Annotated in this window: 114 protein-coding genes, 5 tRNA genes and 7 pseudogenes (1 of these 126 running past the window's edge); 59 read left to right on the forward strand and 67 right to left on the reverse strand. The window is 66.7% G+C overall.

Annotated features, from left to right (window positions below):
- From PARHAE_RS12505 to PARHAE_RS12525, 5 genes are all read right to left on the reverse strand, one after another.
- A partial coding sequence (locus tag PARHAE_RS12505) for a phage tail tape measure protein (protein ID WP_126154946.1) occupies nt 1-1,864 on the reverse strand: 1,864 nt, incomplete at its 3' end.
- Complete coding sequence (locus PARHAE_RS12510) at nt 1,857-2,075, reverse strand: DUF7697 family protein (RefSeq protein WP_013654514.1); 219 nt, start codon at nt 2,073-2,075, stop codon at nt 1,857-1,859. The genes PARHAE_RS12510 and PARHAE_RS12505, both read right to left, overlap by 8 nt.
- 8 nt (nt 2,076-2,083) lie before the next feature.
- Entirely contained in the window at nt 2,084-2,521 is a 438-nt protein-coding gene (locus PARHAE_RS12515; RefSeq protein ID WP_126154947.1) for a hypothetical protein, read from the reverse strand.
- Between the two features lie 2 nt (nt 2,522-2,523).
- Nucleotides 2,524-3,462 (reverse strand): phage tail tube protein, encoded by a 939-nt coding sequence (locus PARHAE_RS12520; RefSeq protein WP_126154948.1) that lies wholly within the window; start codon nt 3,460-3,462, stop codon nt 2,524-2,526.
- A 139-nt stretch (nt 3,463-3,601) separates the two neighbouring features.
- The gene (locus PARHAE_RS12525; RefSeq protein ID WP_126154949.1) at nt 3,602-4,021 is read right to left on the reverse strand and encodes an acyl-CoA transferase; all 420 of its coding nucleotides are present in this window, start codon (nt 4,019-4,021) and stop codon (nt 3,602-3,604) included.
- 74 nt (nt 4,022-4,095) lie between these two features.
- Here PARHAE_RS12525 and PARHAE_RS12530 point away from each other — a divergent pair, with 74 nt between their 5' ends.
- Together PARHAE_RS12530 and PARHAE_RS12535 are read left to right on the forward strand one after the other, a co-directional pair.
- Nucleotides 4,096-4,449, forward strand: a complete 354-nt coding sequence (locus PARHAE_RS12530; RefSeq protein WP_126154950.1) for a type II toxin-antitoxin system RelE/ParE family toxin — start codon at nt 4,096-4,098, stop codon at nt 4,447-4,449.
- Nucleotides 4,450-4,454: 5 nt separating this feature from the next.
- Nucleotides 4,455-4,826, forward strand: coding sequence for a helix-turn-helix domain-containing protein (locus PARHAE_RS12535; protein WP_164555236.1), 372 nt, complete (start codon nt 4,455-4,457; stop codon nt 4,824-4,826).
- On the opposite strand, the pseudogene PARHAE_RS12540 reads toward PARHAE_RS12535, so the two are convergent.
- Nucleotides 4,827-5,165 (reverse strand): annotated as a pseudogene (locus tag PARHAE_RS12540) (DUF6441 family protein); the annotation flags it as partial. It lies immediately after the preceding gene.
- A gap of 18 nt (nt 5,166-5,183) precedes the next feature.
- On the opposite strand from PARHAE_RS12540, the gene PARHAE_RS12545 reads away from it, so the two are divergent.
- From PARHAE_RS12545 to PARHAE_RS12565, 5 genes are read left to right on the forward strand one after another with little or no spacing between them, the layout of a single operon-like run.
- Entirely contained in the window at nt 5,184-5,375 is a 192-nt protein-coding gene (locus PARHAE_RS12545; protein ID WP_206436959.1) for a P27 family phage terminase small subunit, read from the forward strand.
- Nucleotides 5,368-6,963 (forward strand): terminase large subunit, encoded by a 1,596-nt coding sequence (locus PARHAE_RS12550; RefSeq protein ID WP_126154952.1) that lies wholly within the window; start codon nt 5,368-5,370, stop codon nt 6,961-6,963. Before PARHAE_RS12545 ends, PARHAE_RS12550 begins: the two co-directional genes overlap by 8 nt.
- A 9-nt stretch (nt 6,964-6,972) precedes the next feature.
- A complete protein-coding gene (locus PARHAE_RS12555) occupies nt 6,973-9,450 on the forward strand; it encodes a hypothetical protein (protein WP_126154953.1) in 2,478 nt (825 codons plus the stop codon).
- Nucleotides 9,450-9,806, forward strand: a complete 357-nt coding sequence (locus PARHAE_RS12560) for a phage tail assembly chaperone (protein ID WP_126154954.1) — start codon at nt 9,450-9,452, stop codon at nt 9,804-9,806. Before PARHAE_RS12555 ends, PARHAE_RS12560 begins: the two co-directional genes overlap by 1 nt.
- Nucleotides 9,803-10,327, forward strand: a complete 525-nt coding sequence (locus tag PARHAE_RS12565; RefSeq protein WP_126154955.1) for a hypothetical protein — start codon at nt 9,803-9,805, stop codon at nt 10,325-10,327. Before PARHAE_RS12560 ends, PARHAE_RS12565 begins: the two co-directional genes overlap by 4 nt.
- Before the next feature lie 178 nt (nt 10,328-10,505).
- Here PARHAE_RS12565 and PARHAE_RS21105 read toward each other — a convergent pair whose 3' ends face one another.
- From PARHAE_RS21105 to PARHAE_RS21110, 3 genes are all read right to left on the reverse strand, one after another.
- Complete coding sequence (locus tag PARHAE_RS21105) at nt 10,506-10,667, reverse strand: hypothetical protein (protein WP_164555237.1); 162 nt, start codon at nt 10,665-10,667, stop codon at nt 10,506-10,508.
- A gap of 191 nt (nt 10,668-10,858) precedes the next feature.
- Entirely contained in the window at nt 10,859-11,143 is a 285-nt protein-coding gene (locus PARHAE_RS12570; RefSeq protein ID WP_126154956.1) for a hypothetical protein, read from the reverse strand.
- Nucleotides 11,140-11,301 carry a hypothetical protein gene (locus PARHAE_RS21110; RefSeq protein WP_164555238.1) on the reverse strand — a complete coding sequence of 54 codons (162 nt, stop codon included), beginning with the start codon at nt 11,299-11,301 and terminating at the stop codon, nt 11,140-11,142. The genes PARHAE_RS12570 and PARHAE_RS21110 overlap by 4 nt, the downstream gene beginning before the upstream one ends.
- Nucleotides 11,302-11,427: 126 nt before the next feature.
- Here PARHAE_RS21110 and PARHAE_RS12575 point away from each other — a divergent pair, with 126 nt between their 5' ends.
- Genes PARHAE_RS12575 through PARHAE_RS12585 form a run of 3 tightly spaced genes read left to right on the forward strand, consistent with a single transcriptional unit; the run spans nt 11,428 to nt 12,148 of the window.
- Nucleotides 11,428-11,748 (forward strand): hypothetical protein, encoded by a 321-nt coding sequence (locus PARHAE_RS12575; protein WP_126154657.1) that lies wholly within the window; start codon nt 11,428-11,430, stop codon nt 11,746-11,748.
- Nucleotides 11,745-11,954 (forward strand): hypothetical protein, encoded by a 210-nt coding sequence (locus PARHAE_RS12580; RefSeq protein ID WP_126154957.1) that lies wholly within the window; start codon nt 11,745-11,747, stop codon nt 11,952-11,954. The genes PARHAE_RS12575 and PARHAE_RS12580 overlap by 4 nt, the downstream gene beginning before the upstream one ends.
- Nucleotides 11,951-12,148, forward strand: a complete 198-nt coding sequence (locus tag PARHAE_RS12585; RefSeq protein WP_126154958.1) for a hypothetical protein — start codon at nt 11,951-11,953, stop codon at nt 12,146-12,148. The genes PARHAE_RS12580 and PARHAE_RS12585 overlap by 4 nt, the downstream gene beginning before the upstream one ends.
- Nucleotides 12,149-12,292: 144 nt before the next feature.
- On the opposite strand, the gene PARHAE_RS12590 is transcribed toward PARHAE_RS12585, so the two are convergent.
- The 6 genes and pseudogenes from PARHAE_RS12590 to PARHAE_RS12615 all read right to left on the reverse strand — a co-directional run bounded on the left by PARHAE_RS12590 (nt 12,293) and on the right by PARHAE_RS12615 (nt 15,980).
- Nucleotides 12,293-12,382 (reverse strand) — tRNA-Ser (locus PARHAE_RS12590).
- A 315-nt stretch (nt 12,383-12,697) separates the two neighbouring features.
- Nucleotides 12,698-13,215: pseudogene (locus PARHAE_RS12595) on the reverse strand (IS5 family transposase); the annotation flags it as partial.
- Between the two features lies 1 nt (nt 13,216).
- Nucleotides 13,217-13,441: pseudogene (locus tag PARHAE_RS21685) on the reverse strand (transposase); the annotation flags it as partial.
- 186 nt (nt 13,442-13,627) lie between these two features.
- On the reverse strand, nt 13,628-13,951 hold the full coding sequence (locus PARHAE_RS21690; protein ID WP_126154960.1) for a hypothetical protein: 324 nt from the start codon (nt 13,949-13,951) through the stop codon (nt 13,628-13,630).
- Nucleotides 13,952-14,036: 85 nt separating this feature from the next.
- Nucleotides 14,037-14,567: an IS630 family transposase gene (locus PARHAE_RS12610; protein ID WP_126154961.1), complete on the reverse strand. Its 531-nt coding sequence runs from the start codon at nt 14,565-14,567 to the stop codon at nt 14,037-14,039.
- Between the two features lie 198 nt (nt 14,568-14,765).
- Nucleotides 14,766-15,980 carry an IS256 family transposase gene (locus tag PARHAE_RS12615; RefSeq protein ID WP_126154962.1) on the reverse strand — a complete coding sequence of 405 codons (1,215 nt, stop codon included), beginning with the start codon at nt 15,978-15,980 and terminating at the stop codon, nt 14,766-14,768.
- 84 nt (nt 15,981-16,064) lie between these two features.
- On the opposite strand from PARHAE_RS12615, the gene PARHAE_RS12620 reads away from it, so the two are divergent.
- The 5 genes and pseudogenes from PARHAE_RS12620 (at nt 16,065) to PARHAE_RS12640 (ending at nt 20,006) form a co-directional block, all read left to right on the forward strand.
- Nucleotides 16,065-17,630, forward strand: a complete 1,566-nt coding sequence (locus PARHAE_RS12620; protein WP_241232797.1) for an ABC transporter ATP-binding protein — start codon at nt 16,065-16,067, stop codon at nt 17,628-17,630.
- Nucleotides 17,627-18,568, forward strand: coding sequence for a 2-hydroxyacid dehydrogenase (locus PARHAE_RS12625; protein WP_126154964.1), 942 nt, complete (start codon nt 17,627-17,629; stop codon nt 18,566-18,568). Before PARHAE_RS12620 ends, PARHAE_RS12625 begins: the two co-directional genes overlap by 4 nt.
- Before the next feature lie 26 nt (nt 18,569-18,594).
- Nucleotides 18,595-19,239 carry an HpcH/HpaI aldolase family protein gene (locus PARHAE_RS22135; protein WP_420899406.1) on the forward strand — a complete coding sequence of 215 codons (645 nt, stop codon included), beginning with the start codon at nt 18,595-18,597 and terminating at the stop codon, nt 19,237-19,239.
- Nucleotides 19,184-19,387, forward strand: a pseudogene (locus PARHAE_RS22255) (hypothetical protein); the annotation flags it as partial. The gene PARHAE_RS22135 and the pseudogene PARHAE_RS22255, both read left to right, overlap by 56 nt.
- Before the next feature lie 55 nt (nt 19,388-19,442).
- Entirely contained in the window at nt 19,443-20,006 is a 564-nt protein-coding gene (locus PARHAE_RS12640) for a hypothetical protein (RefSeq protein ID WP_206436960.1), read from the forward strand.
- A 186-nt stretch (nt 20,007-20,192) separates the two neighbouring features.
- Here PARHAE_RS12640 and PARHAE_RS12645 read toward each other — a convergent pair.
- Nucleotides 20,193-20,993, reverse strand: a pseudogene (locus PARHAE_RS12645) (IS5 family transposase).
- A 113-nt stretch (nt 20,994-21,106) separates the two neighbouring features.
- Here PARHAE_RS12645 and PARHAE_RS12650 point away from each other — a divergent pair.
- Genes PARHAE_RS12650 through PARHAE_RS21120 form a run of 3 tightly spaced genes read left to right on the forward strand, consistent with a single transcriptional unit; the run spans nt 21,107 to nt 22,035 of the window.
- Complete coding sequence (locus tag PARHAE_RS12650) at nt 21,107-21,400, forward strand: hypothetical protein (RefSeq protein WP_206436946.1); 294 nt, start codon at nt 21,107-21,109, stop codon at nt 21,398-21,400.
- Nucleotides 21,397-21,792 (forward strand): relaxase/mobilization nuclease domain-containing protein, encoded by a 396-nt coding sequence (locus PARHAE_RS12655; RefSeq protein ID WP_206436947.1) that lies wholly within the window; start codon nt 21,397-21,399, stop codon nt 21,790-21,792. Before PARHAE_RS12650 ends, PARHAE_RS12655 begins: the two co-directional genes overlap by 4 nt.
- A 36-nt stretch (nt 21,793-21,828) precedes the next feature.
- Entirely contained in the window at nt 21,829-22,035 is a 207-nt protein-coding gene (locus PARHAE_RS21120; protein WP_164555240.1) for a hypothetical protein, read from the forward strand.
- Nucleotides 22,036-22,183: 148 nt separating this feature from the next.
- Here PARHAE_RS21120 and PARHAE_RS12660 read toward each other — a convergent pair.
- From PARHAE_RS12660 to PARHAE_RS12675, 4 genes are all read right to left on the reverse strand, one after another.
- Nucleotides 22,184-22,260 (reverse strand) — tRNA-Arg (locus PARHAE_RS12660).
- 60 nt (nt 22,261-22,320) lie between these two features.
- Nucleotides 22,321-23,343, reverse strand: coding sequence for a hypothetical protein (locus PARHAE_RS12665; RefSeq protein ID WP_126154965.1), 1,023 nt, complete (start codon nt 23,341-23,343; stop codon nt 22,321-22,323).
- Nucleotides 23,344-23,414: 71 nt separating this feature from the next.
- On the reverse strand, nt 23,415-24,323 hold the full coding sequence (gene rpoH, locus PARHAE_RS12670; protein WP_126154966.1) for an RNA polymerase sigma factor RpoH: 909 nt from the start codon (nt 24,321-24,323) through the stop codon (nt 23,415-23,417).
- Nucleotides 24,324-24,470: 147 nt separating this feature from the next.
- On the reverse strand, nt 24,471-25,493 hold the full coding sequence (locus PARHAE_RS12675) for an RluA family pseudouridine synthase (RefSeq protein WP_126154967.1): 1,023 nt from the start codon (nt 25,491-25,493) through the stop codon (nt 24,471-24,473).
- Between PARHAE_RS12675 and PARHAE_RS12680 the strand changes: the two genes are divergently transcribed.
- Nucleotides 25,492-25,797 carry a DUF6476 family protein gene (locus PARHAE_RS12680; protein ID WP_126154968.1) on the forward strand — a complete coding sequence of 102 codons (306 nt, stop codon included), beginning with the start codon at nt 25,492-25,494 and terminating at the stop codon, nt 25,795-25,797. The two genes, PARHAE_RS12675 and PARHAE_RS12680, sit on opposite strands and share 2 nt — an antisense overlap.
- Here PARHAE_RS12680 and PARHAE_RS12685 read toward each other — a convergent pair.
- Nucleotides 25,788-26,036, reverse strand: coding sequence for an accessory factor UbiK family protein (locus PARHAE_RS12685; RefSeq protein ID WP_126154969.1), 249 nt, complete (start codon nt 26,034-26,036; stop codon nt 25,788-25,790). The genes PARHAE_RS12680 and PARHAE_RS12685 overlap by 10 nt on opposite strands.
- Nucleotides 26,037-26,197: 161 nt before the next feature.
- On the opposite strand from PARHAE_RS12685, the gene lgt reads away from it, so the two are divergent.
- Genes lgt through dacB form a run of 5 tightly spaced genes read left to right on the forward strand, consistent with a single transcriptional unit; the run spans nt 26,198 to nt 30,833 of the window.
- The gene (gene lgt / locus PARHAE_RS12690; protein ID WP_126154970.1) at nt 26,198-27,082 is read left to right on the forward strand and encodes a prolipoprotein diacylglyceryl transferase; all 885 of its coding nucleotides are present in this window, start codon (nt 26,198-26,200) and stop codon (nt 27,080-27,082) included.
- Entirely contained in the window at nt 27,079-28,137 is a 1,059-nt protein-coding gene (locus tag PARHAE_RS12695) for a class I SAM-dependent methyltransferase (RefSeq protein WP_126154971.1), read from the forward strand. The genes lgt and PARHAE_RS12695 overlap by 4 nt, the downstream gene beginning before the upstream one ends.
- Nucleotides 28,121-28,885: a peptidoglycan editing factor PgeF gene (gene pgeF / locus PARHAE_RS12700; RefSeq protein WP_126154972.1), complete on the forward strand. Its 765-nt coding sequence runs from the start codon at nt 28,121-28,123 to the stop codon at nt 28,883-28,885. The genes PARHAE_RS12695 and pgeF overlap by 17 nt, the downstream gene beginning before the upstream one ends.
- A gap of 32 nt (nt 28,886-28,917) precedes the next feature.
- A complete protein-coding gene (locus PARHAE_RS12705; RefSeq protein ID WP_241232800.1) occupies nt 28,918-29,475 on the forward strand; it encodes a nicotinate-nucleotide adenylyltransferase in 558 nt (185 codons plus the stop codon).
- A complete protein-coding gene (gene dacB / locus PARHAE_RS12710) occupies nt 29,475-30,833 on the forward strand; it encodes a D-alanyl-D-alanine carboxypeptidase/D-alanyl-D-alanine endopeptidase (RefSeq protein ID WP_126155147.1) in 1,359 nt (452 codons plus the stop codon). The genes PARHAE_RS12705 and dacB overlap by 1 nt, the downstream gene beginning before the upstream one ends.
- Nucleotides 30,834-30,836: 3 nt before the next feature.
- Here dacB and PARHAE_RS12715 read toward each other — a convergent pair whose 3' ends face one another.
- Nucleotides 30,837-31,259, reverse strand: a complete 423-nt coding sequence (locus PARHAE_RS12715; protein ID WP_126154973.1) for a tellurite resistance TerB family protein — start codon at nt 31,257-31,259, stop codon at nt 30,837-30,839.
- 96 nt (nt 31,260-31,355) lie between these two features.
- On the opposite strand from PARHAE_RS12715, the gene PARHAE_RS12720 reads away from it, so the two are divergent.
- Nucleotides 31,356-32,939 carry a lysine--tRNA ligase gene (locus tag PARHAE_RS12720; protein ID WP_126154974.1) on the forward strand — a complete coding sequence of 528 codons (1,584 nt, stop codon included), beginning with the start codon at nt 31,356-31,358 and terminating at the stop codon, nt 32,937-32,939.
- Nucleotides 32,940-32,994: 55 nt separating this feature from the next.
- On the opposite strand, the gene recR is transcribed toward PARHAE_RS12720, so the two are convergent.
- The 8 genes from recR to PARHAE_RS12760 form a co-directional block, all read right to left on the reverse strand.
- On the reverse strand, nt 32,995-33,594 hold the full coding sequence (gene recR / locus PARHAE_RS12725) for a recombination mediator RecR (protein ID WP_126154975.1): 600 nt from the start codon (nt 33,592-33,594) through the stop codon (nt 32,995-32,997).
- A gap of 14 nt (nt 33,595-33,608) precedes the next feature.
- Nucleotides 33,609-33,953: a YbaB/EbfC family nucleoid-associated protein gene (locus PARHAE_RS12730; RefSeq protein ID WP_126154976.1), complete on the reverse strand. Its 345-nt coding sequence runs from the start codon at nt 33,951-33,953 to the stop codon at nt 33,609-33,611.
- A 3-nt stretch (nt 33,954-33,956) separates the two neighbouring features.
- Nucleotides 33,957-35,729, reverse strand: coding sequence for a DNA polymerase III subunit gamma/tau (locus PARHAE_RS12735; protein ID WP_126154977.1), 1,773 nt, complete (start codon nt 35,727-35,729; stop codon nt 33,957-33,959).
- 63 nt (nt 35,730-35,792) lie between these two features.
- Complete coding sequence (locus tag PARHAE_RS12740; RefSeq protein ID WP_241232801.1) at nt 35,793-36,518, reverse strand: molecular chaperone DjiA; 726 nt, start codon at nt 36,516-36,518, stop codon at nt 35,793-35,795.
- A gap of 66 nt (nt 36,519-36,584) precedes the next feature.
- On the reverse strand, nt 36,585-37,076 hold the full coding sequence (locus PARHAE_RS12745) for a GNAT family N-acetyltransferase (protein ID WP_126154979.1): 492 nt from the start codon (nt 37,074-37,076) through the stop codon (nt 36,585-36,587).
- Nucleotides 37,073-37,636, reverse strand: coding sequence for a VOC family protein (locus tag PARHAE_RS12750; RefSeq protein ID WP_126154980.1), 564 nt, complete (start codon nt 37,634-37,636; stop codon nt 37,073-37,075). Before PARHAE_RS12750 ends, PARHAE_RS12745 begins: the two co-directional genes overlap by 4 nt.
- Nucleotides 37,636-38,433 carry a tryptophan synthase subunit alpha gene (gene trpA, locus PARHAE_RS12755; protein WP_126154981.1) on the reverse strand — a complete coding sequence of 266 codons (798 nt, stop codon included), beginning with the start codon at nt 38,431-38,433 and terminating at the stop codon, nt 37,636-37,638. The genes PARHAE_RS12750 and trpA overlap by 1 nt, the downstream gene beginning before the upstream one ends.
- Before the next feature lie 88 nt (nt 38,434-38,521).
- On the reverse strand, nt 38,522-39,388 hold the full coding sequence (locus PARHAE_RS12760) for a LysR family transcriptional regulator (protein ID WP_126154982.1): 867 nt from the start codon (nt 39,386-39,388) through the stop codon (nt 38,522-38,524).
- 137 nt (nt 39,389-39,525) lie between these two features.
- On the opposite strand from PARHAE_RS12760, the gene PARHAE_RS12765 reads away from it, so the two are divergent.
- Nucleotides 39,526-39,753 carry a DUF1127 domain-containing protein gene (locus PARHAE_RS12765; RefSeq protein ID WP_126154983.1) on the forward strand — a complete coding sequence of 76 codons (228 nt, stop codon included), beginning with the start codon at nt 39,526-39,528 and terminating at the stop codon, nt 39,751-39,753.
- Nucleotides 39,754-39,829: 76 nt separating this feature from the next.
- Here the strand turns inward: PARHAE_RS12765 and PARHAE_RS12770 are convergent, their stop codons facing one another.
- The 6 genes from PARHAE_RS12770 to PARHAE_RS21125 all read right to left on the reverse strand — a co-directional run bounded on the left by PARHAE_RS12770 (nt 39,830) and on the right by PARHAE_RS21125 (nt 44,099).
- Entirely contained in the window at nt 39,830-40,306 is a 477-nt protein-coding gene (locus tag PARHAE_RS12770) for an arsenate-mycothiol transferase ArsC (protein ID WP_206436948.1), read from the reverse strand.
- Nucleotides 40,307-40,308: 2 nt separating this feature from the next.
- Nucleotides 40,309-40,788: a UPF0262 family protein gene (locus PARHAE_RS12775; RefSeq protein WP_126154984.1), complete on the reverse strand. Its 480-nt coding sequence runs from the start codon at nt 40,786-40,788 to the stop codon at nt 40,309-40,311.
- Nucleotides 40,785-42,098, reverse strand: coding sequence for a histidinol dehydrogenase (gene hisD / locus PARHAE_RS12780; protein ID WP_126154985.1), 1,314 nt, complete (start codon nt 42,096-42,098; stop codon nt 40,785-40,787). The genes PARHAE_RS12775 and hisD overlap by 4 nt, the downstream gene beginning before the upstream one ends.
- A gap of 72 nt (nt 42,099-42,170) precedes the next feature.
- Entirely contained in the window at nt 42,171-42,662 is a 492-nt protein-coding gene (locus PARHAE_RS12785; protein ID WP_241232802.1) for a DUF2948 family protein, read from the reverse strand.
- 3 nt (nt 42,663-42,665) lie between these two features.
- Complete coding sequence (murA, locus tag PARHAE_RS12790; RefSeq protein ID WP_126154986.1) at nt 42,666-43,934, reverse strand: UDP-N-acetylglucosamine 1-carboxyvinyltransferase; 1,269 nt, start codon at nt 43,932-43,934, stop codon at nt 42,666-42,668.
- Entirely contained in the window at nt 43,935-44,099 is a 165-nt protein-coding gene (locus PARHAE_RS21125) for a hypothetical protein (protein WP_164555241.1), read from the reverse strand.
- Nucleotides 44,100-44,223: 124 nt separating this feature from the next.
- Between PARHAE_RS21125 and PARHAE_RS12795 the strand changes: the two genes are divergently transcribed.
- Nucleotides 44,224-44,298, forward strand: a tRNA-Thr gene (locus tag PARHAE_RS12795).
- A gap of 91 nt (nt 44,299-44,389) precedes the next feature.
- The gene (locus tag PARHAE_RS12800) at nt 44,390-44,836 is read left to right on the forward strand and encodes a DUF6538 domain-containing protein (protein WP_126154987.1); all 447 of its coding nucleotides are present in this window, start codon (nt 44,390-44,392) and stop codon (nt 44,834-44,836) included.
- On the opposite strand, the pseudogene PARHAE_RS12805 reads toward PARHAE_RS12800, so the two are convergent.
- Nucleotides 44,820-45,242 (reverse strand): annotated as a pseudogene (locus PARHAE_RS12805) (IS5 family transposase); the annotation flags it as partial. The gene PARHAE_RS12800 and the pseudogene PARHAE_RS12805 overlap by 17 nt on opposite strands.
- Here PARHAE_RS12805 and PARHAE_RS21705 point away from each other — a divergent pair.
- Nucleotides 45,234-45,679 (forward strand): annotated as a pseudogene (locus tag PARHAE_RS21705) (transposase family protein); the annotation flags it as partial. The pseudogenes PARHAE_RS12805 and PARHAE_RS21705 sit on opposite strands and share 9 nt — an antisense overlap.
- Here PARHAE_RS21705 and PARHAE_RS12815 read toward each other — a convergent pair.
- Nucleotides 45,672-46,685, reverse strand: a complete 1,014-nt coding sequence (locus tag PARHAE_RS12815; RefSeq protein WP_126154988.1) for a FliG C-terminal domain-containing protein — start codon at nt 46,683-46,685, stop codon at nt 45,672-45,674. The pseudogene PARHAE_RS21705 and the gene PARHAE_RS12815 overlap by 8 nt on opposite strands.
- A 70-nt stretch (nt 46,686-46,755) precedes the next feature.
- A complete protein-coding gene (gene purB, locus PARHAE_RS12820; protein ID WP_126154989.1) occupies nt 46,756-48,069 on the reverse strand; it encodes an adenylosuccinate lyase in 1,314 nt (437 codons plus the stop codon).
- 146 nt (nt 48,070-48,215) lie between these two features.
- Here purB and PARHAE_RS12825 point away from each other — a divergent pair, with 146 nt between their 5' ends.
- Nucleotides 48,216-48,935: a hypothetical protein gene (locus PARHAE_RS12825; protein WP_126154990.1), complete on the forward strand. Its 720-nt coding sequence runs from the start codon at nt 48,216-48,218 to the stop codon at nt 48,933-48,935.
- Between the two features lie 13 nt (nt 48,936-48,948).
- Complete coding sequence (locus PARHAE_RS12830; protein ID WP_164555242.1) at nt 48,949-49,971, forward strand: YihY/virulence factor BrkB family protein; 1,023 nt, start codon at nt 48,949-48,951, stop codon at nt 49,969-49,971.
- Nucleotides 49,972-49,973: 2 nt separating this feature from the next.
- On the opposite strand, the gene PARHAE_RS12835 is transcribed toward PARHAE_RS12830, so the two are convergent.
- The 7 genes from PARHAE_RS12835 to PARHAE_RS12865 form a co-directional block, all read right to left on the reverse strand.
- Nucleotides 49,974-51,653 (reverse strand): peptidoglycan -binding protein, encoded by a 1,680-nt coding sequence (locus PARHAE_RS12835; RefSeq protein ID WP_126154992.1) that lies wholly within the window; start codon nt 51,651-51,653, stop codon nt 49,974-49,976.
- Nucleotides 51,654-51,656: 3 nt separating this feature from the next.
- Nucleotides 51,657-53,021 carry a hypothetical protein gene (locus tag PARHAE_RS12840; RefSeq protein ID WP_241232803.1) on the reverse strand — a complete coding sequence of 455 codons (1,365 nt, stop codon included), beginning with the start codon at nt 53,019-53,021 and terminating at the stop codon, nt 51,657-51,659.
- Nucleotides 53,022-53,099: 78 nt separating this feature from the next.
- Nucleotides 53,100-53,657, reverse strand: a complete 558-nt coding sequence (locus tag PARHAE_RS12845) for a gamma-glutamylcyclotransferase (protein WP_126154993.1) — start codon at nt 53,655-53,657, stop codon at nt 53,100-53,102.
- 58 nt (nt 53,658-53,715) lie between these two features.
- The gene (locus PARHAE_RS12850; protein ID WP_126154994.1) at nt 53,716-54,636 is read right to left on the reverse strand and encodes a prephenate/arogenate dehydrogenase family protein; all 921 of its coding nucleotides are present in this window, start codon (nt 54,634-54,636) and stop codon (nt 53,716-53,718) included.
- On the reverse strand, nt 54,633-55,724 hold the full coding sequence (gene hisC, locus PARHAE_RS12855) for a histidinol-phosphate transaminase (protein ID WP_126154995.1): 1,092 nt from the start codon (nt 55,722-55,724) through the stop codon (nt 54,633-54,635). Before hisC ends, PARHAE_RS12850 begins: the two co-directional genes overlap by 4 nt.
- Nucleotides 55,725-55,840: 116 nt before the next feature.
- A complete protein-coding gene (gene rpsD / locus PARHAE_RS12860; protein ID WP_126154996.1) occupies nt 55,841-56,461 on the reverse strand; it encodes a 30S ribosomal protein S4 in 621 nt (206 codons plus the stop codon).
- A gap of 125 nt (nt 56,462-56,586) precedes the next feature.
- The gene (locus PARHAE_RS12865; protein WP_126154997.1) at nt 56,587-57,693 is read right to left on the reverse strand and encodes an ROK family transcriptional regulator; all 1,107 of its coding nucleotides are present in this window, start codon (nt 57,691-57,693) and stop codon (nt 56,587-56,589) included.
- A 119-nt stretch (nt 57,694-57,812) separates the two neighbouring features.
- Between PARHAE_RS12865 and PARHAE_RS12870 the strand changes: the two genes are divergently transcribed.
- From PARHAE_RS12870 to PARHAE_RS12885, 4 genes are all read left to right on the forward strand, one after another.
- Entirely contained in the window at nt 57,813-58,841 is a 1,029-nt protein-coding gene (locus PARHAE_RS12870; protein ID WP_126154998.1) for a sugar ABC transporter substrate-binding protein, read from the forward strand.
- A gap of 66 nt (nt 58,842-58,907) precedes the next feature.
- On the forward strand, nt 58,908-59,963 hold the full coding sequence (locus tag PARHAE_RS12875; RefSeq protein ID WP_126154999.1) for an ABC transporter permease: 1,056 nt from the start codon (nt 58,908-58,910) through the stop codon (nt 59,961-59,963).
- Nucleotides 59,960-60,733 carry an ATP-binding cassette domain-containing protein gene (locus tag PARHAE_RS12880; protein ID WP_206436949.1) on the forward strand — a complete coding sequence of 258 codons (774 nt, stop codon included), beginning with the start codon at nt 59,960-59,962 and terminating at the stop codon, nt 60,731-60,733. The genes PARHAE_RS12875 and PARHAE_RS12880 overlap by 4 nt, the downstream gene beginning before the upstream one ends.
- A 77-nt stretch (nt 60,734-60,810) precedes the next feature.
- Nucleotides 60,811-61,413 carry a nucleoside/nucleotide kinase family protein gene (locus PARHAE_RS12885; RefSeq protein ID WP_241232804.1) on the forward strand — a complete coding sequence of 201 codons (603 nt, stop codon included), beginning with the start codon at nt 60,811-60,813 and terminating at the stop codon, nt 61,411-61,413.
- Here the strand turns inward: PARHAE_RS12885 and PARHAE_RS12890 are convergent.
- The 4 genes from PARHAE_RS12890 to thrS all read right to left on the reverse strand — a co-directional run bounded on the left by PARHAE_RS12890 (nt 61,372) and on the right by thrS (nt 65,703).
- On the reverse strand, nt 61,372-62,592 hold the full coding sequence (locus tag PARHAE_RS12890; protein ID WP_241232805.1) for a multidrug effflux MFS transporter: 1,221 nt from the start codon (nt 62,590-62,592) through the stop codon (nt 61,372-61,374). The genes PARHAE_RS12885 and PARHAE_RS12890 overlap by 42 nt on opposite strands.
- 53 nt (nt 62,593-62,645) lie before the next feature.
- Complete coding sequence (locus tag PARHAE_RS12895) at nt 62,646-63,269, reverse strand: DsbA family oxidoreductase (protein ID WP_126155002.1); 624 nt, start codon at nt 63,267-63,269, stop codon at nt 62,646-62,648.
- Nucleotides 63,270-63,344: 75 nt separating this feature from the next.
- On the reverse strand, nt 63,345-63,551 hold the full coding sequence (locus tag PARHAE_RS12900; protein ID WP_089388183.1) for a cold-shock protein: 207 nt from the start codon (nt 63,549-63,551) through the stop codon (nt 63,345-63,347).
- A 205-nt stretch (nt 63,552-63,756) separates the two neighbouring features.
- On the reverse strand, nt 63,757-65,703 hold the full coding sequence (gene thrS, locus PARHAE_RS12905; protein WP_126155003.1) for a threonine--tRNA ligase: 1,947 nt from the start codon (nt 65,701-65,703) through the stop codon (nt 63,757-63,759).
- Between the two features lie 113 nt (nt 65,704-65,816).
- On the opposite strand from thrS, the gene PARHAE_RS12910 reads away from it, so the two are divergent.
- Both PARHAE_RS12910 and PARHAE_RS12915 read left to right on the forward strand, forming a co-directional pair.
- On the forward strand, nt 65,817-66,557 hold the full coding sequence (locus PARHAE_RS12910) for an alpha/beta fold hydrolase (protein WP_126155004.1): 741 nt from the start codon (nt 65,817-65,819) through the stop codon (nt 66,555-66,557).
- A complete protein-coding gene (locus PARHAE_RS12915; RefSeq protein ID WP_126155005.1) occupies nt 66,544-67,500 on the forward strand; it encodes an alpha/beta hydrolase in 957 nt (318 codons plus the stop codon). Before PARHAE_RS12910 ends, PARHAE_RS12915 begins: the two co-directional genes overlap by 14 nt.
- On the opposite strand, the gene PARHAE_RS12920 is transcribed toward PARHAE_RS12915, so the two are convergent.
- Together PARHAE_RS12920 and phaZ are read right to left on the reverse strand one after the other, a co-directional pair.
- A complete protein-coding gene (locus tag PARHAE_RS12920; protein WP_126155006.1) occupies nt 67,501-67,983 on the reverse strand; it encodes a pyridoxamine 5'-phosphate oxidase family protein in 483 nt (160 codons plus the stop codon).
- 65 nt (nt 67,984-68,048) lie between these two features.
- Complete coding sequence (phaZ, locus tag PARHAE_RS12925; protein WP_420899408.1) at nt 68,049-69,356, reverse strand: polyhydroxyalkanoate depolymerase; 1,308 nt, start codon at nt 69,354-69,356, stop codon at nt 68,049-68,051.
- 419 nt (nt 69,357-69,775) lie between these two features.
- Here phaZ and phaC point away from each other — a divergent pair, with 419 nt between their 5' ends.
- From phaC to PARHAE_RS12945, 4 genes are all read left to right on the forward strand, one after another.
- Nucleotides 69,776-71,563 carry a class I poly(R)-hydroxyalkanoic acid synthase gene (phaC, locus tag PARHAE_RS12930; RefSeq protein ID WP_241232811.1) on the forward strand — a complete coding sequence of 596 codons (1,788 nt, stop codon included), beginning with the start codon at nt 69,776-69,778 and terminating at the stop codon, nt 71,561-71,563.
- 182 nt (nt 71,564-71,745) lie between these two features.
- Nucleotides 71,746-72,210, forward strand: a complete 465-nt coding sequence (locus tag PARHAE_RS12935) for a Phasin (protein ID WP_126155008.1) — start codon at nt 71,746-71,748, stop codon at nt 72,208-72,210.
- Between the two features lie 150 nt (nt 72,211-72,360).
- Entirely contained in the window at nt 72,361-72,972 is a 612-nt protein-coding gene (gene phaR / locus PARHAE_RS12940; protein ID WP_126155009.1) for a polyhydroxyalkanoate synthesis repressor PhaR, read from the forward strand.
- Between the two features lie 38 nt (nt 72,973-73,010).
- Nucleotides 73,011-73,100, forward strand: a tRNA-Ser gene (locus tag PARHAE_RS12945).
- 398 nt (nt 73,101-73,498) lie between these two features.
- Here the strand turns inward: PARHAE_RS12945 and PARHAE_RS22140 are convergent.
- Nucleotides 73,499-73,627: a helix-turn-helix domain-containing protein gene (locus tag PARHAE_RS22140; protein WP_126155010.1), complete on the reverse strand. Its 129-nt coding sequence runs from the start codon at nt 73,625-73,627 to the stop codon at nt 73,499-73,501.
- Between the two features lie 153 nt (nt 73,628-73,780).
- Nucleotides 73,781-73,870 (reverse strand) — tRNA-Ser (locus PARHAE_RS12955).
- Between the two features lie 96 nt (nt 73,871-73,966).
- Here PARHAE_RS12955 and PARHAE_RS12960 point away from each other — a divergent pair.
- From PARHAE_RS12960 to PARHAE_RS12975, 4 genes are all read left to right on the forward strand, one after another.
- Entirely contained in the window at nt 73,967-74,815 is an 849-nt protein-coding gene (locus PARHAE_RS12960; RefSeq protein ID WP_126155011.1) for a hypothetical protein, read from the forward strand.
- Nucleotides 74,812-75,867, forward strand: a complete 1,056-nt coding sequence (locus PARHAE_RS12965) for an NUDIX domain-containing protein (protein ID WP_277600678.1) — start codon at nt 74,812-74,814, stop codon at nt 75,865-75,867. The genes PARHAE_RS12960 and PARHAE_RS12965 overlap by 4 nt, the downstream gene beginning before the upstream one ends.
- A gap of 88 nt (nt 75,868-75,955) precedes the next feature.
- Nucleotides 75,956-76,987 (forward strand): cysteine synthase A, encoded by a 1,032-nt coding sequence (locus PARHAE_RS12970; RefSeq protein WP_126155012.1) that lies wholly within the window; start codon nt 75,956-75,958, stop codon nt 76,985-76,987.
- Between the two features lie 3 nt (nt 76,988-76,990).
- Complete coding sequence (locus tag PARHAE_RS12975) at nt 76,991-79,396, forward strand: DUF3772 domain-containing protein (protein ID WP_126155013.1); 2,406 nt, start codon at nt 76,991-76,993, stop codon at nt 79,394-79,396.
- Nucleotides 79,397-79,424: 28 nt separating this feature from the next.
- Here the strand turns inward: PARHAE_RS12975 and PARHAE_RS12980 are convergent, their stop codons facing one another.
- From PARHAE_RS12980 to PARHAE_RS12990, 3 genes are all read right to left on the reverse strand, one after another.
- Complete coding sequence (locus tag PARHAE_RS12980) at nt 79,425-80,492, reverse strand: AI-2E family transporter (protein ID WP_241232806.1); 1,068 nt, start codon at nt 80,490-80,492, stop codon at nt 79,425-79,427.
- Nucleotides 80,493-80,537: 45 nt separating this feature from the next.
- Entirely contained in the window at nt 80,538-83,228 is a 2,691-nt protein-coding gene (gyrA, locus tag PARHAE_RS12985; RefSeq protein WP_126155154.1) for a DNA gyrase subunit A, read from the reverse strand.
- 159 nt (nt 83,229-83,387) lie between these two features.
- Nucleotides 83,388-83,852 (reverse strand): disulfide bond formation protein B, encoded by a 465-nt coding sequence (locus PARHAE_RS12990; RefSeq protein WP_126155014.1) that lies wholly within the window; start codon nt 83,850-83,852, stop codon nt 83,388-83,390.
- Between the two features lie 182 nt (nt 83,853-84,034).
- Here PARHAE_RS12990 and ypfJ point away from each other — a divergent pair, with 182 nt between their 5' ends.
- The gene (ypfJ, locus tag PARHAE_RS12995; RefSeq protein WP_126155015.1) at nt 84,035-84,880 is read left to right on the forward strand and encodes a KPN_02809 family neutral zinc metallopeptidase; all 846 of its coding nucleotides are present in this window, start codon (nt 84,035-84,037) and stop codon (nt 84,878-84,880) included.
- A 109-nt stretch (nt 84,881-84,989) separates the two neighbouring features.
- Here ypfJ and PARHAE_RS13000 read toward each other — a convergent pair whose 3' ends face one another.
- Entirely contained in the window at nt 84,990-85,175 is a 186-nt protein-coding gene (locus PARHAE_RS13000) for a hypothetical protein (protein ID WP_126155016.1), read from the reverse strand.
- 80 nt (nt 85,176-85,255) lie between these two features.
- Here PARHAE_RS13000 and PARHAE_RS13005 point away from each other — a divergent pair, with 80 nt between their 5' ends.
- Nucleotides 85,256-85,726, forward strand: coding sequence for a type II toxin-antitoxin system RatA family toxin (locus PARHAE_RS13005; protein WP_126155017.1), 471 nt, complete (start codon nt 85,256-85,258; stop codon nt 85,724-85,726).
- A gap of 268 nt (nt 85,727-85,994) precedes the next feature.
- Nucleotides 85,995-86,444 carry a hypothetical protein gene (locus PARHAE_RS13010; RefSeq protein WP_126155018.1) on the forward strand — a complete coding sequence of 150 codons (450 nt, stop codon included), beginning with the start codon at nt 85,995-85,997 and terminating at the stop codon, nt 86,442-86,444.
- Here PARHAE_RS13010 and metK read toward each other — a convergent pair.
- The 7 genes from metK to PARHAE_RS13045 all read right to left on the reverse strand — a co-directional run bounded on the left by metK (nt 86,436) and on the right by PARHAE_RS13045 (nt 94,915).
- Nucleotides 86,436-87,614: a methionine adenosyltransferase gene (gene metK, locus PARHAE_RS13015; RefSeq protein ID WP_126155019.1), complete on the reverse strand. Its 1,179-nt coding sequence runs from the start codon at nt 87,612-87,614 to the stop codon at nt 86,436-86,438. The genes PARHAE_RS13010 and metK overlap by 9 nt on opposite strands.
- A 3-nt stretch (nt 87,615-87,617) precedes the next feature.
- Entirely contained in the window at nt 87,618-89,009 is a 1,392-nt protein-coding gene (gene ahcY / locus PARHAE_RS13020; RefSeq protein WP_126155020.1) for an adenosylhomocysteinase, read from the reverse strand.
- Nucleotides 89,010-89,336: 327 nt separating this feature from the next.
- Complete coding sequence (locus tag PARHAE_RS13025; protein WP_164555243.1) at nt 89,337-89,984, reverse strand: TetR/AcrR family transcriptional regulator; 648 nt, start codon at nt 89,982-89,984, stop codon at nt 89,337-89,339.
- Between the two features lie 298 nt (nt 89,985-90,282).
- Nucleotides 90,283-92,103 (reverse strand): translational GTPase TypA, encoded by a 1,821-nt coding sequence (gene typA / locus PARHAE_RS13030; protein ID WP_126155022.1) that lies wholly within the window; start codon nt 92,101-92,103, stop codon nt 90,283-90,285.
- Nucleotides 92,104-92,255: 152 nt separating this feature from the next.
- On the reverse strand, nt 92,256-93,401 hold the full coding sequence (locus PARHAE_RS13035) for a hypothetical protein (RefSeq protein WP_126155023.1): 1,146 nt from the start codon (nt 93,399-93,401) through the stop codon (nt 92,256-92,258).
- A 210-nt stretch (nt 93,402-93,611) separates the two neighbouring features.
- Nucleotides 93,612-94,373, reverse strand: coding sequence for a hydroxypyruvate isomerase family protein (locus tag PARHAE_RS13040; protein WP_126155024.1), 762 nt, complete (start codon nt 94,371-94,373; stop codon nt 93,612-93,614).
- Nucleotides 94,373-94,915 carry a DUF1285 domain-containing protein gene (locus tag PARHAE_RS13045; RefSeq protein WP_126155025.1) on the reverse strand — a complete coding sequence of 181 codons (543 nt, stop codon included), beginning with the start codon at nt 94,913-94,915 and terminating at the stop codon, nt 94,373-94,375. The genes PARHAE_RS13040 and PARHAE_RS13045 overlap by 1 nt, the downstream gene beginning before the upstream one ends.
- Nucleotides 94,916-94,979: 64 nt before the next feature.
- Between PARHAE_RS13045 and PARHAE_RS13050 the strand changes: the two genes are divergently transcribed.
- From PARHAE_RS13050 to lpxB, 8 genes are all read left to right on the forward strand, one after another.
- Nucleotides 94,980-95,987, forward strand: coding sequence for an AAA family ATPase (locus PARHAE_RS13050; RefSeq protein WP_126155026.1), 1,008 nt, complete (start codon nt 94,980-94,982; stop codon nt 95,985-95,987).
- Nucleotides 95,988-95,994: 7 nt separating this feature from the next.
- Complete coding sequence (locus PARHAE_RS13055) at nt 95,995-96,891, forward strand: DUF58 domain-containing protein (RefSeq protein WP_241232807.1); 897 nt, start codon at nt 95,995-95,997, stop codon at nt 96,889-96,891.
- 5 nt (nt 96,892-96,896) lie between these two features.
- Nucleotides 96,897-99,638, forward strand: coding sequence for a DUF4159 domain-containing protein (locus PARHAE_RS13060; protein WP_338142926.1), 2,742 nt, complete (start codon nt 96,897-96,899; stop codon nt 99,636-99,638).
- Entirely contained in the window at nt 99,635-101,767 is a 2,133-nt protein-coding gene (locus PARHAE_RS13065; RefSeq protein WP_126155028.1) for a hypothetical protein, read from the forward strand. Before PARHAE_RS13060 ends, PARHAE_RS13065 begins: the two co-directional genes overlap by 4 nt.
- 59 nt (nt 101,768-101,826) lie before the next feature.
- On the forward strand, nt 101,827-102,306 hold the full coding sequence (gene fabZ / locus PARHAE_RS13070; protein WP_126155029.1) for a 3-hydroxyacyl-ACP dehydratase FabZ: 480 nt from the start codon (nt 101,827-101,829) through the stop codon (nt 102,304-102,306).
- On the forward strand, nt 102,299-103,081 hold the full coding sequence (gene lpxA, locus PARHAE_RS13075; RefSeq protein ID WP_126155030.1) for an acyl-ACP--UDP-N-acetylglucosamine O-acyltransferase: 783 nt from the start codon (nt 102,299-102,301) through the stop codon (nt 103,079-103,081). The genes fabZ and lpxA overlap by 8 nt, the downstream gene beginning before the upstream one ends.
- A complete protein-coding gene (locus tag PARHAE_RS13080; RefSeq protein WP_126155031.1) occupies nt 103,078-103,890 on the forward strand; it encodes an LpxI family protein in 813 nt (270 codons plus the stop codon). The genes lpxA and PARHAE_RS13080 overlap by 4 nt, the downstream gene beginning before the upstream one ends.
- Before the next feature lie 66 nt (nt 103,891-103,956).
- The gene (gene lpxB / locus PARHAE_RS13085) at nt 103,957-105,111 is read left to right on the forward strand and encodes a lipid-A-disaccharide synthase (RefSeq protein WP_126155032.1); all 1,155 of its coding nucleotides are present in this window, start codon (nt 103,957-103,959) and stop codon (nt 105,109-105,111) included.
- Here the strand turns inward: lpxB and PARHAE_RS13090 are convergent.
- Together PARHAE_RS13090 and PARHAE_RS13095 are read right to left on the reverse strand one after the other, a co-directional pair.
- Complete coding sequence (locus PARHAE_RS13090) at nt 105,095-105,442, reverse strand: RidA family protein (RefSeq protein WP_126155033.1); 348 nt, start codon at nt 105,440-105,442, stop codon at nt 105,095-105,097. The two genes, lpxB and PARHAE_RS13090, sit on opposite strands and share 17 nt — an antisense overlap.
- A 2-nt stretch (nt 105,443-105,444) precedes the next feature.
- The gene (locus PARHAE_RS13095; RefSeq protein ID WP_126155034.1) at nt 105,445-106,200 is read right to left on the reverse strand and encodes a sulfite exporter TauE/SafE family protein; all 756 of its coding nucleotides are present in this window, start codon (nt 106,198-106,200) and stop codon (nt 105,445-105,447) included.
- Between the two features lie 279 nt (nt 106,201-106,479).
- Between PARHAE_RS13095 and PARHAE_RS13100 the strand changes: the two genes are divergently transcribed.
- From PARHAE_RS13100 to PARHAE_RS13110, 3 genes are all read left to right on the forward strand, one after another.
- On the forward strand, nt 106,480-107,583 hold the full coding sequence (locus PARHAE_RS13100) for an ABC transporter ATP-binding protein (protein WP_126155035.1): 1,104 nt from the start codon (nt 106,480-106,482) through the stop codon (nt 107,581-107,583).
- A gap of 69 nt (nt 107,584-107,652) precedes the next feature.
- The gene (locus PARHAE_RS13105) at nt 107,653-108,723 is read left to right on the forward strand and encodes an ABC transporter substrate-binding protein (protein ID WP_126155036.1); all 1,071 of its coding nucleotides are present in this window, start codon (nt 107,653-107,655) and stop codon (nt 108,721-108,723) included.
- Nucleotides 108,724-108,780: 57 nt separating this feature from the next.
- Nucleotides 108,781-109,412 carry the 5' portion of an ABC transporter substrate-binding protein gene (locus tag PARHAE_RS13110; RefSeq protein ID WP_126155037.1) on the forward strand. Its footprint extends 451 nt past the window's final position, so the window shows 632 of its 1,083 coding nt (coding positions 1-632); the start codon lies at nt 108,781-108,783; its stop codon lies off the right edge, out of view.

Here is a 109,412-nt window from a genome sequence, read left to right on the forward strand (position 1 = left end):
CGGTCAGCGCATGCTCCGCCCCTTCGCCAGCGGCGGTTCCGGCGTCGCGGGCAGCACCTCCTGCACCATTGGCAGCGGCAGTGGTGTCGTCGAGCCCGGTCGCGAGCGCATCGGGGGAGGTCGCGGCGTCCGTCAGCGCGACCTCGGCCTCCGTGCCGGACCCGGTCACGGCATCCTTAAGAGCCTGCCAGGCAGCAAGCGGCCGGGTCGCGGCATCGGTCAGCATGCCCGCGGCCTCGCGATAGGCATCGGCTCGGGCACTCGCATCATCCGCCATGGCGCCGAGACCGAGATCGGGCGGGGCGATGTAGGTTCGGGCAAGCGCGGCCGAAAACGCGTCTGCCGCTGCCGTACCAGCCGCCGTTGCCGCGCCCTCGAAGGGGTTGTCGATCCGGCTCAGGTCGACCGGATCGAGCGTGCCGATCCGCACCCCGCCTTCACCTGTCGCCCATTCGGGCAACAGGGCCAGCGCGGCGTTCAGCGTCTCGATAAAGCTGTTGATGCGGGTGACGACACCGTTCAGCATCGCCTCGACCCCGCCGATCAGCCCGTTCGCGGCCTGGTAGGCGAAATCGCCGATGGCGCCCGGCAGGCTGCCCCAGATCGCCACCGCGCCGTCATAGGCGCCCTGGAAGATCGCGACAGTGCGGTCCCCAAACCCCACGACGCCCGCGACGGTGCCGTCGAGCGCCGAAAGCGCGGCGGCCTTCAGCCCCTCCCATCCGGCCGCCATGCGGGCCAGCGCTGCGTCGAGCGCGAGCCCGATGCGCGACCAGACCTCGGAGGCCAGATCGGAGAGCAGCCGGAAGGCTTCGCCGACCCCGCCCACACGGGCAACGAATTGGGACAGCTGATAGATCAGCTCGCCGACGCCGACGATCAGCGCACCGATGCCGGTGCGGACCAGCGCCCCGCGCAGGACGACGAGCGCAGTTGCGAATCCACGCACCGACAGCGCGGCGGCAGCCAGCCCGGCGACCCAGCGGCCCGCGAGGAAGGTCGCGAAGGTCACGGCATAGGTGGTCAGGCGGCCGATATTGTCGAAGAGACCGCGAATGGCGATACCAAGCGGGCCGGTGCGGCTGGCGATGGCGGCCATGGCGTTGGCGACCGCTTCCAGCGCGGGGGCTGCGGCGACGGCGAGCTGGTTCGACAGCCCGCGCCAGATCAGCCCGAGGCGCGAGATCGCGTCGTTCGTGCGCTCGATCTGGTCAGCGTCCTGTTCGGAAACGACGACGCCGAAGGCGAGGACGTCCTCGGTCGCCTGGCGCAGCGCCGCGGTGTCGATGCGCGACATGGCGATGGAGCCTTCCTCGCCGAAAAGCTGTCCTGCGACGGCCGCGCGTTCTGCAGCGGGCACGAAGTTCTCGATGGCGGCGTTGATCGCGCCGACGCGCTGGTCCAGCGGCAGCGCGATCAGGTCGTTGGCCGAAAGACCCAGCCGGTCGAGCGCGTCGGCCGCGGGACCGCTCCCGGCGGCCGCCTGGCTGAGACGGCGGGTCAGGTCCTTGGTGGCCTGCTCGATCCCGGACATGGACACGCCCGCCAGCTCGCCCGCGCGCTCCAGCGTCTGGATCGAGGCGACGGTGGTTCCCAGCGACTGCGCAAGCTTCGCCTGCGCATCGACGGTCTGGAGGCCCGATTGGATCATCGCCACGCCAGCAGCGGCGGCAGCTGCCACGGCCGCTGCGGCGGCCACACGCGCCCGCCGCGAAAAGGCCGCGAGCCGGGTGTTCGCCGCTTCCATCTCCCGGCTTAGCCGTCCGAAACCTCGCGCACCGGCTTCGCCGACGCCTTCCAGTTCGGCGCGCACCTGCCGACCACCGACCGCCGCAAGGCGGACGCTGACGCGTTTTTCAGCCATTGGGGCGTTCCATCTGTTCGTTGAGTTTGGCGACCATCACCGCTTCGATGACGGGCAGCAGTTCGGCCATGGCGAGCGGCGGCACGCCGAGGGCGTCACCGAGCGCTAGTGCCGCCGACATGTCCCAGCCGATCACCGCACCGGGCAGGACGCGCAGTTGGCCGCCGAGACGGCCGACCAGGTCCCAGACCTGCCAGCCTTCATGCGTCATTGGTCGGTTCAGCCGCGCCGGGCAGCCTTCGCACGCAGTTTGGCAGGCGTCGCAGTACCGCTCGCCCCCGCCGAAGGACCATTCGGCGAGAGCGCGGAGGAGTTTTTTTCCTGTTCCAGCAGCAGGCCCTTCGAGACGTAGGTCAGCTGGAAAGCCTCGAAGATCGGCCAGATGTCGAGCAGCGCGTCGATGGCCTCAGGGCTGGGATCGATCGGCTTGCCGTCCGCATCGCCGATACCCTCCCAGGCGAGCACCGCCCGCCGCGCCAGCGCCTTGGCGAAGGCGACGGCACGTTCCTCGTCGGAAGCCTCCTCGGACACCGCTTCGACGGCGGCATCGCTGCGCGTTGCCACCATCAGCGCGGTCGTCAGTGGGCGCAGCTGCACGCGCACACCGGGGGCGAGGTCATGCCAGCGGGGCGCATTGGTCAGGTCGAGCGTCAGCATTCTCAGTATACCTCGATGTCGTTGATCAGGGTTGCCGTGCACATACGGCCGACCACACTGTCGCGCGCGGCCTGCCAGTCGAAGGTCGCCTGCACGCCCTGCGGCCCAGAAATCTCGATGCGCGGGCGCGGCAGGTAGACGGCGTGCACGGTGAAGGTGAAGCTCTCGCCGGACGGCAGGACGTAGGCGAACTCGAGCTCGCACGGATCGCCGTTGATCGCCTGCGTCACCAGTGTGCTGTCGGCGAACCGGACCTCGATGGAGCCGGTGAGCGCGGCGATGGACGGATCCGCGCCGTCGATCCGACCATCTGAGCGGATGGTCTCGATCCGGTCGAGGTTGTTGGCATAGGTGATGTCGACCGAAACGACGTTGCCGAGGGCCGAGCCGTTCCGCGTGATCGACCCGTTGAAGTGGCCGAACCTCTTCAACTCCAGCGCGGCGGGCGTGCCGGCGCTTGTGGTCGTCCCCACCGTCTCGCCCTGCGCCGCCAGCCGTGCGGTCGCCGTTAGCAGCCCCGAGCGCTGCATCTGCCAGGTCAACTGATCGAGGACGCAGCCGGAATACATCGCGTAGCGCGGCACCTCGGGCATTCCGGTCTCGATGGAGAGGCTCGGCAGCGTCCAGGCGCCGGATCGGAACTCGTGCGTCCAGGGACCGGTGCCCGTCGTCGACGGCGCGCCGAAAGCTGCCTTCAGCCAGAAGCCGAAGGCCTCGGCGTCGAGCGGCACGACGACATCGCCGTCGGCCGTCACCGCATCCTTGATCGGTGCCAGCGGATCGCGGCCGTAGCCGAGAAGCTCGGAGTTCAGCAGCGGCTGCTCCGCCCCGAGCGTGGTGCTGGCAAAGGGCATCTTCGTGAAGCCGCCTGCGGGCGGCGTGCCATAGACGGTCTCGAACGCAAGCGCCATCTGCGCCCGCGCCCCCTGGGCTCGTGCCATGGTGTTCTCCTCGGGTTGTCGGGATCAGCCGAGCGGATCGGCCGTGGAATAGTGCAGCACCACAGGGAGTGAGGCGGATCAGATGACAGTCCAGTGGACTGTCGTCCCGCCGAACGCGGCCTTCAGGCTGGCCGCAGGTTCACCCAAGCGGATCGTCAGTTGAATAATGCAAGACGACCGGAATGACCGCCGCCTTCAGGCTGGCCGCGCCTTCGACCGGCAGATCGACTGGCTTCGGCGCTTCCGCCTCGACCCAGTCGCAGAGGCCGCCGAGCGTGCGGTCGACGGCGAGCGCCGCGCCGATGCTGGCGGTCAGCGTGTCGAAGGCGGCGTCACGGTCGGCGCCCTGAACGACCGCCTCGATTTCGGCGCGGTGCTGGTAGTGGTAGGCGAGCGGCGAGAGCGTGACCTCCGGCTCCCCAGGCTCGCCGTCGCGCAGGATCAGCAGGCCCTCGCCCGACACGCGCTCGGGCAGCACCTCGCCGCGCAAAGCAGTGGCGGGCAGCGTTGAGAGCCGCGCGTGCAGCGCGGCGAGGATGGCTTCGCGAGGGGTGGGCATGTCAGACGCTTATCGGACCGTTATTGCAAAATTAGTGCTTCGAGGCTATATAGCTTCCAAGACATGAGGACCGTATGCCGTGGACCGTTTCGTTTTCAGAGGAGTTCGAGCCGGAGTTCGACGAACTTCCGCCCGAGGTGCAGGACGCAATCCTCGCCCGCGCCCTTCTTCTGGAGCGCGAGGGCCCATCGCTCGGTCGCCCGCATGCCGACACCCTGACCGGGTCGAAACATGCGAACATGAAGGAGTTGCGATGCAACGCCGCTGATGGCGTGTGGCGCGTCGCTTTTGCATTCGATCCCGACCGGCAGGCGATCCTGCTTGTCGGCGGGGACAAGTCAGGTGGCAGCGAGAAGCGCTTCTACAAGCAGTTGATCGCCCGGGCCGATGAGCGGTTTGACCGTCATCTGGCGAAACGGAAAGGATGAGGACCATGGCACGGACCCTGAAGGACAAGCTGGCCGCGCTCGAACCGGCCCGTCGCGCGGGCGTCGAGGCTGAGGCCAACCGCCTCCATACCGAATATCTGACGCTGCAGGAGCTTCGGAAAGCCAAGGATCTGACGCAGGTCCAGCTGGCCCAAACCCTCGGCATTCAGCAGGCGACGGTCGCGAAATACGAGCGCCAGAGTGACCTGCTGCTCTCGACGCTGTCGAGCTATGTGCAGGCCATGGGGGGCAGCCTGAAGCTCATGGTCGAGTTTCCCGGCAAGGCTCCGGTGGCGCTCGAGGGTCTTGGTGAGATCGAGGAACCCCGCCGCCGCCGTTCTGCACGCGGAAATGAACAAGCCGCCGCGCGCGCCTGACTATCTCGCTTCCACCCAGCTCGCCACGATCAGCCCCGGCACGCTGTCCAACGCCCGGTCTGCGTCCCGTGCCAGATCCAGCCGCTTCGGCAGTTTCACCTGCGGCACCAGCAGGAAGATCGGCGCGGTGACCTTGCCGCGTCCGGTCTTCGAGCGCGACACGACCGCCTGGCCCTTGGTGTTCAGCCGGCCCTCCGCCACCAGCAAGCTCGGCCCCGACCGGCGATAGACGAAGCGCAGGCGCAGCCCGCGTCGCCGCTCCCATTCACCGGGGGTGATCCGGCCGCCGCGCAGGGACTTGCCCGCGGCGGGCAACGGGATCGCGAGCCAGAACCCACTTGCATCTGCATTGGCCGGGTGCGCGACACCGAGGCGCTGATCCAAGAGGGGCAGGAACCCGACTTGATGCTGAAACTGGCCCGCCTCCAGGACAAGGCCATGGCTTCGGCACGCCAGCTTGCCGCTGAACTTGGCCTCACGCCGGTTTCCCGGTCCCGGCCCGCCATCAGGGAGGACGGCGACAACGAGCCGGATCCTCTCGATGTCTGACACCTTCCCGCACTGGATCTATGATGGCAGCACCATCTCCGACCCGATGGGCTTCGGCGAACGGGCCGTGAGGTTCCTGCGGATGCTGCGCCACCCGAAGTCCGGCAAGCCCTTCCAGCTTGACCTGTGGCAGGAACGGATCGTGCGCCGCATCTATGGTCCCCGGCATGAGGACGGCACGCGGATCGTCAAGACGGCGGTGATCCTTGTTCCACGCGGCAACCGCAAGACCAGCCTCGCAGCCGCATTGGAAGCCCTGCACACCGTAGGACCGGAACGGGTGCCCGGCGGGGAGGTCATCACCTCCGCCTCCGATCGCAAGCAGGCCCGCATCGCCTATGAGGAACTGCGCGGCCTGCTGACGGCGCATCCGAAGATCGCGCCCCATATCCGCACGCTGGATTATCGAAACCGCATCACCTTTCCGAAGGAGCGCAGCTTCTGCGAAGCCATCAGCGCCGATGCTGGAACCCAGCATGGCCGCACGCCGGTCTTCGTGCTGGCCGACGAGTTGCACGCCTGGAAGAAGCGGGAACTGTGGGACGTGTTGCGATCCGGCCTGGTCAAGACACCGGGCAGCCTGCTTGTCGTCGCCACCACGGCAGGACGGGGGCAGGAGAACATTGCCTGGGACATCGTGAACGACGCCCGCCGCGTGGCCCGTGGCGAGGTGGACGATCCCTCGATCCTGCCTGTCCTGTTCGAGGCCCCGGCAGATTGCGACTGGACTGACGAGGAAATCTGGTTCCGCGTGAACCCCGGCCTGCGGCATGGCTATCCCGACATCGAAGGACTGCGCCAGCTTGCCCGCGAAGGGCAGCGCCGGATCGGGGACCGGGAGGCCTTCCGCCAGTTGAACCTGAACATCTGGCTCGATCACGCCACTGATCCCTTCGTGGAAATGGCCGTCTATGACGAGGGCGCCGGGCCGGTCGATCTGGATGACCTGGAGGCGAAGCAAGCGCCCTGCTGGCTGGGCGTGGACCTGTCCAGCAACTCCGACCTGACGGTGATCGTGGCCTGCTGGCGCGATGGCGAGGACGGCTTTCAGGTCTGGCCCTGGTTCTTCTGCCCCGAGGATAACCTGCGGGCGCGCGAGGAACTGGCGCAGGTGCCTTATCCCGCCTGGGCGGCGGATGGTCAGATCACCGCCACCCCCGGCAATGTCGTGGACTTCCGCGCGGTCGAGGATCAGGTGCGCGAACTCTGCGCCCGCTTCAACGTGCAGGAAATCGCCTTCGATCCGCATCTGGCGCGCAACATGCTGAACAACCTGCTGGAGGACGGCTTCCCGGCGGTCGAGATGCGGCAGGGATGGGTGACGATGGCGCCGGCGGTCAAGGAACTGGAGCGCGCGATCATCGGGCGCCGCTTCCGGCATGGCGGGCATCCGGTCCTGCGCTGGAACTTCTCGAACATCGAGGTGCGCACCGACCCGGCAGGCAACCGCACATTCCACAAGGGAAAGAGCCGGGACAAGATCGACGGCGCGGTGGCAGCGGCGATGGCCCTGGCCCGCTGCGCTGCCGACGAGGGCGCAATGACGACCAGTCAGGACTGGTTCAACGATGACATGTGGACCGTATAGGAGGCGCGCATGAACGCAGCCGTAGGAGCAGACGAACGCCTTGTGGTGATGTTGGAGGCGCGCGTTTCGGAGTTCGAGAAGCGGATGCGCCAGGCCGAGAACCGGGGCACCCGCACCTATCAGGGCCTGTCCCGTAATTCCCGTTCGGCAACCCGGCAGATGGAGCAGGACATGATCCGCTCGACAAGCCGGATCAATCAGGCCCTGGCCTCGACCAGCAGCCAGATCGGCACGTTCAGCAAGGCCTTCGCGGGCGGCTTGATCGGCGGCGCGGCCACGGCAGCCTTCGCGGGCCTGACCAGCAACATCGGCGCCACCGTCAAGAGCATGGCCGAACTGGGCAACGAGGCCAAGCGGGCGGGCCTCTCGACCGATGCCTTCCAGGAGTGGAAGTTCCTGGCCGATCAGAACCGCATCAGCGTCGATGCCCTGGTGGACGGCTTCAAGGAACTGGCCCTGCGCGCGGATGAGTTCATCGTGACTGGCGTCGGCCCTGCCGCCGAGGCCTTCAACCGCCTGGGCCTGCGTGCCGATGACCTGAAACGGAAACTCAAGGATCCCTCCGCCCTGATGCTGGAGATCCTTGGACGGCTGGAAGGCTTCGACAAGGCCGCGCAGATCAGGATCGCTGATGAAATCTTCGGCGGCACAGGCGGCGAGCGCTTCGTGGAACTGCTGGGCCAAGGCCAGGGCGCACTACAGGACACGATCAACAAGGCCCATGAAACCGGCGCGGTGCTGGATGCCGAACTGATCGCCAAGGCTGACGAGATCGACCGGAAGTTCAGCCAACTGACCACAACCGCCGCGAACTTCGGCAAGGCCATGGTCGTGAACCTCGTGGCAGCGGGTGCGGAACTGGCCGACCTGCGCGCCCGGCTGGACACCATCTTCGCCAATGAGGCCGAAGGCCGGGCGATCCTGGGCGATGAAGTCTATGACGCCTTGGCGCAGAACCGCGACCTGGTGGAGCAGAACGAGGAGGCGCTTGCCCGCCTCGATGAACGCTATGCCACCCTGGCCGAGGAAGCGGACCGGGCAGGCGTGGCAATGATCGACGCCATCTCGCGCCTCGACAGCCTGGGGTATGACACGGCAGCCGATGCCCTGCGCGTGGCTTATGAGGAGATGCAGAACCTTGTTCAGGCCTTCCGCGATGGGGAGATCAGCGGCGAAGACTTCACCGTCAAGCTGGGCGAGATCGAGGCGGCAGCCGTCGATGCCTTCGGCGCCCTGGAGGCAGGCGACCGCACCACCTTCGAAGGCGTCATTTCGCAGCTTGGCCGTCTGGGTGGCGTGATCGCCTCTGTCACCAGCCTTGCCAACAGCATGGGTGCAGCCATCGCCCGTGCGGCAGGCACGGCACCGGACCAGAAGGCCACGCAGGCCATGCGCGACCGGCACGCGGCGGAACAGGCTTCCATGGACAGCATGGAGGCGCAGCGCGAGGCCCTGGAAGGCTTCACGGCGGCCGAGGAGGCCCGCAATAGCGCATCGGCGGAACAGCTTGCCCTGCAACGCGAGATCGAGGCCGTCAGGCGGCGCGCAGGCGAGGCAGGAGCCTCGCTGACCGATCAGCAGGCCAATGACCTTGCCGCAGCCTCTCTGGCAGGCGCAGCGGGCCGCAGCGCCGCTGGCAAGGGCGGTGGTTCCAAAGGCCGAAAGAGCAGTGGCGCGGGAAAGGCAGCGGTCGATGAGTTCGCCAAGGAAGCGCAGGCCATCCGGGAAAGGACAGCAGCCTTGGAGGCCGAGGCGGCGGTCCTGGTCGCAGTGGCGGCATCCGGCAAGGAATACGGCGATGCCATGGAGTTCGCCCGCACGAAGGCCGAACTGCTGCACGCGGCACAGCAGGCGGGCAAGCAGATCACCCCGGAACTGGAAGCCGAGATCGACAAGCTGGCCGATGCCTATGTGCAGGCCGGTCTGGAAGCCGAGGGTGCGGCCGAGAAGCTGGATGCCATCAAAGAGCGCAGCCAGGCGGGCAAGGATGCCCTGTCCGACATGTTCGGCTCTATCATCGACGGCTCGAAATCGGCAAAGCAGGCGGTGGCCGATCTGCTTCTGGAGATTGCCAAGACGCAGATGATCAAGGGCATCATGGGTCTGCCCGGCATGGGTGGCATTGCCTCCAGCATCGGCGGGCTGCTTGTCCCCGGCTTTGCCTCTGGTGGCGATCACATGGGCGGCTTGCGGATCGTGGGCGAGAAAGGCCCTGAACTGGAGGCCACCGGCCCGGCGCGCATCTGGAGCGCGGACCAGACCCGCAACCTTCTGGCGGGGCGGCAAGGCAGCAGTGCAATCGCCGACAAGGCGCAGAGCGTCGATGTGCATGTGACGGTCGGCGTCGATCCCAAGAGCGGCAACCTGACGGCCTTTGTCGATCAGCGTTCCATCCAGGTCGCGCGTCGGGTCCAGAAGGACACGCTCCGGCAGGCCGAGGACAACGCCTATCTGTGGAACAACCGGCACCAGATGAGGAGGGGCTGATGGATCGGCTCAAGAAGCAACTCTGCGCCGCCCTGAAATCTCGCCTGGCGGGCGACACCACGCCTTTGCCCGAGGCTGGCCTGCCGCTCTGGGAGGTCTTCGGTGCCTTGTCCCGTCAGCGCGGCTACAACCCCCACGGCCCGAACCCGATCACCTGGGAGGCCGTGGCCGCATGGTCGCAGATGATGCGGGTGCCGCTGGAGCCGCGCCACGTGGACATCATCATGGCCTTGGATGGCGTCTGGATCGAGGATGCATATCGCACTGACAAGCAGGCACCCGAGGGCGTGAAGACCCTGCCGCCCATGTCGCAGCACCCGATCAATGCGGGGCTTCTGGACGCGATGCTGGGATGAAACATCATCGGTTCGACAGCAAAGCATGGGAACGCAAGCGGGCACGCGACGAACAAGACGCCCGGCGCGGCAAGCTGGGGAAAGGACGGTTCGATGCGCTGGTGGTCCGGCTTGTGGGGGTAATCAAGCTGGCATTCGAGGCGGGTGACACTGGTTCGATGTTTGGACTGGAGGGACCGCTGCGCCACGGTATCCGCTCCGATCTCTGCCTGCAGGGGTGGCGTTGGCAAGCCGCCGATGACATGGCACGCGAACTGCTGGCTGATGCATTCAGAATGGCACGGGCGATCCGACCAGGTTGGGACGAGGGACAGCCTGACTGGACCATTCATGCAGGCACCCTGATCGAGCGCACCCTTTGTGTGAGATGTAAAGCTCCGCTTCCCGAACGCCACTTCAAGTTCTGCAGCGACCTCTGCGCGAGCGCGCATTTTCATATGATGGCAGATCGTAAGCAGGCATCTGAAGACAGCGCTTATGACAAGGTAGTCAAATTCAATGGTCGAAAATACGCCGCTTGATTGGGAGAACAGATGTGTTCAGTGCGGCACAATCTTGCCGGAGGGTGTTCGCATCACGCGGGAGTTCTGCAGCCGGAAGTGCTACAATGAACATTACCATTCTCTAGAAAAGATCGCACGACTTGAGGCGAAGGCAACGCGACCGGAATGTGCCCACTGCGGCAAGGCGGTTGCGCCGTCACGATTTGCCCATGCCATCTACTGCAGCGTGACGTGCAACAATCGCGCCCGCCGGCATCCAAAGGTTTGCCTGCACTGCCGGAAAGAGTTTATGGCCCGCAGGCAAGACTGTCAGTATTGCAGTCAAGCCTGCGTCGATCATGGCGTGCGTATCAAGCATCCGCCGATAGCGTGTGAGTGGTGCAGCAAGATCATTGAACGGCCGCACATGTCCAGGAAGCGGTTTTGCTCTCACCGGTGTTCAGGCAAGGCCGGAATGGATGTCAGGCTAACCGCGCGTGGACGACCCCCTCTCCTTAGCCCTGTGCGCCTCGATGCCCTGCTGGAGCGGGTGACGAGGGCGGGGTAGGTTTATCGTGCGGGGACGATAAAACGATCAAGTGCCTCTGCCACCAGCGCGTCAAAGCTTCGTCCAGTGCGCCAGTGTTCAGCCGCCACGAACAGAAGCCGCTGATGATAGGTTATGTTCGGCTCTCGATACACGCGATCAGGAAATTGGCGCCGGTAGCTGATGGCGTCAGGGAAGGTTTCATCGTCGCCTTGATGGAGTGCGCGCAACAGGCGCAAATCCATTCCTTCGGCATCAAGATACTCAAGAGCCTTGACCAGCTTGCCAGCGTCTTGTTCCGGTCTCATTCGGGTGTCCCTGGCAAATGCCCCCGCTCTTTCAACCAGTCCCGCAGGATGATCGTGATTAGCGAAGACAGCGAACGATCATCTGCCTTGGCGGCAGCCTCCAGCGCCGCCTTGATCTCAGCGTCGATCCGGAACCCAATAGGGGCGCCCTTAGCCATTACTACAATCTCCAACATTATTGTTGCGTCATGTTTGAGATTGTAGTAGAAAGTAGCAGGCCAAGCAAGAACTCTCACCCTCTCGCTTGGCCCTAATCGAAACCCGATCTTAGAAGGAGATCGAGCATGGCTGTGAATTGCCATAACACCCCCGGCATGCTTGGGGAAACGCAATCTGAATTCCCGATCATCGATAACCTGATCAAGGTCGATGACCCTGCACAGTGGGCCGAACAACTCGCCTATCATGTGGAGGCGATGATCCTGACAGCAAGGCTGGCGCTGGACAACGATACCAGCGGCGACATCATGACAGCCGGACGCCTCGATGCTGTGGAGCGCACTTTGAACGTGGCAGGCGCATTGATGGCTGTTGTTACCAACGGCACCGAATTGCTGTCTCGGCGCCAGAAGGCAGGGATCTGGCGCAAGGGGGACGCAGCATGAGCCGCAAGCCGATCCACATGGTGAACGATGGTTCTGACAAGATCGACGAGGCCCTGTCCTTCCTCGATCTGATCTACCTGGCTGGGCTGAACGACAAGGAGACCGCCTGCTTCTCGGTCGGTGCGCAGCAGGTTGTCGATCTGCTACGCGAGGCGAAGATGCAGTTGGACAATGCAGCAACCATTCTTCGGGAGGGCACGGCATGAGAACCGCCGAGGAACTGCAGGACGAGGTTATCCGTCTAGACGGCCAGTTGGCGGAGTGCCGCAATCTGGTGAGCGCCCTTTTCCTCCTGGTCGATGATCTGGCGACAACCTCGATGGAAGACCACGGGGCAACCCTGCGTGACGGCATTGTGGGTGTGACCTGGGCGCTTCGGCGCGAAGTGGGCATGCAGTGATGATGTGGCAAGCCCGGCTTCGGTCGGGCGTTGCTTCCCGCAAGTTCCCGCAGCTTCCGCTTCCAATTGGGGGAAATGCTGGTGGAACGATGCTCCATCATCTGGAACATGTGTTAATGAAAACAACGGCTTACGTAAAAAGATTGGCGGAGCAGGTGGGATTCGAACCCACGGAACCTTCTCAAGTTCGGCCGCTTTCAAGGCGGCAGCGATAAACCGCTCTGCCACTGCTCCAATGTACTCTCTACCTAGCCGTCCTTTGAGGATTTTCCAAGTCCCTGAGAGAAATCCTATCATAATTTCCGCGGTGAATTTTACCGTGACATGCGCGGCGCGGGGAACTGTCTGCGGTTGATAGCCTCCATAGGCATCCTTCCATTCCCAAGAAAGGATCGCACCATCAAACCAGGGGATCAAACACCTTATGTGTCCCGACCTTGCTATAACTGCCCATCACCGATCCCGGCCAGGACCGGTAATGGGGTGGGATACAGCGCCAAACACCTTGTGGCTTGACCACGTCCCGTAGGGTCAGGACTCGTTCTCGGATCATAACCAGAACATGACGGTTGCGGCGAGGGCGACGGCGGAGAGGAAGACTTTCGGGCATCTATCGTAGCGGGTTGCGACCCTGCGCCAGTCCTTCAGACGTCCGAACATGATTTCGATCCGGTTGCGGCGTTTGTAGCGGCGCTTGTCGTACTTGATGGGCTTGCCGCGCGACTTCCGGCCCGGAATGCAGGGCTTTATCCCCTTGTCTTTCAATGCTTCTCTGAACCAGTCGGCGTCATATCCCCGGTCAGCGAGCAGCCAATCTGCCTTTGGCAAGCTGCTCAGCAGCGCCGCCGCGCCGGTGTAGTCACTGACTTGGCCAGCAGTCATGAAGAACCGGATCGGGCGACCATCGGCGTCGGTGACGGCGTGCAACTTGGTGTTCATGCCGCCCTTAGTCCGACCGATCAGACGCCCCCTTTGGTCGCCAGGTCCCCCTTTTTCGACCGCAGGCTGGTCGCCGTGCGGTGCGCCTTGAGGTAGGTCGCGTCGATCATCACCGTCTTCGGGGTGGCAGAGGCAGTCGTCCAGCGGTAGTAGCGTGTGGCGCCTGAACGCCACGACCATTGCTTCTTCCTCCTCATTCAGCACCGTTGAACGAGGCTCCTTGGGCCCGGTCTTCAGATCCTCCACTGTGGCCCGCTTGCGCCATTTTGACGCGGTCTTGGGGTTGATGCCCAGCTCCCGGCTCAGTGACGCGGTTGATGTAGCTTTCCCGCGCCGCCGTGATTTCGGCGGTATAGCCCGAGCCGCTGGTGCGGGTTTCAGGGGTATCGGTTGAAGCGCACCCTTTTGCCGGAACAGGTCGATTAGCTCCATGCCATGCGTTCCGAAACGGCCGCAGCAGGTCCGCCGCGCCGCTGTTCTGCAAGGCCCGCCCAGGATGTGCTGGGTTGACCTCGATGCTTTCCTGAACCTGTCCGATGTTCAGCGAAGAGGACGACGCACCGGGGGCAATGTCGGCGACGGCCGCCATGTATTCCGCCAGCCCCCGCACAGCCTCAAGGACGGCCGCCAGTCGCCACAGTCCACCGTTGCCATGATCCGGTGCGGCCCGCTGCCTGGCAGGTCATAGCCGCCCCAAGGCGAGGCGCCGGGCGTGATGTCCGGCCAAGCCCCATTGTCCCAGACCTCGACCAGTTCCAGCGTCGCGGGCGCCAGCGGCGTTTGCCAATCGTCGTCCCCCTCGGCCAAAAGAGCAGCTCCAAGCCGCGACAAGTCCAGGGTGGGGAAGCTCCTGCTCCTGGGCACGTCTTTCCTGCAAAAGAACTTTCCCGCGAACAGGCCCCCGATGCACCTGTCTTCGGTGGAAAATCCGGGCTAGAGCGCGTTGCGTTTAATCGGTTTCATATCCGGCGGCTTTGAAGAAATTGTAGCATTCCTCATCGGTGAAAAGATCGCAGACCTGCCCGACAGCGTGCCAGAGAGCCTCGTAGGTTCGCGCGGCGGCTCTCCGGATTAGGGCCTTGAGCTTTGCGAAGGCCATCTCGATCGGGTTCAGATCCGGACTGTAGGGAGGCAAGAACAAGAACCACGCGCCAACGGCGTTCATGGTCGCCGCTGCCTTGGGGCTCTTATGCGATGACAGGTTGTCCAGAATGATCACATCGCCGGGTCGCAGTGTCGGGGCCAGTTGGGTTTCGACATAGAGTTCGAACAGTTCGCGGTTCATGGCACCATTGATTACCCAGGGCGCATCCAGACGGTCATGGCGCAGGGCAGCGATGAAGGTCTGGGTGTTCCAGGGGCCGAAGGGCGCATGGTCCACAAGGCGCGCGCCTTTTGGAGACCATCCGGTGGTCTTGGCCATGCTCGTCTTCAGCGACGTCTCGTCGATGAAACCGAGGCGCGTCAACGCGCTGCGCATGAACGGCTGGCGTCGTGTGATCCAGATATGGCGTGCCTGCCGGATCTCAGGCCGCTTCTGCTCGAGGGCTTGCAGGTCTTTTTTTGTGTGTCAGCCCAAGACCGCGCAAAAACCGCCAAACCGAGACACGGTGAATGGCGATGCCGGGGAGTGTCCTGAACTTTGTGTATCTGACCGGCTCCATGCGGTTTCAGATACTCAAGCGTCGAAGCGCTCGCCGAACATTATGGCGAACTGGTTGCGGGCCGCAAACCATTCCCGGACGTTTCGGCCGTCTTTCTCGAAGCTGCGGATGGCCAGGTAGATCAGCTTTGTCGCCGCTTCGTCTGTGGGGAATGACCCTCGGGTCTTGATCGACTTGCGGATGACCCGGTTCAAACTTTCTATGGCATTGGTGGTGTAGATGATCTTGCGGATCGCCGGATCGAAGGCAAAGAACGGGATCACCTCGGCCCATGCTCGTCGCCAGGCTGGGGCGATGGACGCGTATTTCCCGGCCCATTTCTCCTCAAAGGCATCGAGTTCGGCCTCGGCCATTGCGGCGGTTGGGGCGCTGTAAATCCGGCGCAGATCGGCAGCCACAGCCTTGCGGTCCTTCCAGGAGCAGAAGCTCAGGCTATGGCGGACCAGATGCACGATGCAGGTCTGGACCATGGCCTCGGGAAAGGCGGCGGTGATGGCCTCAGGAAAGCCCTTCAGCCCGTCGACGACCCCGATCAGGATGTCCTGCAGCCCTCGGTTCTTCAGCTCGTTCATCACCGCCAGCCAGAACTTGGCGCCCTCGTTTTCGGCGATCCAAAGGCCCAGGACCTCGCGCAGGCCGTCACGGGTCACGCCAAGGGCGATGTAGACGGCCTTGTTCTTGACCGTGCGGCTGTCGGCATCGCGGATCTTCACCCGCAGTGCATCAAAGATCACGATCGGATACATCCGGTCCAGTGCCCGGCCTTGCCATTCCCGAACCTCGTCCGGAACCGCGTCAGTGACGCGGCTGATCAGGTCGGGGGAGACCTTCAGGCCGTAAAGATCGAGCAGATGCGCCTGGATGTCGCGCACCGTCAGCCCGGCGGCATAGAGCCCGATGATCCTGTCATCCATGCCATCAATGCGGGTCTGGCCCTTCTTCACCAGCTCCGGCTCGAAGCTGCTGTCGCGGTCACGAGGCACAGCCACCGGCAGTTCGCCGTCCTGGCCCTTCAGCACCTTCGTCGACGAGCCGTTGCGCCGGTTCGCCTGGCCGGGCGGTGCTTCCTTGCCTTCCTCATAGCCCAAATGCGCGGTCAGCTCCGCGCCCAGCATCCGCTCCATGAGCCGGATCTTCAGCTCCTTCATCAGCCCGGCATCGCCGAGCAGATCCTCAGGGCGCTCAATACCCTTCAGCAGTTCATCCAGAAGTTCCTTGGAGATCGTCATGCATGCTTCCTTTCGGTGAAGCATGGACCGGACCACTCATACACAGAAGATCGGACACTCTCGGGGATGCAGACCTTTATCCCCTTGTCTTTCAAAACCTCTCAGAACGTCAGCTGGTATCTGGACCGGGGCGAGACGCTGGCGATCCTGGGCGAAAGCGGATCGGGCAAGTCGGTGTCGGCATCGGCGGTCATGAACCTGATCGACATGCCGCCGGGCAGGATCACGTCGGGGCAGATCCTGCTGAACGGGCGGGACATGCTGGCGATGACGGCGGAACAGCGCCGCCAGATCAACGGCTGCACCATCGCGATGATCTTCCAGGATCCGCTGGCGCATCTGAACCCGGTCTATACCGTCGGCTGGCAGATCGCCGAGATGGTCACGACCCATGGCGGCAGCCGCGACAAGGCGCAGGCCCGCGCGCTGGAGTTGCTGCGCCGCGTCGGCGTCCCGGAACCCGAGGCGGCGATGCGGAAATATCCGCACCAGTTCTCGGGCGGGCAGCGCCAGCGGCTGATGATCGCCATGGCGCTGGCCTGCAAGCCCGACATCCTGATCGCGGACGAACCGACCACGGCGCTGGATGTGACCGTGCAGGCCCAGGTGCTGGACCTGCTGGAGGAGTTGCAGCGCGAAACCGGCATGGGCCTGCTGCTCATCACCCACGACCTGGGCGTGGTGGCCGAGATCGCCGACCGCGTGGTGGTGATGAACGGCGGCCGGATCGTCGAGACCGGCGACGCCGCCGAGGTTTACCGCAATCCCCTGCACCCCTATACCCGCAAGCTGATCGACGCCGCACCGGGCAAGGGCGCGATGCCCGACGAACGGGACCGGACCGGGCAACCGCTTCTGCGGGCGGAACGGCTGACGAAATCCTACGGGGCCTTCCAGGCGCTGAAGGGTGTCGATCTGACCATCATGCCGGGCGAGACCGTCGCGGTCGTGGGCGAAAGCGGTTCGGGCAAATCGACGCTGGCCCGCGCGATCCTGCGGCTGGACGACCCGGACGGGGGCCGGATCCTGTATCGCGGCGAAGACCTGATGGCGATGGCGCCGCGCCGGTTGTTCGGGCTGCGGCGCGATCTTCAGATGGTGTTCCAGGAACCGACGCAATCGCTGAACCCGCGCATGACGGTGTTCCAGCTGATCTCGGAAGCCTGGGTGATCCATCCCGCCATCCTGCCAAAGGGACAATGGCGCGACCGCGTGGCCGAGCTTCTGGTCAAGGTCGGCTTGAAACCCGAGATGGCCGCCCGCTATCCGCACCAGTTTTCCGGCGGACAGCGCCAGCGGATCGCCATCGCGCGCGCCCTGGCGATGGAGCCGAAGCTGATCGTCTGCGACGAGGCGGTCTCGGCGCTCGACGTGTCGATCCAGGCGCAGGTGATCGAACTGCTGGACGGGTTGCGGCGCGAATTCGGCCTGTCCTACCTGTTCATCGCCCATGACCTGCCGGTGGTGCGCGATTTCGCGGATCGCGTGGTGGTCATGAAATTCGGTGAGATCGTCGAGGAAGGCCCGGTGCGCCGGATCTTCGACGCGCCGCGCCACCCCTATACGCGGGCGCTGCTCTCGGCCAGTCTGGACCCCGACCCGGCGGTGCAGGCCGCCCGCCGCGCCGCCCGCCACCTGGAGACCGCATGAAGCCTCACGTCCTTGTCGCCTATCCCCTGCGCCCCCGCTTCATGGAGAAACTGGAGGCGCGCTATACCCTGCACCGGCTGGACCAGGCCACGGACAGGGACGCGGTGCTGGCGAAGGCCGGGCCGGTCTGCACGGCCATGGTCGTGAACGGGCATGTCGCGGTCGATGCGGCGATGCTGGACCGGCTGCCCGCGCTGCGGCTGGCGGCCTGTTCCTCGGCAGGCTTCGACCTGATGGACCTGGAGGCCATGACGCGCCGGGGGATCACGCTGACCAACACTTCGGTTGCGCTTGTCGATGACGTGGCCGACACGGCGGTCCTTCTGATGCTGGCCGCGCGGCGGCGGCTGGTCGAGGCCGACGCCTATGTCCGGTCGGGCGACTGGGGCCGGCAGGGGATGTTCCCGCTGACGAGCTCGGTCGCGGGCAAGCGCGCGGGGATCGTGGGGCTTGGCAATATCGGCCTGGCCATCGCCCGGCGCTGCGAGGCCATGGGGCTGGCGGTCGGCTATTCGGGCCGCAATCCGAAGCCGGGTGTCGGCTACGATTATTTCGCCGACCCGGCGGCCTTGGCGGAATGGGCCGACATCCTGCTTGTCGCGACGCCGGGCGGGGCGGGAACCACGGGCCTTGTCTCGGCGGCTGTCCTGGAGGCCCTGGGACCGGCGGGCACGCTGATCAACGTCGCGCGCGGCTCGGTCGTGGACGAGGCGGCGCTGATCGCCGCCCTGCGCGAAGGACGCATCGCCGGGGCGGGACTGGACGTGTTCCTGAACGAGCCCCATCCTGACCCGGCGCTGACGGCGCTGCCCAATGTCACGCTCTATCCCCACCACGCCAGCGGGACCGAGGAAACCCGCGACCGCATGGCGCAACTGACGCTGGACAACCTGGATGCCTTCTTCGCGGGCAGGCCGCTGCTGACGCCGGTCAACTGAAGGCGGGCGCGGAGGAAAGGACTTCAATGAAGCCCAATCGCATTCGGGAAATCTGGACAAAGGGCGGCTGCGCGCTGAACGCCTTCCTCTCCATCCCAAGCCCCTTCGTGGCGGAAGTTATGGCGGCGCAGGGCTATGACGGGCTGATCGTCGATCTCCAGCATGGCGTCACCGACTATATGGCGGCTGTCGGGATGTTTCAGACCATGTGGGGCAATCTGGCGAATGATCTCGACGGTCATCGCATACTTCTCCTTTTCTGCTGCCTCCCGCAGCATGTTGCCGAGAGTGCGATACTCTGCCTCGGAAAGCCTGCGCTTGCGGACATTGTCCTTCGGCTTTTTGATGCCATGCGCTGGGTTGCGATCGATGATGCCGGCATCGAGGGCTTAGGAAAGGATGCCGCCAGGAAGACCTACCGTGCGTGTCGCCGTACCGGCGCCGCCCCGCACGATGGCCTTCCCGCGCAGCTTCTTCGTCTTGACCGACACGCGGGTCTTACCGGCCATGATGTCCTTCAGGACCTTGTTGATGTCAGCTTTCGTCAGATCCTTCACCCGCCGCGCGCCGATCAACGGGATGATGTGGCGTTCGATGCGGCCTGTGTCGGTAACGATGGTGGTCGTTTTCTTGGGGCGACCGCCTTTGGCCGAGGATCAGGCCTGCATTGAGATCCTTGAGATAGAGCGTGCACAACTCCTTGACCGTCATGACCTTGTGATCGAGCTGCCGTTCTTCGGAAGGATTGTCGCCACCAGCGTCAGGCACCTCGTCGCCTATGCCGATGCTCTGGCGCCTGAAACGGGCCAGCCAGTCACCGAACCGACGAAGCTGATCGTCCCGATGCTGGAACGCTTCGTTGCGACCGCTCCCGATGGACAAACTAGACCATCTTGTCGCCGATCACATCGGGGATCGCCTGCTCCAGCCCAAACGGCTGGAAACCATCCTCGCCAGCATCATCGACCGGCGGCAGGAACGCGCCGAGCGCCGCCGCAAGCACCTTGCCGAGCTAAACCGGCGAATCACGGACGCCGACCAGCGGCTCGGCCGTCTCTTTGACGCTATCGAAGCGGGTATGGCGGGCAAGGACGACGCCATGGCGAAGGAACGCGTGGTGAGCCTCAAGGCGTTGCGGGATCAAGCCGCCGCCGACGCCGAGCGCACGCAGCCCGCGCTCGACAGTTCAGGCAATCAGGGCATCAGCCCTGACATGCTCAAGGGGTTTGCCCTTAAGGCCCGTGAACGGATACGCCTCGACGATGGAGGCTACCGCCGCGACCACCTACGTGCGTTGGCGCAGCGTGTCGAGGTAGCGGACGACGAGGTTCGCATCATGGGATCGAAGTCAGAGGTGCTGCGAACGCTGGTCGCCGCTTCTAGCGTAGAAACGGCGGCGCTCGGCGTTCAGAGTTCTGTTCTTAAATGGCGCGCTTAGAGGGAAAAATATCTAACTCCCTCTTTGAAATCCTAGAGGACTGGGAACGCCATCTCGCACATAAGGATCGTGACGATCTGAGGGTGCGACGATGACCAGCCCGCACCATGATTTTAACGATGTCGCGGCGAAGAAAGCGCCAAAATATCTCCCGCCGTTTTCGCTGCACCTAGGCGGCGTCTTCATTTAAGCGACCCAAGCCATAGCGCAGGCGAGATCGACGAAGGCTTTGAAGGACGAGACGGTCTTCTCGCAGCGGAGCGCGATGCGACGGAACCGTTTGATGCGGTTGAAGAAGCATTCGACCAGATGGCGCTCCTTATAGAGTTCCCGGTCGAGTGGCCGGTTCCCGGCGCGGCTGCGGTTGCGCTTGATCTGGGCCCTTGCCCGCAGGTCGTCGGCGATGAGGCGGCGGAGCGCATCGGTGTCGTATCCGGCATCGGCGATGACATGGCCGACGCCCGCCAGGTCTCGGATCAGCCCCTCGGCCTGCGGGCTGTCGGCCCAATGGCCGGGCGTGATCGCGAACCGCACCGGCAGGCCGAGAGCGTCCACCGCCGCATGGATCTTGGTCGTCAGCCCGCCGCGGGAGCGGCCGATGGCGTGAGCCTCAAGCCCCTTTTTGCGAGCTTGCATCGGCATGGACCTTGGAGATGGTGGCATCAATCAGCACGTATTCAAAGTCCGGATCGGCGCTCAACTCCTTGAAAAGGCCCTCCCATACCCCGGCGCGCGACCAGCGGCGGAAGCGGGTGTAGACCGTTCTGCGCTGCAAACGATCCACTGGATCGTTTGCTTTACGCTTGAACTCCAGTGCCCCAGTTCCGGCGGCAGGTCGCGCCAGGGAGAGGCGCTTCGTGCCAGCCACAGCACCGCGTCGAGGAACAGCCGGTTGTCGGCACCGCTGCGGCCCCGATCACCGGCCTTGCCGGGCAACAGCGGCCCGATCCGTTCCCATTGCCCGTCAGTCAGCGTTCGTCTGCTCAAGATCGCCTCCGTTTTCGATCTTGAATCAGAACTTACGCAATATGGGTATCCTTAAATGAAGACGCCCTCTAGCCGTCGAGGAACGGGCGCGGCTGGAACGGGATGCGGCGGGGATGTCGCTGGGGGCCTATATCCGCTCCCGGCTGTTTGGGGATGACGTGCCGCCCCGCCGGACGCAGGGCAAGTTTCCGGTCAAGGACAAGGCCGCGCTGGCGAAGGTGCTGGCGGTGCTTGGCGCGTCCCGCCTGTCGCAGAACATCAACCAGCTTGCCCGCGCCGTGAATATCGGCGCGTTGCCCGTCACGCCGGAAACCGATGCCGAACTGCGGGATGCCTGCCGCGCGGTGATGGACATGCGCGACGAACTGCTACGAGCGCTTGGAAAGATGCCGGGGGCTGCGCCATGATCCTGAAAGCCTCCGAACGCAAGAACGCCGCCGAACTCGCCCGGCATCTGATTAACCCCCGCGACAACGATCATGTGGAGTTGCATGAGATTCGCGGCTTCCTGTCGGGTGATCTGGCGGGGGCGCTGATGGAAGTGGATGCAGTTTCGCAAGGGACGCGCTGCCGGAACTTCCTGTTCTCGCTCAGCCTGAACCCGCCAGAGAAGGAAATCGTGTCGGTCGAGGCGTTCGAGGCCGCCGTGGAAATGGCCGAACAGCGGCTGGGGCTGGACGGCCAGCCCCGCGCCATCGTCTTCCATGAAAAGGACGGACGGCGACACGCCCATGCGATCTGGTCGCGGATCGACGCGGATATCGAAGGCTACAGCCCGCCAGCTTCACCCCGCCCATGATTGGAGCAATGCCATGATTTTGCATAATAATACTAAATGTTGTATACTAAAGATTGGATCGAAATGCGTAACCCCGCGCGATCCGCGGGGGATATTGCCGCATACGAAAGAAAGATCGCCCAGCTTGAGCGGGACAAGGTGATCGCAGAGGAACGGCTCGCCAATTGCGGCAAGCCCAAGCACACCTTGGAGGAGTCGTTAGAACTCGCCCTGACGTTCCTGTCAAGGCCCTGGAAAATATAGAGAAATAGCGGATTGCCGTGGAAAAGGACGGTGCTTCGGCTGGCCTTTTCGGAGCCTGCATCCTACTGCCGGGATCAGGGACTTCGAACCCTCAAAACATCCTTACCGTTCAAAGCTTTAGGGTATTTTTCAGGGGATAAAAATGAAATGGCGCACCCGAAGGGATTCGAACCCCTGGCCTCTGCCTTCGGAGGGCAGCGCTCTATCCAGCTGAGCTACGGGTGCCTGGGGCCGTGAATAGCCGTAGCGGGGGCGGGGCGCAACGGCGAAAACGATGCGGTGGTCTCAGCCGGCGCAGATCTGTTGCAGGGCCAGCCATTGTTCGTCGGTCAGCAGCGCGCGGGCGGGGGGGGCGTTGCGGAAGGGATCGCCCTCGATCAGCGGCAGGACCGTTTGGCCGGTGGGGTCCAGGGTACGCGCATAGGGTTCGGCCGGGATGCCGCGTTCGGTCAGGGAGGACAACAGGTCGGCGTCGGTGGGCCGGGGCGGCGGGGCCGAGAGCATCATGGCGCCGAAGCCGCGCATGGCGTCCTGGGGCAGGTGGCCCAGCGTCATCAGCCGCAAGGAGGCCAGCAGCCCGGCGTGACGGGCGGCGTTCTGGCGGAGATCCTCGTCTCGGGTGGCAAGGCGGGCGGCGATCAGGTGGGCGGCGGCGGATTCGGGTCCGGACGCGGTTCGCAGAAGGTCGCTGCCGATCACATAGATGTCCCCCGGAAGGCGGCGGGCGCCGCCGATCGGGCCTGGAACCACGCGGATCGCGGCGTCGGGCCCGAGAAGTTGCGGCGCCAGCCAGTCCAGCACCGCCTGGCCGGATTCGCGCCTGCACACCGCGCCCGATCCCTGTTCCAGATCGGCCAGGATCGCCCAGCCCATATCGCGGGCCTGGGCGGGCGGCGCGATGCGGGCAGCATGGGCGACCAAGGCGCCGGGCAGCCAGAAGACCAGCCCGCCCAGCACCGCCAGGATCGCCAGGACCAGCAACCCGCTGCGCAGCCGTCCGCTGTGGGCGCGGTGGCTGGCGACGGCGCCCTGAACGCGGGCGATCGCCTGGATCATCAGGGGATCGTCGATGGCGACGGTTTCATCCTCGCTGCCGAGGCCGGGGGCATAGACCGCGGGCAGGGCGCCGGGGTTCAGCTGGATCACGGCCGGCAGGGACCAGTGCGACAGGGGCCGGTCAGTCCGGGGATCGGACAGGACCAGCGTCGCTTCGCCCACCGAAACGATCACCTCGCGCAAGGGCGCATCCGGGGCTGCGCGCCACGAGCCCTGGGCCTCGAGCCGTTGAAAGTCCGTAAGCGCGGTCATCGGGTCCGGTCTGCCATCCTCAAGCCGACCATAGCGCGCGCCGATGGCAGGTCAATTGCGCCCCGCCTGGGTCAGGTTGCGCTTTCAGGCACCTTCATGCCCTTGTCGCGGGCAAGGACGCGCATCCGGTCCTGCAGCTTTTCGAAGGCCCGGACCTCGATCTGGCGGATGCGTTCGCGCGAGACGTCATAACGGGCCGACAGATCCTCCAGCGTCAGGGGATCGTCGCGCAGGCGGCGCTCGATCAGGATGTCCTTTTCGCGGTCGTTCAGCACGTCCATCGCGGCCAGCAGCATCTGGCGGCGGGTGTCCAGTTCCTCTGACTCGGCATAGGCTTCGGCCTGGTTGGCATCCTCATCCTCCAGCCAGTCCTGCCACTGGGACGCCGAATCCCCCTCGCCGCTGCCCACGGTCGCATTCAGGGACGCGTCCCCGCCTGACAGGCGGCGGTTCATGTCGATGACTTCTTGTTCCGTCACGTTCAGGTCGTTGGCGATCTGGGCGACGTTTTCGGGACGCAGGTCGCCTTCCTCAAGCGCGCCGATGCGAGACTTTGCCTTGCGCAGGTTGAAGAACAGCTTTTTCTGCGCGCTGGTGGTGCCCATCTTCACCAGCGACCAGGACCGCAGGATATATTCCTGGATCGAGGCGCGGATCCACCACATCGCATAGGTCGCAAGTCGGAATCCCCGTTCCGGGTCGAACCGCTTGACGGCCTGCATCAGGCCGACATTCGCCTCGGAGATGACTTCGGCCTGGGGCAGGCCATAGCCGCGGTAGCCCATGGCGATCTTGGCGGCCAAGCGCAGGTGCGACGTGACCAGCTTGTGCGCGGCCTCGCTGTCCTGGTGGTCGGCCCAGGCCTTGGCCAGCATGTATTCCTCTTCCGGCTGCAACAGCGGGAACTTGCGGATTTCCTGCAGATAGCGGTTCAGCCCCTGTTCGGGGCTGGGGGCGGGAAGATTTCCGTAATTCGCCATGGTTCTGGCCTTTCGCAAGTATCCGGGGAACGCAACCTGCGCGGCAGCGGTTCCGGCGGAACCGTCGCCACGCATGGCCCGGCAGGGATCGGGATCATTCTGACGGGTAATCGTAAACAGGTAAGGGGCGGATCCTTCACGTTTCTGTCAAGGCGACCCCCGCAGCATGTCCAGCAGCGCCTGCATGTCGGCCGGCAGGGGACTGTCGAAGGACTGCGCCTCGCCCGTCACCGGGTGATCGAAACCCAGATGTGCCGCGTGTAGGGCCTGGCGCGGAAAGGCCGATACCACCTCTGCCGCCGGGCCGAGCGCCTTGGCCGAAGCGCGACGCGCACCCCCATAGACCGGATCGCCGATCAGCCCCAGCCCGGCATGGGCCATGTGGACGCGAATCTGATGGGTGCGCCCGGTCTCCAACCTGCATTCGACCAGCATCGCCACGGGCGGCCGGCCGAAGCGTTCCAGCATCCGTGCCCGCGTTACCGCATGACGGCCCTTGTCGAAGAACACCGCCTGCCGCTGCCGGTCCGTCGCGTGCCGGGTCAGGCGCGAGGTGATCTTCAGCACCGCGCCGTCTTCGAAGCTGACGCCCGGCGTGCCGCGCAGGCGCGGGTCGGCGCCGTCGATCACGCCGTGGGCCAGCGCCAGGTACCGGCGCTGCGCGGTATGGGCTTCGAACTGCGCGGCAAGGCCGTGATGCGCGCGGTCGGATTTCGCCACCACCAGCAGGCCCGAGGTGTCCTTGTCGATCCGATGCACGATGCCGGGACGCTTTTCCCCGCCGATCCCCGACAGCGAATCGCCGCAATGGGCCAGCAGGGCGTTGACCAGGGTGCCCCGTGGCGAACCGGGGGCAGGGTGGACGACCATCCCGGCGGGCTTGTCGATGACGATCAGGTCGTCGTCCTCGAAGACGATGGCCAGCGGGATCGCCTCGGGTCGGGTTTCGACGGGTTCCGGGTCCGGGATGCTGATGCTGTAATCCTGCCCCTCGGCCACGCGGGCTTTGCCGTCGCGGATCACGCCATCGGGACCGCTGACCGCGCCATCCGCGATCAGCCGCGCCAGCCGCGAGCGCGACAGCGCCGCGGCCTCTGGCACCGCAAGGGCAAGCGCCTTATCAAGCCGGTCGGGCGGATTGGCCGGGATGGTCACGACAAGGTTCGACATGGATCACGATGATAGCGACTGGAAAAGGGCGGCGAAAGCGGTGCCGGAACTGCGGCTGCTGCGCTGGCTGGTGACGGGGCTGGCCCTGGTGATGGGCCTGGGCATGATCGCCCTGGTCGCGCTGCTGTGGATGCGCCTGGGCCAGCCGGTGCTGCCGGACCTGCCCGACGCGATCGCCTTGCCCGCCGGGTCAAGGGCCAATGCCGTGACCTTCGCCCGCGACTGGATCGTCGTCGTGACCGACGCGGGCGAGGTGCTGCTGTATGACCGCTCCGGCGCGCTGAGGGACCGGGTTCAGCCCTGACGCCCGGCTTCCAGCTTGTCCAGCCTGGCCTTCAGCTCGGCATTCTCGGTCCGGGCCTTGATGGCCATGTCGCGCACGGCGTCGAACTCTTCGCGGGTCACGAAATCGCGATCCGCCAGCCAGCGGTCGATCCAGCCCTTCATGGCCGTTTCCGCCTCGGACCGGGCGCCCTGGGCCACGCCCATGGCATTGGTCATCAGCTTCGAGATGTCGTCAAAGAACTTGTTTTGCGTGGTCATTTGGCCTTCGCCCCCGATAGATGCTTGGCGTCCTATATGGGCCGGGCGGCGCGGGGGTTCAATGCGCGCCATGCCGCATCCGCGCCGCGACGCCGCCCGGCCCGCTGTTGACACCGCGCCCCGGCTGGCTAGCGTGCCCGCCGCAACCGCCCCGAGGCCCCATGATCCCGTTTCCCAATATCTCGCCCGAGATCTTCACAATTCATCTGGGCGGGCTGACCCTGTCGCTGCGCTGGTATGCGCTGGCCTATCTGGCCGGGCTGCTGATCGGCTGGCGGGTCGTCGCCGCCATGATGCGCCGCGACGCCCTGTGGGGCGACCATGCGCCGATGCGGGCCGACCGGGTGGACGACCTGCTGACCTGGGTGATCCTGGGGGTGATCCTGGGCGGGCGGCTGGGCTTCGTGCTGTTCTATGAACCCGGCTTCTATCTGTCCAACCCGGCCGAGATCATCAAGGTCTGGCAAGGCGGCATGAGCTTTCATGGCGGCTTCGCGGGCGTCATCGTCGCCACCTGGGCCTTCTGCCGTGCCAATGGCATCCCGGCGCTGCGGCTGGCCGACGCCTTGGCCGTGGCCGCGCCCATCGGGCTGTTCTTCGGGCGCATCGCGAACTTCATCAATGCCGAATTGTGGGGCCGTCCCACCGACCTGCCCTGGGGCGTGATCTTTCCGGGCGAGGCCGCGCAGACCTGTCCCGGCGTGCTCGGCCCCTGCGCCCGCCATCCCAGCCAGCTTTACGAGGCGGGGCTGGAGGGGCTGCTGCTGGGCCTGGTCCTGCTGGCCCTGGTCCGGGCGGGCGGGCTGCGCCGTCCGGGGCTGGCCTTCGGCGTCTTCCTGGCCGGATACGGGCTGGCGCGCATGTTCGTGGAACTGTTCCGCGTCGCGGACGCGCAGTTCATCACCCCCGATAACCCGCTGGGCCATGTGATCGGCGGGCCTGTCGTGGGGCTGACCATGGGCCAGCTTCTGTCGCTGCCGATGGTGCTGATCGGGCTGTTCTTCATCTGGCGCGCCCGCAGCCGTCCGGCGGCGGCCGCCGCATGACGGCTCTGGCCCGGATCATCGCGGCGCGGATCCGTGCGACCGGGCCGATAACGCTGGCTGATTACATGGAGATCTGCCTGCTGCATCCCCGGCATGGCTATTACGCGACGCGCGATCCCTTCGGCGCAGCGGGCGATTTCACCACGGCGCCGGAAATCCATCAGATGTTCGGGGAACTGTGCGGTCTGGCGCTGGCGCAGGCCTGGATGGACCAGGGCAGCCCCGCGCCCGTCACGCTGGCCGAGCCCGGACCTGGGCGCGGCACGCTGATGGCCGACATGCTGCGCGCGATCCGCGTGGCGCCAGGCATGGCGGATGCCGCCCAAGTCGCGCTGATCGAGGCGTCGCCGCATCTGCGACGGATGCAGCAGGCGCGTCTGGGCCATGTCCAGCACCTCGATTCTGTCGAGGAATTGCCAGACAATCCCTTGTTCCTGATGGCAAATGAATTTTTTGATGCCCTGCCGGTCCGCCAATATCAGCATACGGACGACGGCTGGGCCGAACGGATGATCGGCTTGTCGGACGAGGGGCTGCAATTCGGCCTCGGCCTGCCGGTGGATCTGCCGCGCCCTGGCAAGCCCGGCGACGTGGTCGAGGAATGCCCCGCCGCCGTCGCCATCACGGAAACCATCGCCCGCCGCATCGCCGCTCGGGGCGGGGCGGCGATCTTCGTCGATTACGGCGGCTGGAACGGCTATGGCGACACTTTCCAGGCGCTGCGCAACCATGCCCCCGAGGATCCTCTGGCAAATCCGGGCGAGGCCGACCTGACCGCCCATGTCGATTTCGCGCCCCTTGCGGCGGCGGCGATCCGGGCCGGGGCGGTGGCTTCGGCGCCGGTTCCGCAGGGCGACTGGCTGCTGTCGCTGGGGGCTGCCCAGCGGGCGGAACGGCTGGCAGCCGCTGGGGACGGGGGCGCGATGGCGGCGCTTCGGCGCTTGACCCACCCGGAAGAAATGGGTCACCTGTTCAAGGCGATGGCCATCTGGCCGAAAGGGGCGCCCCCGGTGCCCGGATTTGCTGCGCTGAGGCTTCATGCAGACCACGCTTGAGATTCTGACACATCCCTTGCTGCGCCCGGTCAGGCACGGGTTCTTCACCCGCAAGGGCGGCGCGTCCTCGGGGCTGTTCTCGGGGCTGAACTGCGGTCGCCGGTCCACCGATCAGGCCGAGATGGTCGTCCTGAACCGCGGCCGCGTCGCCACGGCCATGGGTGTTCCCGCCGGGGCGCTGGCCACGGTCAAGCAGGTCCATTCCGCCGATGTGGTCACGCTGACCGACGACAGCGACATCCCCACCGTCGCGAATACCGAGGCCGACGGCATCGTCACCGCCCGTCGCGGCGTCGCCCTGGCCGTGCTGACCGCCGATTGCCAGCCGATCCTGCTGGCGGACCCGGATGCCGGGGTGATCGGCGCCTGTCACGCGGGCTGGCGCGGCGCGCTGGACGGCATCATCGAAGCGACGGTCCAGGCCATGCGCGCCCTGGGCGCCACCCGGATCCGCGCCGTGATCGGCCCGACGATCAGCCAGCGCGCCTATGAGGTCGGGCCGGATTTCATGGACAGCTTCCTGGCCGATGATCCCGGCCACAGCCGCTTTTTCAGCGGCGGCCCGAACGGACGGCCGATGTTCGACCTGCCGTCCTTTGGCCTGATGCGCCTGGGCGATGCCGGGGTGGACGCGGAATGGTCCGGGCATTGCACCTATTCCGATCCCGACAAATTCTTCAGCTATCGCCGCGCCACGCATGAAGGCGAGGCCGATTATGGCAGGCTGATCTCGGCCATCACGCTTTGATCCGGGCAGGGCTTCCCCCTGCGCTGCCGGGGATGCGCATCGGGCTGTTGGGAGGATCCTTCGATCCCGCCCATGACGGCCATGTCGCCATCACCCAGGCCGCGATGCGCCGCTTTCGGCTGGACCGGATTTGGTGGCTGGTCTCGCCAGGCAATCCGTTGAAGGCGCGGGGGCCTGCGCCGATGGCGGACCGCATCGCCCAGGCGCGGCGCCTGCAAACGGACCCGCGCGTGATCGTGACCGACATCGAACAGCGGCTGGGCACTCGGATGACGGCCGACACCATCGCGGCGCTGAAGCACGTCTATCCGGGTGTTCGCTTCGTCTGGCTGATGGGATCGGACAATCTGGTGCAGTTCCACCGCTGGGACCGCTGGCGGTCGATCGCGGCGGCGGTGCCCATCGGCGTCCTGGCCCGGCCGGGCACGCGCACGCTGGCGCGCCACTCGGTCGCCGCGCAGATCATGGCGCAGGCGCGCCTGCCGCAATCGCTGGCGGGATCGCTGGCCTTCCGCGCGCCGCCCGCCTGGGTGCTGGTGAACCTGCCCATGTCGCGCCAGTCCTCGACCGCGCTGCGGGGCGGGCGGTGATGCGCCGCCGCGCGCTGCTGGCGGGCCTTGCCGCCCTGCCCACGGCGTCCTGGGGCCGCCCGCCCGCGAAGCCCGCCTTTGCCGCCGGACCGCTGGTCAGGGCGGCGGGGCTGCCGGGCATCGTCGCCTATGCCCGTCTGGATGCGGATGGCGGGGTGCTGGCCGACGCGGCCTTGGCCGCCGCGCCAATGATGCCTGCCAGCACGCTGAAGGCGGTGACGGCGCTTTATGCGTTGGACCGGCTGGGCTGGGACCGCCGCTTCACGACGCGGGTGATCCGGGCAGGCGACATGCTGGTCCTGGCCGGGGGCGGCGATCCGCTGCTGTCCACCGACGACCTGGCCCGGCTTGCGGCCGATCTTGCCGCAACCGGACAGCCCGCGCCCGCGCGTTTCGCCGTCTGGGGCGGCGCGTTGCCGCAGATCCCGGAAATCGCGCCGGGGCAGGCCGATCATCTGGCCTATAATCCGGCACTGTCCGGGATGATTCTGAACTTCAACCGCGTGCATCTGGGGTGGCGGCAGGGCGGAACGCAGATGTCGCTGGAGGCGCGGGCCGCCAGCCATTCGCCGCGCGCCTATACGATCACCGCCGCGCCCGCCGATCAGCCCGACCTGTTCGCCTGGCGCCAGGACGGCCCCCGCGAAAGCTGGACCGTCGCGCGCAGCGCCATGGCCCGTCCCGGCAGCCGCTGGCTGCCCGTCCGCAAGCCGGAACTCTATGCCGGCGACGTGTTCCAGACGCTGTGCCGCGCGAAGGGGCTGGTCCTGCCCGCGCCATCGGTCATCCGCGACCTGCCCATGGGCGAGACGCTGGCCAGCCATGCAAGCCCGCCGCTGGAGCAAATCCTGCGCGGAATGCTGCATTTCTCGACCAACCTGACGGCCGAGGTGGTGGGCCTGCACGCCAGCGGCGCTGCCGACCCGGCGGCATCCGCCCGCGCCATGCAGGACTGGTTGACGGCGCAGGGGCAGGGGCGCGACTTCCTGCTGGCCGATCATTCGGGCTTGTCGCCCGAAAGCCGGGTTACGGCCGAAGGCATGGTGTGGCTGCTGGCCGGTCCGGGTATGGCGGCGGGCCTGCCCGGCCTTCTCAAGAAGAACCCGCTGGACGAGGATCTGGGCCGCGACCCCGCGCAGGCCGCCCGGATCCGCGCCAAGACCGGGACGCTGAATTTCGTGTCGAACCTTGCCGGCTATCTGGACCGCGCGGACGGTCGGCAATCGGCCTTTGCGATCCTGACCGCAGACCCCGCGCGCCAGGCGGCGACGGCTGGGCAGGAACTGCCGCCGGGGGTGCTGGCCTGGACGCGCGACGCCAGGCGGCTTCAGCGGGATGTGCTGGCGATCTGGTCCTGACGACTACAACACGCGGTGGCGCACCTGGGCCGACAGTTCGATCGCGGCGGCGTGCAGCCGGGGGATGTTCAACTGGTGCCGGATCTCGGCCAGCATCGCCACTTCGCCTTCATACAGCTGGCCGTCGGCCGCGCCCACGTCGCAGGCCAGGGCATAGGCGGTCTCGTACAGCTTTTCGGGCAACGCGTCGCGGACCAGGCCGAACAGGGCGTCGATGCCGTCCTCATGCTCGAACAGGCTGATGACCGTCTGGCTGATCGCGCGGATCCGGTCCTCGTCATAGGCGGCGAAGACCGGGGCGTGATCGACGTTGCGCTGGATCGCCACCAGTTCCGAGGTGCGATAGGTCTGGCCCGAGGCCAGCACCGCCACCATGACCGCCACCAAGGCATCGCAGGGCGAGAACGAGGGCAGGTCGATGGTCATGGCGGATCCTTGTGGCAAGCCGGTTCCGGTGCAAATTATTGACCATTCGGGCGGCTTTCAATAAGGCGTCAAGGTCTTGGAACAGGAGAAGACGCGATGACCACCCTGCGCGACGCCGCGATGCAATCGAAGGCTTGGCCGTTCGAGGAGGCGCGCCAGGTGCTGAAACGCTATGAAAAGAAGGATCCCGAAAAGGGTTATGTCCTGTTCGAGACGGGCTATGGCCCCTCGGGCCTGCCGCATATCGGCACCTTCGGGGAAGTCGCGCGGACCACGATGATCCGCCGCGCCTTCGAAATCATCAGCGACATCCCGACCCGGCTGTTCTGCTTTTCCGACGACATGGACGGGATGCGCAAGGTTCCCGAAAACGTCCCGAACCAGGACATGCTGCGCCGGCACTTGCAGGAACCGCTGACGACCGTGCCCGATCCCTTCGGCGAATATGACAGCTTCGGCGGCCATAACAATGCCATGCTGCGCCGCTTCCTGGACACGTTCGGCTTCGAATACGAATTCATCAGCGCGACCGAGTTCTATAAATCCGGCCGCTTCGACGACACGCTGCGGCTTGCCGCCGAACGTTACGACGCGATCATGGAGGTGATGCTGGCATCCCTGCGCGAGGAACGCCAGCAGACCTATAGCTGCTTCCTGCCGATCAGCCCCAAGACCGGCAAGGTGCTGTATGTGCCGATCAAGCATGTCGATGCGAAGAACGGCACGATCACCTTCGACGACGAGGACGGGCAGGAACTGACCCTGCCGGTCACGGGCGGGCAGGTGAAGCTGCAATGGAAGCCCGATTTCGGCGCCCGCTGGGCCGCGCTGGACGTGGATTTCGAGATGTACGGCAAGGATCACAGCACCAACACGCCGATCTATGACGGCATCTGCGAGATCCTGGGCGGGCGCGCTCCTGCGCATTTCACCTATGAGCTGTTCCTGGACCAGCACGGCCAGAAGATCAGCAAGTCCAAGGGCAACGGGCTGTCCATCGACGAATGGCTGACCTATGCGGCGACCGAAAGCCTGTCCTATTTCATGTATCAGAAGCCCAAGACCGCCAAGCGGATGTATTTCGACGTGATCCCCAAGGCGGTCGATGAATATCACCAGCAGTTGCGCGCCTACCCGGATCAGACGGTCGACCAGCAACTGGCGAACCCGGTCTGGCATATCCACGGCGGCGATGTGCCCGCCACCGACATGGTGGTGCCGTTCCAGATGTTGCTGAACCTGGCATCCGTCGCGGGGGCCAAGGACAAGGACGGGCTGTGGGGCTTCATCCGCCGCTATGCGCCCGAGGCCAGCCCCGAGACGCATCCGGGGCTGGATCAGGCGGCGGGCTTTGCCGTGCGCTATTTCACCGATTTTGTGGCGCCCACCCGCCAGTTCCGCGCGCCGACCGAGATCGAGCGCCGCGCGATGGAGGATCTGGCGGGCCGTCTGGCTGCATGGGACCAGCCCGCCGACCCCGAGGCGCTGCAATCCATGGTCTTCGCCATCGGCAAGGATCATGGTTTCGAGCCGCTGCGCGACTGGTTCGGGGCGCTGTATCAGGTGCTTCTGGGCGCCGATCAGGGTCCGCGCTTCGGCGGCTTCATCGCGCTTTACGGCATCGATGAGACCCGCGCGTTGATCGAGAAGGCCTTGGCCGGGGAATTGGCAGGGGCGTGACGATGGTGTTGCGCTGACTGGCGAAGGGGCGGCCTTCGCCAGCTAAAACCTTGCTCTAAAGCCGCCGCCGCGCGCGCAGTGCCGCGCTGATCGTGCCGTCGTCGAGGTAATCCAGCTCTCCGCCGATCGGCACGCCCTGCGCCAAGCCTGTCACGGCCGTGCCTGTATCAGCCAAGGCGTCGGCGATGTAATGCGCGGTGGTCTGGCCGTCCACCGTGGCGTTCAGCGCCAGGATCACCTCGCGGATCTTCTCGCGGTCCACCCGGTCGATCAGGGACGGGATGCCCAGGTCGTCGGGGCCGATCTCATCCAGCGCCGACAGCGTGCCGCCCAACACGTGATAGCGCCCGCCGAAGGCGCGGCCCCGCTCCATCGCCCACAGGTCGGCCACGTCCTGAACCACGCAGATCTCTCCGGTGGCGCGGGCCGGATCGGTGCAGATCCCGCATTCGTCGCGGTCGGTGATATTGCCGCAGGTCACGCATTCGCGGGAATTGACGGCGACCCGTTCCAGCAGCCCGGCCAGTTGCGACATCTGCCCGCTGCGCTTGCGGATCAGGTGCAGCACGATCCGCCGGGCCGAGCGCGGCCCAAGCCCCGGCAACCGCGCCATCAGCGCGACAAGCGCCTGAATGTCGTCGCCGTCGCCCGTCATCTTCCGGCGGCCATTCAGAAGGGCAGCTTCATGTCGGCGGGCAGGCCCAGTTCCTGGCTGATGCGGGCCATTTCGGACTGCATTTTGTCCTGCGCCTTGCGCTGCGCGTCCTTGATGGCGGCCAGGATCAGATCCTCGACCACCTCTTTTTCAGAAGGCACGAAGATCGACGGGTCGATGTCCAGAGCCGTCAATTCGCCCTTGGCAGTGGCGGTCGCGCGGACCAGACCCGCGCCGGATTCGCCGGTCACGGTGATGGTGTCCAGGTCGGCCTGCATCTTCTGCATCCGGTCCTGCATGTCCTTCGCGGCCTTCATCATCTTGGCCATGTCGCCAAAACCGCCCAAACCCTTGATCATCGCTTATTCCTCGTCCTCGAAGGGATCCCATTCCTCGACCTCGGCCACCGGACCCTGGGTCAGGTCGTGCGGGTTCGCCGCGCCTTCCGCCAGTTCGACGGCTTCGGCCACGACGGGTGCGTGGCGCACCTGCTTCAGCCGGGCGCCCGGAAAGGCCGCCAGCACCTGCTGCACGATGGGCAGTTGCAGGGCGCGGGCCTCGCGTTCCCGCCGTTCGGCCGCATGCTGTTCGGCGATGGTCGGCGCGCCGCCCGTATTCGTGACGGTGACGGCCCAGCGTTGCCCGCCGGTCCAGCCGCGCAGCCTTTCGGCCAGTTTCTGCGCCAGATCGCGCGGGGCGTCCGCGCGCGGCTCGAACTCGATCCGTCCGGGGCTATAGCGGACCAGCCCGACATGGCGCTCCACCTGCACCAGCAGCAGCATGTCGCCCATCCGCCGGATCAGTTCCAGGACCGAGGCGAAGTCGGGATAGGCCGCGAAGGCGTCCGGGCTGACCGCCAGGGCCGTCGCGGCCCCCGAGGCCTGGGCGATCACCGGGGCGGGGCGGGACGCGCGGGGCGCCTGCGAGGGCGCCGCCGGGGCGCCTGTCCGCGCGAAATCGCCCGCCGCCTGCGCCTGCTGGACGCGGCGGATCAGCGCCTCGGGGTCGGGCAGGTCGGCCACATGGGTCAGGCGGATCACCGCCATTTCCGCAGCCATCATCGCGTTGGGCGCGGCGGACACTTCTTCCAGCGCCTTCAGCAGCATCTGCCACAGCCGGGTCAGCACCCGCATCGCCAGCTTTCCGGCCAGTTCCTTGCCGCGCAGCCGTTCGTCCGGCGCGATGGTCGGATCATCGCCCGCGTCCGGCGTGATCTTCACGACCGAGATCCAATGCGTGATCTCGGCCAGGTCGCGCAGCACGGCCACCGGATCGGCGCCGTCGGCATATTGCGATTGCAGTTCGGTCAGGGCGGCGGCCGCATCGCCGCGCAGGATCATCTCGAACAGGTCGATGACGCGGCCCCGGTCGGCCAGCCCCAGCATGGCGCGGACCTGTTCCGCCGTGGTTTCCCCCGCGCCATGGCTGATCGCCTGATCCAGCAGGCTGGTCGCGTCGCGGGCCGATCCTTCCGCCGCGCGGGTGATCAGCGCCAGCGCGTCGTCGGTGATCTGCGCGCCTTCCGCCGTAGCAATGCGGCGCAGCAGGGCGATCATCACCTCGGGCTCGATCCGGCGCAGGTCGAACCGCTGGCAGCGCGACAGGACCGTGACGGGAACCTTGCGGATTTCCGTGGTGGCGAAGATGAATTTCACATGGGGGGGCGGTTCCTCAAGCGTCTTCAGCAGCGCGTTGAAGGCGCTTGTGGACAGCATGTGAACTTCGTCGATGATATAGATCTTGTAGCGCGCCGAGGCCGCGCGATAGTGGACGGATTCGATGATCTCGCGGATGTCGCCCACGCCGGTGCGGGATGCCGCGTCCATTTCCAGCACGTCGACATGGCAGCCCTCGCTGATCGCCACGCAATGCTCGCAGACGCCGCAGGGTTCGGTCGTGGGGCCGCCCTGGCCATCGGGGCCGATGCAGTTCATGCCTTTGGCGATGATCCGCGCAGTGGTGGTCTTGCCGGTGCCGCGAATGCCGGTCATCACGAAGGCTTGGGCGATCCGGTCGGCGGCGAAGGCGTTCTTCAGCGTGCGCACCATCGCGTCCTGGCCGACCAGGTCGGCAAAGGTCTCGGGCCGGTATTTGCGGGCCAAGACCTGATAGGTCGGCGCGGCGTCCTGGGGCATCGTGGGGTCCGTCAAAAGGTCATGGCGAACCTAGTCGCTGGCACCGGGCGCGACAAGGGCCGCCTATTCGGCAGGCTCGGGTACCGTGCCGCGCCGCATCTGGCGGAACTTGTCCCACGCCTCGTTCAGGCGGCGGGTGCGGGCCTCGGCCAAGCGCACGGCCTCGGGCGGAAGGCCGCGGGCGATGGCGCGGTCGGGATGGGCCTCGAGGATCAGCGCCCGGAACCGCTTGCGCGCCTCGGGCAGGGGGGTGTCCAGCGGAATGCCCAGCACGTCGCAGGGCGGGCAGCCGGTCGCGGCGTCGTGGCGCAGGCGGATCGCGGCCACGCGTTCGGCGGGCAGGCCGAAGATGCGGCCCACCTCGTCGATGAACAGGATCTCGTTCTCGTGCATGCCGCCATCGGCGACGGCGATGATGCACAGCCCCTCGATCACGTCGGCCAGAACCGGATCGCCCGGCGGGAACATCGCGGCGATGCGCCGCGCCCAGGCGTCGAAGCCCGCCACATCCTGCCGCGCCAGGTCGAAGACGCGGGCGGCGTTCTTTTCCTCGGTCCGGGGGATGATGAAGACGCGGCGGAAGGCCGCGACCTCGGACCGGGCGACGGCGCCGTCGGATTTCGCCAGCTTGGCGCCAAGCGCGATCACGGCGATGGTGAAGGCCACGGATCGTTCGGGCGGGATCGCGGCGCGGCGTGCGCCCAGCATCGCGGCCAGGCGGTCGCCGATGCGCTGCCAGAAGCTGCGGGGCTTCGGCAGGCTGGGGCAGGGGGTGTCGGTCGCGCGCATGTCCATGAAACCACGTTACCCGCTTACGCCGCGCAAGGGTAGGGGCAGGGTGTCGCGTCCCCCGTCCTAGCGCGCCAGATCCTTGCCCATCAGCACCAGGTCGTGAAATGTGCCGAATTTCCACCCGGCGCAGGGGATCCGGCCCCATTCGGCATAGCCCGCCCGCGCATGGAACCGCAGCGATCCCTCGTTGGATGCGGTGATGCCGCCGATCAAAAGCCGGTGTCCGGCGGCGCGGGCGTGTTCTTCCAGCGCCGCAAGCAGCAGCCCGCCGATTCCGCCGCCACGGGCCTCGGGCGCCAGATAGATCGTGTGTTCCATGCTGTGTGCATAGCCGCCGCCGTGGCGGAACTGGCCATAGGTCGCAAAGCCCCGCACGCCCGCCGCGTTCTCGTCCACGATGAAGGGGTGGCCCGCCGCCTGACGGTTGCGGATCAGCGCGGAGATTTCGGACTCGCTGCGCTCGGTCGGCCAGAAGGTAATGGCGGTGTCGCGGACAATCGGGTTCCAGATCGCGGCGATGGCCGGCACGTCGCCGGGCCGGGCCGGGCGGATCACAAGGCGACCTCGCCGTCCGGGGTGGCGATCACGGCGGCGAAGGCCGCCCCCGGAACGATGCGCGGATCGTCCAGCGGCATCCGGTCCAGCGGCAGCGTCAGGCGGGTCAGGCGAAGACCCCGGTCGGGCAGGCGGTCAGAGGGATGGGCGCCGCCGCCCCAGTCGATCCGCATGGGCTGCGCCCCGTCCTGGGGCATCTGGCCCGCGTTCGGCAGGGTGATCTGCCAGCGAAGATCGCCCCGGCTGGCCTGGCTGACCGTCGTGCCGGGGATCGGCTGCAACGGGGATTGCCGCATGACCCAGCCCGCCAGGCGCGGCGGGCCGTCGAAGCCGTCCAGCCCGAACCAGCGGGGACGGGCGGGGACAGGCGCTTCGGGATCGACCGCGATCAGTTCCAGGTATTCGCCCGATCCCAGCGACAGCAGCATGTTGTGGGTGCCCATCAGCGGATGCTTGCCTCCGGGTTCCGGGGCCACGCCCAGCCTGTCGGCCAGCCAGGCCGCGCCTTCGTCCAGCGACCGGGCGGCGATGGCGATGTGATCGAAGCCCGGTATCCGCATCAGCCGCGATGCGCCCCGGCGGCCAGGTCGCGCACGAAATCCAGAACCTCGGGCACGGGGCGGCCTTCGCCGATCTTCTTGACGATGGCGCTGCCGACCACGCAGCCATCGGCGACGCCGGCGATCCGTTCGGCGGCCTCAGCGGTCGAGATGCCGAAGCCCACGACCACCGGCAGGTTCGCGGCGGCGCGGATCCGCGCGACCTCGGGCGCGACTTCGGCGGCATTGGCGGCGGGGCCGCCGGTAATGCCCGTGACGCTGACATAATAGACGAAGCCCGAGGTGTTCCTGACCACCGCAGGCAGGCGGCGGTCGTCGGTCGTAGGCGTGGCCAGGCGAATGAAGTTCAGCCCGGCGCGGTTGGCGGGGATGCACAGTTCCTCGTCCTCCTCGGGCGGCAGGTCGACGACGATCAGGCCGTCGACGCCCGCCTCCTTGGCCTCGGCCAGGAAGGCGTCGACGCCGCCGCGCCGGGCATAGATCGGGTTGTAATACCCCATCAGCACCACCGGGGTCGTGTCGTCGGATTTGCGGAATTCGCGCAGGATTTCCAGCGTCCGCGTGACGCTGCCGCCTGCGGCCAGGGCGCGCTGGCCTGCCGCCTGGATCGTCGGGCCGTCGGCCATCGGATCGGTGAAGGGCATCCCCAGTTCGATGATGTCCACCCCGGCGCCGGGCAGGCCGCGCATGATCTGCAACGTCGTGTCATGATCGGGGTCCGAGGCCATGATATAGGTCACGAAGGCCTTGCGCCCCTGAGCTTGCAACCGCTGAAAGGTATCGTCGATCCGGGTCATGGCCATTCCTTGTGCGAACCGGGCCTTGTCTGTCCCAGTTCGCCTGCGGGATCAAGTGGCCTGCCCCCGTCCGGCGCCCGATCAGCCGTCAAGCCGCCATGGCGGCCACTTCGCAGACGGCGCGTCGAAGATAGCCCGCGAACTCGGCCGCTTCGCGCCGGGCCGGGCCGTCGGCGACATAGACGTTCAGCCATGTCGGGGGCAGGGGCGGCAGGGCGCCTCCATGGTCCACCGGCTCCAGCCCCGCCTGGGCGATTCCGCGGGGCAGGATGGTGATGCCCAGATCGGCCGCCGCGCTGACCCGCCAGGTGTCGCTGCCGCCGTCAGCCACCGCCTGCACCCATTCGATGCCCGCGCGGTCCAGCGCCGTCAGTCCCACCGGATAGTATGCGCAATGCGGCGAATTCGCCAAGGGCAGGGGGCGCTGCGTCCAGGCCGTGCCGCCGACCGCCCCGAACCAGGCCAGATCGACCTTGGACAGGTGGATCGCGCCGGGCGGGGTCTCGAATTCCGTGGTCAGGATCACGTCATGTTCGCCGCGCTTCATCTGCTGGCGCAGATCCTTGCTGCGGCCGTCGTTGATGATCAGCTCGATCCGCGGATTGGCCTGACGGAAGGCGCGCACGGCCTGGGCGACCTTGGTGAACAGCCAGTCGCTGGTCAGCCCGACCCGCAGCCGCGCCTCGGGCCGCTGGCCGGTGAAGCGGGACAGGATGGCGTCGTTCAGCGCCACCAGCTTGCGCGCCTCGATCAGCAGTTCCGTGGCGAAATCGGTCAGCACCACCCCGCGCCCCTGCTTTTGCAGCATCGCCTCGCCAAACAGGTCGTCCAGGCGCTTGATCTGCATGGACAATGCGCTTTGCGTCATGTTGAGCGATTCGGCCGCCCGCGTGACGGCGCCGTATTCGGCCACCGCCTGGAGCGAGCGCAGCGTGGCGATATCGAGATTGCGCATCGTTCGATTTCCCTGATGCAAGCGATCAAAAACATTCGTTTCAAAGATACGAAAGAGCGCGCTATTGATCAATCACGGAAATTCAAAGGTACTATTGCATCACATCCGTTGATGCAATCCATCACCGGAGACGAACGATGTCCATCAAGACAGCCGCTTCGCTTCCCCTTGTTGCCGGGCACGGCCTTTCACCGCGCCCGTCACTGGGCAAGCGTATCATGACCATGCTGGCCCTGCGTCGGTCGCGCCTGGATCTCGCCCATCTCAGCGACGATCGGATGCGCGACGTCGGGCTGACCCACGATCAGGTCGCTGCCGAGATCGCCCGCCCTATCTGGGACGTGCCTGCCAATTGGCGTCGCTGATCCTACCCCATCGCGATTGCCACACTGCCGCGCCGCCCCTGCCGGGACGGCGCGGTTTTTTCCTGCCCCGCCGCCGTCAGGACGCCGGGTCGTCGGTCAGGATCGGCGGGCCGAAGCGTTCCACCATCCGCGCCTGGATCTGGTCGCGGGTCTGGCGATAGGCGGCCAGCTTGGCCTCGCGCCCCTCGGCCAGGCCGGTCGGGTCCATGATCGGCCAGTATTCCACGTCCAGGTGGAAGACGCGGGTCAGTTCCAGGGCCTGACGCTGGCTGGCGGGCGACAGCGCCACGATCAGGTCGAACCCGCCCAGGTCGTCGCCCCAGTCCTTCATTTCGTCAAACGAGCGGCTGCGGTGGTTTTCGATCCTGACGCCGATCTCGTCGCAGACGGCGATGGCGAAGCCGTCCACCTCCATGTCGTTCTTGACGCCCGCCGACTGGACATAGGCTGCGCGGCCATAGAACTTTTTCATCATTCCTTCGGCAATGGGCGAGCGAATGGAATTATGGTCGCAACAGAACAGGACCGACGCTGGGATCGTGTTCCGCGCCATCGTCAGCCTTGCGGCACCAGGGCGCAGATCAGGGTGAACAGCCGCCGGGCGGTGTCGATGTCCAGTTCGGCCTTGCCCTCCAGCCGTTCCTGCAAGGTGCGCGCGCCTTCGTTGTGGATGCCGCGCCGGGCCATGTCGATCGCCTCGATCTGGGCAGGGGGCAGACGCTTCACCGCGTCGAAATAGCTTTGGCAGATCTGGAAGTAATCCTTGACCACCTGGCGGAACGGGCCAAGCGACAGGTGGAATTCGGCCACCTTGTCGCCCTGTTCGGCCGTCACGTCGAAGACCAGGCGGCGTTCGCGGATGCACAGATCCACCCGGAACGGGCCTTGCGGCGCGGGCTGGCCGTCGCGGCCGGGAACGGCGAAGCTGTTGTCCTCGATCAGGTCGAAGATGGCGACGCGGCGCTCCTGCTCCATTTCCGGGGTGGCGGGGGGGGCCTGGGAATCGTCGATCTGAATATGGATGATCCGGGTCATTCGGGCGCCCTTTCGTTCAGCCGTTCCAGGCGCACACGGATGGATTCGCCATGGGCCTGCAAGCCCTCGGCGGCAGCCAGCCGCATGGCCGCGTGGCCGACCGCGTTCAGCGCGCCGGGCGTCAGCCGCGCCATCGTCGTGCGCTTCAGGAAATCCATCACCGACAGCCCCGATGAAAACCGGGCCGATCTTGCGGTGGGCAGGACGTGGTTCGGGCCGCTGATGTAATCGCCCACCGCCTCGGGCGTGTGCGGCCCCAGGAAGATCGCGCCCGCATGAACGCATTTCGCGGCCAGCCCTTCGGGATCGTCCACGCACAGTTCCAGATGTTCGGGAGCGATGCGATTCGACAGGGCGGCGGCCTCGTCCAGGTCGCGCACGATGATGATGGTGCCGTAATCGCGCCAGCTTGCCCCGGCGATCCGGGCGCGGGGCAGGGTGGGCAGGATCCGGTCCACCGCGCCCGCGACCGCATGGCCCAGGGCGGGATCGGTGGTGATCAGGATCGATTGCGCGTCGGCATCATGTTCGGCCTGGGCCAGCAGGTCGAGCGCCAGCCAGTCGGGGTGCTGGTCGCCTTCGGCGATCACCAGAACCTCGGACGGGCCGGCGATCATATCGATGCCCACGCGGCCGAAGACCTGCCGCTTGGCCGCCGCGACATAGGCGTTGCCGGGGCCGGTGATCTTGTCCACCGGCGCGATGCTGTCCGTGCCATAGGCAAGCGCGGCAATCGCCTGCGCGCCGCCGATGCGATAGATCTCGGCCACGCCGGACAACTGCGCGGCCAGCAGGACCAGCGGGTTGATATGGCCGTCGGGGGTTGGCACGCAGATGACCAGACGTTCCACACCGGCCACTCGCGCCGGGATGGCGTTCATCAGCACCGACGACGGATAGGCCGCCTGTCCGCCCGGCACATAGAGGCCCGCAGCCGATACCGGCGTCCAGCGCCAGCCCAGGGTCGCGCCTTCGGGATCGGTCCAGCTTGCATCCTCGGGCATCTGCCGGGCGTGATAGGCGCGGATGCGTTCGGCGGCCAGGGTCAGGGCGGCGCGATCCTCGGGGGCGACGCGGTGGATCTCGGCCGCGATCTCCTCGGGCGAGAAGCGCAGCCGGTCGGGGGTCAGGTCCAGCCGGTCGAAGCGGCGGGTCAGGTCGCACAGGGCCGCGTCTCCGCGTCGCCGCACATCCCCGATGATCGCGGCCACGGCGTCGTTCACATCGGTCGAATCCTCGCGCTTGGCCGACAGCATGTCGCCAAAGCGCGATTCGAAATCGGCGTCGGATGTGTTCAACGTGACCGGCATGATCTGTCCCCTGCAATCACGTCTTGTTAGCCGCAAGTCGCGCCCGCCTTCAAGCGGGCCGCGCCTGCCCGTTCAGTCAGGATGGACCGGCGCCTTGCCCGAGACCGCGCGATAGGGGCGGGTCACGTCGCGCAGTTCGACATTGATGCATTCCACCTCGGTCGCCAGGGTGCCGTCGCCCGCGAATTCCAGCAGCAGCCGCCCGGTCCCGTCCTGGCCCGGCTGCCAGACCATCGCCAGCAGTTCCAGGACCGTGTCGCCGTCGCGGCTGATCCCGTCCGACAGCACGCGCTGCACGTCGCGGATCAGCAGGACCGACCGCACCCGTTCGTAATCGCGGCCCTCGGCGGCCGCCTGATCCGCGTCTTCCCAGCGGAACCTGTTCAGCAGCAGCGCCAGCGACCTCCCCCTCCGGTCATAGGACATTTCCGCGGCCGGCAGCACCGCGTCCTGCAACAGCGCCGACAGGATGCGCAGATCCTGTTCATCCTCGGCCATGAGCGCCAAGGGCGCGGGATCGGCATCGGCGAACCGGGCGTCGGCAATCCGGGAATCGGCGGGCATGGCTTACTCCTCTTTCACGCGTTCGATATGGGCGCCGACGCCGCGCAGCTTGCGGACCACATGCTCATAGCCGCGATCCAGGTGATAGACGCGGCTGACGGTGGTCTGGCCTTCGGCCGCAAGGCCCGCCAGGATCAGGCTGACGGACGCGCGCAGATCGGTCGCCATGACCGGAGCGCCGCGCAGCCGTTCGACGCCGGTGACGGTGGCATGGCCGCCGTGAACCTCGATCCGGGCGCCCATCCGGGTCAGTTCCGGCGCGTGCATGAAGCGGTTCTCGAAGATCGTCTCCTCCAGCACGCTGGTGCCTTCGGCCACGCACATCAGGGCCATGAACTGGGCTTGCAGGTCGGTCGGGAAGCCGGGGAACGGCTCGGTCGTGACATTGACGGCGCGGATGCCGTTGCGGCGGCTGACCTTCAGCCCGCGCGCCGTTTCGGTGACGCTGATCCCCGCCTCGTCCAGCTTGTCGCAAAAGGCCGACAAAAGCTCGATCCGCCCCCCCAGGCACTCGACTTCGCCGCCGCAGAGGGCGGGCGCCAGCATATAGGTGCCCAGCTCGATCCGGTCGGTGACGACGGGATGGGTCGCGCCGTGCAGGGCGTCGACGCCCTGGATGGTGATGGTGCCCGTGCCCTCGCCCTCGATCTGGGCGCCCATGGCGCGCAGGCAGCGGGCCAGATCGACGATCTCGGGCTCGCGCGCGGCGTTGTTCAGGACCGTGGTGCCGCGCACCAGGGTCGCGGCCATCAGCGCGTTTTCCGTCGCGCCGACCGAGACCAGGGGGAAATCCACGATCGCGCCCCGCAGCCCGCCCGAGGGCGCCTTGGCATGGACATAGCCGTCGCGCAGATCCAGTTCCGCGCCCATTGCCTCGAACGCCTTCAGGTGCAGGTCCACCGGCCGCGCGCCGATGGCGCAGCCGCCGGGCAGCGAGACTTCGGCCCGGCCGTCCCGCGCCAGCATCGGCCCCAGCACCAGGATCGAGGCGCGCATCTTGCGCACGATGTCGTAATCCGCGCGGTGGCTGGTCAGGGCATGGCTGGACAGCGCCAGAACCTGGCCGTCCTGGAGGCTGGCGATCTCGGCCCCCAGGCTTTGCAGCAGGGCGGTCATGGTGCGGATGTCCGACAGGCGCGGCGCATTGGTCAGCGTCAGCGGCTGGTCGGTCAGCAGCGTGGCGGGCATCAGCGTCAGGCAGGCGTTCTTGGCGCCCGCGATGGGGATTTCCCCCGAAAGCGGGCCGTTCCCGCGAACGATGATCTGGTCCATCTAAGCGCCGTCCTTGCCTGTGTCGCTGTCCTGCCGCCCGGTGTCGTCCTGCGCCGCGCGCGCACGCGCCTGCGCCTTGCGCCGTTGCAGGTTGGCCCGCAGGGCGGCGCGCAGCCGATCCTCGCGGCTGTCCTGTTTCTTCTTGTCGTCCGGGCGGTCCTTCATCCGAAACCTGTTACCGCCCGTCGCGCCAACAGTCCAGCAAAGCCCGCACCGACGGGCCGCCCGATTTTTCCGCCGATCCCCCCTTGCGTCACGCATCCGCTTTGTCTAAACGCCCCTTCACGGCGCTGCGGTAGCTCAGTGGTAGAGCACACCCTTGGTAAGGGTGAGGTCGAGAGTTCAATCCTCTCTCGCAGCACCATCATATCCTATTGATATGTAAGAAAACCCTTGCTTTCTTGGGGTTAGTGCCTCTTTTGGTGCCAGCGTTGGTGCCAGAATGAGGTTGTGGGGTGGCTGGTCAGGTCAAGAATTTGAAGGTCAAGGGCGGGCGATTCTATGCCCGTGTCGCGGTGCCGTCGCAGCTTCGCCCGGTCATCGGTAAGTCGGAATTGGTGGTGCCGTTGGGTAGTGAACGGCGCGCGGCCATGAAATCGCTGCCCGCTGCCGTGGCAACCTTGCAACGCTATATCGCAGCCGCAGAGGCCACAGCGGCAGGCAAGCGGCTGGACGATCTGCGCAGCCCGATCACGACGCAGGACTATGGTCATGCGGTCTGGTCGCACTATCTGGCTATGCTGCAAGCTGACGACGCCACGCGGGCAGCTTACCCTTCGGCTGCCGAGATTGAAGCGGCGCAGGATGAGATAATCCGGCACTTTCAGCGTAACGGGATGCCAGATCATCCAATTGAGGTTTTTAGGGTCAGGACTCGTTCTCGGATCATAACCAGAACATGACTGTTGCGGCGAGGGCGACGGCGGAGAGGAAGACTTTCGGGCATCTATCGTAGCGGGTTGCGACCCTGCGCCAGTCCTTCAGACGTCCGAACATGATTTCGATCCGGTTGCGGCGTTTGTAGCGGCGCTTGTCGTACTTGATGGGCTTGCCGCGCGACTTCCGGCCCGGAATGCAGGGCTTTATCCCCTTGTCTTTCAATGCTTCTCTGAACCAGTCGGCGTCATATCCCCGGTCAGCGAGCAGCCAATCTGCCTTTGGCAAGCTGCTCAGCAGCGCCGCCGCGCCGGTGTAGTCACTGACTTGGCCAGCAGTCATGAAGAACCGGATCGGGCGACCATCGGCGTCGGTGACGGCGTGCAACTTGGTGTTCATGCCGCCCTTAGTCCGACCGATCAGACGCCCCCTTTGGTCGCCAGGTCCACCGTCCTCACTGAAGCCGAAGAGGCGATGGCCGTGGCATTCCGGCGCGATACGCTTCTGCCATTGGATGACTGCCTTTATACCCTGCAGCCATCTATCCCTTACCTGACGCGATCGGCACTGCATCGGTGCCCGCAACGACATGGCATCTCGCGCTTGCCTGATGTGGAGGGCGACAAGCCGAAGCGGTCGAAGTTCAAAAGCTATCCTATAGGGTTCTTCCACATCAACATCGCCGAGGTGCAAACCGCTGAGGGAAGGCTCTACCTGTTCGTTGGCATCGACCGGACGAGCAAGTTCGCCGTGACCCGACTCGTCGACAAGGCCGAAAGACAGCCTGGGAATTCCTTCAGCCTATGCTCGAAGCCGTGCCCTATCAGGCTCACACCATTCTCACCGACAACGGAAGCCGGTTCAGTCATCCTCGTCCTGCGGCAGGACCAGGGTGATTTCTCCGGCTTCCTCAAGGCGGCGGATGGCGCTGACGACCTCGGTCATCGCTTCCTCGATCTCGGAGGCGCGGACCTTGCCCAGTTCGTTGCGTTCCTCACGCAGGCCGTCGGACATGCGCTGCGAAAGGTTCGACAGGATGAATTCGGCCGCTGCGGCCTCGGCCTCGCCGCTGGCGGACAGGGCGCGGACCAGGACCGGCTGCTCGACCTCGCGGACGACGCGAGGGATGTCGCGGGGCAGGACGCGCGCGGGAATATGCGCGAAGATGAAGATCGCCTTGCGCACGTTGCCGGCGAAATCGGCGTCGTGGCTGTCGAGGCTGTTCAGCACATCGTCACGCAGGTCGGCGGTGGCAAAGTTCAGGATCGCGCCCATCCGGTCCGTCGCGGGGGTCGCAATCGCGGGCCGGGGCAAAGCCTCGGCCGCCTGAAGCAGGATCAGGCCGACCCGGTGCAGCGATTCGGGCGTGACGCCCGCCGTCATGGACATGGCCTGCGCCACGGCCCGCGCCCGTTCGCGGGGCAGGCCGACGAACAGTTCGGACGCGCGCTCCACCGGCAGCTTCGACAGCATCAGGGCCACCATCTCGACCGCCTCGGTCTTGGCAAGCGATGCGAGGGCCGGGGCGGGCAGGGCGGCGATGCGGGGCCAGGGATCGCCCCGCCCGGATACCGCCGCGCGGCGGCGCAGCCGGTCGGTGCTGTCTTCGGACAGTTGCGCGCCCAGCATCGCCAGGGTTCCGTCCAGATCGCCCGGAAAGGTCACGCCGACCGCTTCCAGGCTGTCGCAGAATTCGGTGATGATGGCGTCGCGGGTTTGGCGGTCGATCAGTTCCATGCCCGCCATTTCCTCGGCCAGCAGGGTCTGGCTTTCGCTGTCCAGCCGCGAAAGGCCCGATGCCGATTCGTCATCCAGCAGCAGCCGCACGATCACCGCCGCCTTTTGCCGCTGATTCAGTCCCGTTTGCATCGTCATGGCCCCACCTGATCGACCGTCCTTGCGGCCAATCTGGCAGGGCTTCCCTAACATCCGGTTTACGCGCGGGCTATTTCTGGCCGTCTTCGAACACGCGCCGGAAGATCGTGTCGACATGCTTGGTATGATAGCCCAGGTCGAACTTCTCCTCGATCTGGGCCGGGGTCAGGGCCGCAGTCACTTCGGGATCGGCCAGCAATTCCGTTTTGAAATCAGCGCCCTGTTCCCAAACCTTCATGGCGTTTCTTTGCACCAGGCGATAACTGTCCTCGCGCGAGACGCCCGCCTGGGTCAGCGCCAGCAAGACCCGCTGCGACATCACCAGACCTTTGAACTTGTTCATGTTCTTCAGCATGTTGTCGGGATAGACCACCAGCTTGTCGATCACCCCCGCCAGCCGGTTCAACGCGAAATCCAGCGTGATCGTCGCATCCGGCGCGATGCCGCGTTCGACCGAGGAATGGCTGATGTCGCGTTCGTGCCACAGCGCCACGTTCTCCATCGCCGGAACGACGGCCATGCGCACCAGCCGGGCAAGGCCGGTCAGGTTCTCGGTCAGGACCGGGTTGCGCTTGTGGGGCATCGCCGACGATCCCTTCTGGCCGGGGCTGAAGAATTCCTCGGCCTCCAGAACCTCGGTTCGCTGCATGTGGCGGATCTCGATGGCGATGTTTTCGATGCTGGAGGCGATCACGCCCAGCGTGGCGAAGAACATCGCGTGGCGGTCGCGCGGGATCACCTGCGTCGAAATCGGCTCGGGGCGCAGGCCGAGTTTCGCGCAGACATGTTCCTCGACCGCCGGGTCGATATTGGCGAAGGTGCCGACCGCGCCGGAAATCGCGCCGGTCGCGACCTCCCACCGGGCTTTTTCCAAGCGGTTCCGGTTACGGTCCATTTCGGCGTAAAAGCGCGCGAAGGTCAGGCCCATGGTGGTCGGTTCGGCGTGGATGCCGTGGCTGCGGCCGATGCGCACCGTGTCCTTGTGTTCATAGGCCCGGCGCTTCAACGCCGCCAGCACGCGGTCCAGATCGGCCAGCAGGATGTCGGCGGCGCGGACAAGCTGGACGTTCAGCGTGGTATCCAGCACATCGCTGCTGGTCATGCCCTGATGGACGAAGCGCGCCTCGTCGGCGCCGACATGTTCGGCCAGATGGGTCAGGAAGGCGATCACGTCATGCTTGGTGACGGCCTCGATCTCGTCGATGCGGGCCACGTCGAATTCGACGTCCTTGGCGCGCCAGACGGCCTCGGCGTTTTCGCGCGGGATCACGCCCAGGTCGGCCTGGGCGTCGCAGGCATGAGCCTCGATCTCGAACCAGATGCGGAATCGGGTCTCGGGCGACCAGATGGCGGTCATTTCGGGGCGGGCATAGCGCGGGATCATGGCGGGCCTCTTGTTCTGGTGGGGCGGGCATAGCGGGGCCGTGACGCGGGGGCAAGTTTTCGATTGCGCCGTGCGGTCTCCGGGAACATTCCAGCCGCGCAAGCTGTTGAGGAAACGAACCGATCCGATCATGCCGGAGAGCAGAAATGACCCCCACCCCAGACGACTTCAACCAGGACGACCGTCCCATGACCGAGGCCGACCGCACCAGCCAGACCCGTTTCGGCCCGCGCCCCGTTCCCGCCGGCCACCATGCCTCGCAGTCCCGCCGGGTGATCCCGTCCGGCCGTGTGTCGCCGGACGGGCGTTCGTCCTATCCGGCCCCGTCGACCGGCGCCAAGATCGCATTGTGGGGCGGGGTGGCGCTTGGCGTCGCGGGCGGAACGGCGGCGGCCATCTTCGCCATCCGCAAGATCGCCGAGGCCATCTCGGATAACGAGGGGCCGCGCCCGCCCCATCACGCCCGCCGCGACCACGCGGCGCCGCGCTTTGCCCGGCTGGACGAGGAGGAACGCGAGGCGATGCGCCGTCGTGTCCGCGACCAGGACCGAGATGACCGGCAAGAGGTCGCCCGCCTGCGGGCCGAGGCCGCGCGTCGTCGCCCCGCGCCTGCTGCCCCTCGTCGCAAAAAGGAAAACTTCGCGGAAAGCCTGATCGAGACCTCGACCCGGCTGTCTCAGGGTCTGGAAGGCGTCGCGAAATCCATGGCGGTGGCGGTCGAATCGTTCCGTGGGGTCGCGGGGCAGGCAACCGGGATCGTCCAGGAATTCGCCGGGGCGGCCGACCAACTGCGCTCTGCCCTGCGCGGCGACAATCCCCAGGAACCGCGCCGTCCTCATGACGACGACCACACCCATCGGCTGTAAGGCGGAGGCAGCGATGAAAAGCGGTACGCCCGGCGTTCTCGACGCTTTGTTCGGCGATCTGGACGACCGGACGCGCCGGCGGTTCGGCATGAAGGCTGGGAATGGCTCTGCCGTGCCAAAGACACGCCTCGCCGACACGCCAAAGCGCGATGTCGGGTTGCGCGACTTGGGCATGGCCGACATCTGGGCCATCGCAAAGGCCACCTTGACGCAGATCGGCGCCGACCGGGTGACGGCCGTAGCCGGGGGCATCACCTTTTTCGGCCTTCTGTCCCTGTTTCCGGCATTGACCGCCTTTGTGTCGATTTATGGGCTTGTGGCCGATCCCGCCACGATTGCGGGTCATCTGGACATGCTGGAAAGCTTCCTGCCGCAGGGGGCGCTTGGCATCATTCGCGACCAGGTCCAGGCGATCACCTCGTCGCCCGGAACGGCCCTGTCGCTGGCGGGGATCGTCGGGCTTCTGGTGGCGTTCTATTCCGCCAATGGCGGGATGAAGGCGCTGCTGTCGGCGCTGAACGTCGCGTTCTTCCAGACCGAGACGCGGGGCTTCGTCAAGCTGAACCTGGTGTCCATGGCCTTCACGCTGGGCGGGCTGGTGCTGATCATCCTGATGCTGGGCGTCATCGCGGTGATCCCGATCCTGTTGCAGATGCTGCCCATGACGCCCTCGACCAGCGTTCTGGTGGGACTGATCCGCTGGCCGATCATGTTCGCCGTGCTGATCCTGGCGCTGGCGGCGCTGTATCGGTGGGGGCCGGACGCGCCCGATTCGCGGTGGCGGTGGATTTCGCCCGGCGCGGTGATCGCGGCGGTGGGGCTGGTGCTGACCTCGATCCTGTTCAGCTGGTATGCGGCCAACTTCGCCAACTACAACGAAACTTACGGCTCTCTGGGTGCGGTGATCGCGCTGATGATGTGGCTGTGGTTCGCCTCGACCGTCGTGCTGGTGGGGGCCGAGGTGAATTCGGAAATCGAGGCGCATCTGAAGCGGCTGGCGGGCGTGCCCGATGGGCGTCAGGCCGATCAGCGCTGATTTCAGCGTTCCGTCAGCTTCAGTTCGATGCGGCGATTCGCGGCCAGGGCATCAGGCGAATCGCCTTGGGCTACCGGCCGCGTATCGGCAAAGCCGGTCGCGGCCAGCCGGTTCGACGGAAAGCCCAGGTCGTCGATCATGTAACGCACGACCGCCAAGGCGCGGGCCTGGCTGAGTTCCCAGTTGTCGCGATAGCGGCCCGTTCCTGACAGCCGTGTGCTGTCGGTATGGCCGTCCACGCGGATGATCCAGTCGATCTCGGGCGGGATGTCGCCGGAAATCTCGGACAGCATCCGGGCGACGCGGGCCACCTGGCCCCGGCCCGCCTCGGACAGCGTCGCCTCGCCCGGAGCGAACAGAACCTCGGACTGAAAGACGAAGCGGTCGCCCACGACCTGGACGCCTTCGCGGCCCGACAGGATCTGCGACAGCCGGCCAAAGAATTCCGAGCGATAGCGGGCCAGGTCGCGCACCTCGTCCTCGGCCCGCTGGCGGGCCTGTTCTTCCAGCGCCAGGCGGCGGTCCTTTTCCTCGGCCGCGCGCAGCAGCGCGGCGTTCAACTGGCGACCGAGATCCTCGACCCGAACCTCGGCCTGCTGCTGTTCGTCGCCCGCCGCGTCCAGAAGCGCCTGCAACGACCCCAACTGCGCATTCAGCGAGGCGACCTGTTCGTTCAGCAGCGCCACCCGGCGCTGCCCGTCCTCGGCCAGGCCCTGCTGCTCGGCCAGGGCCGCCTGCGCCGCCGCCAGCAGACCGGCCTGGCGTTCGGCCTCGGTCACCGTGCGTTCGGCCTGGGCCGTGGCCTGGTCCCGCGCGGCCTCGGCCGCGGCCAGCAGGGTCAGGGTCTCTTCGGCGCGCTTGCGGCTTTCTTCCAGCGACAGGGTCATGGCCGTCAATTCGGCATCGGCGCTTTGCAGGCGCTCGCGCAAGGCCCGCGCCGCCTCGGCTTCGGTCAGGCGGGCGGCCTCGGCCTCGGTCAGGTCGGCTTGCAGGGCGTCGGCCCGCGCGGCTGCCTGCTGATTGCGTTGGCGCAGGTCGGCGGTCAGCGCCTCAAGCGCCTCTCGCCGCGCGGCGGCAAGACGGGCCTGTTCGGCCTGCGCGTCGATTTCCCGGCGCGCGGCGGCCACCGCCAGTTCGGCGGCATTGGCGCGGTTTTCCTGCTGGGTCAGCTGCGCCTGCATCTGCTGCTGCCGGGCGTCGGCCTGTTCCCGGTCGGCGGCGCGCGCGGCCATCAGGGCGGCCACCTCGGCTTCGAAGTCGGTCAGGCGCGACCGGGCCTCTGCCAGTTCCCCCCGGCTTCCTTCCAGTTGCGCCGACAGCCGGGTGATCCGCGCGGCGCGGTCGCGGGCCTGCGCCTGGGCGTCGGCAAGCTGGCCTTGCAGGGCGGCTTCGCGATCCTCGGACACGGTCAGGGCCTGGCCCAGGGCCGCGACCTGCCGGCCCAGCTGTTCCAGCCGGCGCTCCTGGCCGGAAATCACCCGTTCCTGGCTGGAGATGACCTGATCCTGTTCGCCGATGGTGTCGTCCTGGTCGGTGATCTGGTCGCGCAGCACCGACTGCATCACGGTGAAGATCGTCAGCACGAAGACCAGCACCATCAGCAGGGTCGCCAAGGCATCCACGAAACCCGGCCAGATATTGGCCGAGAAGCGATGCCCCGAGGCGGCGCGGCGCAGGGCCATCCTCTAGCCCCTATCCCGAGAGACCAGGGGATCGCGCAGCAGATCGTCCCGGAACGGATCGTTGAACCGCGCCGCGCGCACCGCGCGGGTCAGGACCAGGATGTCGGACCGCAATTCGGCCACCATCTCGTCCCGCCCTTCGGCAAGATCCGATGCCAGCCGGTTCAACGCGGTCTCGATCCCCGTCATGTCGGGCGGGGTGGGCGCCGGACGCTCGGCCTGGGCGCGGGCCAGATCGACCAGCCGATCCTGACCCTGGGCCAGCCGCGACAGGGTTTCGGTCAGGGCTGCGACACGGGACTGCGATTCCCGATGGTCGGTTTCGCTGCGCTGGACCAGGGCCTCGATCGCCTGGGCCATCACCACGACGCGTTCGTCGGCCATCGCGGCGGCCTCGTCGCGTTGCAGGTCGCGTCCGGCCTGGATCTGTTGCAGCCGGTCCATCTGGCCCGCCATCTGTTCCAGAAATCCCGCCAGGGCGGCTTGGTCCACGCCCTCGCCATCCGCTCCGGCCAGGCTGACGCGGGTGAAGCCCGACATCCATTCCTCAAGCTCGCGGTAGAAGCGGTTCTGGCCATGCGTCGCGAACAGTTCCAGCAGGCCCACGACCAGCGACCCGGCAAGACCCAGAAGCGAGGACGAAAAGGCCGTGGCCATGCCGCCAAGCTGGGCTTCAAGCCCGCTCATCAGCTTGTCGAACACCTGGATGCCGCTTTCGCCCTGCTGCGGGGCCAGGTTGCGGATCGTGTCGACCACCGCGGGAATGGTCGTCGCAAGACCATAGAAGGTTCCAAGAAGACCCAGGAAGATCAGTAGGTTGGACAGGTATCTTGTGATGTCGCGCAATTCGTCGATGCGGGTTGCGACGGAATCCAGGATCGAGGTCGCGGCGCCGGTCGAGATCGTGCCCCCCACGGGTCCGCGCGTGCCCAGCAGCGCCGCCAGCGGCGCCAGCAGGCGCGGGGGCTGGTCGCCCGCGTCAGCCTCGCCCCGCGCGGCGATGCCCTTTTCCACCGCGTTGCGGCGGCGATGGGCAAAGCGTTCGATCCAGCTGACCGACCGGATCAACTGGCCCACCTGCCAGAAGCAGGCCATGATGCCCAGGGCGAAGACCGCCAGGATCACGCCGTTCAGCCACAGGTTCGCCTGGAAGATCGGCAGGATCCGCCCATAGGCGACCCAACCGCCCGCCAGGACCAGGATCAGCACCGTCACCATCAAGACGATCTGGCGGACGGGCTGCGAAAAGCGGGGATTGGCAGGGCCTGTGTCGGACGAACGGGTCGCGGTGATCCGGCGATGCGCGGCGCCTGCGCGGCGGCCCAGCACGGGGGCATCGGGCTGTTGGCTGCTGGTTGGTTCGCTCAACTGATCGCCTTCCCTGGCAGGACTGTCCTTGGACCCGACTGTAGGATGCAGCCCGGCGCTTGCCAAGCGATCCGAAAGTCAGTCGCGGGGGTTTGCGCCCGTTTCCAGCAGCTTGCGCACCTGGGCGGACAGGTCGTCCAGCACCGAGTCGCCCAGGCCGATCTGCGCCAGATGGGCGGCGGTGTTGAACAGGTAATCCGCATTCGGGCCGCGCGCGCCATGGGCCTGGGCGATGATCCGCGCCTGTTCGGTCAGGGCCAGCCCGCCCGCATATTGGACATGATCGCGCCGCATCACATAGGCCAGGGCCTCGACCTGGCGGCCGTCTTCCAGCCGCAGGGGCAGGATCGTTTCCTGATAGGCTTCCGTCACCAGTTCGCGGGCGCGCAGATAGGCCAGCACCTCGTCATGGTCGTGATCCGCGATCCGCAGCGCCACGCCGCCGCACTCCGCGTCCGGCTGTTCGTCCAGGCCCAGCACCAACCCAGGCCGCGCCTGCGTGCCGCGATGCTGGACCGAGCGCAGGCAGAAGCTGCGGGCATAGCCCGTCACCCAGGCGCGCGCGGTCTCGACCGGGGAAAAACCCGGATCCCAGATCAGCGAACCGTAACCGAAGACCCAATCAATCCGTCGCATCCGTCCCAACCCGTCCATGTCCGCTCAAGCTAGGGCAGCACGGTCCGGGATGAAAGCCTCAGCCAGCCGGGGCGATGCGCCCGAAATCCGGGGCGGCGGTGTCCTGGCCTGCCTCGATGATGCCGCGCCGGATCGCGCGGGTGCGGGTGAAATAGTCGAACAACTGCTGGCCGTCGCCCATGCGGATGGCGCGTTGCAGCACGAACAGTTCCTCGGTGAAGCGGCCCAGGATGTCCAGCGTGGCGTCCTTGTTGTGCAGGAACACGTCGCGCCACATGGTCGGGTCGCTGGCGGCGATGCGGGTGAAGTCGCGGAAACCGGCGGCGGAATACTGCACCACTTCCTCGTCCGTGACGCGGCGCAGATGGTCGGCGACCCCCACCATGGTGAAGGCGATCAGATGCGGGGCGTGGCTGGTGACGGCCAGCACCAGGTCGTGATGCGCAGGCTCCATCCGGTCGGTCTTGGCGCCCATGGCGCGAACCAGGTCGGTGAGGCGGTCGACGGCGGCGGGATCGGTGTCGGGCAGCGGGGTCAGAAGCCACCAGCGGTTGCGGAACAGGCTGGCAAAGCCCGCGCGCGGGCCGGAATGTTCGGTCCCCGCCAGCGGATGGCCCGGCACGAAATGGATGCCTTGCGGAATATGGGGCGCCACGGCGTCGATCACCGACTGCTTGACCGAACCCACATCCGTCACGGTTGCGCCCGGCTTCAGATGCGGCGCGATGTCCGCCGCGACTGCGGCCATCGCCCCCACGGGAACCGCCAGCACCACCAGATCGGCATCCGCCACCGCCTCGGCCGCGCTGTCGACGATGCGGTCGCAGAGGTTGATCTCGCGCGCGGTCTCTCGCGTTTCGGCGCTGCGGGCATAGCCGACGACTTCGCGCGCAAGGCCGCCCTCGCGGATGGCATGGGCCATGGACCCGGCGATGAGGCCCAGGCCGATCAGCGCCACGCGGTCATAGATCGCGCTCATGCGCCCCTCCGATCCGCCATGAAGCGGCCCAGCGTTTCCAGCACGCGCGTCACACCCTGTTCGTCGCCCACCGTGATGCGCAGCGCGGCGGGCAGGCCATAGCCCGCGACGCGGCGGACCAGGATGCCGTCGTCGCGCAGGGCGGCATCGGCGGCCTCGGCCTCGGCCGGGTCGGCAAAGCGGGCCAGCACGAAATTGGCGAAACTTTCATCGCAGCCGATGCCCATCTGGATCAGCGAATTGCGCATCCGGTCGCGCATCCGGGCGTTCAGATCCGCGCAACGGTCGCGGAAGGCGGTGTCGCGGACGGCGGCCTCGGCCGCGGCCATCTGGGCGTTGGACAGGTTGAAGGGCTGGCGGATGCGGTTCAGCACGTCGATGATGTCGCGGGCCGCATAGCCCCAGCCGATCCGTAACCCGCCCAGCCCGTGGATCTTGGAAAACGTGCGCGTCATGACGACGTTCGGATGCCGGTCCACCAGTCCCGCGCCGCCATCGGCGCCCGCCGCGAATTCGGTATAGGCGCCGTCATGGACCAGCAGCACGCTGGACGGCAGCCCGCCCGCCAGCCGCTGCACCTCGTCCGGGGTCAGCATCGTGCCGGTCGGGTTGGCCGGATTGGCGATGAAGACGATCCGCGTCCGGTCGGTCACGGCGGCCAGGATCGCGTCCACGTCGATGCGGCGGTCGGCTTCGGGAACCGTCACCGGAACCGCGCCGACCATCCGCGCCAGGATCGGATACATGGAAAAGCCATGTTCGGTGGTAATGACCTCGTCCCCTGTCCCGGCAAAGGCCTGGACCACGAATTGCAGCACCTCGTCCGAGCCGACGCCGCAGATGATCCGGTCGGGATCCAGCCCGTGGACCTCGCCGATGGCACGGCGCAGGGGGGCATGGTCGGTGTTCGGATAACGGTGCAGATCCCCCGCCGCCGCCACATAGGCCGCGCGCGCCTTGTCGCTGGAACCCAGCGGGTTTTCGTTCGACGACAGCTTCAGCACATCGCTGCGCCCCGGCAGCCTGCTTTCGCCGCTGACGTAGAGCGCGATGTCCATGATGCCGGGCTGGGGGGTGATTTGCGTCATGTCGGGATCCTCTCGCAGCCCCTTTAGTGCATGATGAAACGGCAAGAAAGATCGGCGGCAACGAAAAAGGCCGCACCCCGAAGGATGCGGCCCGATGCTTTGCCGGAACCGAGGGATCAGTTCTTGGCGTAGTATTCGACGACCAGGTTCGGTTCCATCACCACGGCATAGGGCACGTCGCCCAGGGCGGGGGTGCGCACGAAGGTCGCGGTCATCTTGTTGTGGTCGACCTCCAGATAGTCGGGCACGTCGCGTTCAGCCAGGCCGACGGCCTCCAGCACGATGGCCAGCTGGCGCGACCGTTCGCGGATCGAGATCACGTCGCCTTCCTTGACGCGGTACGAGGCGATGTTGACGCGCTTACCGTTCACCTCGATATGGCCGTGGTTCACGAACTGACGGGCGGCGAAGATGGTCGGCACGAATTTCGCACGATAGACCACGGCATCCAGCCGGCGCTCCAGCAGGCCGATCAGGTTTTCGCCGGTGTCGCCCTTGACGCGCTCGGCTTCGGCATAGATGCGGCGGAACTGCTTTTCGGTCAGGTCGCCGTAATAGCCCTTGAGCTTCTGCTTGGCGCGCAGCTGCGTGCCGAAGTCCGACAGCTTGTTCTTGCGGCGCTGGCCGTGCTGGCCGGGGCCGTATTCGCGACGGTTGACCGGGGACTTGGCGCGGCCCCAGATGTTTTCGCCCATGCGGCGGTCGATCTTGTACTTGGCAGAGGTGCGTTTGGTCACCGCTGATCTCCTTCTTTGCGTTGTCGAAGGGCGTTGTCCTTTGGCCGAAAGGCCCGACAGGCTTCCCCTTGCGGGGTCCACCAACACCAATGGAAGCGGCGCTTATAAGGGCGGACGCGCCGCTGTCAAGCCAGCGCGCCGTCCGGTTCGAAGAAATGCGCCAGCGGCAGGGCGGCGGCGCCCAGGATCCGGGCGCTGCGGGCCAGGCTGCCCTCGACGATCCGGGGCCGGTCGATGCCCGCGGCGGGCAGACGTTCCAGGGCGGCGCGCGTGGCATCGGCCAGGGCGCGGCGGGTGGCGGGCGGCACCGCGCCATCGATCACCACCACCGGAATGTCCAGCAGCGCGGTGGCCGACAGCGCCGCGAAGGCCAGCGCCTCGGCCGATTCGGCGATCCAGGCGGCTTCGATGTCCGGCGGCACCAGCCAACCGGAATCGTCGGGCGGCAGGGACCGTCCCAGCCGCGATTCCAGTGTCGAGACCGAGGCCACATCCAGCAGCTGCCGCCCGCCGGGGATCGGCATCGACCCCAAGGCCCCGGCGTTGCGGCGCGGCCCGACCCGCAGCCGCCCGTCCAGCACCACGCCGCCGCCCGCGAAATGCGCGATATAGAGATGCGCGAAATCGGCGGGCAGGGCTGTCCGGCCGAAGATCAGCTCCGCCGCGCAGGCGGTGCTGGCGTCGTTTTCCAGGAATACCGGGAAGGGCAGGTCTTCGGCCAGCCGGGCCGACAGGTCGAAGCCGTGCCAGTCCGCCATCCCCGCGCCCCAGTCCCACAGCCGGAACGGTGTCGCGACGCCCAGCCCGGCGATTCGGAGGGGATTGGGCAACGAGGCCAGGATCGTCGCGATCCCGTGGCGCGCGAACGTCACGATCCGTTCCGGGGTCGGATGGGTGTATATCTCTTGCCGATGGATCTTTACCGTTCCGGCGAAGTCCACCAAGGCCAGTTCGACCAGCCTGCGGCCCAGCTTCAGCCCCAGGAACAGCGCGCCCTCGGGGGCCAGGGACAGGGGTGTCGTGGGCTGGCCCACCTTGCCGCGAACCACCGCACCTGCATCCAGAAACCCGTTCTGGATCAGTTTTCTTGTTAGGTTGGTGATGGCCTGGGGCGACAGTCCGGTGGCCTGCGCAAGGGCCGCGCGGGGCAGGGGGCCGCGCCTGCGGATCAGCGACAGGATCGACCGCTCGTTCCGGCTGAGTTCCAGCCAATGTCTTGGGGTGTTCAGCATGGGGGACGGCCTCCTCTCATGTATTAATCAACATGATTGATTTATTGACAAGAGGAAACGCTTCGTGCTTCCTGATCAGGCAAGGCGGAGGAGGTGCCGCCATTCGGAGGAGTTTCGGAATGATCATCACATCATCGCTGCGTCTGTCGCTGGCCGCTTCCGTGCTGGCCTTGTCGGCAGGTGTCGCCACCGCGCAGGATCCGGTCAAGGCCTGCATCATCACCAAGACCGACATCAACCCCTTCTTCGTGAAGATGAAGGAAGGCGCCACCGCCAAGGCGCAGGAACTGGGCATCGAGCTGATGAGCTTCGCGGGCAAGATCGACGGCGATCACGAGACCCAGCAGCAGGCCATGGAAAGCTGCATCGCGGCGGGGGTGAAGGGCATCCTGATCACCGCGTCGGACACCAAGGCCATCACGGAATCGGTCAAGCAGGCGCGCGACGCGGGGATCCTGGTCATCGCGCTTGACACGCCCCTGGATCCCATCGACGCGGCGGACGCGACCTTCGCCACCGACAACCGCGAGGCGGGCCGCCTGATCGGCGCCTGGGCTGCGGGCAAGATGGGCGATGCGGCCAAGGATGCCCGGATCGCCCTGCTGGATCTGTCGGCCAGCGCGCCCTCGGTCGACGTGCTGCGCGACCAGGGTTTCCTGGAAGGCTTCGGCGTCGATGTGAAGGACAACAATGTCATCGGCGACGAGGATGACGCCCGCATCGTCGGCCACGACGTGACCTCGGGGAACGAGGAAGGCGGCCGCCAGGCGATGGAGGCGCTGATGCAGAAGGATCCCGCCATCAACCTGGTCTATACGATCAACGAACCCGCTGCCGCCGGAGCCTATGAGGCGCTGAAATCCTTTGGCATGGAAGGCAATGCGATCATCGTGTCCGTGGATGGCGGCTGCCCCGGCGTGGAGAACGTCAAGGCGGGCGTGATCGGCGCGACCTCGCAGCAATATCCGCTGAAGATGGCGTCCATGGGGATCGAGGCGATTGCCGCCTATGCCAAGGACGGCACCAAGCCGCAAGCGACCGAGGGTCTGGATTTCACCGATACCGGCGTGAACCTGGTCACCGACCAGCCGGTCGAGGGCGTGCCCTCGATCAGCGTCGAGGATGGCCTGGCCCAGTGCTGGGGCTGACCTGACCGACCTGGGGGCGGTGCCATGCAGCCGCCGCCCTTCCTCCCCTGAACACCGGAGGGACTGATGTCCGACACCCCCGACCCCGTGGTCGCGCGCAACCCGTCCGAGACGGTCGCCCGCTTCGACCATCACTCGCGCGGCGCGCTTGACCGGGTGCAGCACTTCCTGCACCGCTATCCGACCATGGTTCCGGTCATCGTGCTGGTGCTGTCGGTGATCGCCTTCGGGCTGATTTCACCCAACTTCTTTTCGGCCTTCAACCTGTCGCTGATCCTGCAACAGGTGGCGGTCGTCGGCACCCTGGCCGCCGCGCAGTCGCTGGTGATCCTGACGGCGGGCATCGACCTGTCGGTCGGCGCGGTCATGGTGATGGTGTCCGTGATCATGGGCAAGCTGTCGGTCGATTTCGGCATTCCGGTGCCGGTCTCGATCCTGATCGGGCTGGCGGTCGGGGCCGCGACCGGGGCGCTGAACGGCGCGCTTGTGACGCGGCTGAAGCTGCCGCCCTTCATCACCACGCTGGGGACATGGAATATCTTCCTGGCATTGAATTATTACCTGTCCAACCGCGAGACCATCCGCAGCCAGACCCTGGACGCCGAGGCCCCGCTGCTGAAGTTCTTCGGCGAGCGCTTCACCTTGGGGGGCGCGGTCCTGACCTATGGCGTGGTGCTGATGATCGTGGTCTTTGCGGTCCTGTGGTATGCCTTGTACCAGACCGCCTGGGGGCGCCGGGTCTATGCGGTGGGCGACGATCCCGAATCCGCGGCGCTTGCCGGGATCCAGACCAAACGCGTGCTGATGTCGGTCTATATGGCCGCAGGTGTCATCTGCGGGCTGGCGGCCTGGTCGTCGATCGGCCGGGTGGGTTCGGTCAGCCCGACCTCGTTCTTCGAGGCGAACCTGGAATCCATTACCGCCGTGGTGATCGGAGGAATCTCGCTGTTCGGCGGGCGCGGATCCATCCTGGGGCCGCTGATCGGGGCGCTGATCGTCGGCGTCTTCAATTCCGGGCTGCGGCTGGCCGGTGTGGACGTGCTGTGGCAGCTGTTCGCGACCGGCTGGCTGATCATCGTCGCCGTCGCCATCGACCAATGGATCAGGAAGATTTCGTCATGACCCAGCCGCTTCTCTATGCCCGCAACCTGGTCAAGCGCTATGGCCGCGTAACCGCAATGGACCGCGCCGACTTCGACCTGTATCCCGGAGAGATCCTGGCCGTGATCGGCGACAACGGCGCGGGGAAATCCAGCCTGATCAAGGCCATTTCCGGCGCCGTGCAGCCAGACGAAGGCGAGATCAGGCTGGACGGCCAGCCGGTCAGCTTCGCCAGCCCGCTGGAGGCCCGGAAGGCCGGAATCGAGACTGTCTATCAGACCCTGGCCTTGTCGCCCGCCCTGTCGATTTCCGACAACATGTTTATGGGTCGGGAAATCCGCCGCCCCGGCATCATGGGCCGGTGGTTCGGGATGCTGGACAAGCCTGCGATGGACGCGTTCTCCCGCCAGAAGCTGTCGGAACTGGGGCTGATGACGATCCAGAACATCAACCAGCCGGTGGAAACTCTGTCGGGCGGCCAGCGGCAGGGCGTCGCGGTGGCGCGCGCCGCGGCCTTTGGCAGCCGGGTCATCATCCTGGACGAGCCGACCGCCGCGCTTGGCGTCAAGGAAAGCCGCCGGGTGCTGGATCTGATCCTGGACGTGCGGTCGCGCGGAATCCCCATCGTGCTGATCAGCCACAACATGCCCCATGTGTTCGAGGTGGCCGACCGCATTCATATCCACCGCCTGGGCAAGCGGCTGTGCGTCATCAATCCCAAGGAACACACGATGTCGGACGCGGTCGCCTATATGACCGGGGCCCGTGTGCCCGAGGGGATCGCCGCGTGACGGGCCTGGAAGGGGGGCTTTGCCCCCCGTCCTTCGGACTCCCCCCAGGATATTTGGACAAAGGAGAAGGGCTGGCCGTGCTGGACCGCATCCGGTCGCTGGAAGGCGGGCGGGTTCTTGTGGCGGTGGCGGGCGCGCCGGGATCGGGCAAGTCCACCCTGGCCGAGGCGTTGGTGGCGCGGCTGGACGATGCCGTTCTGGTGCCGATGGACGGGTTTCATCTGGACGATCGGGTGCTGTCCGCGCGCGGGTTGCTGGCGCGCAAGGGGGCCGTCGAGACCTTTGATGCCGAAGGGTTTGCGGTTCTGGTCGAACGGCTGGCGATGCCGGGGACAGAGGTGATCTTTCCGGTTTTCGACCGGAGCCGCGAAATCGCGGTGGCGGGGGCCGGGGTCGTGGCCCCGGATCATCGGATCGTGGTGATCGAAGGCAATTACCTGCTGCTGGACGCGGCGCCCTGGAATCGGCTGCGCTTCGATCTGACGGTGTGGCTGGACGTGCCGGTCGGCGAGCTGGAACGCCGCCTGACCGCCCGATGGCAGGGCTTCGGCAAGGACACCGACCGGATCGCCGCGCATCTGCGCAACGACCTTGCCAATGCCCGGTTCGTGACGGCGCGGTCCCGCCGGGCGGATCTGTCAGTCGCGCAGGCCCCGCATCAGGAACCATGCCAGGGCTGAGCAGATCAGCGTCGCCGTGATCGCCGGGACTGCTGTCCCGTCATAGAGCAGCCCCACTGGCGCGGCGATCAGCGTCGCCGCGATGGTGGACAGCGCGGCGATGATCGACGCGGCCATTCCGGCGATATGGCCCATGCGTTGCAGCGCCAGAGCGTTCAGGTTGCCGAAGGTCACGCCCGCCATGAAGAACACGCTGACCGCCCAGAAGAAGAAGGCCGGGAAGCGCAAGCTTGCGGGCAGGGCGTCGGTCAGGGTCAGCGCCAGCATCGCCGTCGAGACCACCGTTTGCATGACATAGGCCCATTTGGCGATCCGCCGCATCCCGAAGCGCATCACGAAGGTGGCGTTCAGCAGCGTTCCCGCCCCTGACAACAGCGCCATCAGCGCGAACCAGGCGGGGAAGTTGTCGCCCTTGCCATAGGTTTCGCCGAACAGTTGCTGGGCCGAGGACAGCAGACCGAACATCTGCCCGAAGCCCAGGGTCAGGATAACCGTGCAAAGCATGACCTGGCGGTCCGCCAGCACCTCGCGCGCCGCCGCGCCGAGCGGTCCGATCCGCAGCGGACGACGCGCGGCAGGCGGCAGCGTCTCGGCCTGGCGCAGGCCCAGCCAAGCCGATCCGATCAGCGCGAACAGGATGAAGGCCACGAAGACGCCGTGCCAGCCGGAAAACCAGATGATGCCCGCCCCTATCGACGGCGCCAGCGCGGGGATCAGGATGAAGACCATCATCACGAAGCTGGAAATCCGCGCCATTTCCCGGCCCGAATACAGGTCGCGGATCAGTGCCATGCCGACAATGCGCGGACTGGCCGCGCCAAGCCCCTGGACAAAGCGGGCTGCCAGCAGGAATTCCAGGGAATCGGCGAAGATCGCCGCCAGGGTTGCAACGACATAGATCGCGGCCCCCAGGTAAATCGCGGGCTTGCGGCCGAGGGCGTCGGAAATGGGACCGGCGAACAGGGTGCCGATCCCCATGCCCGCCATGAAGACCGTCAGGATCAGCTGCGCCCGGTTCACGTTGTCGGGCGTCAGTTCGGCCGCGATGTCGGGCAGGGCGGGCAGCATCGCGTCGATGGAAAAGGCGACGGTGGCAAACAGAAAGGCCAGCATGGCCACGAATTCGGGCAGGGGCAGACGCCGCTGCGGCGCAGGTGCATCGGGGGCGATCACGGACATGAGGGGCCTTTCGTCAGGCGGTTCCTGTAATCCGAACTTGCACACTGTGCAAGTTATTTCGGACCCTCGGCCAGTTCGTCGATCACCTGCCGCCAAAGGCTTGCGGGCTGTGCGCCGCTGATCGCGTGCCGGTCGGCAACGATGAAGGTCGGGACCGAGGTGATGCCGCGATCCCGTGCGTGCTGTTCGCGGGCGGCGACCTGATCCCGGTCGGCGTTGCTGGACAGAAGGCGCGTTACCAGGCCGGCGTCCATGCCCCCTGCCGCCGCGATGCGCGTCAGTTCCGCCGCATCGCCGATGTCGCGGGCCTCTTGCCAATGGGCGCGAAGCAGCCCCGACATGACGGGGGTCTGCGCGCCCTCAAGCCCGGCCCAGTGCATCAGCCGATGCGCGTCGGTCGTGTCCGGTTCGCGCGGCGACGGGTTCAGGACCAGCCCCAGGGCAGCGGCCCGTTGTGCCACGGCGCGGCTGGCATCCTCGGCCCGCGGACCCAGCTTGGCGCGCAGATAGGCGGTCCGGTCCATGCCGCCCTGCGGCATCTGCGGGTTCAGGCGAAACGGATGCCAGGCGATCTGGAACGGATGCGAGGGACGGCTTTCCAGGGCGCGATCCAGTTCGACCTTGCCGATCAGGCACCAGGGGCAGACGGGGTCTGCGAAGATGTCCAGCGGGATCATGGGCCGGTCCTTTCAAGGCGCGAAAATGAAAACGGCCCGCGCGGGCGGGCCGTTCCGCAATCCTGCAAAGCTGGATCAGAGCAGCTTCAGATCGCTGGCCGAGGCACGGCCGTCGCGGCCCGATTGCAGCTCGTATGCGATCTTCTGGTTGTCCTTCAGGCCCGTCAGCCCGGCGCGTTCAACGGCCGAGATGTGGACGAAGATATCCTTGCCGCCGTCATCGGGGGCAATGAAGCCATAGCCCTTGGTGGCGTTGAACCATTTCACCGTTCCGGTCGCCATAACCGTTCTCTCCTTCAAGTCATCCTGGCGCAGGATTGCGTCAGGCCGTGCAGCCCGCTTTCGGTATTCCGGCTGCCCGTGAAAGGGAGGCGGTAGAAAGGCTTCGCTCACGCTGATGAGAGGATGGACGAATCGTTAAAAAAGGCAAGCAGGAAACGCGCGCGGACCAGCGTCCGCACGCGATAACATGCCGGAAAGACGCGATTCAGCGCAGGTCCGGCGGGGTGGCTTCGTCTTTCAGCGCGGCAATGGCTTCGGTTAACGGTAACGAACGCGACCCCTGCTGATCGAGGCGCCGAAGCGATACCGTCCTGTCCTCGACTTCCTTCATGCCGATCGCAAGAATCGCCGGAACCTTCGCCACGGAATGTTCGCGGACCTTGTAGTTGATCTTCTCGTTGCGGGTATCGGCCTCGGCCCGGATGCCCGCCGCGCGCAGATCCGCGACCACCTCGGCCACATAGGCGTCGGCGTCCGAGACGATGGAGGCGACCACCACCTGCCGGGGCGCCAGCCAGAAGGGCAGCTTGCCCGCGCTGTTTTCGATCAGGATGCCGATGAAGCGTTCGAACGACCCCAAAACGGCGCGGTGCAGCATGATCGGCCGGTGCTTGGCGCCATCAGTGCCCACATATTCCGCGTCCAGCCGTTCGGGCAGGTTCGGGTCCACCTGCAAGGTGCCGCATTGCCAGTCGCGGCCGATGGCGTCGCGCAGCACGAATTCCAGCTTGGGACCGTAAAAGGCGCCCTCGCCGGGGAACAGTTCGTAATCGTAACCGGCCGCCTTGCAGGCATTGCCAAGCGCGGCTTCCACCCGGTCCCAGCTTTCGTCGGACCCGATGCGCTTTTCCGGGCGGGTGGACAGCTTGATCCGCCAGTCGGTGAAGCCCAGATCGGCATAGACGCCTGCCAGGAACTCGATGAATTTCTTCGTTTCCGCCTCGATCTGATCCTCGGTGCAGAAGATATGCGCGTCGTCCTGGGTAAAGCCGCGCACCCGCATGATCCCGTGCAGCGCGCCCGAGGGTTCATAGCGGTTGCAGGATCCGAATTCCGCCATGCGCAACGGCAGGTCGCGATAGGACTTCAGGCCGTGGTTGAAGATCTGCACATGGCAGGGGCAGTTCATCGGCTTCAGCGCGTTGACGGTCTTCTGGCGGGCGTGATCCTCGTCCACCTCGACGATGAACATGTTTTCCTGATAGTTTTCCCAGTGGCCCGACGCCTCCCACAGCTTGCGGCTGACGACCTGGGGCGTGTTCACCTCGACATAGCCGTCGGCTCGCTGGCGGCGGCGCATATAGTCTTGCAGCGTAGTATAGATGTTCCAGCCGTTCGGATGCCAGAAGACCTGTCCCGGCGCTTCCTCCTGCATGTGGAACAGGTCCATCTCGCGGCCCAGCTTGCGGTGGTCGCGTTTCGCGGCCTCCTCCAGCATGGTCAGGTGGGCCTTCAACTCGTCGCGGTTGCGGAAGGCCACGCCATAGATGCGTTGCAGCATCGGCCGCGTGCTGTCGCCCAGCCAATAGGCCCCGGCGATATGGGTCAGCTTGAAGGCGTCGGCGGGAAGCTGGCCGGTGTTCTGCAAATGCGGGCCACGGCACAAATCCTGCCAGTCGCCATGCCAGTACATCCGCAGCGGCTCGCCCTCGGGAATGCGGTCGATCAGCTCCAGTTTGAACGGCTCGCCCCGGTCCTTGTAATAGGCCAGGGCGCGGTCGCGGTCCCAGACCTCGGTGCGCACGGGATCGCGGGCGGCGATGATCTGCTTCATCTTCGCCTCGATGGCGCCCAGATCCTCGGGGGTGAACGGCTCTGCCCGGTCGAAGTCGTAGAACCAGCCGTGATCGCGCACCGGGCCGATGGTGACTTTCACGTCGGGCCACAGTTCCTGCACGGCGCGGGCCATGACATGGGCGAAGTCGTGGCGGATCAGTTCCAGGGCCGGGGCCTCGTCCTTCAGCGTGTTGATGCTGATCGCGCCGCTGGCCGTGATCGGCCAGGCGAGGTCGATATGCCGACCGTCCAGGCTGGCCGAGATCGCGCGTTTCGCCAGGCTGGGCGCGATGCTTTCAGCCACCTGCGCCGCCGTGATTCCGGCGGGATAGTCGCGCGAATTGCCATCGGGGAAGGTCAGGGAAATCTGGGACATATCGTCCTCCTCGTCGGTTCGGCGCCCACGGAACGCCCGGCTGCGGGTTATCTGTGGGCCTCCCATGGACCCCGGCGGGAAAACTGTCAAGATAAGCGGATGGAGGACCGATGATGAGCGAATATCTGGACATTCCCGCCGGGCGGCGCATCGCCTTTCAGCGCAGCAGCGGGCGCGGGCCGGGCGTGGTGTTCCTGGGCGGGTTCAAGTCCGACATGACCGGCACCAAGGCCGCCTGGCTGCACGACTGGGCGCGCGAGCAGAACCGGGCCTTCCTGCGCTTCGATTACTCCGGCCACGGCGACAGCAGCGGCAGTTTCGAGGAAGGCTGCATCGGCGACTGGTTCCAGGACGCCCACCAGGTGATCGAGGCGCTGACGGACGGGCCGCAGGTGCTGGTCGGATCGTCCATGGGGGGCTGGATCGCCCTGCTGGTGGCACGGGCGATGCCGCAGCGGGTGGCGGGGCTGGTGACCATCGCCGCCGCGCCGGATTTCACCCAGCAGGGGTTCTGGGCCGGATTCGACGACGCGCAGCGACAGACGCTGCTGCGGGCCGAGCGGATCGAGCTGCCCAGCGACTACAGCGACCAGCCCTATGTCATCACTCGCCGCCTGATCGAGGATGGGCGCGATCATCTGGTGATGGACCAGCCGCTGCCGCTGTCCGTTCCGGTGCGGATGCTGCAAGGCACGGCGGATGCCGACGTTCCTGTCGATTGGGCGATGCGGCTGCTGGGTCACGCCGCCGGCGACGACATCCGGCTGACGCTGGTCAAGGGCGCGGATCACCGCTTTTCCACGCCGGAATGCCTGCGGCTGATCGGGCAGTCCATCGACGATGTTCTGGCCTAGGCTGGGGCTTGGCCTGCTGACGGCCTTGGGGCTGCTGTGGGCCTGCGGCCCGCGCGACAGGCTGCGCCCGGATCAGGGCGCCGTCGATCCGCCCGGCGACGTGCAGGCCTGGCTGGCCGGACGAGAAGCCGAGCTCCGCCCCGAGGTCGCCTCCGCCCTGCAATGGGCCGGGCCGCCGGGACGGATCACCGACATCGCAATCCTGTATGTCCACGGCTTTTCAGCCAGTCCGGCGGAACTGCGCCCCTTGCCGGAACATGTCGCGCAGGATCTGGGGGCCAATCTTCTGGCGATCAGGCTGACCGGCCATGGCACGGACGGCGCCGATCTGGCGGCGGCGACGGCGCAGGACTGGTGGCGCGATCTGTCGTTCGGGCTGGGGGCGGCGCGGCAGATGGGCCGCCGGGTCGTGGTGATCGGCATGTCTTCGGGCGCCACGCTGGCGGCGCTGGCGGCGCGCGATCCGCGACTGGGGCGGCTGATGGACGGGGCGGTCCTGATCTCGCCCAATTTCCGGTTGAGGGCGCGGGCCGCGCAACTGCTGGACCTGCCCTTCGCACGGGGGCTGATCCGACTGGCCGGCGATCCGCAGCGATGCTTCGCGACCCGGAACGATCTGCATCGCGCCCGCTGGACCAGTTGCTATCCGCTGTCCGCGACGCTTGCGGTGGGTACGCTGCTGCGGCAGGCGCGGCGGGGCGGCTGGCGCGACGCAAGCGTGCCCACGCTGTTCATCTGGTCGGATGCAGACCGGATCGTGGATCACGCCGCATCGGCCAGGGTGGCGGCAGATTGGGGCGGGGGCGCCACGGTCCTGAAGGTCGCGCCGGGTCCGAAGGACGATCCCGACGCCCATGTCATCGCGGGAGAGGCGCTGTCCCCCGATCTAACGCCCCGGCTTGAACGGGCGATCACCGACTGGATCGGCCAGGCCCTTCGCTGATCAGAAGGTCAGCCTGTAATGTTCGCCCATGTCGGGTTTCTGGCCGGTGACCTTGGATTTGGCGATCTCATAGACGAAGGCCAGCTTGCCACCGGTTGCCCAGACCTCGGCTTCGGTCATGTCGAAGCGCATCAGTTGCACGTCTTCGTCGCGCTTGCCGTCCTCGAACCAGCTGGAGGCGACGGCGTTCCACAATTCGTCCAGCTTGGCCCGGTCGTCCGACAGAGACAGGGTGCCGTCGATCCGTGCATACAGCCCTTCGGCCGCGTCGCTGACGACATGCAGCGCGGGCTTGCCGCCCCCCGCGACCGAGGTCGCCAGATCCGTGCCTTTGGCCGTGATGAACCACAGCGTGTTCGTTTCAGGTTCGGCGTAACGCGACATCGGGACCAGCCGGGCATCGTCCAGAAGCCCCAGCATCCCGGTGTTGATGTCGTCCAGGCGGTCCCAGAAGGTCGCGGCGTGCTTGTCGTCGGTCGTCATTCGATATCCCCGTGCCGCCCCATGCGGCTGTCCGGGGGTGAACGACCGACCGCAAGGCCGGGTTCCTAGACGGCGATCTTGCTGCTGTCGGTAAAGGGATCCGTCGCGCCGCAATCCGCCGCGATGCCGCCGCGCACCCGCTGCTTGCGTGGCTTGGCCGTGTCGGGCAGGGACATGTGTTCGTCGATGAAATCCAGCACCAGGGGCCGGATGTTCAGCCGCCAGGACTTGCCCGCGAAGATGCCGTAATGGCCCGCGCCCTGTTCCAGATGCTGCCGCTTGCGGTCCTGCGGCACCCCGGTGCACAGCGCCAGCGCGGCGACGCATTGGCCCGGGGCCGAGATGTCGTCGTTGGATCCTTCGACCGTCATCACCGCCACGTCGGTGATCCTGCCGATGTCCACCGGGCGGTCGTTGACCATGAAGGCATTGCGCGCGATCTCGCCGTTCTTGAAGATCCGCTCGACCGTGGAGAGATAGAATTCGGCCGTCATGTCCATGACCGCCAGGTATTCGTCATAGAACTTGTTGTGCTTGTCGCCTTCGCTGGCGGTGCCGCGGGCCTCGGACCAGATCTTGTCGATGAAGGCCTTGGCGTGGGTTTCGGCGTTCATCGCGATGAAGGACGACAGCTGCGCCAGGCCCGGATAGACCATCCGCCCGGCGCCGCGATACTTGAACCCGACGGACTGGATCACGGTGTGTTCCAGTTCGCCCATGGTCATGCGGTTGCCGAAATCCGTGACCTCGGTCGCGGCGGCGTCGGGGTCGACGGGACCGCCGATCAGGATCAGGGTGCGCGGCTGGGACGCCGGGTCATCCTCGGCCAGGATCGCGGTCGCGGCCAGGGCCAAGGGCGCGGGCTGGCAGACGGCGATGACATTGGTGTCCGGTCCCAGGTGGCGGATGAAATCGACCAGATACTGGGTGTAATCCTCGATGTCGAACTTGCCCTCGCTGACCGGGATGTCGCGGGCGTTGTGCCAGTCGGTGACATAGACCTCGCAATCGGGCAGCAGCGACGTCACCGTGGACCGCATCAGCGTGGCATAATGGCCCGACATCGGCGCGATCAGCAGCACCTTGCGGGGCTGCACCTCGCGCCGGGCGACGCGGAAATGGATCAGGTCGCCGAAGGGCCGCTTCATCACGGGTTCCACATAGACGATGTGGTCCTGGCCCTGTTCGCCGGCGATGGGCGGGATTTCCCAGTCGGGCTTGATGACCATGCGGGCATAGCTGCGTTCGGTGACGCGGCCCCACGCGCTCATCAGCTTGAAGATCGGATGGGGGTTCAGCGCGAAGACCGGATAGGATGCGATCGCGCGGGCCGATGCGCCCATCCATTCGTTGGTGTTCCGAATGGTCTCCATCGCGTCGTAGGACACGATGCCCTTGATACCCTTGAGCGCCACAGGGGTCATCCTTTCGTTGCTGCGTCAGGGCGGAACGCTTCGCCGGGGCAAATGGGTTCAAAACCCTTGTTTGCGCAATTGCCGCCCTGCGCCTATGATGAATTCAGTCATAGGGGGGAACCGGGATCATGGCAAGAAGTGCAGGATCTGACGGCAAGAAAGTTGCTGGACAGCGTGGCAAATCGGACATGACCGAAAAGGCCGCTGGGACGCCTGCCAAAAAGCCGGGCAGGGCAAGGGCGAAACCCGCCGCTGCCAAGGCCGCCCCCGCGCAACCGTCCGTGGCCGCCGAATCCCTGGCGCCCGTCGCCGCCCCGCCTCTGCATCAGGCGGCCCCGGCCGAACCCGCCGCCGAGGCGGGCCGCGGGCCCCAGGCCATGGCCGAGGCCCTGGCGCGCGGATCGTCGGGTGCGACCGCCCGCAAGCTGGCCGAGAATATCGAACGGATCGAGGCCCTGGGACAGCGGCTGATGGCCGCGCTGACCGCCCGGTCCCGCCCCAATCCGGGCATCGAGGCGCCGGGGCCGGATCTGTTCATGACCGCCGCCAATGCCTGGGTGAAGACGTTGTCGGAACAGCCCGCGCGCGTTCTGGAGAACCAGGTCAATTACTGGGGCGAGACGCTGAAGAACTATGCCAGCACGCATCGAGCGCTGACCCTGGGCAAGGCCGAGCCGGGAGAGGACGACGCCCATAGGGGCGACAAGCGGTTCGCCAACCCGCTGTGGGACAGCCATCCCTATTTCAGCTTCGTCAAGCGGCAATACCTGATCAATTCCAAGGCGCTGAAGGACGCGGCGGGCAATCTGCAACTGTCCGACGACACTGCCCGCCGCCGCATCACCTGGCTGACCGACCAGATCGTCGACATGATGGCGCCCACGAATTTCCTGGCCACCAATCCCGACGCCCTGGAACGGGCAGTCGAGACCGAAGGCGAAAGCCTGGTGCGGGGGCTGGAAAACCTGGTCCGCGACGTGGAACGCAACAGCGGCGACATCGTGGTGTCGCTGGCCGACCGGGATGCCTTCTCGATCGGCGACAACATCGGCACCTCGGAAGGCATGGTCGTTCATCGGACCCGGCTGTACGAACTGATCCAGTACAGGCCCGCGACCGACCAGGTGTTCGAAACGCCGCTGCTGATCTTTCCGCCTTGGATCAACAAGTTCTACATTCTCGATCTCAAGCCGCAGAACAGCCTGATCAAGTGGCTGACCGAACAGGGCCACACGCTGTTCATCGTCAGTTGGAAGAACCCCGATTCCAGCTATGCCGATGTCGGGTTGGAGGACTATGTCGCCGCCTATCTGGAGGCGATGGACAAGGTCCGGGACCTGACCGGACAGCCGCGCCTGAATGTCGTGGGCTATTGCATCGCGGGCACCACCCTGTCGCTGACCCTGGCGCTGCTGAAACAGCGAAACGACGACCGGGTGGCATCGGCCACGCTGTTCACGACCCTGACGGATTTCTCGGACCAGGGCGAATTCGTCAGCTTCCTGCAAGACGATTTCGTCACCGGCATCGCCGACGAGGTGAAGCGCCACGGCCTGCTGCGTGCGCAGTTGATGTCGCGCACCATGAGCTTTCTGCGCCCCAACGACCTGGTCTGGGGTCCGGCCATCCGCAGCTATATGATGGGCGAGTCCCCGCCCGCCTTCGACCTGCTGTTCTGGAACGGCGACAGCACCAACCTGCCGGGCAAGATGGCGATGCAATACCTGCGCGGGTTGTGCCAGCAGAACGCCTTCGCCACCGACGGTTTCGAACTGATGGGTCACAAGCTGCATTTGTCCGACGTGACGACGCCGCTCTGCGCCATCGCCTGCGAAACCGACCACATCGCGCCCTGGAAGGATTGCTGGCGCGGCGTCGCGGCCATGGGGTCCAAGGACAAGACCTTCATCCTGTCGGAATCGGGCCATATCGCCGGGATCGTCAATCCGCCGGCCAAGAAGAAATACGGTCACTATCTGGGCAGCAGCGATTTCGGCGGCAGCTATCAGGACTGGAAAGAATCAGCCAGCTTCGCGCCGGGCACCTGGTGGACCCGCTGGGCGGATTGGCTGGCCGAACGGGCAGGGGGGATGGTGCCCGCCCGCGAACCGCAAGGAGGGCTTTGCCCCGCGCCCGGAACCTATGTTCACGAGCGCGCCGCGTAAAGCAGCCGGAAACAACGGGTTGCGCGAAACACGGCGATTTCTGCCTCATTATTCTGCGGCGCAGCATAAAATACTTGAAATGCCGCGCCGCAGCATTCATATTCCGGTCACGAGAATGGCTTTAGCTGCGGAAACCTCTCTCATCGAAACGTCCCTTCCGCTGCGCTGATAGGAGTGATGACATGGCAAAGACCCCCGATTTCGCAAAGACCTTCCAGGACATCCTGGCCAACTTCCCCGTCGACACCTCGTCGTTCCAGGAAGCCTTCAAATCCCAGAGCGTCCTGGGCGAGAAACTGGCCCGCGTGACCCTGAACGCCGCCGAGCGTTCGACCGAGATTTCGGCCCAGTGGGCCAAGGACACCATCGCCCGCGTCGGCGAACTGGCCGCCGTCAAGCAAGAGCCTTCGGACTATGCCAAGTCGCTGACCGATTTCGCCTCGGCTTCGGCTGAAGTCGCGGCCGAGCACCTGTCGGCCTTCGCCGAAGTGGCGAAGAAGGTCCAGGTCGACACCGTCGATCTGCTGCTGACCGCCGGCAAGGACGTGGCCGCCGACGCCCGCAACGTGGCTGAAAACGTCGTGCGCGAGAACCAGGCCGCGGTGAAGAAGGCCTCGGCCGCCGCGACCACCGTGGCCGCGAAGTAATCGCGACCGGCCGACGATCCGAAGAAAGGGGCGGTTTCGCCCCTTTTTTCATGGCTGCGGCCCAGGCCCTTGGCAGGTGCAGAAAATTGCTTTGCCTTTTGCGGATGCAGCACCCATCATGGGGGCGAATTCGCATGACCGGGGTCTGCCATGCCCGCACCGACCACGCCGCTTCTGATCAAACGCTATGCAAGCCGGCGGCTCTATAACACAGAAACCAGCGACTATGTGACGCTTGACGACATCGCCGCCTTCATCCGCGAGGGGCGAGAGGTCAAGATCGTCGACCTCAAGTCGGGCGACGACCTGACCCGGCAATACCTGTTGCAGATCATCGCGGAACACGAGGGCCGCGGCGAAAACGTCCTGCCGATCGACGTGCTGACCGATCTGGTCCGCAGCTATGCCACAAGCGCCCATTCGGTCGTCCCGCAGTTCCTGGCCGCCAGCTTCGCGATGCTGCGCGAAAGCCAGTCGAAGCTGATGGAGAACATGGCCGTCATGCCGAACCCGATGACGCGGGTGCCCGGCTTCGACGCCATGCACCGCCAGCAACAGGCTTTCCTCAAGGCGCTGATGGGCGGGTGGACCGGCAGTTCCGGCCCCGAGCCCGAGGATCTGGACGACGCGGCCCCGGCCGCCGAAGACGCCCCCGCCCGCAAATCCGATCCCAAGCGTCGCGCCGCCTCCGAAGGAACCGAGGACATGGCCGAAATCCGTCGCCAGCTTGCGGAACTTCAGCAGCATATCTCGAAGCTCTGACTTGCGCCGGCCGCAGACAACGGCTAGACCGCGCGCACGGACAGTTGGCCGAGTGGTCGAAGGCGCACGCCTGGAAAGTGTGTAGGCGGGGAACCGTCTCGAGGGTTCGAATCCCTCACTGTCCGCCAGAACCTTTAAAGCGTTATATTTCAGTAAGTTATGGGATAGTGACCACACACGTTAGCAACATACGCTTCACACATACGTGTAGGGCTGTGGTCAGTTCGGTTCCCCGTCAAGGCGTAGCTACAGAGACAAGCGTAGCTTGCTCACTGGAAAGCTTTGCTTTCTCGTTCAGTCCGCAGGGCATGAACCGTAGTTCGTGCTTCGCCGAACACCTACAGCGTCGGAGCCGTGCGATTTTTTTTTATTTTGGGGATATGAGGGGTTACGCCACAGCCCAGAGGGGGCCTAGGTTATTTTTCGGGGGGACCCTAAGGGTTAACCTTGCGTCAACTAACGAATCAGAAAAAGGGACTCCAAGAAGGAATCCCCGTTCTATTATCTACAACAAAGTCAATTGAGATTAGGTAACGGTAACGCTTTCGTTAAGACAACGGTAGACACTTGCGCGACTGATCCCGATAGTCTGTGCAATGGTGTTGGGCTTCATTCCTTCTTTGTGTAGCTGCTTTACCTTGTCGGCTTGGTTCATGGCCGTTGGCTTCTTCTGAACACCCAGCTCTTGCCGGGGCCGCGAGGTTGCACCAGATACTGCACGTCTTCGGCCTTCCTGTGGTCCATCATGGACAACGTCGGCTTGGACATCAGAGGCAAAACCTTAGCGAAAACAATTGCTTAGGAATGGTGGCGGAGAGGGTGGGATTCGAACCCACGGAACCCTTGCAGGCTCAACGGTTTTCGAGACCGCCCCGTTCGACCACTCCGGCACCTCTCCGCGCTTGTGGGTGGTGAGGCGGGGATTTAGAGGGGTGGGGGTTGAAGCGCAAGGGGTTTTGTCGAAAAAAGCGCCGGTGGCGCGAAAGGATTTCGGATGCTTCGGTTCTTGTGTCTTTGCCTTCTGCTGGCCTTTGCCGGACCGGCCACGGCCCAGCCCTCTGCGGCCGTCGAACAGCAGCAGGTGGCCGAGGCGGTCTGGCATGTGATGCGGATGGACAGCCTGATGCCGATCCTGCGCGACGAGGCCGTGGCCCAGGGCGAGGAGATGGCGGCGGGCCTGTTCCCGCGCGGCGGCACCGGCCGCTGGCTGGATCGGGTCCGGGCCATTCACGACCCGGTGCGGACCAGGGAACTGTTCCTGGAGGGGATGGCGGCCGTGCTTCCCAGGACCGACCTGGCCAAGGTGGCGGAGGGGCTGGTCTTCTATCGCACCGTCTTCGGCCAGCGGATGCTGGCGCTGGAAAACGCCGCTCGGGTCAGGATGAGGGATCCGGCGGTCGAGGCTGCGGCCCGCGACGCTTTCGCCCAGGCGGTGCGGCGGCGCGATCCCAGGGCCGTGCGGATCGCGCGCCTGATCCGCGCCGCCGACCTGATCGAGCCGAACGTGGTGGGCGCGTTGAATGGCGCGGTCGCCTTTTCCAAGGGATTCCAGGCGGGCGGCGGGTTTCCGATGCCGCTGTCGGACAGCGAGATCGTCCGGGAGGCTTGGGCGAAGGAACCCCGGATGCGCGCGGATACCGAAGCCTGGATCGGCGCCTATCTGTTCCTGGCCTATGGCGTGCTGGGCGATGCCGAGCTTGACCGTTACATCGCCTATGCCGGGTCCGCCGGTGGGCTGGCGTTGTCGCGGCTGATGTTCGCTGGGTTCGATGCGGTGGTCTCGGCAACGTCCCATGACATGGGGCTGGCCGCGGTAGCCGAACTGCGCGGGCGGCAGTTGTGAGCGCCCCGGTCCTGCTGGTCGGCATCCTGGCAGAAGCCGCGATGCAGGAGGCATTGGGGCTGTCCGGGGTTCGGGATGACCTGGCCGGCGTCCTGGCGGGCGGGGCCCGGGCGGGGATCGACCGCGACGGCTGGCCCAGGCTGCTGCCGGGGCAGGGGACTGTCGCCGCCGTTCGGGTGACGCCGAACGCGGCGCTGATCCGCTATGCCGAGGTGATGGGGCTGGCGGTGCGGGACGGAATCCTGGGTCTGGGCGAGGGAGAGGCCGAAGGTCCGCCCCAGGTACCGCTGGCCGCCGCCATCGCCCGGCATATTCTGGCTGCCCCATCGGAGCGGTCGGTTGCGGACATCGTCGCGCGCCTGCCGATGATCGGAGTGGTGGCGGCGTCGGAACTGCGCGGCGCGGGCAGTCCCCCATCGGGTGCGCCGCTGGTCGACCTTCGCGCGCCCCAGGATGTGCAGGTCATCGCGCGGGACGAAGCCTTCGCAGGCTATTTCGCCGTCAATATCTGCCAGCTCCGCCATCGCACCCATGCGGGCGGCATGACTCCCGCCCTGCGGCGAGAGGTCTTCGTGTCCGGCGATGCGGTCGTCGTCCTGCCTTGGGATCCGGTCCGCGACCGGGTGCTGCTGATCCAACAGTTCCGTGTGGCGCCGCTGCTGCGCCACGATCCGCAGCCCTGGCTTCTGGAACCCGTCGCGGGGCGGGTCGACGCGGGCGAAACCGTCGAGGACGCGGCCCGACGCGAGGCGCGCGAAGAGGCCGACCTGACCCTGACGCGGCTGGTTCCGGTTATCCACCATTATCCCAGCCCCGGCGCGCTCGGCGAATACCTGTATCTGTTCGTCGGTATCGCCGACCTTCCCGACGGGATCGAGGGCGTGCACGGCCTGGAATCCGAGGCCGAGGATATTCGCGGCCACCTGATCCCTCGCGACGAGCTGACGCGGATGGCCCTGGGGGGACAGGTGGTGAACGGTCCGCTGGCGATGATCGCGCTGTGGCTGGAATTGCGGCAGGGGGCGATCCGCGCGGAACTGGGACTTGCCTGACGGGCTGACCGGAAGGCGGGGTTGTGCCCTGGCGCGCGTCCTGTGTAGGTAACGCGGAACCCTATCGCTTTCGGAAGGTTGCTCGACCATGCGAATTTGCCCTGATCTTGCCGACATGATCGGCAACACGCCCCTGATCCGACTGCGCCAGGCCAGCGAGGCGACGGGCTGCGAGATCCTGGGCAAGGCCGAATTCATGAATCCGGGCCAGTCGGTCAAGGACCGCGCGGCCCTGTACATCATCCGCGACGCGGTGGCGCGGGGCGAATTGCGTCCCGGCGGAACCATCGTTGAAGGCACGGCGGGCAATACCGGGATCGGGTTGGCGCTTGTCGGCGCCTCGATGGGGTTCAAGTCGGTCATCGTGATCCCCGAGACCCAGAGCCAGGAAAAGAAGGACATGCTGCGCCTTGCGGGCGCGACACTCGTCGAGGTTCCGGCCCAGCCCTACAAGAACCCCAACAACTATGTCCGCTATTCCGGCCGCCTGGCCGAGGCCTTGGCGCGCACCGAACCGAACGGCGCGATCTGGGCCAACCAGTTCGACAACACGGCCAACCGCCAGGCGCATCTGGAAACCACCGGGCCCGAGATCTGGGCCCAGACGAACGGCAAGGTGGACGGCTTCATCTGCGCGGTCGGGTCGGGCGGCACGCTGGCAGGCGTGGCGATGGCCTTGCAGCCCAAGGGCGTGAAGATGGGCCTGGCCGATCCCGAAGGGGCGGCGCTGCATTCGTTCTATACCAACGGCGAATTCGACGCGCCGGGCAGTTCGATCACCGAAGGCATCGGCCAGGGGCGCATCACCGCCAATCTGGAAGGCTTCACCCCCGATTACAGCTATCGCATCCCGGACGCCGAGGCGCTGCCGGTGGTTTTCGACCTGCTGGAACACGAGGGCCTGTGCCTGGGCGGATCCTCGGGGATCAACGTCGCGGGCGCGATCCGCATGGCGCGCGACATGGGACCGGGACACACCATTGTCACGATCCTGTGCGATTTCGGCAACCGCTATCAGACCAAGCTGTTCAACCCCGACTTCCTGCGCGCCAAGGGCCTGCCCGTGCCCGGCTGGATGACGCGCGAAGCCCCCGAAATTCCCGAAGTCTACGAAGGCTGATCCATGATCCGCGCTTTCCTGGCTGTCTTGCTGACGGTCCTGTCCCTGTGTCTGTCCCCCGCCTGGTCGCAGGAACCCGCCCTTCCTGATTACGACCGCTGGGACCGGGTGGCCACGCAGGCCGAACAGTTGGCGGCCAGCCCGGATACCGCGACGGCCCAGCTTGAAACCATCCGCGCCGATATCGTGGACTGGCGCGCGCGGTTCCAGGCGGCGCAGGGTGTCAATGGCGAAGCCATCACCCGGTTGGAATCCCAGATCGCGGCCCTTGGCCCGGCCCCCGCCGAAGGCGCGACCGAGGCCGAGGATGTCGCCGCGCGCCGCGCCGACCTGCAAAAGCAACTGTCCGAATTGCAGGCCCCGCGCCTGGCGGCGGTCGAGGCATTCAGCCGCGCCGACGCCCTGGTCCGCCAGATCGACAGCAGCCTGGGCCAGCGGGCGGCAACCCAGATGGTCCAGCAATCGACATCGCCCCTGATTCCGGGAAACTGGCTGATCGCGGCCTCGGAAACCACCCGGCTGGTCGGCGGCATTGCAGAAAATACCGCGCAGCGCATCGCCGAACGGGCCACCTGGTCCGAACTGAGGCCGCGCCTTCCCTATGTGCTGGGGTATCTGGTCACCGCCATCCTGCTTCTGACGTTGGGGCGGCAATGGGTCGAAACGCTGCCCCGCCGGATTTCGGCGCGGACATCGGCCTATTCCCGCGCTGCCGTGTCCTTCGCGGTGTCTCTGTTGCAGATCGCTCTGCCGATGGGCGGGATCTATCTGCTGATCAACGCGCTGACCGCCACTGGCATTTTCGGCCCCTGGACTCGCCCGTTTCTTGAGGCGCTTCCGGGCGCGGGGGTGATCCTGTTCGGATCGTCCTGGCTGGCGCGACAACTGTTCCCGAACCAGTCGATCAACTATGATACCCTCAACATGGGCGCCCATGATCGGCAGCGGGCGCGGTGGCTGGCCCACGCCATCGCCGTGGTCTTTGCGGTCCATTACGTCGCCTCGCGCGCGTTCCTGCCCCTGTCTGGCCTGATCGAGCGCAGCAGCAGCCTGCAACGCATCCCCCTGGATTTCGCCGAGGGCGCGGCGGTCGTCTATAACTTCGTGCTGATCGTGCTGGCGGCGGCGCTGCTGTTCAAGCTGGGCAATATCCTGCGCCGCCTGAAGCCCTGGGCCGACAAGGCCAGCAGCGCCTATCGCCATCGCGTCCTGGCCTTCGCGGGGATGCTGACGCGCCCGATCGCCATCGTGGCGGTGGGTGTGACGGCCGCGGGCTTTGTCAACCTGGGCAACGTGGCGGTCTGGCCCTGGGCGCAGACCTTGGCGCTGCTGGGACTTCTGGTGCTGCTGCAAGACTTCATCGCCGACGTGTTCGACATGCTGAAGCGCGGCCAGGAAGGCGCGCGCGACGGGCTGGCGCCGCTGCTGATCGGATTCGCGCTGATCCTGCTGTCTGTTCCGGTCTTCATGCTGATCTGGGGCGCGTCGATCAACGAATTGGCGGAATACTGGGTCCGCTTCCGCCAGGGCGTGACGCTGGGCGGGGTCAGGCTTTCGCCCGGCGCGGTGCTGATGTTCATCGTGGTCTTCGCCATCGGCTATTCGATCACGCGCGGCGTCCAGGGGGCGATGCGCAACTCGGTCCTGCCCAAGACCAAGCTGGACGCGGGCGGGCAGAACGCGGTTGTGTCAGGCATCGGCTATGTCGGGATCGTGCTGGCGGCGATGATGGCGATTTCCTCGGCGGGCATCAGCCTGTCGTCGCTTGCCATCGTCGCGGGCGCCCTGTCGGTCGGTATCGGTTTCGGCCTGCAGAACATCGTCTCGAACTTCGTGTCGGGCATCATCCTGCTGATTGAACGGCCCATCGGCGTCGGCGACTGGATCAGCGCAGGCGGCCAGCAGGGCATCGTCAAGCGCATCTCGGTCCGCTCCACCCAGGTCGAGACCTTCGACAAGCAGCAGGTGATCGTCCCGAACAGCGACCTGATCAGCCAACCGGTGACGAACTGGACCCGGCAGAGCAAGACCGGCCGGATCATCATCCCCATCGGTGTCAGCTATGGATCGGATACCCGCAAGGTCCACCGGATCCTCAAGGAAATCATCGAGGATCAACCGCTGGTCACCATCGACCCCGCGCCCAGCGTCCTGTTCCGGGGCATCACCGTGGATTCGCTGAACTTCGAGATCAGGGCGGTCATCTCGGACATCGGATCCGGCCTGGGCGTCACATCCGAGGTGTATCACCAGATCGTCGAACGCTTCCTGCGCGAAGGGATCGGGATGCCCTTCACCACCCGCGATGTCTGGAAAGAGGGCGACCTGCCGCAGTCCGACGATGAGCAGGAGACGCCGCCGACCCCCGCGCGCGCGGCGCAGCCCGACCTGCCCGACGACGGAAAGTGATCGGCGGAAAGTGATCGGCGGAACCTGATCAGCGGCTGGCCGTGTCCGTATCGGCCAGCCCTTCGCGCGACAGCAGGACCGCAACCGGGCGCAGCCAGGGGATGTGCCAGCAGACGATCATGACCGCCACCATGATCGGCACCGCCAGGAACGCCCCGGCGATTCCCCAGATCGCGCCCCAGAAGGCCAGCGACAGGATGATGCCGAAGCTGGACAGTTGCAGCGTCTGCCCGGTCAGCATGGGATCGACGATGTTTCCCAGGACGAAATGCACCAGCAGGCAGGCGATGCCGACGATGATGGTCATGGTCGGGTCGCCGGTCAGCACGAAGGCCAAGGCCACGGTGATCGCCCAGGCGATGACCGAACCGATATTGGGGATGAAGTTCAGCACGAAGGTCAGCCAGGCCACCGCCCCGGCCAGTTCCAGCCGCCCCAGGGCGAAGATCAGCCAGACCGCCATCCCCGTCAGGGCGCTGACGACGGTCTTGACCACCAGATAGCGGTTCACCCGCCGCATGATCGACGCCGTGATCTGCCGGATCCGCACCGCCTGCGCCGGATCGCCAGTCAGGCGTTCGACCTTGACGGGCAGCCAGGTCCGTTCGGCGAACATGAAGCCCACGAACAGGATCACCAGCAGGCTGCCCGACAGCAGCCCCGACGCCTGGCCCGCCAGGGACCGCAGCCAGCCTGTGATGTTGAATTCCGTCATCGCGGCCATCAGCCGGGTCTGCGCCTCGGGTCCGAAGCGTTCGATCAGCGACGACAGGGCGATCTGCACCGATTCGGTATAGGCGATGGCGCGGCCCACGACCTCGTTCACCTGGGTCATGATGGTGGTGGACAGCCAGATCAGGCCCAGGGTGATGCCGATCAGCGCCAGCGTCGTCGCCAGCCAGTTCGGCACCTTCAGCCGGGTGGAAATGCCGTGGATCGCGTCCGAGGTGAGCGAGAACAGGATGATCGCGATCGCCAGGCAGATCAGCACGAACCGCGCCTGGAACAGCAGGAACAGGATCAGTGAAAAGGCGATGATGCCCAGGAACCCGGTCTGGAGCCTTTGGCGCAGCACGTCTTCGCTGGATGGGGTCACGCTGTCCCTCGTGTGAAAAAGGCCCGGTTGTCGCCGGGCCTTGGGTCAGGTTTCGGGGGTTTCGTCGCCGTCGCCGTCGCCCTGTTCGGCGATCCGCGCGACCGAGACGACCTCTTCGCCTGGGGCGGTGCTGAAGACCCGCACGCCCCCCGCGCTGCGCGAGCGGAAGCTGATGCCGTCAACCGGCACCCGGATCGACTGCCCGGTCGAGGTCGCCAGCATGATCTGGTCGTCCATCTCGACCGGGAAGCTGGCGACCAGGGCGCCGCCGCGCATCGCCTTGTCCATCGCCATCACACCCTGGCCGCCGCGTCCGCGCACCGGATAATCGTGGCTGGAGCTGATCTTGCCCGCGCCGCCCGCAGTGATGGTCAGGATCAGATCCTCGGCCGCCGACATCTCGGCATAGCGTTCCTGGGTGATCGCGGCCTCGGCCACGGTTTCCTCGTCCTCGTCCGCCTCGGCGCCGTCGTCAAGCGCACCGGCCACCGCGCGGCGCATCTTCAGATAGGCGGCGCGTTCGGCCGGATCGGCCTCGAAATGGCGGATGACGGACATGCTGACCACCCGGTCGCCCTTGGCCAGCCGGATGCCCCGGACGCCGGTCGAATCGCGGCCCTTGAAGACCCGCACATCGGTCGTCGGGAAGCGGATCGCCCGGCCAAGCGCCGTGACCAGCATCACGTCGTCGCCCTCGGTCGCCATGCGGACGCCGACCAGTTCGACACCCTCGGGCAACTTCATGGCGATCTTGCCGTTGGTGCGCACGCTGGTGAAATCCGACAGCGCGTTGCGCCGCACATCGCCGTCCGAGGTCGCGAAGATTGCCTGATAGCTGTCCCATTCGCTTTCCGGCGCATCGACCGGCATCAGCGCGGCGATGGAGACGCCCGGCTCGATCGGCAGGATGTTGACGATGGCCTTGCCCTTGGCGGTCCGCCCGCCCAGCGGCAGGCGCCAGGTCTTGAGGCGATAGACCATGCCGTCGGTGGTGAAGAACAGCAGTTCGGTATGGGTATTGGCGACGAACAGGGTCGTCACCACGTCGTCTTCCTTGGTGGCCATCCCCGACAAGCCCTTGCCGCCGCGCCGCTGGGCGCGGAATTCGGCCAGGGCCGTGCGCTTGATATAGCCGCCCGAGGTGATGGTGACGACCATATCCTCTCGTTCGATCAGATCCTCGTCCAGCATGTCGCCGGACCATTCGGTGATCTCGGTCCGGCGGGGGACGGCGAACAACTCGCGCACCTCGCGCAGTTCGTCGCTGATGATCGCCATGATCCGGTCGCGCGAGGCCAAGATCGCCAGGTAATCGCGGATCGATTCCGCCAGGCTGGCCAGTTCGTCGGTGACTTCCTTCACGCCCAGTTGCGTCAGGCGTTGCAGGCGCAGATCCAGGATCGCGCGGGCCTGGGTCTCGGACAGGTTATAGGTGCCGTCCTCGTTTACCGGATGCAGCGGATCGTCGATCAGGCGCAGGTATTCCAGGATGTCGTGGGCGGGCCAGCGGCGTTCCATCAGCCGTTCGCGCGCCTCGGCGGCGTCGGCCGACGACCGGATCGTCGCCACCACCTCATCGACGTTGCTGACCGCGACGGCCAGACCGCACAGAACATGGCTGCGCTCGCGGGCCTTGCGCAGTTCGTAGGCCGTGCGCCGGGCCACCACTTCCTCGCGGAAGCTGATGAAGTAGGTCAGGAAATCGCGCAGCGTCAACTGCTCTGGCCGCCCGCCGTTCAGCGCCAGCATGTTGCAGCCGAAGCTGGTTTGCAGCGCGGTAAAGCGGAACAGCTGATTCAGCACCACGTCGGGCGTGGCGTCGCGCTTCAGTTCGACCACGACGCGGACGCCCTGCCGGTCGGATTCGTCCTGGACCGAGGCGATCCCCTCGACCCGCTTTTCCTTGGCAAGCTCGGCAATGCGTTCGATCAGGCTGGCCTTGTTCACCTGATAGGGAACCTCGTCCACGACGATGGCCCAGCGGTCCTTGCGCAATTCCTCGATATGGGTCTTGGCGCGGATGATGACGCTGCCGCGCCCTTCCAGATAAGCCTTGCGCGCGCCCGACCGGCCCAGGATCAGCGCGCCGGTCGGGAAGTCGGGGCCGGGGATGATTTCCAGGATGCGTTCGGTGGGCAGATCGGGATTGTCGATCAGTTCAAGCGTGGCGTCGATCACCTCGCCCAGGTTGTGGGGCGGGATATTGGTCGCCATGCCCACGGCGATGCCGCCCGCGCCGTTGACCAGCATGTTCGGGAAACGCGCGGGCAGAACGGTCGGTTCGCGGTCCTTGCCGTCATAGTTGTCCTGGAAATCGACCGTGTCCTTGTCGATGTCCATCAGCAGGAAGTTCGCGGGCTTGTCCATGCGCACCTCGGTGTATCGCATGGCGGCGGGGGGATCGCCGTCCATGGACCCGAAGTTGCCCTGGCCGTCCAGCAGCGGCAGCGACATGGAAAAATCCTGCGCCATGCGGACCAGCGCGTCATAGATCGCGGCGTCGCCATGGGGGTGATACTTACCCATCACGTCGCCCACCGGCCGCGCGGATTTGCGATAGGCCTTGTCGGGCGTATTGCCGGATTCGTCCATCGCATACAGGATGCGGCGATGCACCGGCTTCAACCCGTCGCGCAGGTCGGGAATCGCCCGGCTGACGATCACCGACATGGCGTAATCCAGATAGGACGTGCGCATTTCGGCGCTGATGTCGATCACCGGGCCGTCATGGGGCATCACCTGGCGGGTCTGGGTGCCATTGTCATCGCCCGCCTCGGGGGTTTCGGGCAGGTCGTCGTCAGGGGTGTCGGCCACGGAATTTCCTCAACATCTTGTTGGGTTATATATAGGCGACATGACCGCTGGGGGCAATGTTCCGGTCGGGATTCGGCGTCCTTATGCCCGTTTCGCCGCCACCCCCCAGACCACCGCCAGCACAGCGGAAAAGACCGCGTTCCAGGCAGCCATGGACAGGCCCAGAAACCGCCAGGCAACCTCGTCGCAGCGCACCACGGGGGCCGATTGCAGGCGGGTCATCAATTCCTCGGCGCTCATGGTGGCAAGATTGCCGATGGTGCCGGAACAATGCGTCGGGCCTTGCCACAGCGACAGCTCGACCCCGGTGTGATAGATGGCAAGGCCCATCGCGACCCCGGCGGCGACCATGCCCAGCACCGCAAGCCCGCGCACCCGGCCGGTCCACCAGATCAGCGCGGCGATGACGACCGCCGCCACATGCGGCCAGCGTTGCAGGATGCACAGCTCGCAGGGGGCATAGCCCGCCGCCTGGAAGCCAAGCGCGGCGATCAGCAGCGCCGCCGATCCGGCCCCGGCCAGCAGGGAAAGTCGTTGTCCGTCCATGACGCCCCTCGTGTTCTGATTTGGCTCGTGGATCCTCCGACGCGGCGTCCTCGTCAAGCGGCTTGCGGTTTTGTCGCGGCCCTGTGATCATCGGCCGCGATCCTGCCGCGGGAACCGGCGGCGGGGCCTTGGGTTTTGGTGATGACGGTCCAGGCTTCGGACCAGCGTGGGGGAACGCGGACATGCAGTGGCGTGGACGGCGCGGCAGCAGCAATATCGAGGATCGCCGCGGCATGGGCGCCGCCGGGGCAGGGGGTGTCGGCGTCGTGGGGATGCTGGCGATCCTAGCCGTCGGCTACTTCTTCGGCATCGACATCAGCCCCATCGTCCAGGAACTGGACCAGGGCCAGTCCCAACAGGGCCGCCCGCTGACCCAAGAAGACCAGGAATGGGGCGAATTCGTCTCGGTCACGCTGGCCGATACGGAAGAGGTGTGGGGCACCGTCCTGCCGGAACAGGCGGGGGTCGATTACGCCGACCCGACGCTGGTGCTTTTCAGTGGCGTGGTGCAATCGGCCTGCGGGGGCGCGTCCTCGGCGATGGGGCCGTTCTATTGCCCCGGCGACCGCAAGGTCTATCTGGATACCGACTTTTTCGACATGATGGCCAGCCGCATGGGGGCGGGCGGCGATTTCGCCTATGCCTATGTCATCGCCCATGAAATCGGACACCATGTCCAGAACCTGACCGGCACCTTGGGCGAGGTGAACCGCCTGCGCGGCCAGGTCAGCGAACGCGACGCCAACCAGATCTCGGTCCTGACCGAATTGCAGGCGGATTGCTATGCGGGCATCTGGGCGCGCCACGCCCAGCAACGCTTCGGCAGCCTTGAGGAAGGCGACCTGCAAGAGGCGATGGGCGCGGCCGAGGCGGTGGGCGACGACGTGATCCAGGCCAATGCCGGGCGCACCCCGGTTCCCGACAGCTTCACCCATGGCAGCGCCGCGCAGCGTCAGGAATGGCTGATGCGCGGCTTCAATTCCGGCGACATGGCCCAATGCGACACCTTCGGGGCCGCAGGGCTGTAGGCCGCGATAGAAAGGAGAAACCGATGCTGACGATCCTGACCGTCCTGACCCTGGGCCTTGCCGCCCTGGCGATGCCCGTCCGGCAACCCGCGAAGGCCCGCGCCCGCCGCTAATGCGGGATGCGGGGCAGGCGGCCGTTTTCCAGCCGCGCCCAATCGGGCCACAGGCCCAGCCATTCCAGGGCGGCGATGCCAAGCGCGCCCGCCATGACCAGCAGCACCAGCCGGACCATCCGGGCGCTTGGCGGGCGGCGCGCCCATTTCGAGGCCCGCAGCAGCCAGATCAGGTTGTTCATGGTGGCAGCCTCCTGCTAGACCCTTGGGGACTCGACCAGAGGCCGGGTCGCCTGACAAGACCGAACCCTGCGAGAGACCATTGCCCCACCACCAGGATTCCCGCGACCTTCCCTATAGCGCCCGGCAGATGTTCGACCTGGTGGCCGATATCGAAAGCTATCCGCAGTTCCTGCCCTGGAACAGCGCCGCCCGCATCCGGTCGCGCCAGACCCGCCCCGACGGGGCCGAGGAGATCGCCGCCGATCTGGTCATCAGCTTCAAGGTGTTCCGCGAACGCTTCGGCAGCGGCGTGGTCCTGTGGCCGGCCGAACCGGCAACCGGCGCGCTGAAGATCGACACGGAATACCTCGACGGACCGTTCAAATACATGCGCAGCGGCTGGATCTTCACCGACCGGCCGGGGGGCGGCTGTCACGTCGAATTCTTCGTGGATTTCGAATTCAAGAACCTGATCCTGCAAAAGCTGATCGGCGTGGTGTTCCACGAGGCCATGTCGCGCATCGTCCGGGCCTTCGAGGATCGCGCCAGGGTGCTTTACGGCACGCAGTGATTCCCCGCTTTCCATGCTATGATTCGGCGCGCCCTGCACGGCGCAACGGTTTCATGAATGGCAAGGAGGTGGTGGAATGTTGAAGACATTGCTTGTGATCGGCCTGATGGCGGCGGCTCCGCATCTGACCGAGGCGCGGACCGTGACGGTCTAGGGGATCGTCACCCTGTCCAGCGGACTGGTCGAGGATCCTGAGGGGGGCGTCATCGCCGATTACCCGGCGGCGGGCAGTATCGGCAGCCTGACCTATACCATCGGGGAAAACGACTTGGGCGCGCTGTTCGCGCCAAGGCCTGTGACCGCGACCGCGACGGTCGGGTCGTTCCAGGCCGGGATGATTCCAACCGCGCCGAACGGGGAAACCGAACTGGAAAGCGTCTTTTCCACCACCGGCGTGACCGGCTTCAGCACCAGAAGCATCGGCCAGGGCATCAGCGGAGAGACCTTCGCCGGCGGGCTGCGCTTTACCTACAGCCCCGCGCTTGCCTCGGCCCCCGCGACCTGGGGCGATCTGTTCGCCGCCATCGACAGCGGCGACGCGCGGGCGAGCCTCAGCTGGAACGGGACGTTGCAGGGCCGGTTCATCCAGTTCGCCATCACCCAGACCGAGCCCGCCCCGGTGCCCTTGCCCGGCACCGCGCCGCTGATGGCGGCGGGGCTTGCCGGACTGGCGATACTGCGGCGGTCCCGGCGCGGCGTGGGCCGCCGTTCAGCCTAGCGCGGCCTTCAACGCCTCGGCCCGGTCGGTCTTTTCCCAACTGAAGGCGGTTCCCCGGTTCAGCTGATAGGGTTGCCGCCCGAAATGCCCATAGCTCGCCGTCGGGCGATAAATCGGATGCAGCAGGTCCAGGTCGCGGATGATCGCGAAGGGGCGCAGGTCGAAGACCTCTCGCACCGCCGCGACGATCTTGTCATGCGGCACGGTCTCGGTTCCGAAGGTGTTGAGGCTGATCGAGGTCGGCTGCGCCTCGCCGATGGCATAGCTGACCTGGATCTCGCAGCGGCTGGCAAGCCCGGCCGCGACGATGTTCTTGGCGACCCAGCGGCCCGCATAGGCCGCCGACCGGTCCACCTTGGAGGGATCCTTGCCGGAAAAGGCGCCGCCGCCGTGGCGCGCCATGCCGCCATAGCTGTCGACGATGATCTTGCGCCCGGTCAGGCCGCAATCGCCCACCGGCCCGCCGATCACGAACTTGCCGGTCGGGTTGATGAAGTACTTGGTGCTGTCCGACAGCCATTCGGCGGGCAGGACCGGCTTGATGATCTCCTCGATCACCGCCTCGCGCAGGTCCGACAGGGAGATTTCCGGGTTGTGCTGCGTGGACAGCACCACCGCGTCGATGCCCTCGGGGCGGCCATCGGCGCCATAGCGCAGCGTCACCTGGGACTTGGCGTCGGGGCGCAGCCATTTCAGCGTGCCGTCGCGGCGCACCTTGGCCTGCCGTTCCACCAGCCGATGCGCATAGGTGATCGGCGCAGGCATCAGCACGTCGGTTTCATCGCTGGCATAGCCGAACATCAGCCCCTGGTCGCCCGCGCCCTGGTCCTCCAGGTTGTCGCGGTCGACGCCCTGGTTGATCTCGGGCGACTGCTTGCCGATGATGTTGATGACCGAGCAGGTGGACCCGTCGAAGCCGACATCCGACGAGGTATAGCCGATATCGTTGATGACGCCGCGGACGATGCTTTCCAGATCGACCCAGGCATTGGTCGAGATCTCGCCCGAGATGATGGCGACCCCGGTCTTGACCATGGTTTCGCAGGCGACGCGGGCGCGCGGATCCTCGGCCAGGATGGCGTCCAGGATCGCGTCGCTGATCTGGTCGGCGATCTTGTCGGGATGGCCCTCGGATACGGATTCCGAGGTGAACAGCGAGTATTCGGTCATGGATCAATACCGGTAATGATCTGATTTGAAGGGGCCTTCGGGCGTCACGCCGATATAATCGGCCTGTTCGCGCGACAGTTGTGTCAGCTTCGCCCCGACCTTGTCCAGATGCAGGCGTGCGACCTTTTCGTCAAGCGCCTTGGGCAGGATATAGACGCCGGGCGCGTAATCCTCGCCCTTGGTCCACAGCTCGATCTGGGCCAGCACCTGGTTGGTGAAGCTGGCCGACATGACGAAGGACGGATGGCCGGTGGCATTGCCCAGGTTCAGCAGCCGACCCTGTGACAGCAGGATGATGCGGTTGCCCGAGGGCATCTCGATCATGTCCACCTGGTCCTTGATGTTGGTCCACTTGTGGTTGCGCAGGGCGGCGACCTGAATCTCGTTGTCGAAATGGCCGATATTGCCGACGATCGCCATGTCCTTCATGGCGCGCATATGTTCGATACGGATCACGTCGCGGTTGCCGGTGGTGGTCACGAAGATGTCGGCGGTCGCGGCCACATCCTCAAGCAGCACCACCTCGAACCCGTCCATTGCGGCTTGCAGGGCGCAGATCGGATCGACCTCGGTCACCTTCACCCGCGCGCCCGCGCCCGCCAGGGACGCGGCCGACCCCTTGCCCACGTCGCCATAGCCGCAGACCACCGCGACCTTGCCCGCCATCATCACGTCGGTGGCGCGGCGGATGCCGTCCACCAGCGACTCCTTGCAGCCGTATTTGTTGTCGAATTTCGATTTCGTCACGCTGTCGTTGACGTTGATCGCGGGGAAGGGCAGCAGGCCCTTCTTATGCAGATCGTACAGGCGATGAACGCCGGTGGTGGTTTCCTCGGACACGCCCTTGATCGCGTCGCGCTGCCGGGCAAACCAGCCGGGCGTCTCGGCGATGCGGCGGCGGATCTGGGCGAACAGGGCCTCTTCCTCCTCGCTGGTGGGCACGTCGATCAGGCCGGTTTCCCCGGCCTCGACCCGCGCGCCCAGCAGGACATACATGGTCGCGTCCCCGCCATCGTCCAGGATCATGTTGCAGGTGCCTTCCGGGAACTGGAAAATCCGGTCGGTATAGGCCCAGTATTCGGTCAGCGTCTCGCCCTTGACGGCGAAGACCGGCACGCCGGATGCGGCGATGGCGGCGGCGGCGTGGTCCTGGGTGGAATAGATGTTGCAGGACGCCCAGCGAACCTCGGCCCCCAACGCCACCAGCGTCTCGATCAGAACGGCCGTCTGGACGGTCATGTGCAGGCTGCCCGCGATGCGGGCGCCAGCCAGCGGTTTCGACGCGCCGTATTCCGCGCGCAGGGCCATCAGGCCGGGCATTTCCGTTTCGGCGATGTCCAGCTCCTTGCGGCCGAAATCGGCCAAGGCAATGTCGCGGATGATGTAATCGGTCACGGCGGTTCGTCTTTCGTCTGTTCCGGTGGTCCGCGACCGGATAGCCCAAGCCCGCCGGAATCGAAAGGGAAAAGGCTGACGCCCGGCGTTGCGGCTGCGTCATTGCGGCTGCGGCGGAACCCCAGATCCGCCGCAGCCCCCAGGGACGGCAGTGCGCTGCGCGTCCCCGGTCGGGTGACAAGCCTTGCGGCGAAGGGTCGGGATGCGTCCCGTCCCCGGCGGCAGGGTGCCAGACCAATCTGAAAATTCGATTAATGCCGGTCGGCGGTCACGAAGCCCGTCGCAGGTTGAAATGGCATCCGTGAAATGCAGGCGGCTGACCGGGCCTCAGCGCCGGTGCCGCGACCGCGGGGCCGAGCCGCGGGCGATCCGCTTGACGAAATCCTGAAGCGCCTGTTCCGCCGCTTCCTGCGGTGTGCGGGCCGGGAACCAGGAATCGGTCCGGCCGTCGACCACCATCTGCGCCAGCCCATAGGCGAAGATGCGCGACGACAGGACCAGCATGGGAATATCCTCGCCGTCGCGAAGGCGGCCGGTATCGCGGGCGCGTTCCAGCATCCGCGTCATCAGGTCGACGATGGAATCCAGGTAACGGCGCAGTTCCGGCACCTGCGCGGCATTCAGCCTGGGATGTCCGAAGATCATCCGAAACTGGACGCGGTGTTCGGCGGCCCAGCGGATATAGGCTTGGCCAAGCGCCAGGAACTGCCCCACCGCGTCGTCAGGGTCGATCTTGACGACCGCCCTGGTGCAGGAATCCATCAGCCGCATCAGGGCCTGTTCGGCCACGGCGAACAACAGGCTTTCATCGTCGGGAAAGATCTTGCGCAGCTTGGCCGGATCGGCGCCGATCCTGATGGCCACCTGGTCCAGGCCGGGACCGCGCCTGCCAAGGTCGGCCATCAGTTCCAGGGCAGCGACGACGGCCTGACCGTGCAGGCCCAGCCCCTTCATGATGTCGTCGTGCTTGCTCATGGTCGAATCCCGTTCGGCAAGGGTCATGTCAGGACGAACGGGCGAGCTTGACGCGCACCATTCCCCCTCAAGAAGAACCGATCCGATGCTTTATAGTTTCCTGCCGAAGACCGGCATGATGTCGAAAATGCGCGGACGGCCCAGGACAATGCCGCCGGGTGGCTGGACGAACCCTTGTGACCGCATACCACGAACATACGCCGACGATCCCGACATCAAGGCCATGACCAAGATTATCACGAGGCCGCGCAGCCGCGAACCTCGCTAAAACGACAGCTTGACGCAGGGGAAAGTTGCGTTACGCGTCCGCCCGCGCCTGGCGCTTGCGTTCGTGCGGATCCAGATAACGCTTGCGCAGGCGGATGTTCTTGGGCGTCACCTCGACCAGTTCGTCGTCGTTGATATAGGCTATGGCCTCTTCCAGCGACATGCGCACGGGCGGCGTCAGGCGGACGGCTTCGTCGGTGCCGGACGCGCGGACGTTGGTCAGCTTCTTGCCCTTCAGCGGGTTCACTTCCAGGTCGTTGTCGCGGGAATGTTCGCCGATGATCATGCCGGTATACAGCTGCTCCTGCGCGCCGATGAACATCTTGCCGCGCTCTTCCAGGTTCCACAGCGCATAGGCGACCGAGACGCCGTTCTCCATGCTGATCAGCACGCCCTGGCGGCGGCCCTGGATCGCGCCCTTGTAGGGGGTCCAGCCGTGGAAGATGCGGTTCAGCACGCCGTTGCCGCGCGTGTCGGTCATGAATTCGCCATGATATCCGATCAGCCCGCGCGACGGCACATGCGCGACGATCCGCGTCTTGCCGTGGCCCGCCGGGCGCATGTCGACCATCTCGCCCTTGCGGTCGCCGGTCAGCTTTTCGATCACCACGCCGGTATAGTCGTCGTCCACGTCGATGATGACCTCCTCGACGGGTTCAAGCCGCTGGCCGTTTTCCTCGCGGAAGATCACGCGGGGACGGCTGATCGACAGTTCGAACCCCTCGCGGCGCATGTTCTCGATCAGAACGCCCATCTGCAATTCGCCCCGGCCCGAGACGATGAAGGCGTCGCCGCCCGGCGTGTCCTCGACCTTGATGGCGACGTTCACCTCGGCCTCGCGCATCAGGCGCTCGCGGATGACGCGGGACTGGACCTTCTTGCCGTCCTGCCCCGCCAGGGGCGAGTCGTTGATGCCGAAGGTCACGCTGATGGTGGGCGGGTCGATCGGCTGGGCGGGCAGGGCGGTGTCCACCTCCAGCGCGGCAAGCGTGTCGGCCACGGTGGCCTTGGACATGCCGGCCAGGGTCACGATGTCGCCCGCCTGTGCCTCGTCGATGGGGGTCTGGGTCAGGCCGCGAAAGGCCAGCACCTTGCTGATGCGGAACTGCTCGATCCGTTCGCCGTCGCGGGACAGGGCCTTGACGGTGTCGCCCGCCTTGGCGCGGCCCGCCTCGACCCGGCCGGTCAGAAGGCGGCCCAGGAAGGGGTCGGCCGACAGCGTGGTCGCCAGCATCTGGAAGGGCTCGTCTACGCGGGCGATCTGCTTGGGCGGCTGGACGTGGCTCAGGATCAGGTCGAACAGCGCCGACATGTCCTTGCGCGGACCGTCCAGCGTCTCGTCCGCCCAGCCGCCGATGCCCGAGGCATAGACATGCGGGAAATCCAGCTGCTCGTCATTGGCACCCAGGTTCGCGAACAGGTCGAACACGTCGTTCAGGGCATTGTCCGGCTCGGCTGCGGGCTTGTCGACCTTGTTCAGCACCACGATGGGGCGCAGGCCCAGGGCAAGCGCCTTCGAGGTCACGAACTTGGTCTGCGGCATCGGCCCTTCGGCGGCATCGACCAGCAGGCAGACGCCATCGACCATGGACAGGATCCGTTCGACCTCTCCGCCAAAATCGGCGTGGCCGGGCGTGTCCACGATGTTGATGCGGGTGCCCTTCCATTCGACGCTGGTCGCCTTGGCCAGGATGGTGATGCCGCGTTCCCGCTCGATGTCGTTGCTGTCCATCGCCCGTTCGGCGACGGCCTGGTTTTCCCGGAACGACCCGGACTGGCGCAACAGCTGGTCGACCAGCGTCGTCTTGCCGTGGTCAACGTGAGCGATGATGGCGATGTTGCGGATATCCATGAGCGACCTTTGTGATTTGCGGTCGCCCTAAACAATCAGGGGCCGAAACACCAGACGAAATCTGGCCGCGTGGCGCTGCCGGAACGCCACGAAAAAACCCCGCCACGGCGGCGTGGCGGGGTTCGATGGCGTCTGGCGACCGGGGTCGGACCTCAGCGGAGGCCGCGATGCAGCCCCGCCCAGATGCGGCCTTCGTCACGGTCGCGGCCGCCGCGAATGGCTGCCAGGAAGGCCGCCGCGCCTGCGATCAAGGTCGATGCGGCCAGCAGGAAGGCCGACCATACGGCGGCGCTGCGCGCAGCCTCGGCCGCGTCGATGGCGGCCTTGCGGGCTTCCTCAAGCCGCTGCGCGGCCTCGTCCTGCAGGCGCTGCGCCTCGGCCTGGGCGGCGTCCAAGGCTTCCTGCGCCTGGGCCTGAACCTCTTGCAGCCGCTGTTCGGCATCGGCGCGCAGGGTCTGCACCTCGGTCACGGCCTGATCCACGCGGGCCTCGACCTCGGGCTGGGTCAACTGGGTCCTGGCGACGACGGCGCGGATCAGGTAGTCGCGGTCGTCCTGGGGGAATTCGCCGGTGCGCAAGACGGTGCCGACGATGCCCGCGATCTCGCTGCGGATCGCCTCGTCCGAATAGGCGTTGGGCGCGGTTTCTTCGGGGCGCAGCAGGCGGTTGGTGATATAGTCCAGGGGATTCTGCTGAAGCCCCTCGGGCAGCATATCTTGCAGCGTGTCGTTGTTCGCGGCCTGGCTCGCGCCCTGCAAGGCGCCGCCCGCCGCCTGGCCCGCACCGCTGACGACGCCGCCGGCGACCTGACCAACGCCGCCCACGACTCCGCCCGCCAACTGCCCTGCGCCTTGCAGCGCGCCGCCGACGGCCGACCCGCCCGCCTCGACCACGGTGCCGGCGGCCGAACCAACGGCGCGGACGCCGCTGGAAACGACCCCGAAGGCCAGGACGGCGCCGACCAGGGTGCCGACGGCCCAGACAGTCAGCCCGTGAACGCCGTCTCGGGCGCGGGTCTCATCTGCCGCGATGCCCGAAACCGGGGTGCGCATCCGTCCGGCGACATAGCCGCCCAGGGCATAGGCCGCCACGGTGCTGAGAAAGGCGAACAGGCCCACCAGGATGCTGGCAAAGGTGCCCAGCCCCTCACCGGGTTCGGCCGAGACCGATCCCAGGCCGATGGCGGCGGTGAATCCGGTGAAGACGACCAGGGCGCCAGCCGCGATGGCCGCGCCCGACAGGATCGCGGGCCAGTCCATGATGCTGCGCTGCGGGGTTGCGTCGGGAATCATGCTCATGTCGTTCAGCCTTTCATCGGGGGCGCGCCTTAGCGAAGGCCCAGGAAGGACAGGATGAACAGGACGACGACCACCAGGCCGACGATATAGATGATGGAATTCATGGGTTGTCTCCGCTGTTGACCAGGCGCGCCAGGGAACGGTTTTTCCGAACGGCGTCATGGCGATAACGCGGCCCAGGAACCCCGGTTCCCTTCCGGGGCGATCCTGTCAGGCAGGCGGGCGCGGCAGCCAGCCCAGCCCCTTGGTCGTCAGCCCGGCGGGATTGTATTCCGCGCTGACCCAGCCCTTGTAGGCGGACTGGTCGAGCGCGGCGAAGAACGCCGGATAGTCGATCATCCCGCCCGTGGGTTCGTGGCGACCCGGAACGCCCGCGATCTGGACATGGCGGGCGATGCCCGCGTGTTTGCGCCAGACGGCCATCGCGTCCCCGGTGATCATCTGCGCGTGATAGGCGTCGAATTGCAGTCCCAGGTTCGGCGCGTCGACCTGTTCGATCAGGTCGGCGGCCAGATCGAAATCGCCCAGGAAATAGCCAGGCTGGTCCACGGGGTTCAGCGGCTCGATCGTCAGGCTGACATGGGGCGCGCGCCCGGTCGCCCAGGACAGGTTTCGCAGGAAGGTGTCGCGCGCCTCCTCGCCCTGGGCATAGCCCGCCATGATGTGGATATGGCGCGCCCGCAACGCCTCGGCAAAGCGCAGGGCGCGGTCGAAGTCGCTGCGGAAACGGTCCTCCAGCCCCGGTTCGGCGGCGAAGCCGCGCGGGCCGCCCGCCCAGTTGGGCGGGGGCGTGTTCATCAGCACGAAGTCCAGCCCGGCGGCGATGGCCGCGCGGGACAGATCGCGGGGCGGAATGTCATAGGGAAACAGGATCTCGACCCCTTCGAAGCCGGCATCGGCGGCGGCGGCGAATCGGTCCAGCATCGGCAGTTCGGTGAACAGCATCGTCAGATTGGCGGCAAAGCGGGGCATCAAGGCTCCAACGAAAAGAAGGCCCCGCCCGAGCGGATGCCGCTGCGGCCCGCATCCTCGGTCGCGGCGGCGGCAAGGCGGTAGAAGGTCTTGCGGTCGATCAGCGCATCCAGCCCGGCGCGGACATGGACATAGGGGCGCGGCGCGTCGGCCGTGCCGCGTAGGGCGATGGGGTGGTCCGGTCCCGCCGTCACCCGGTCGCCGACATTGGTGACGAAGGTCACGGCGTCGGGAAGGATGTCGGCGTCCACCGCGACGAAGGGCGCGTCCACCACGCGGATGCCGACCTTTTCCACGGGCGTGACCAGGAAGAAGCGGTCCCCCTCGCGCTTCAGGATCGTGGAAAACAGCCGCACCATCGCCGGGCGGCCGATGGGCGTGCCCTGATAGAACCAGGTGCCGTCCGCCCGGATCTCCATGTCCAGGTCGCCGCAGAAGGGCGGATCCCACAGATGCACCGGCGGCAGCCCGCCCCCGGACGCCTTGCTGGCGGCTGCGGCGATGCCCTCGGCGCTCACAGCTTTGTCACCGCGATCTGCCATTCGCTATAGTCGCCTTTCCGATATCCTCTTATGGTCCGATGTAGAGCAGTCGGGGAACATTGTCATGGCGTCGGATGAGATTCTGGTGACGAAGGTCGAACAGCTTGGGCAGACCCTTGCCGATGCCCGCGCCAGTATCGAGCGGCGCTTCGTGGGCCAGCACCAGGTGGTCGAACAGGTGCTGGCGGCGATCCTGGCGGGCGGCCATGCGCTGCTGGTGGGCCAGCCGGGCCTGGGCAAGACGATGCTGGTCGACACGCTGTCCACGGTCCTGGGCCTGGACAGCCAGCGGATCCAGTTCACCCCCGATCTGATGCCCGCCGATATCCTGGGATCCGAGGTTCTGGACGTTCTGCCCGACGGCAGCCGTGCCTTCCGCTTTATCGAAGGCCCGGTCTTCACCCAGCTTCTGATGGCGGACGAGATCAACCGGGCGTCGCCCCGCACCCAGTCCGCGCTGCTGCAAGCCATGCAGGAACGCGAAGTGACGATCAGCGGCCAGCACCGCCCGCTGGGCCGTCCGTTCCACGTCCTCGCCACCCAGAACCCCATCGAGCAGGAAGGCACCTATCCGTTGCCCGAGGCGCAGCTGGACCGTTTCCTGTTGCAGATCGACGTGGATTATCCCGACCGCGACACCGAGCGCGCGATTCTGCTGGCCACGACAGGGGTCGAGGACGCGCGCGCTCATGCCGCCTTCGATGCCGAGGGGCTGATCGCTGCGCAGCGTCTGATCCGGCAGATGCCGGTGGGCGAGGCGGTGGTGGAATCGATCCTGGATCTGGTCCGTGCCTGCCGCCCCGGCGGGCCGGAATCGGCGGCGTTCCTGGGTGACGCGCTGATCTGGGGGCCGGGGCCGCGCGCGGCGCAGGCGCTGATGCTGGTCACCCGCGCCCGCGCGGTGCTGAACGGCCGCTTCGCGCCCACGCTGGAGGATGTCGAGGCGATGGCCGCCCCCGTCCTGCGCCACCGCATGGCGCTGTCCTTCGCCGCCCGCGCGCGGGGCGAGACGGTCGATGGCGTGATCGCCCGCCTGCTGGGCGACCGTTTCGGCGCGCGCCAGGCGGCATGAGGGCGTCTTGAACCGATCCGCCACCGATCTGGACGCCCATCGACGCGCCGCCGGCCTGCGGTCGGGGGCGCAGGCGGCCAGTGGCCATCTGCCGGCGCTGATCCTGTCGGCGGAACGGCTGGCGGCGATGATCGCGCCGGGCGCCCACGGCCTGCGCCGCAGCGGACCGGGCGAGGATTTCTGGCAATACCGCCCCGCCAGCCAGGGCGACAGCGCCCGTGCCATCGACTGGCGCCGTTCGGCCCGGTCCGACGCGCAATTCGTCCGCGACCGCGAAGCACAGACCGCGCAGGCGGCGGGGCTGTGGATCTCGGCCGGGCAGGGGATGGGATATTCGGGCGGGCCGGACCGCCCCGCCAAGGCCGACCGCGCGCGTCTGCTGGCGCTGGCGCTGGCGATGGTGCTGCTGCGCGGAGGCGAAAAGGTGGGCCTGCTGGGCCAGCCCGCCCGCGCGGGCCGGGTGCAGGCCGACCGGCTGGCCGAACAGATCGCCCTGGCCCCGCTGAAGGACGGCGACAATGATGCGCCGACCCCCGACATGCTGCGCCCCAACCAGCGGCTGGTGATCCTGTCGGATTTCCTGGACGATCCCGCCTGGGTGGACGCGCTGCTGTCCCGTGCGACCGGCATCGGCGTGACGGGCGTGCTGATGCAGGTGCTGGACCCGGACGAGGAAGGCTTTCCCTGGACCGGCGCGGTCCTGTTCCGCTCGCTGTCGGGCGCCACGCATCACGACAGCCGCGACGCGGCCGGGCTGCGGGACGCCTATCTGGCGCGGCTGGCCGAACGTCGAGACCGGCTGCGCCAGCGGGCCTTGGATGCGGGCTGGCATTTCGGCCACCATACCACGGACCAATCGCCCGCCGTGGCGTTAAGCTGGTTTTATCAGGTGCTTGCGGGCTGATGCTGATGCTTGGTCCCATAGGATTCGCGGCGCCCTGGGTGCTGACGGCGCTGGTCGCGCTGCCGGTGCTGTGGGTGATCCTGCGGGCCATGCCGCCCGCGCCGCGGCAGGTGGCCTTTCCCGGCGTCGCGCTGCTGCGGGGGCTGGTGGACCGGGTGCCCATCGCCCGGCGCACGCCGTGGTGGCTGCTTCTGCTGCGCCTGGCCGCCGTGGCCGCGATGATCCTGGCCTTCGCCGGTCCAAGCTGGAAACCTGTCGTCGCCTCGGGCCAGACCGGGCCGCTGCTGGTGATCCTGGACGCGGGCTGGTCCGCCGCCCCCGACTGGCCCGCCCGGCTGACCCGCGCCGAATCGGCGCTGTCTGACGCCGCCGCCGAAGGCCGCCCCGCCGCGCTGCTGCTGGCCGATGGACGCGCTGCGGGCGCCTTGGCCTTCGCCCCCGCCGACCGCCTTCTGGCGGGGCTGCGCGCCGCCCAGCCCGTGCCTTGGGAAACGACCTTGCCAAAGGATCCGGCCGCGATTCTGGCTGACGCCCCCCAGGGGCGGCTGGCGACGCTGTGGATCAGCGACGGGCTGGACCATCCCGACCGCGCCGCCTGGCTGTCAGCGCTGACGGATCGCGGGGCGGTGACGGTGGTTCCACCCGCCCGCGCTGTGCGCGCGCTGTCGCTGCACGCGGGCGACACGCCCTCGCTGACGCTGGCCTCCACCGACGATGGCGCACCCGCGATCCTTGCCATCGGCCCCGATCCCCAAGGCGTCGAACGAGAGCTGGCCCGGCTGGCCCCCGGCGATGCCGCCGCCGCCGCCGGGATCGCCACCCGGCCCGTCGCCATCGACCTGCCGCCCGAGCTGCGCAACCGCATCACCCGCTTCCAGGTCGAGGGCGAGGCCCATGCAGGCGCCGTGGTCCTGGCCGACGACCGCGTGAAGCGCCGCAAGGTCGGGCTGGTGGGCGACGCCGACCGCCAGGCCGAGGGGCAGGAGCTTCTGTCCCAACTGCACTATCTGCGCCAGGCGCTGGCCCCGACGACCGATCTGGTCGAGGGCGGGCTGGGCGACGTTCTGGACAGCGCGCCCGATGTGATCGTGCTGGCCGATCAGGTCGATCTGGCCGAAACGGGCGATCTGACCGCCTGGGTCCAGGATGGCGGGCTGCTGATCCGCTTTGCCGGGCCGCGCATGGCCGCATACGACGGGTTGCAGGACGAACCGCTGATTCCGGTCGCGCTGCGGCAGGGCGGGCGCGACATCGGCGGGGCGCTGTCCTGGGGCGATCCGCGCGCCATCCTGCCCTTTGCGGCGGACGGTGTTTTCGCGGGGCTGACCCCGCCCGATGACGTGGCGATCCGCGCGCAACTGATGGCCCAGCCGGCGCCCGATCTGGCCGAAAAGACTTTGGCCTCGTTGTCGGACAACACGCCGCTGGTAACACGTGCCCGGACGGGGCAGGGACAGGTGGTGCTGTTCCATGTCACCGCCAATGCGGAATGGTCGAACCTGCCGATCTCGGGCCTGTTCGTGCAGATGCTGGATCGGTTGGTCCAGACTGCCCGCGTCTCGCCCGCCCAGGCGCAGGCGGACGGCCGCGACCAGCCTTTCTGGACGCCGGAAACCGTGCTGGACGGCTTCGGCCGTGCCGCGCCTGCCGAAGGGATGGCCCCGGTTCCGGCCGCCGATCTGGCGCTTGGCCCTGCCCCCGAACGGCCTGCGGGCATCTATGCGGCAGGCGACCGGCGGGTGGCGCTGAATGCGGGCGGGCCTCTGGCCCTGGCCCACTGGCCGGGCGCCACGGTCGAGGCTGTGGGCCGGACCGGGGGGCGCGATCTGACGGGGCTGCTTCTGGCCCTGACGGCGCTGATTCTGGCGGCGGATGCGTTGGGATCGGCCATGATCGCGCGCGGCGGCAGGGTGGCCGCGGCGGTCCTGCTGGCGCTGCTGATCCAGCCCGCGCCCTCGGCCAAGGCGCAGGATCCCAGCCCCGAACTGGCCCGCGCCGCGAACGAGGTCGCGCTGGCCTATGTCGTGACCGGCGACGACCGGATCGATGAAGCCTCGCGGCAGGGGCTGCGCGGTTTGTCGATGGTGCTGGCGCAGCGCACCTCGGTCGAGCCGGGCGAGCCTGTCGCCATCGACCTGGATGCCGACGACCTGTCGGTGCTGACCTTCCTTTACTGGCCGATCACCGACACGCAGGCGCCGCCCTCGCCCCAGGCCTATGTTCGGCTGAACCATTTCATGCGTTCGGGCGGGATGATCCTGTTCGACACGCGCGACGGCGACGTGACCGGCGTCGGCGGGCCGGATATGTCTGGGGCCTTGCAGGCGCTGGCCTCGCCGCTGGAAATCCCGCCCTTGTCGCCGGTCCCCGAGGATCACGTCCTGACCCGCAGCTTCTATCTGCTGGCCGATTTTCCGGGCCGCTGGCAGGGCAATCCCGTCTGGCTGGAAGCCCCGCCCGCCGGGGCCGAGGCGGCCGAGGGCATGCCCTTCCGGCAGTTGAACGATGGCGTCAGCCCGGTGGTGATCGGCGGCAACAGCTGGGCCGAGGCCTGGGCCGTGGACGACAACGGCTTTCCCGCCTATCCCATCGGGCGCGGCTGGGAGGGAGAGCAGCAGCGCGAGATGGCCTTTAGATTTGGCGTGAACTTGCTGATGTATGTCCTTACAGGCAATTACAAATCCGATCAGGTCCATGTGCCTGCCCTGCTGGACCGGATGCGGGTCGAGGAGACCCTGGGCCCGTGACCGAACTGCGCTTTGATCCCCTGCTGCCCTGGTGGGCCATCGTCGCGCTGGCGGCGCTTGCGCTGCTGGTCGCGGGCTTTGCGCTGTGGCGCGGGCTGCGCGGCTGGGCCTGGCGCGGCCTGGCCGGGCTTGCCGCCGCGCTGGCCCTGGCCGGTCCCGCGCTGGAGATCGGCAGCCGCATGGGCCTGTCCGACATCGTGATCCTGATCGACGACCGTTCGGCCAGTCAGACTCTGCCTGAACGCGGCGCGCAGACCGATGCCGCGGTCGATGCCCTGACCCGCCGGATCGCCGCTCTGCCCAATACCGAACTGCGCCGCGTCACGGTCGGCGACAATGACGACGGCACCCTGCTGGCGACCGAAATGGCCCGCGCCATCGCTGCCGAACCCGAAGCACGGCTGGCGGGCGTGATCGCCGTCACCGACGGCCGCCTGCACGACCCGGCGATGCTGCCCGCCGCCGCGCCCGCCCCGGTTCATGTGCTGTTAACCGGCCGCCCCCAGGACTGGGACCGCCGCCTGGTGATCGAGGAAGCGCCCGCCTTCGGCCTGATCGACCAGCAGATCGCCATCCGCCTGCGGATCGAGGATCAGGGCGCCGTTCCTCCTCAGGCGCAGACCGGCTCGGTCAACCTGCGCCTGTCGCTGGACGGCGGGCCGGAACAGGTGGTTGCCGTGCCGCTGGGCCAGTCGCTGGCCCTGCCGCTGACCCTGGACCATGCGGGCCAGAACGTCGTTCAGATCGGCTTCGACGCGCCCGCCATCGACGAACCGGGGCGCGGCGAACTGACCGACCGCAACAACGCCGCCGCGATCAGCATCAACGGCGTACGCGACCGTCTGCGCGTGCTGCTGGTCTCGGGCGAACCTCATGCGGGCGAACGGACCTGGCGCAACCTGCTGAAATCCGACGCGGCGGTCGATCTGATCCATTTCACCATCCTGCGCCCGCCCGATAAATCGGATGGCGTGCCGGTCAACGAATTGTCGCTGATCGCCTTTCCGACCCAGGAACTGTTCATGGAGCGGATCGAGGATTTCGACCTAATCATCTTCGACCGCTACAGTGTGCGCGGCATCCTGCCGCCGGAATATTACGCCAATATCGCCCGCTATGTCCAAAACGGCGGCGCGATCCTGGTCTCGGCCGGGCCGGAAATGGCGGGGGTGGAAAGCCTGTATCTGTCTCCCTTGGGCCGGATCCTGCCCGCGCGCCCGACCGGACAGGTGCTGGAAGAACCCTATCTGCCGCGCCTGACCGACGAAGGCCGCCGCCATCCCGTCACCGCCGGGCTGCCGGGCGGCGGGGACGAGGACCGGGATCCGACCTGGGGCCGCTGGCTGCGCATGGCGACCGTGACCCCCGACCCCGGCGCCCAGGTGGCGATGACCGGGGCTGACGACCAGCCGCTGCTGATCCTGGACCGCGTGGGCGAGGGGCGGGTGGCGCTGCTGACCTCGGACCAGGTGTGGCTGTGGGGGCGCGGGTTCGAGGGCGGCGGTCCGCAACTGGAACTGCTGCGCCGCATCGCCCATTGGTCGATGAAGGAACCCGAGCTTGAGGAAGAGGCGCTGCTGGCCGATGTCGCGGGCGATCTGTCGGTGCGCTTCACCCGCCGCACCATGGCCGACAGCGCCGGGCCGCTGGTCGTCACCCGCCCCGATGGCGAAACCGAACGGGTTCCGCTGGAACCCGCCGGGCCGGGCCGCTTCACTGCCGACTGGACCGCGCCCGAACCGGGGCTGTACCGGCTGGCCGATGGCGACCTGCGCCGGGTTCTGGCGATTGGCCCGGCGGCGCCGCGCGAGTTCGAACAGACCGTGGCAAGCGCCGCCGCCTTGCAGCCGCTGATAAAGGCGACCGGCGGCGGCGCTGTGGTCCTGGCGGACGGGATGCCCGATCTGCGCACCGTCGCGCCGGGGCGGCGCGCGCATGGCAGCGCCGCGCTTGGCGACTGGATCGCCATCACGCCGCGCGACGCGGCATCGGTCACCGGCCTGGAACGGCGGCCGCTGCTGCCCGGCTGGGCGTGGCTGCTGCTGGTCTCGGGGCTGATTTTGACCGGCTGGCTGCGCGAGGGCAGGGCAGGCAAGGCCGCGCCCATCGGGCGGGACGCGTCCGGCTGACCGCTTGCCAAGCGGCAACCGCGTTGCTAACCGGAAAGAAACGTCCCGAAGGAACGCTCATGGCCGACGAAACGCGCGCCCCCGCCCCCTATACCGAGGCCGACCTGTCGCTGATCAAGCGCATCATCCCGCATCGCTATCCCTTCCTGTTCATCGACAAGGTGCGCGACATCGTCCCGCACGAGGGGGGCGTGGGCATCAAGATGGTCACCAGCAACGAGCCTCATTTCCAGGGCCATTTCCCCGAAGAACCCGTCATGCCCGGCGTCACCATCGTCGAGGCCATGGCCCAGACCTCGGCCGTGATCGTCGGCATCAGCATGAACATCATCGACAAGCCGCTGGCGACCTATTTCATGGGCATCGACAAGTGCAAGTTCCGCCGCATGGTGGTGCCCGGAGACGTGCTGGAACTGCATTGCAAGGCCCTGCGCGGCGGCGGCAAGATCTGGAAATTCGAGGGTCGGGCGACCGTGGACGGCCAATTGTGCGCCTCGGCCGAATTCACCGCCATGATGGCGCTGAAGGCCGATGACTGACATCCATCCCACTGCCATCGTCGAGGATGGCGCGCAGATCGGCGCGGGCGTCCGGATCGGCCCGTTCTGCGTGGTCGGTCCGAAGGTGACCCTGGGCGAGGGTGTGGTGCTGAAATCCCACGTCTCCATCGCCGGGGACACGGCGGTGGGCGAGGGCACGGTGGTGTTCCCCTTCGCCTCCATCGGCGAGGTGCCGCAGGATCTGAAGTTCCGGGGCGAGGACGTGCGGCTTGAGATCGGCGCGCGCAACCGGATCCGCGAATATGTCACCATGAATCCGGGAACCGAAGGGGGCGGCGGCGTGACCCGCGTGGGCTGCGACGGGCTGTTCATGGCGGGCTGCCATGTGGGCCACGACTGCCAGCTTGGCGACCGGGTGATCCTGGTCAACAACGCCTCGCTTGCCGGACATTGCCACCTGGACGACGACGTGATCGTCGGCGGGCTGTCGGGGGTGCATCAGTTCGTCCGCATCGGGCGGGGCGCGATGATCGGCGCCGTGACGATGGTGACGGCGGACGTGATCCCCTATGGCCTGGTGCAAGGCCCGCGCGGGCATCTGGACGGGTTGAACCTGGTGGGCTTGAAACGCCGGGGCGCCAGCCGCGCCGACATCCATGAATTGCGGGAAATGCTGGACCGGCTGGGAGCGGGCAGCTTTCGCGACACCGCCCGCCATCTGGCCGAGGGCGAGACGGGCGGCATGGTCCGCGACGTGCTGGACTTCATCCTCGGACCCTCCGACCGCAGCTTCCTGACGCCCAAGCCCGCATGACCCGCACCGCCGTCATCGCAGGCCAGGGTGCGCTGGCCCCGGCCGTCATCGCTGCCCTGGACGATCCGCTGGTTTATGCGCTGGATGGCTTCGCGCCCGACGGGGTGGACGCCCAGCCCTTCCGGCTGGAACGGCTGGTGCCCTTCCTGGACAGCCTGCTGGACCAGGGCGTGTCGCGTGTCGTCTTCGCGGGCGCGATCCGCCGGCCGCGCCTGGACCCGGAATTGTTCGACAGCCGCACCGCGCAACTGGTGCCGCGCATCATGATGGCGATGCAGTCGGGCGACGACGGGGCGCTGCGGGCGGTTCTGGACGTGTTCCAGGAACACGGGCTGACCATCGCCTCGGTCGCCGAGGTCGCCCCCGGCCTGATCCCTGCCGAGGGCGTGCTGGCGGGCGAACCCTCGGCGGCAGACCGCCGCGACGCGGCGCGGGCGGCGCTGATCCTGGCGACGCTGGGACCGCTGGACGTGGGGCAGGGCGCGGTGGTGGCGCAAGGCCAGTGTCTTGCCATCGAGACGCTGCCTGGAACCGAGGCGATGCTGGATTTCGCGGCGCGCCACGCGGGGCTGCGGCCCAACCCGAACGGCGCGAAGGGGGTGTTCTTCAAGGCCCCCAAGCCCGGTCAGGACATGCGCATCGACCTGCCGACGCTTGGCCCGGACAGCGTGATCCAGGCCGCCCAGGCCGGGCTGGCGGGAATTGCCTGGCAAGCCGGCGGGGTGATCCTGCTGGACCGGGCAGAGGCGATCCGGCGCGCCGATGCCGCCGGGTTGTTTTTGTGGGCTATGCCGCATTCGGGTATTTAGGCAAAGAAGAAACCGGCTTCTTCTTTGTACAAATACCCACAGGACATCAGCAGCAGGACCAAGCGCATGAAGTTCTTCCTGATCGCGGGCGAAGCCTCGGGCGACCAGCTTGGCGGGGCGTTGATGGCCGGGCTGCGCGACCTGGTCCCGGATGTGGAGTTCGTCGGCATCGGCGGCGAGGCGATGGCCGCGCAGGGGCTGGAGAGCCTGTTCCCCATGGCGGAACTGAGCGTCATGGGCATCTGGGAGGTGCTGCCGAAATACCGCCATCTCAAGCGGCGGATCGCCGAGACGGCCGCCCGTGTCGCCGCCGAAAACCCCGATGCGCTGATCGGCATCGACAGTCCGGATTTCTGCCTGCGGGTGGCGCGGGCCGCGCGGGCGCAGCGGCCCGGCCTGCGGACCATCCATTACGTCGCGCCTTCGGTCTGGGCCTGGCGGCCGGGACGGGCCTTGAAGATGGCCGAGGTCGTCGATCACGTCCTGGCGATCCTGCCCTTCGAGCCGCCCCTGATGCAGGCCGCCGGGATGACCTGCGATTTCGTGGGCCACCCCATCGCCACGGCGCAGGCCGCCGGTCCCGACGAGGCCGCGCTGTTCCGCGCCGGTCACGGCATCGCTCCGGACAGCCCCGTCGTGCTGTGCCTGCCCGGTTCGCGCCATGGCGAGGTCGCGCGGCTGCTGCCCCGCTTCGGCGATGCGTTGACGGATCTACGCCATCATGTGCCCGACATGCAGGTGGTGCTGCCCACCGTGGCGGGTGTGTCGCAGGCGGTGCGCCACCTGACGGCGGCCTGGCCCGAGCGCCCGCTGATCGTCGAGGACGCGGACCAGAAGCGCGCCGCTTTCGCCGCAGCGGATCTGGCGCTTGCGGCGTCGGGCACGGTCAGCCTGGATCTGGCGGCGAACCGGGTGCCGATGGTGATCGGCTATGACATGGCGCCGCTGAGCCGGTTGCTGATCGGGATGTTGCTGAAGACCGACACGGTGACGCTGGTCAACCTGGTCAGCGAAACCCGCGCGGTGCCGGAATTCCTGGGCCGCGACTGCCAGCCCGCGCCGATGGCCCAGGCGCTGCGCCGCCTGCTGGGCGATGCCCAGGCGCGGCAGGCCCAGCTGGACGCGATGGATCTGACCATGGACCGGCTGGGCAAGGGGGGCGAGGCGCCGGGTCTGCGCGCCGCCCGGTCGGTCTTGCGGGCGGTTACAGGACCGCGGTGACGATCACCTCGACCTTGTAGTCGGGGGTGGCCAGCTTTGCCTCGCCCGTGGCGCGGGCGGGGGTGTGGCCCTGCGGCGCCCATTGGTCCCAGACGGCGTTCATTTCCGCGAAATCAGCCATGTCGGCCAGCCAGATCTGGGCCGAGACGATACGGGTCTTGTCGGTCCCGGCAAGGGCCAGCAGGCGGTCGACCTGTTCCAGCACCACGCGGGTCTGATCGGCGACGGATGCGCCCGGCTCGCCCACCTGGCCCGCCAGCCAGACGATGCCGTTGGCGACGACCGCCTGGCTCATGCGCGGGCCGGTCTCGATGCGTTTGATGTCGCTCATGTTCATGCTCCTTGAATGAGACGCCAGAAGAAGATCGCGGTCATGCCGACGCCTATGAAGGCGATCAGCAGCCGCAGGGTGTCGCGCGGGATGCGTCGCGCCACCGGCGCGCCCGCATAACCGCCGGTGATGGTGCCGACCGCCATGATCGCGGCAGGTATCCAGGCCACCGCGCCGCCCACCGCGAAGATCGCGAAGGCCACCGCCGACAGCGCGAAGGACAGCCAGCATTTCAGCCCGTTCATCGCGTGCAGGTCGGTCATGCCCCACATCGCGAAGACCGCCAGCAGCACGATGCCCAGGCCGCCGTTGAAATAGCCGCCATAGATCGCCACCGGCAGCAGGATCCCCAGGCCGAAGGGCTTGACCACCGACCGCCAGCGGGAGGCCGTGCGCCGCACGTCGTCGGCGAAGTAGAAGACCAGCGTCGCGGCCAGCAGCAGGAACGGCACCAGGGCCGAGAACGCCTTGTTCGAGCTGACCAGCAGCAGCCCGCTGCCGATGGCCCCGCCGATCATCGTCCAGACCGTCAGCCTGGCGAAGGGTGCGTCCTGGATGCGGCGGATATCGCCCCGGAAGGCGATGGCCGCCGACAGGTAACCCGGCAGCGCGGCGATGGTGCTGGTCGCGTTGGCGACGACCGGGGGGATGCCGATGAAGACAAGCGCCGGAAAGGTGATGAAGGTACCGCCGCCCGCGACGGCGTTCAGCATTCCGCCCAGGAATCCGGCGGCGAACAGAAGCAGGGCTTCCAGCATGACGGTCCTTCGGTCGGGGCGCGAAGGACACGCGTCCTTGGCCGATGGCGGGAATCGGATCGGCCGCGACGCTAACCGCAGGGTTGCAGCGGCACAAGCCCATGCGCCATGCCCGCTTTCCGGGCAGGGCTGATCGCGGCGCGGGCGGCTGCCGGGATGGCCTGTTCGCGACCTGGACCTGCGAAGAAATGTCGCAAACGGTGTTGCGCAGGCGCCAAGCCGCCGCTTAACCTGACGGGGCGCTGATCAACGAAAACACAAAACAGGGGAGAGCGCCTTTTGCTGGACGACCGCCCTGGCGACAGTTTCGTCGCCTTCGAACATGTGCAGAAAAGCTATGACGGGCAGACGCTTGTCGTCAAAGACCTGAACCTGTCCATCGGCAAGGGAGAGTTCCTGACCATGCTGGGCCCGTCGGGGTCGGGCAAGACTACCTGCCTGATGATGCTGGCCGGGTTCGAGACCGCGACTCATGGGGAAATCCGGCTGGCGGGACGCCCGATCAATCAGGTGCCGCCGCACAGGCGCGGGATCGGCATGGTGTTCCAGAACTATGCCCTTTTCCCGCATATGACGGTGGGCGAGAATCTGTCTTTCCCGCTGGAAGTCCGGGGCATGGCCAAGGCGGAACGCGAAACCCGCATCGCCCGCGCGCTGGACATGGTGCAGATGGGCAAGTTCGCCAACCGCCGGCCCGCGCAGCTTTCGGGCGGCCAGCAGCAGCGGATCGCGCTGGCCCGCGCCCTGGTCTTCGACCCCGAACTGGTGCTGATGGACGAACCCCTGGGCGCGCTGGACAAGCAGCTTCGCGAACACATGCAGTTCGAGATCAAGCACCTGCACGAGCGCCTGGGGATCACGGTGGTCTACGTCACCCACGACCAGGGTGAGGCGCTGACCATGTCGGACCGGGTTGCGGTGTTCAACGACGGCCGCATCCAGCAGCTTGCCGCGCCCGCCGACTTGTATGAACGCCCGGAAAACAGCTTCGTGGCCCAGTTCATCGGCGAGAACAACAAGCTGCCCGGCGTGATCGAGGAATTGTCCGGCGACAAGGCCCTGGTGCGGCTGGCGACGGGCGAACTGATCGACGCCACCCCCGTCAACGTGCGCGAGAAGGGCCAGCAGACGCTGGTCTCGATCCGCCCCGAACGGGTCGAGTTCAAGCCCGAGATGATGCCCCCCGGCGCCCACATGATCGGCGCGACGGTGGTGGACATGATCTATATGGGCGACATCCTGCGTGCGCGCCTGAAGGTCGCGGGCAGCGACGATTTCGTCATGAAGATGCGCAACACCATCGGCCAGACCCGGCTGGAGCCGGGCCAGCAGATCAAGGTCGGCTGGCATCCCGCCGATGCCCGCGCGCTGGATCCCGTTTGACGGACGGGCCGTCGCTGGGCCACAAAAAATGACGGCGAATGCCGCCCATCCCAACAGTTGGAGTGATAGATGAAGAAGACGCTTGCCCTGACCACCGCGCTTGGCCTGATCGCCTCGCCCGTGCTGGCCGATGTGAACCTGCTGTCCTGGGGCGGGGCCTATGGCAACAGCCACGTCGAAGCCTATGCCAAGCCCTTCGAGGCCGAGACCGGCATCAAGGTGAACATCGCCGATGCCGACAACCCCGCCACCCCCATCAAGGCCATGGTCGAGGCAGGCAACGTCACCACCGACGTGGCATCCGTCGAATATGCCGACGCCGTGCGGCTGTGCGACGAAGGCCTGCTGGAAGAGATCGACCCCGCGATCCTGGTCGCCGCCGAGGACGGCACCGCTGCGGCCGACGATTTCATCGAGGGCGCTGTCACGGACTGCTTCGTCGCGACCGATGTCTATTCGATGGTGCTGGCTTATGACGACAGCAAGTTCCCCGACGCCAAGCCCGCCACTCCCGCCGATTTCTTCGACCTTGAGAAGTTCCCCGGCAAGCGCACCATGCGCAAGGGCGCCAAGTTCAACCTGGAACTGGCGCTGATGGCCGATGGCGTTCCGGCGGCTGAGGTCTATGACACCCTTGGCACCCCCGAGGGCGTGGACCGCGCCTTCGCCAAACTGGACAGCATCAAGGACAACGTGATCTGGTGGGAAGCGGGCGCCCAGCCGCCGCAGCTTCTGGCGGATGGCGAGGTGACGATGGCCTATGCCTTCAACGGCCGGATCTTCAACGCCGCCCAGGGCGAGGGCAAGCCCTTCAAGATCATCTGGGACGGCCAGATCTACGAGATGGAAGGCTGGGTCGTGCCGAAGGGCGCCAAGAACCTCGAGGATGCGATGAAGTTCGTGGCCTGGACGACCTCGCCCGCGCCGCAGGCCCGCGCGGCCGAATTCATCAGCTATGGTCCCCCGCGCAAATCCGCCGCCGCCCTGGTCGGCAATATCGAGGGTACCGACCAGCCGATGGGTCCGAACCTGCCCACGACCGAGGCGAACATGACTAACGCGCTCGGCTCGAACCTGGAATTCTGGGTCGACCGGGACGCGGAGCTGAACGAGCGCTTCAACAGCTGGCTGGCAAGCTGAACCAGGGCAGAGGGTGCCGCTTCGCGGCGGCACCACCCGCAACAAGGGGAGGGAAGCATGACAGGACGACTGATCGCTGGCGCGACTCTGGCGCTGCTGACGGCCGGGGCCGCCGCCGCCCAGGACGGGTCGATCAACATCACCACCTATGGCGGGGCCTTCGGCGAGGCGCTGAACGAATCGCTGGTCAAGCCCTTCACCCAGCAGACCGGCATCGGCGCAACGATGGTGGACAATGCCGATCCGCCCGCCAAGCTGAAGGCCGAGGTCGAGGCTGGAAACGTCACCAGTGCTGTTTATGATGTGGAGCAGTCCGACGTGATCGCGCTGTGCGACGAGGGGCTGATCGAGCCGATCGACCCGGCCATCCTGCAACCGGGGGCCGACGGATCGGCGCCCGCCGACGATTATCTGCCGCAGGCGCTGCACGAATGCGCGACCGCGATCATGGTCTGGTCCACGGTGATCGCCTATGACACCACGGCCTTCCCCGACGCGGCCCCGGCATCCGTGGCGGATTTCTTCGATCTGGAAAAGTTTCCGGGTCGGCGCGGCATCATCAAGCGGCCGAAATACGCGCTGGAATTCGCGCTGCTGGGCGACGGCGTGGCCCCCGATCAGGTCTACGAGGTGCTGTTGACCCCCGAAGGCGTGGACCGCGCCTTCGCCAAGCTGGACACGATCAAGGA

Source organism: Paracoccus haematequi (assembly GCF_900631945.1).
In the GTDB taxonomy this organism is placed as follows: domain Bacteria; phylum Pseudomonadota; class Alphaproteobacteria; order Rhodobacterales; family Rhodobacteraceae; genus Paracoccus; species Paracoccus haematequi_A.

Bases quoted from the DNA above. Each gene is read 5' to 3' on its own strand.
- PARHAE_RS12650 (WP_206436946.1), top strand. From the start codon at position 21,107: ATGTCGCTGGGGGCCTATATCCGCTCCCGGCTGTTTGGGGATGACGTG.
- lgt (WP_126154970.1), top strand. From the start codon at position 26,198: ATGATCCCGTTTCCCAATATCTCGCCCGAGATCTTCACAATTCATCTG.
- PARHAE_RS12875 (WP_126154999.1), top strand. From the start codon at position 58,908: ATGTCCGACACCCCCGACCCCGTGGTCGCGCGCAACCCGTCCGAGACG.
- PARHAE_RS12960 (WP_126155011.1), top strand. From the start codon at position 73,967: ATGCTTCGGTTCTTGTGTCTTTGCCTTCTGCTGGCCTTTGCCGGACCG.
- PARHAE_RS12890 (WP_241232805.1), bottom strand. From the start codon at position 62,592: ATGTCCGTGATCGCCCCCGATGCACCTGCGCCGCAGCGGCGTCTGCCC.
- PARHAE_RS21120 (WP_164555240.1), top strand. From the start codon at position 21,829: ATGTTGTATACTAAAGATTGGATCGAAATGCGTAACCCCGCGCGATCC.
- PARHAE_RS12935 (WP_126155008.1), top strand. From the start codon at position 71,746: ATGGCAAAGACCCCCGATTTCGCAAAGACCTTCCAGGACATCCTGGCC.
- PARHAE_RS13050 (WP_126155026.1), top strand. From the start codon at position 94,980: ATGGCGTCGGATGAGATTCTGGTGACGAAGGTCGAACAGCTTGGGCAG.
- PARHAE_RS12975 (WP_126155013.1), top strand. From the start codon at position 76,991: ATGATCCGCGCTTTCCTGGCTGTCTTGCTGACGGTCCTGTCCCTGTGT.
- PARHAE_RS12625 (WP_126154964.1), top strand. From the start codon at position 17,627: ATGAAGCCTCACGTCCTTGTCGCCTATCCCCTGCGCCCCCGCTTCATG.
- PARHAE_RS12610 (WP_126154961.1), bottom strand. From the start codon at position 14,567: ATGCGCAGCGCGTTGACGCGCCTCGGTTTCATCGACGAGACGTCGCTG.
- PARHAE_RS12865 (WP_126154997.1), bottom strand. From the start codon at position 57,693: ATGCTGAACACCCCAAGACATTGGCTGGAACTCAGCCGGAACGAGCGG.
- trpA (WP_126154981.1), bottom strand. From the start codon at position 38,433: ATGACCCGGATCGACGATACCTTTCAGCGGTTGCAAGCTCAGGGGCGC.
- PARHAE_RS12895 (WP_126155002.1), bottom strand. From the start codon at position 63,269: ATGATCCCGCTGGACATCTTCGCAGACCCCGTCTGCCCCTGGTGCCTG.
- PARHAE_RS12900 (WP_089388183.1), bottom strand. From the start codon at position 63,551: ATGGCGACCGGAACGGTGAAATGGTTCAACGCCACCAAGGGCTATGGC.
- PARHAE_RS13045 (WP_126155025.1), bottom strand. From the start codon at position 94,915: ATGGCAGATCGCGGTGACAAAGCTGTGAGCGCCGAGGGCATCGCCGCA.
- lpxB (WP_126155032.1), top strand. From the start codon at position 103,957: ATGAAGTTCTTCCTGATCGCGGGCGAAGCCTCGGGCGACCAGCTTGGC.
- PARHAE_RS13035 (WP_126155023.1), bottom strand. From the start codon at position 93,401: ATGAGCATGATTCCCGACGCAACCCCGCAGCGCAGCATCATGGACTGG.
- phaC (WP_241232811.1), top strand. From the start codon at position 69,776: ATGGCCGAGGCCCTGGCGCGCGGATCGTCGGGTGCGACCGCCCGCAAG.
- PARHAE_RS12680 (WP_126154968.1), top strand. From the start codon at position 25,492: ATGGATCACGATGATAGCGACTGGAAAAGGGCGGCGAAAGCGGTGCCG.
- PARHAE_RS21110 (WP_164555238.1), bottom strand. From the start codon at position 11,301: ATGGCTAAGGGCGCCCCTATTGGGTTCCGGATCGACGCTGAGATCAAG.
- PARHAE_RS12565 (WP_126154955.1), top strand. From the start codon at position 9,803: ATGAAACATCATCGGTTCGACAGCAAAGCATGGGAACGCAAGCGGGCA.
- PARHAE_RS12915 (WP_126155005.1), top strand. From the start codon at position 66,544: ATGTTCTGGCCTAGGCTGGGGCTTGGCCTGCTGACGGCCTTGGGGCTG.
- PARHAE_RS12770 (WP_206436948.1), bottom strand. From the start codon at position 40,306: ATGGCGCGGAACACGATCCCAGCGTCGGTCCTGTTCTGTTGCGACCAT.
- thrS (WP_126155003.1), bottom strand. From the start codon at position 65,703: ATGTCCCAGATTTCCCTGACCTTCCCCGATGGCAATTCGCGCGACTAT.
- PARHAE_RS12735 (WP_126154977.1), bottom strand. From the start codon at position 35,729: ATGCCCCAGGACGCCGCGCCGACCTATCAGGTCTTGGCCCGCAAATAC.
- PARHAE_RS13060 (WP_338142926.1), top strand. From the start codon at position 96,897: ATGCTTGGTCCCATAGGATTCGCGGCGCCCTGGGTGCTGACGGCGCTG.
- PARHAE_RS12870 (WP_126154998.1), top strand. From the start codon at position 57,813: ATGATCATCACATCATCGCTGCGTCTGTCGCTGGCCGCTTCCGTGCTG.
- PARHAE_RS12555 (WP_126154953.1), top strand. From the start codon at position 6,973: ATGAACGCAGCCGTAGGAGCAGACGAACGCCTTGTGGTGATGTTGGAG.
- phaZ (WP_420899408.1), bottom strand. From the start codon at position 69,356: ATGGAGACCATTCGGAACACCAACGAATGGATGGGCGCATCGGCCCGC.
- PARHAE_RS12850 (WP_126154994.1), bottom strand. From the start codon at position 54,636: ATGAGCGCGATCTATGACCGCGTGGCGCTGATCGGCCTGGGCCTCATC.
- PARHAE_RS12845 (WP_126154993.1), bottom strand. From the start codon at position 53,657: ATGCGACGGATTGATTGGGTCTTCGGTTACGGTTCGCTGATCTGGGAT.
- PARHAE_RS13105 (WP_126155036.1), top strand. From the start codon at position 107,653: ATGAAGAAGACGCTTGCCCTGACCACCGCGCTTGGCCTGATCGCCTCG.
- PARHAE_RS13090 (WP_126155033.1), bottom strand. From the start codon at position 105,442: ATGAGCGACATCAAACGCATCGAGACCGGCCCGCGCATGAGCCAGGCG.
- typA (WP_126155022.1), bottom strand. From the start codon at position 92,103: ATGGATATCCGCAACATCGCCATCATCGCTCACGTTGACCACGGCAAG.
- PARHAE_RS12835 (WP_126154992.1), bottom strand. From the start codon at position 51,653: ATGGCCCTGCGCCGCGCCGCCTCGGGGCATCGCTTCTCGGCCAATATC.
- rpoH (WP_126154966.1), bottom strand. From the start codon at position 24,323: ATGGCGAATTACGGAAATCTTCCCGCCCCCAGCCCCGAACAGGGGCTG.
- PARHAE_RS12775 (WP_126154984.1), bottom strand. From the start codon at position 40,788: ATGACCCGGATCATCCATATTCAGATCGACGATTCCCAGGCCCCCCCC.
- PARHAE_RS13080 (WP_126155031.1), top strand. From the start codon at position 103,078: ATGACCCGCACCGCCGTCATCGCAGGCCAGGGTGCGCTGGCCCCGGCC.
- recR (WP_126154975.1), bottom strand. From the start codon at position 33,594: ATGACGGGCGACGGCGACGACATTCAGGCGCTTGTCGCGCTGATGGCG.
- PARHAE_RS13040 (WP_126155024.1), bottom strand. From the start codon at position 94,373: ATGCCCCGCTTTGCCGCCAATCTGACGATGCTGTTCACCGAACTGCCG.
- PARHAE_RS12920 (WP_126155006.1), bottom strand. From the start codon at position 67,983: ATGACGACCGACGACAAGCACGCCGCGACCTTCTGGGACCGCCTGGAC.
- hisD (WP_126154985.1), bottom strand. From the start codon at position 42,098: ATGCCGGTCACGTTGAACACATCCGACGCCGATTTCGAATCGCGCTTT.
- PARHAE_RS12575 (WP_126154657.1), top strand. From the start codon at position 11,428: ATGGCTGTGAATTGCCATAACACCCCCGGCATGCTTGGGGAAACGCAA.
- PARHAE_RS12530 (WP_126154950.1), top strand. From the start codon at position 4,096: ATGCCGTGGACCGTTTCGTTTTCAGAGGAGTTCGAGCCGGAGTTCGAC.
- PARHAE_RS12560 (WP_126154954.1), top strand. From the start codon at position 9,450: ATGGATCGGCTCAAGAAGCAACTCTGCGCCGCCCTGAAATCTCGCCTG.
- PARHAE_RS12525 (WP_126154949.1), bottom strand. From the start codon at position 4,021: ATGCCCACCCCTCGCGAAGCCATCCTCGCCGCGCTGCACGCGCGGCTC.
- PARHAE_RS12685 (WP_126154969.1), bottom strand. From the start codon at position 26,036: ATGACCACGCAAAACAAGTTCTTTGACGACATCTCGAAGCTGATGACC.
- PARHAE_RS12695 (WP_126154971.1), top strand. From the start codon at position 27,079: ATGACGGCTCTGGCCCGGATCATCGCGGCGCGGATCCGTGCGACCGGG.
- PARHAE_RS12640 (WP_206436960.1), top strand. From the start codon at position 19,443: ATGGACAAACTAGACCATCTTGTCGCCGATCACATCGGGGATCGCCTG.
- hisC (WP_126154995.1), bottom strand. From the start codon at position 55,724: ATGACGCAAATCACCCCCCAGCCCGGCATCATGGACATCGCGCTCTAC.
- PARHAE_RS12535 (WP_164555236.1), top strand. From the start codon at position 4,455: ATGGCACGGACCCTGAAGGACAAGCTGGCCGCGCTCGAACCGGCCCGT.
- PARHAE_RS12750 (WP_126154980.1), bottom strand. From the start codon at position 37,636: ATGCGGATACCGGGCTTCGATCACATCGCCATCGCCGCCCGGTCGCTG.
- PARHAE_RS13025 (WP_164555243.1), bottom strand. From the start codon at position 89,984: ATGAGCAAGCACGACGACATCATGAAGGGGCTGGGCCTGCACGGTCAG.
- PARHAE_RS12785 (WP_241232802.1), bottom strand. From the start codon at position 42,662: ATGCCCGCCGATTCCCGGATTGCCGACGCCCGGTTCGCCGATGCCGAT.
- PARHAE_RS12720 (WP_126154974.1), top strand. From the start codon at position 31,356: ATGACCACCCTGCGCGACGCCGCGATGCAATCGAAGGCTTGGCCGTTC.
- PARHAE_RS12510 (WP_013654514.1), bottom strand. From the start codon at position 2,075: ATGACGCATGAAGGCTGGCAGGTCTGGGACCTGGTCGGCCGTCTCGGC.
- PARHAE_RS12815 (WP_126154988.1), bottom strand. From the start codon at position 46,685: ATGACGATGCAAACGGGACTGAATCAGCGGCAAAAGGCGGCGGTGATC.
- PARHAE_RS12665 (WP_126154965.1), bottom strand. From the start codon at position 23,343: ATGACCGCGCTTACGGACTTTCAACGGCTCGAGGCCCAGGGCTCGTGG.
- PARHAE_RS12730 (WP_126154976.1), bottom strand. From the start codon at position 33,953: ATGATCAAGGGTTTGGGCGGTTTTGGCGACATGGCCAAGATGATGAAG.
- PARHAE_RS12705 (WP_241232800.1), top strand. From the start codon at position 28,918: ATGCGCATCGGGCTGTTGGGAGGATCCTTCGATCCCGCCCATGACGGC.
- fabZ (WP_126155029.1), top strand. From the start codon at position 101,827: ATGGCCGACGAAACGCGCGCCCCCGCCCCCTATACCGAGGCCGACCTG.
- PARHAE_RS12740 (WP_241232801.1), bottom strand. From the start codon at position 36,518: ATGCGCGCGACCGACACCCCCTGCCCCAGCCTGCCGAAGCCCCGCAGC.
- phaR (WP_126155009.1), top strand. From the start codon at position 72,361: ATGCCCGCACCGACCACGCCGCTTCTGATCAAACGCTATGCAAGCCGG.
- PARHAE_RS12910 (WP_126155004.1), top strand. From the start codon at position 65,817: ATGAGCGAATATCTGGACATTCCCGCCGGGCGGCGCATCGCCTTTCAG.
- PARHAE_RS12675 (WP_126154967.1), bottom strand. From the start codon at position 25,493: ATGTCGAACCTTGTCGTGACCATCCCGGCCAATCCGCCCGACCGGCTT.
- PARHAE_RS22135 (WP_420899406.1), top strand. From the start codon at position 18,595: ATGAAGCCCAATCGCATTCGGGAAATCTGGACAAAGGGCGGCTGCGCG.
- PARHAE_RS13000 (WP_126155016.1), bottom strand. From the start codon at position 85,175: ATGAACAACCTGATCTGGCTGCTGCGGGCCTCGAAATGGGCGCGCCGC.
- ypfJ (WP_126155015.1), top strand. From the start codon at position 84,035: ATGCAGTGGCGTGGACGGCGCGGCAGCAGCAATATCGAGGATCGCCGC.
- PARHAE_RS22140 (WP_126155010.1), bottom strand. From the start codon at position 73,627: ATGAACCAAGCCGACAAGGTAAAGCAGCTACACAAAGAAGGAATGAAG.
- lpxA (WP_126155030.1), top strand. From the start codon at position 102,299: ATGACTGACATCCATCCCACTGCCATCGTCGAGGATGGCGCGCAGATC.
- PARHAE_RS12515 (WP_126154947.1), bottom strand. From the start codon at position 2,521: ATGCTGACGCTCGACCTGACCAATGCGCCCCGCTGGCATGACCTCGCC.
- PARHAE_RS12825 (WP_126154990.1), top strand. From the start codon at position 48,216: ATGACCCCCACCCCAGACGACTTCAACCAGGACGACCGTCCCATGACC.
- PARHAE_RS12760 (WP_126154982.1), bottom strand. From the start codon at position 39,388: ATGCGCAATCTCGATATCGCCACGCTGCGCTCGCTCCAGGCGGTGGCC.
- PARHAE_RS12765 (WP_126154983.1), top strand. From the start codon at position 39,526: ATGTCCATCAAGACAGCCGCTTCGCTTCCCCTTGTTGCCGGGCACGGC.
- PARHAE_RS21125 (WP_164555241.1), bottom strand. From the start codon at position 44,099: ATGAAGGACCGCCCGGACGACAAGAAGAAACAGGACAGCCGCGAGGAT.
- PARHAE_RS12970 (WP_126155012.1), top strand. From the start codon at position 75,956: ATGCGAATTTGCCCTGATCTTGCCGACATGATCGGCAACACGCCCCTG.
- PARHAE_RS12880 (WP_206436949.1), top strand. From the start codon at position 59,960: ATGACCCAGCCGCTTCTCTATGCCCGCAACCTGGTCAAGCGCTATGGC.
- PARHAE_RS12655 (WP_206436947.1), top strand. From the start codon at position 21,397: ATGATCCTGAAAGCCTCCGAACGCAAGAACGCCGCCGAACTCGCCCGG.
- PARHAE_RS12570 (WP_126154956.1), bottom strand. From the start codon at position 11,143: ATGAGACCGGAACAAGACGCTGGCAAGCTGGTCAAGGCTCTTGAGTAT.
- PARHAE_RS12990 (WP_126155014.1), bottom strand. From the start codon at position 83,852: ATGGACGGACAACGACTTTCCCTGCTGGCCGGGGCCGGATCGGCGGCG.
- PARHAE_RS12585 (WP_126154958.1), top strand. From the start codon at position 11,951: ATGAGAACCGCCGAGGAACTGCAGGACGAGGTTATCCGTCTAGACGGC.
- PARHAE_RS12580 (WP_126154957.1), top strand. From the start codon at position 11,745: ATGAGCCGCAAGCCGATCCACATGGTGAACGATGGTTCTGACAAGATC.
- PARHAE_RS12715 (WP_126154973.1), bottom strand. From the start codon at position 31,259: ATGACCATCGACCTGCCCTCGTTCTCGCCCTGCGATGCCTTGGTGGCG.
- PARHAE_RS12615 (WP_126154962.1), bottom strand. From the start codon at position 15,980: ATGACGATCTCCAAGGAACTTCTGGATGAACTGCTGAAGGGTATTGAG.
- pgeF (WP_126154972.1), top strand. From the start codon at position 28,121: ATGCAGACCACGCTTGAGATTCTGACACATCCCTTGCTGCGCCCGGTC.
- gyrA (WP_126155154.1), bottom strand. From the start codon at position 83,228: ATGCCCCATGACGGCCCGGTGATCGACATCAGCGCCGAAATGCGCACG.
- murA (WP_126154986.1), bottom strand. From the start codon at position 43,934: ATGGACCAGATCATCGTTCGCGGGAACGGCCCGCTTTCGGGGGAAATC.
- PARHAE_RS13095 (WP_126155034.1), bottom strand. From the start codon at position 106,200: ATGCTGGAAGCCCTGCTTCTGTTCGCCGCCGGATTCCTGGGCGGAATG.
- PARHAE_RS12520 (WP_126154948.1), bottom strand. From the start codon at position 3,462: ATGGCACGAGCCCAGGGGGCGCGGGCGCAGATGGCGCTTGCGTTCGAG.
- dacB (WP_126155147.1), top strand. From the start codon at position 29,475: ATGCGCCGCCGCGCGCTGCTGGCGGGCCTTGCCGCCCTGCCCACGGCG.
- PARHAE_RS12830 (WP_164555242.1), top strand. From the start codon at position 48,949: ATGAAAAGCGGTACGCCCGGCGTTCTCGACGCTTTGTTCGGCGATCTG.
- PARHAE_RS12550 (WP_126154952.1), top strand. From the start codon at position 5,368: ATGTCTGACACCTTCCCGCACTGGATCTATGATGGCAGCACCATCTCC.
- metK (WP_126155019.1), bottom strand. From the start codon at position 87,614: ATGACCGAATACTCGCTGTTCACCTCGGAATCCGTATCCGAGGGCCAT.
- purB (WP_126154989.1), bottom strand. From the start codon at position 48,069: ATGATCCCGCGCTATGCCCGCCCCGAAATGACCGCCATCTGGTCGCCC.
- PARHAE_RS21105 (WP_164555237.1), bottom strand. From the start codon at position 10,667: ATGCTTGATACGCACGCCATGATCGACGCAGGCTTGACTGCAATACTG.